Source organism: Solibacillus faecavium (genome assembly GCF_014836905.1).
GTDB lineage: Bacteria > Bacillota > Bacilli > Bacillales_A > Planococcaceae > Solibacillus > Solibacillus faecavium.
The window spans coordinates 343,949-459,291 of sequence record NZ_JACSPZ010000002.1 but is presented as its reverse complement, the minus strand read 5'-3'; the positions used below and the strand labels follow the sequence as shown (position 1 = coordinate 459,291).

119 protein-coding genes, 1 pseudogene, 2 riboswitches and 2 other annotated features (2 of these 124 running past the window's edge) are annotated in these 115,343 nt (G+C 36.9%); of the genes and pseudogenes, 87 read left to right on the top strand and 33 right to left on the bottom strand.

Features of this window, described 5'->3' with window-relative positions:
- The 3 genes from nrdI to H9635_RS05755 form a co-directional block, all read right to left on the bottom strand.
- Window positions 1-333, bottom strand: the 5' portion of a protein-coding gene (gene nrdI, locus H9635_RS05765; protein WP_191699195.1) for a class Ib ribonucleoside-diphosphate reductase assembly flavoprotein NrdI. The gene continues 30 nt to the left of window position 1, outside the view; 333 of the gene's 363 nt are visible here — the first part of the coding sequence; its start codon is at window positions 331-333; its stop codon lies off the left edge, out of view.
- Window positions 330-554, bottom strand: coding sequence for a glutaredoxin family protein (locus tag H9635_RS05760; RefSeq protein ID WP_191699194.1), 225 nt, complete (start codon window positions 552-554; stop codon window positions 330-332). The genes nrdI and H9635_RS05760 overlap by 4 nt, the downstream gene beginning before the upstream one ends.
- Before the next feature lie 146 nt (window positions 555-700).
- A riboswitch (cobalamin riboswitch) is annotated at window positions 701-886 on the bottom strand.
- Window positions 887-1,059: 173 nt separating this feature from the next.
- Window positions 1,060-1,383 (bottom strand): ATPase, encoded by a 324-nt coding sequence (locus H9635_RS05755; RefSeq protein WP_191699193.1) that lies wholly within the window; start codon window positions 1,381-1,383, stop codon window positions 1,060-1,062.
- 215 nt (window positions 1,384-1,598) lie between these two features.
- Between H9635_RS05755 and H9635_RS05750 the strand changes: the two genes are divergently transcribed.
- The 8 genes and pseudogenes from H9635_RS05750 (at window position 1,599) to H9635_RS05715 (ending at window position 6,729) form a co-directional block, all read left to right on the top strand.
- Window positions 1,599-1,910: a PadR family transcriptional regulator gene (locus H9635_RS05750; protein ID WP_191699192.1), complete on the top strand. Its 312-nt coding sequence runs from the start codon at window positions 1,599-1,601 to the stop codon at window positions 1,908-1,910.
- Between the two features lies 1 nt (window position 1,911).
- Complete coding sequence (locus H9635_RS05745; protein WP_191699191.1) at window positions 1,912-2,454, top strand: DUF2812 domain-containing protein; 543 nt, start codon at window positions 1,912-1,914, stop codon at window positions 2,452-2,454.
- A gap of 4 nt (window positions 2,455-2,458) precedes the next feature.
- Window positions 2,459-2,692, top strand: a complete 234-nt coding sequence (locus tag H9635_RS05740) for a hypothetical protein (RefSeq protein WP_191699190.1) — start codon at window positions 2,459-2,461, stop codon at window positions 2,690-2,692.
- A gap of 32 nt (window positions 2,693-2,724) precedes the next feature.
- The gene (locus H9635_RS05735) at window positions 2,725-3,267 is read left to right on the top strand and encodes a putative periplasmic lipoprotein (protein WP_191699189.1); all 543 of its coding nucleotides are present in this window, start codon (window positions 2,725-2,727) and stop codon (window positions 3,265-3,267) included.
- Window positions 3,268-3,511: 244 nt separating this feature from the next.
- A pseudogene (locus H9635_RS05730) lies at window positions 3,512-4,255 on the top strand (alpha/beta hydrolase fold domain-containing protein); the annotation flags it as partial.
- A gap of 58 nt (window positions 4,256-4,313) precedes the next feature.
- A complete protein-coding gene (locus H9635_RS05725; RefSeq protein ID WP_191699187.1) occupies window positions 4,314-4,856 on the top strand; it encodes a histidine phosphatase family protein in 543 nt (180 codons plus the stop codon).
- Window positions 4,857-4,962: 106 nt separating this feature from the next.
- Entirely contained in the window at window positions 4,963-5,688 is a 726-nt protein-coding gene (locus H9635_RS05720) for a metallophosphoesterase family protein (protein ID WP_191699186.1), read from the top strand.
- Between the two features lie 135 nt (window positions 5,689-5,823).
- A complete protein-coding gene (locus H9635_RS05715; RefSeq protein ID WP_191699185.1) occupies window positions 5,824-6,729 on the top strand; it encodes a cation diffusion facilitator family transporter in 906 nt (301 codons plus the stop codon).
- A gap of 75 nt (window positions 6,730-6,804) precedes the next feature.
- Here H9635_RS05715 and H9635_RS05710 read toward each other — a convergent pair whose 3' ends face one another.
- From H9635_RS05710 to H9635_RS05700, 3 genes are all read right to left on the bottom strand, one after another.
- Window positions 6,805-8,322, bottom strand: coding sequence for an AbgT family transporter (locus tag H9635_RS05710; protein ID WP_191699184.1), 1,518 nt, complete (start codon window positions 8,320-8,322; stop codon window positions 6,805-6,807).
- A 375-nt stretch (window positions 8,323-8,697) separates the two neighbouring features.
- A complete protein-coding gene (locus H9635_RS05705) occupies window positions 8,698-9,231 on the bottom strand; it encodes a GNAT family N-acetyltransferase (RefSeq protein ID WP_191699183.1) in 534 nt (177 codons plus the stop codon).
- Between the two features lie 326 nt (window positions 9,232-9,557).
- Complete coding sequence (locus H9635_RS05700; RefSeq protein WP_191699182.1) at window positions 9,558-9,725, bottom strand: aspartyl-phosphate phosphatase Spo0E family protein; 168 nt, start codon at window positions 9,723-9,725, stop codon at window positions 9,558-9,560.
- Between the two features lie 334 nt (window positions 9,726-10,059).
- Between H9635_RS05700 and H9635_RS05695 the strand changes: the two genes are divergently transcribed.
- The 7 genes from H9635_RS05695 to H9635_RS05665 all read left to right on the top strand — a co-directional run bounded on the left by H9635_RS05695 (window position 10,060) and on the right by H9635_RS05665 (window position 16,604).
- Complete coding sequence (locus H9635_RS05695) at window positions 10,060-10,494, top strand: BrxA/BrxB family bacilliredoxin (RefSeq protein WP_191699181.1); 435 nt, start codon at window positions 10,060-10,062, stop codon at window positions 10,492-10,494.
- A complete protein-coding gene (locus H9635_RS05690; RefSeq protein WP_191699180.1) occupies window positions 10,482-11,267 on the top strand; it encodes a class I SAM-dependent methyltransferase in 786 nt (261 codons plus the stop codon). The genes H9635_RS05695 and H9635_RS05690 overlap by 13 nt, the downstream gene beginning before the upstream one ends.
- A 150-nt stretch (window positions 11,268-11,417) precedes the next feature.
- Window positions 11,418-11,744 carry a metal-sensitive transcriptional regulator gene (locus H9635_RS05685; RefSeq protein ID WP_191699179.1) on the top strand — a complete coding sequence of 109 codons (327 nt, stop codon included), beginning with the start codon at window positions 11,418-11,420 and terminating at the stop codon, window positions 11,742-11,744.
- 13 nt (window positions 11,745-11,757) lie between these two features.
- Window positions 11,758-11,964 (top strand): copper chaperone CopZ, encoded by a 207-nt coding sequence (copZ, locus tag H9635_RS05680; RefSeq protein WP_191699178.1) that lies wholly within the window; start codon window positions 11,758-11,760, stop codon window positions 11,962-11,964.
- A gap of 84 nt (window positions 11,965-12,048) precedes the next feature.
- Window positions 12,049-14,442, top strand: coding sequence for a heavy metal translocating P-type ATPase (locus H9635_RS05675; RefSeq protein WP_191699177.1), 2,394 nt, complete (start codon window positions 12,049-12,051; stop codon window positions 14,440-14,442).
- 197 nt (window positions 14,443-14,639) lie between these two features.
- Complete coding sequence (locus tag H9635_RS05670; protein ID WP_191699176.1) at window positions 14,640-15,638, top strand: NAD(P)/FAD-dependent oxidoreductase; 999 nt, start codon at window positions 14,640-14,642, stop codon at window positions 15,636-15,638.
- A gap of 159 nt (window positions 15,639-15,797) precedes the next feature.
- Window positions 15,798-16,604: an aldo/keto reductase gene (locus tag H9635_RS05665; RefSeq protein ID WP_191699175.1), complete on the top strand. Its 807-nt coding sequence runs from the start codon at window positions 15,798-15,800 to the stop codon at window positions 16,602-16,604.
- Between the two features lie 519 nt (window positions 16,605-17,123).
- On the opposite strand, the gene pgeF is transcribed toward H9635_RS05665, so the two are convergent.
- On the bottom strand, window positions 17,124-17,885 hold the full coding sequence (gene pgeF, locus H9635_RS05660; protein WP_191699174.1) for a peptidoglycan editing factor PgeF: 762 nt from the start codon (window positions 17,883-17,885) through the stop codon (window positions 17,124-17,126).
- Between the two features lie 88 nt (window positions 17,886-17,973).
- Here pgeF and H9635_RS05655 point away from each other — a divergent pair, with 88 nt between their 5' ends.
- The 3 genes from H9635_RS05655 to H9635_RS05645 are packed head-to-tail and all read left to right on the top strand — an operon-like array spanning window position 17,974 to window position 19,371.
- Window positions 17,974-18,402, top strand: a complete 429-nt coding sequence (locus H9635_RS05655) for an ATPase (RefSeq protein ID WP_191699173.1) — start codon at window positions 17,974-17,976, stop codon at window positions 18,400-18,402.
- Window positions 18,386-19,072: a DUF771 domain-containing protein gene (locus H9635_RS05650; RefSeq protein ID WP_191699172.1), complete on the top strand. Its 687-nt coding sequence runs from the start codon at window positions 18,386-18,388 to the stop codon at window positions 19,070-19,072. The genes H9635_RS05655 and H9635_RS05650 overlap by 17 nt, the downstream gene beginning before the upstream one ends.
- Window positions 19,069-19,371, top strand: coding sequence for a DNA primase (locus H9635_RS05645; RefSeq protein WP_191699171.1), 303 nt, complete (start codon window positions 19,069-19,071; stop codon window positions 19,369-19,371). Before H9635_RS05650 ends, H9635_RS05645 begins: the two co-directional genes overlap by 4 nt.
- A gap of 50 nt (window positions 19,372-19,421) precedes the next feature.
- On the opposite strand, the gene aspA is transcribed toward H9635_RS05645, so the two are convergent.
- A complete protein-coding gene (gene aspA / locus H9635_RS05640; RefSeq protein ID WP_191699170.1) occupies window positions 19,422-20,846 on the bottom strand; it encodes an aspartate ammonia-lyase in 1,425 nt (474 codons plus the stop codon).
- Between the two features lie 222 nt (window positions 20,847-21,068).
- Here aspA and H9635_RS05635 point away from each other — a divergent pair, with 222 nt between their 5' ends.
- From H9635_RS05635 to nadD, 6 genes are all read left to right on the top strand, one after another.
- Window positions 21,069-21,593 carry a dehydrogenase gene (locus tag H9635_RS05635; RefSeq protein WP_191699169.1) on the top strand — a complete coding sequence of 175 codons (525 nt, stop codon included), beginning with the start codon at window positions 21,069-21,071 and terminating at the stop codon, window positions 21,591-21,593.
- A gap of 184 nt (window positions 21,594-21,777) precedes the next feature.
- Window positions 21,778-22,248, top strand: coding sequence for a DMP19 family protein (locus H9635_RS05630; protein ID WP_191699168.1), 471 nt, complete (start codon window positions 21,778-21,780; stop codon window positions 22,246-22,248).
- 444 nt (window positions 22,249-22,692) lie between these two features.
- The gene (locus H9635_RS05625) at window positions 22,693-23,511 is read left to right on the top strand and encodes an NUDIX domain-containing protein (protein ID WP_191699167.1); all 819 of its coding nucleotides are present in this window, start codon (window positions 22,693-22,695) and stop codon (window positions 23,509-23,511) included.
- 119 nt (window positions 23,512-23,630) lie between these two features.
- Window positions 23,631-24,539 (top strand): cysteine hydrolase family protein, encoded by a 909-nt coding sequence (locus tag H9635_RS05620; protein ID WP_191699166.1) that lies wholly within the window; start codon window positions 23,631-23,633, stop codon window positions 24,537-24,539.
- 54 nt (window positions 24,540-24,593) lie between these two features.
- On the top strand, window positions 24,594-26,057 hold the full coding sequence (locus tag H9635_RS05615) for a nicotinate phosphoribosyltransferase (RefSeq protein ID WP_191699165.1): 1,464 nt from the start codon (window positions 24,594-24,596) through the stop codon (window positions 26,055-26,057).
- 54 nt (window positions 26,058-26,111) lie between these two features.
- Window positions 26,112-26,747, top strand: a complete 636-nt coding sequence (nadD, locus tag H9635_RS05610) for a nicotinate (nicotinamide) nucleotide adenylyltransferase (protein ID WP_191699164.1) — start codon at window positions 26,112-26,114, stop codon at window positions 26,745-26,747.
- 87 nt (window positions 26,748-26,834) lie between these two features.
- Here nadD and H9635_RS05605 read toward each other — a convergent pair whose 3' ends face one another.
- The 3 genes from H9635_RS05605 to H9635_RS05595 form a co-directional block, all read right to left on the bottom strand.
- Window positions 26,835-27,368, bottom strand: coding sequence for a GrpB family protein (locus tag H9635_RS05605; protein ID WP_191699163.1), 534 nt, complete (start codon window positions 27,366-27,368; stop codon window positions 26,835-26,837).
- A 2-nt stretch (window positions 27,369-27,370) separates the two neighbouring features.
- Window positions 27,371-27,847, bottom strand: coding sequence for a hypothetical protein (locus tag H9635_RS05600; RefSeq protein WP_191699162.1), 477 nt, complete (start codon window positions 27,845-27,847; stop codon window positions 27,371-27,373).
- A gap of 92 nt (window positions 27,848-27,939) precedes the next feature.
- Entirely contained in the window at window positions 27,940-28,155 is a 216-nt protein-coding gene (locus H9635_RS05595) for a hypothetical protein (RefSeq protein WP_191699161.1), read from the bottom strand.
- Between the two features lie 127 nt (window positions 28,156-28,282).
- Here H9635_RS05595 and H9635_RS05590 point away from each other — a divergent pair, with 127 nt between their 5' ends.
- Window positions 28,283-29,071 carry a lipid II flippase Amj family protein gene (locus H9635_RS05590; RefSeq protein ID WP_225231135.1) on the top strand — a complete coding sequence of 263 codons (789 nt, stop codon included), beginning with the start codon at window positions 28,283-28,285 and terminating at the stop codon, window positions 29,069-29,071.
- 69 nt (window positions 29,072-29,140) lie between these two features.
- Window positions 29,141-29,485 (top strand): NIPSNAP family protein, encoded by a 345-nt coding sequence (locus H9635_RS05585; RefSeq protein ID WP_191699160.1) that lies wholly within the window; start codon window positions 29,141-29,143, stop codon window positions 29,483-29,485.
- Between the two features lie 506 nt (window positions 29,486-29,991).
- On the opposite strand, the gene H9635_RS05580 is transcribed toward H9635_RS05585, so the two are convergent.
- Together H9635_RS05580 and H9635_RS05575 are read right to left on the bottom strand one after the other, a co-directional pair.
- Window positions 29,992-30,561: a hypothetical protein gene (locus H9635_RS05580; protein WP_191699159.1), complete on the bottom strand. Its 570-nt coding sequence runs from the start codon at window positions 30,559-30,561 to the stop codon at window positions 29,992-29,994.
- A 170-nt stretch (window positions 30,562-30,731) separates the two neighbouring features.
- Window positions 30,732-31,181 carry a hypothetical protein gene (locus tag H9635_RS05575; protein ID WP_191699158.1) on the bottom strand — a complete coding sequence of 150 codons (450 nt, stop codon included), beginning with the start codon at window positions 31,179-31,181 and terminating at the stop codon, window positions 30,732-30,734.
- 169 nt (window positions 31,182-31,350) lie between these two features.
- Between H9635_RS05575 and H9635_RS05570 the strand changes: the two genes are divergently transcribed.
- From H9635_RS05570 to H9635_RS05555, 4 genes are all read left to right on the top strand, one after another.
- Window positions 31,351-31,530, top strand: a complete 180-nt coding sequence (locus tag H9635_RS05570) for a hypothetical protein (RefSeq protein WP_191699157.1) — start codon at window positions 31,351-31,353, stop codon at window positions 31,528-31,530.
- 119 nt (window positions 31,531-31,649) lie between these two features.
- Window positions 31,650-32,273, top strand: a complete 624-nt coding sequence (lepB, locus tag H9635_RS05565) for a signal peptidase I (protein ID WP_191699156.1) — start codon at window positions 31,650-31,652, stop codon at window positions 32,271-32,273.
- A gap of 206 nt (window positions 32,274-32,479) precedes the next feature.
- A complete protein-coding gene (locus H9635_RS05560; protein WP_191699155.1) occupies window positions 32,480-32,968 on the top strand; it encodes a tetratricopeptide repeat protein in 489 nt (162 codons plus the stop codon).
- Between the two features lie 122 nt (window positions 32,969-33,090).
- Entirely contained in the window at window positions 33,091-33,357 is a 267-nt protein-coding gene (locus tag H9635_RS05555; protein ID WP_191699154.1) for a hypothetical protein, read from the top strand.
- Between the two features lie 155 nt (window positions 33,358-33,512).
- Here the strand turns inward: H9635_RS05555 and H9635_RS05550 are convergent, their stop codons facing one another.
- A complete protein-coding gene (locus H9635_RS05550) occupies window positions 33,513-33,830 on the bottom strand; it encodes a hypothetical protein (protein WP_191699153.1) in 318 nt (105 codons plus the stop codon).
- 196 nt (window positions 33,831-34,026) lie between these two features.
- Between H9635_RS05550 and H9635_RS05545 the strand changes: the two genes are divergently transcribed.
- The gene (locus H9635_RS05545; RefSeq protein WP_191699152.1) at window positions 34,027-34,569 is read left to right on the top strand and encodes an RNA polymerase sigma factor; all 543 of its coding nucleotides are present in this window, start codon (window positions 34,027-34,029) and stop codon (window positions 34,567-34,569) included.
- Window positions 34,559-35,728, top strand: a complete 1,170-nt coding sequence (locus H9635_RS05540; RefSeq protein WP_191699151.1) for an anti-sigma factor family protein — start codon at window positions 34,559-34,561, stop codon at window positions 35,726-35,728. The genes H9635_RS05545 and H9635_RS05540 overlap by 11 nt, the downstream gene beginning before the upstream one ends.
- Before the next feature lie 152 nt (window positions 35,729-35,880).
- On the opposite strand, the gene H9635_RS05535 is transcribed toward H9635_RS05540, so the two are convergent.
- On the bottom strand, window positions 35,881-37,077 hold the full coding sequence (locus H9635_RS05535) for an MDR family MFS transporter (protein ID WP_191699150.1): 1,197 nt from the start codon (window positions 37,075-37,077) through the stop codon (window positions 35,881-35,883).
- Window positions 37,078-37,609: 532 nt separating this feature from the next.
- A riboswitch (glycine riboswitch) is annotated at window positions 37,610-37,688 on the top strand.
- Between the two features lie 159 nt (window positions 37,689-37,847).
- Between H9635_RS05535 and H9635_RS05530 the strand changes: the two genes are divergently transcribed.
- Window positions 37,848-39,185 carry an amino acid permease gene (locus H9635_RS05530; RefSeq protein WP_191699149.1) on the top strand — a complete coding sequence of 446 codons (1,338 nt, stop codon included), beginning with the start codon at window positions 37,848-37,850 and terminating at the stop codon, window positions 39,183-39,185.
- A gap of 162 nt (window positions 39,186-39,347) precedes the next feature.
- Here H9635_RS05530 and H9635_RS05525 read toward each other — a convergent pair whose 3' ends face one another.
- Genes H9635_RS05525 through H9635_RS05515 form a run of 3 tightly spaced genes read right to left on the bottom strand, consistent with a single transcriptional unit; the run spans window position 39,348 to window position 42,010 of the window.
- On the bottom strand, window positions 39,348-39,521 hold the full coding sequence (locus H9635_RS05525; protein ID WP_191699148.1) for a hypothetical protein: 174 nt from the start codon (window positions 39,519-39,521) through the stop codon (window positions 39,348-39,350).
- Entirely contained in the window at window positions 39,518-40,726 is a 1,209-nt protein-coding gene (locus tag H9635_RS05520; RefSeq protein ID WP_191699147.1) for an MFS transporter, read from the bottom strand. The genes H9635_RS05525 and H9635_RS05520 overlap by 4 nt, the downstream gene beginning before the upstream one ends.
- 12 nt (window positions 40,727-40,738) lie before the next feature.
- Window positions 40,739-42,010, bottom strand: a complete 1,272-nt coding sequence (locus H9635_RS05515) for a helix-turn-helix domain-containing protein (RefSeq protein WP_191699146.1) — start codon at window positions 42,008-42,010, stop codon at window positions 40,739-40,741.
- A gap of 216 nt (window positions 42,011-42,226) precedes the next feature.
- Between H9635_RS05515 and H9635_RS05510 the strand changes: the two genes are divergently transcribed.
- From H9635_RS05510 to H9635_RS05475, 8 genes are all read left to right on the top strand, one after another.
- Window positions 42,227-42,778 carry a GNAT family N-acetyltransferase gene (locus H9635_RS05510; RefSeq protein WP_191699145.1) on the top strand — a complete coding sequence of 184 codons (552 nt, stop codon included), beginning with the start codon at window positions 42,227-42,229 and terminating at the stop codon, window positions 42,776-42,778.
- A gap of 136 nt (window positions 42,779-42,914) precedes the next feature.
- Window positions 42,915-43,820: an ABC transporter ATP-binding protein gene (locus H9635_RS05505; protein ID WP_191699144.1), complete on the top strand. Its 906-nt coding sequence runs from the start codon at window positions 42,915-42,917 to the stop codon at window positions 43,818-43,820.
- Window positions 43,807-44,745 carry an ABC transporter permease gene (locus H9635_RS05500; RefSeq protein WP_191699143.1) on the top strand — a complete coding sequence of 313 codons (939 nt, stop codon included), beginning with the start codon at window positions 43,807-43,809 and terminating at the stop codon, window positions 44,743-44,745. The genes H9635_RS05505 and H9635_RS05500 overlap by 14 nt, the downstream gene beginning before the upstream one ends.
- A gap of 251 nt (window positions 44,746-44,996) precedes the next feature.
- Window positions 44,997-45,725: a GntR family transcriptional regulator gene (locus H9635_RS05495; protein ID WP_191699142.1), complete on the top strand. Its 729-nt coding sequence runs from the start codon at window positions 44,997-44,999 to the stop codon at window positions 45,723-45,725.
- A complete protein-coding gene (locus H9635_RS05490; RefSeq protein ID WP_191699141.1) occupies window positions 45,725-46,864 on the top strand; it encodes an iron-containing alcohol dehydrogenase family protein in 1,140 nt (379 codons plus the stop codon). Before H9635_RS05495 ends, H9635_RS05490 begins: the two co-directional genes overlap by 1 nt.
- Window positions 46,861-48,615, top strand: coding sequence for a thiamine pyrophosphate-binding protein (locus tag H9635_RS05485; RefSeq protein WP_225231134.1), 1,755 nt, complete (start codon window positions 46,861-46,863; stop codon window positions 48,613-48,615). Before H9635_RS05490 ends, H9635_RS05485 begins: the two co-directional genes overlap by 4 nt.
- A 3-nt stretch (window positions 48,616-48,618) precedes the next feature.
- Window positions 48,619-49,548, top strand: coding sequence for a bile acid:sodium symporter family protein (locus H9635_RS05480; RefSeq protein WP_191699140.1), 930 nt, complete (start codon window positions 48,619-48,621; stop codon window positions 49,546-49,548).
- Window positions 49,545-50,510 (top strand): NAD-dependent epimerase/dehydratase family protein, encoded by a 966-nt coding sequence (locus H9635_RS05475; RefSeq protein ID WP_191699139.1) that lies wholly within the window; start codon window positions 49,545-49,547, stop codon window positions 50,508-50,510. The genes H9635_RS05480 and H9635_RS05475 overlap by 4 nt, the downstream gene beginning before the upstream one ends.
- Window positions 50,511-50,572: 62 nt before the next feature.
- Here the strand turns inward: H9635_RS05475 and H9635_RS05470 are convergent, their stop codons facing one another.
- From H9635_RS05470 to H9635_RS05455, 4 genes are all read right to left on the bottom strand, one after another.
- The gene (locus H9635_RS05470) at window positions 50,573-51,493 is read right to left on the bottom strand and encodes an ABC transporter substrate-binding protein (RefSeq protein WP_191699138.1); all 921 of its coding nucleotides are present in this window, start codon (window positions 51,491-51,493) and stop codon (window positions 50,573-50,575) included.
- A gap of 82 nt (window positions 51,494-51,575) precedes the next feature.
- Window positions 51,576-52,580, bottom strand: coding sequence for a FecCD family ABC transporter permease (locus H9635_RS05465; RefSeq protein WP_191699137.1), 1,005 nt, complete (start codon window positions 52,578-52,580; stop codon window positions 51,576-51,578).
- 8 nt (window positions 52,581-52,588) lie between these two features.
- Window positions 52,589-53,611 carry a FecCD family ABC transporter permease gene (locus H9635_RS05460; RefSeq protein WP_191699136.1) on the bottom strand — a complete coding sequence of 341 codons (1,023 nt, stop codon included), beginning with the start codon at window positions 53,609-53,611 and terminating at the stop codon, window positions 52,589-52,591.
- A complete protein-coding gene (locus H9635_RS05455) occupies window positions 53,608-54,408 on the bottom strand; it encodes an ABC transporter ATP-binding protein (RefSeq protein WP_191699135.1) in 801 nt (266 codons plus the stop codon). Before H9635_RS05455 ends, H9635_RS05460 begins: the two co-directional genes overlap by 4 nt.
- A gap of 460 nt (window positions 54,409-54,868) precedes the next feature.
- On the opposite strand from H9635_RS05455, the gene H9635_RS05450 reads away from it, so the two are divergent.
- The 4 genes from H9635_RS05450 to H9635_RS05435 are packed head-to-tail and all read left to right on the top strand — an operon-like array spanning window position 54,869 to window position 60,943.
- Window positions 54,869-56,509 (top strand): diguanylate cyclase, encoded by a 1,641-nt coding sequence (locus tag H9635_RS05450; protein WP_191699134.1) that lies wholly within the window; start codon window positions 54,869-54,871, stop codon window positions 56,507-56,509.
- 12 nt (window positions 56,510-56,521) lie between these two features.
- Window positions 56,522-56,884: a response regulator transcription factor gene (locus tag H9635_RS05445; RefSeq protein WP_191699133.1), complete on the top strand. Its 363-nt coding sequence runs from the start codon at window positions 56,522-56,524 to the stop codon at window positions 56,882-56,884.
- On the top strand, window positions 56,877-59,690 hold the full coding sequence (locus H9635_RS05440; RefSeq protein WP_191699132.1) for an ATP-binding response regulator: 2,814 nt from the start codon (window positions 56,877-56,879) through the stop codon (window positions 59,688-59,690). The genes H9635_RS05445 and H9635_RS05440 overlap by 8 nt, the downstream gene beginning before the upstream one ends.
- Before the next feature lie 20 nt (window positions 59,691-59,710).
- Window positions 59,711-60,943: a DNA polymerase IV gene (locus H9635_RS05435; protein ID WP_191699131.1), complete on the top strand. Its 1,233-nt coding sequence runs from the start codon at window positions 59,711-59,713 to the stop codon at window positions 60,941-60,943.
- Window positions 60,944-61,376: 433 nt separating this feature from the next.
- Here H9635_RS05435 and H9635_RS05430 read toward each other — a convergent pair whose 3' ends face one another.
- The gene (locus H9635_RS05430) at window positions 61,377-61,877 is read right to left on the bottom strand and encodes a nucleoside-diphosphate sugar epimerase (protein WP_191699130.1); all 501 of its coding nucleotides are present in this window, start codon (window positions 61,875-61,877) and stop codon (window positions 61,377-61,379) included.
- 243 nt (window positions 61,878-62,120) lie between these two features.
- On the opposite strand from H9635_RS05430, the gene H9635_RS05425 reads away from it, so the two are divergent.
- The 5 genes from H9635_RS05425 to H9635_RS19525 all read left to right on the top strand — a co-directional run bounded on the left by H9635_RS05425 (window position 62,121) and on the right by H9635_RS19525 (window position 67,341).
- A complete protein-coding gene (locus H9635_RS05425) occupies window positions 62,121-63,185 on the top strand; it encodes an aldo/keto reductase (RefSeq protein ID WP_191699129.1) in 1,065 nt (354 codons plus the stop codon).
- A 455-nt stretch (window positions 63,186-63,640) separates the two neighbouring features.
- The gene (locus H9635_RS05420) at window positions 63,641-65,125 is read left to right on the top strand and encodes an MFS transporter (protein ID WP_191699128.1); all 1,485 of its coding nucleotides are present in this window, start codon (window positions 63,641-63,643) and stop codon (window positions 65,123-65,125) included.
- Between the two features lie 122 nt (window positions 65,126-65,247).
- Window positions 65,248-65,697 (top strand): protoporphyrinogen oxidase, encoded by a 450-nt coding sequence (locus H9635_RS05415; protein ID WP_191699127.1) that lies wholly within the window; start codon window positions 65,248-65,250, stop codon window positions 65,695-65,697.
- Complete coding sequence (locus H9635_RS05410; RefSeq protein ID WP_191699126.1) at window positions 65,698-66,636, top strand: TRM11 family SAM-dependent methyltransferase; 939 nt, start codon at window positions 65,698-65,700, stop codon at window positions 66,634-66,636.
- Between the two features lie 417 nt (window positions 66,637-67,053).
- Window positions 67,054-67,341, top strand: a complete 288-nt coding sequence (locus H9635_RS19525; RefSeq protein WP_191699125.1) for a TIGR04104 family putative zinc finger protein — start codon at window positions 67,054-67,056, stop codon at window positions 67,339-67,341.
- 270 nt (window positions 67,342-67,611) lie between these two features.
- Here H9635_RS19525 and H9635_RS05400 read toward each other — a convergent pair whose 3' ends face one another.
- Together H9635_RS05400 and H9635_RS19190 are read right to left on the bottom strand one after the other, a co-directional pair.
- A complete protein-coding gene (locus tag H9635_RS05400) occupies window positions 67,612-67,887 on the bottom strand; it encodes a hydrolase (RefSeq protein WP_191699124.1) in 276 nt (91 codons plus the stop codon).
- Window positions 67,888-68,176: 289 nt separating this feature from the next.
- Window positions 68,177-68,329, bottom strand: a complete 153-nt coding sequence (locus H9635_RS19190) for a YjcZ family sporulation protein (protein ID WP_225231133.1) — start codon at window positions 68,327-68,329, stop codon at window positions 68,177-68,179.
- A 380-nt stretch (window positions 68,330-68,709) separates the two neighbouring features.
- On the opposite strand from H9635_RS19190, the gene H9635_RS05390 reads away from it, so the two are divergent.
- The 7 genes from H9635_RS05390 (at window position 68,710) to H9635_RS05360 (ending at window position 74,111) form a co-directional block, all read left to right on the top strand.
- Window positions 68,710-69,267: a hypothetical protein gene (locus H9635_RS05390; RefSeq protein ID WP_191699123.1), complete on the top strand. Its 558-nt coding sequence runs from the start codon at window positions 68,710-68,712 to the stop codon at window positions 69,265-69,267.
- 466 nt (window positions 69,268-69,733) lie between these two features.
- Complete coding sequence (locus H9635_RS05385; RefSeq protein WP_191699122.1) at window positions 69,734-70,168, top strand: MarR family winged helix-turn-helix transcriptional regulator; 435 nt, start codon at window positions 69,734-69,736, stop codon at window positions 70,166-70,168.
- Window positions 70,169-70,208: 40 nt separating this feature from the next.
- The gene (locus tag H9635_RS05380) at window positions 70,209-71,192 is read left to right on the top strand and encodes a ring-cleaving dioxygenase (RefSeq protein ID WP_191699121.1); all 984 of its coding nucleotides are present in this window, start codon (window positions 70,209-70,211) and stop codon (window positions 71,190-71,192) included.
- A gap of 29 nt (window positions 71,193-71,221) precedes the next feature.
- The gene (locus H9635_RS05375; RefSeq protein ID WP_191699120.1) at window positions 71,222-71,827 is read left to right on the top strand and encodes an alpha/beta hydrolase; all 606 of its coding nucleotides are present in this window, start codon (window positions 71,222-71,224) and stop codon (window positions 71,825-71,827) included.
- 174 nt (window positions 71,828-72,001) lie between these two features.
- Window positions 72,002-72,463 (top strand): hypothetical protein, encoded by a 462-nt coding sequence (locus H9635_RS05370; protein WP_191699119.1) that lies wholly within the window; start codon window positions 72,002-72,004, stop codon window positions 72,461-72,463.
- Between the two features lie 351 nt (window positions 72,464-72,814).
- Entirely contained in the window at window positions 72,815-73,756 is a 942-nt protein-coding gene (gene rnz / locus H9635_RS05365) for a ribonuclease Z (RefSeq protein ID WP_191699118.1), read from the top strand.
- Between the two features lie 124 nt (window positions 73,757-73,880).
- A complete protein-coding gene (locus tag H9635_RS05360; RefSeq protein WP_191699117.1) occupies window positions 73,881-74,111 on the top strand; it encodes an acyl-phosphate glycerol 3-phosphate acyltransferase in 231 nt (76 codons plus the stop codon).
- Window positions 74,112-74,230: 119 nt separating this feature from the next.
- Here the strand turns inward: H9635_RS05360 and H9635_RS05355 are convergent, their stop codons facing one another.
- Window positions 74,231-74,737, bottom strand: coding sequence for a TetR/AcrR family transcriptional regulator (locus H9635_RS05355; protein ID WP_191699116.1), 507 nt, complete (start codon window positions 74,735-74,737; stop codon window positions 74,231-74,233).
- A gap of 97 nt (window positions 74,738-74,834) precedes the next feature.
- On the opposite strand from H9635_RS05355, the gene H9635_RS05350 reads away from it, so the two are divergent.
- Complete coding sequence (locus tag H9635_RS05350; RefSeq protein WP_191699115.1) at window positions 74,835-75,656, top strand: SDR family oxidoreductase; 822 nt, start codon at window positions 74,835-74,837, stop codon at window positions 75,654-75,656.
- Window positions 75,657-75,802: 146 nt separating this feature from the next.
- On the opposite strand, the gene proC is transcribed toward H9635_RS05350, so the two are convergent.
- On the bottom strand, window positions 75,803-76,609 hold the full coding sequence (gene proC / locus H9635_RS05345; protein ID WP_191699114.1) for a pyrroline-5-carboxylate reductase: 807 nt from the start codon (window positions 76,607-76,609) through the stop codon (window positions 75,803-75,805).
- A gap of 90 nt (window positions 76,610-76,699) precedes the next feature.
- Window positions 76,700-76,911 (bottom strand) — a binding site (T-box leader).
- Between the two features lie 128 nt (window positions 76,912-77,039).
- On the opposite strand from proC, the gene H9635_RS05340 reads away from it, so the two are divergent.
- The 5 genes from H9635_RS05340 to H9635_RS05320 all read left to right on the top strand — a co-directional run bounded on the left by H9635_RS05340 (window position 77,040) and on the right by H9635_RS05320 (window position 82,338).
- Window positions 77,040-77,981, top strand: a complete 942-nt coding sequence (locus H9635_RS05340; RefSeq protein WP_191699113.1) for an MBL fold metallo-hydrolase — start codon at window positions 77,040-77,042, stop codon at window positions 77,979-77,981.
- A gap of 278 nt (window positions 77,982-78,259) precedes the next feature.
- Window positions 78,260-79,219 carry an EAL domain-containing protein gene (locus H9635_RS05335; protein WP_318245180.1) on the top strand — a complete coding sequence of 320 codons (960 nt, stop codon included), beginning with the start codon at window positions 78,260-78,262 and terminating at the stop codon, window positions 79,217-79,219.
- A 426-nt stretch (window positions 79,220-79,645) separates the two neighbouring features.
- Window positions 79,646-80,656: a hypothetical protein gene (locus H9635_RS05330; RefSeq protein ID WP_191699111.1), complete on the top strand. Its 1,011-nt coding sequence runs from the start codon at window positions 79,646-79,648 to the stop codon at window positions 80,654-80,656.
- Window positions 80,657-80,668: 12 nt separating this feature from the next.
- Entirely contained in the window at window positions 80,669-82,027 is a 1,359-nt protein-coding gene (locus tag H9635_RS05325; protein ID WP_191699110.1) for a hypothetical protein, read from the top strand.
- A complete protein-coding gene (locus H9635_RS05320) occupies window positions 82,024-82,338 on the top strand; it encodes a YkgJ family cysteine cluster protein (protein ID WP_318245179.1) in 315 nt (104 codons plus the stop codon). The genes H9635_RS05325 and H9635_RS05320 overlap by 4 nt, the downstream gene beginning before the upstream one ends.
- A 173-nt stretch (window positions 82,339-82,511) precedes the next feature.
- Here the strand turns inward: H9635_RS05320 and H9635_RS05315 are convergent, their stop codons facing one another.
- Complete coding sequence (locus H9635_RS05315; RefSeq protein ID WP_191699109.1) at window positions 82,512-83,567, bottom strand: NERD domain-containing protein; 1,056 nt, start codon at window positions 83,565-83,567, stop codon at window positions 82,512-82,514.
- A 391-nt stretch (window positions 83,568-83,958) separates the two neighbouring features.
- Between H9635_RS05315 and H9635_RS05310 the strand changes: the two genes are divergently transcribed.
- From H9635_RS05310 to H9635_RS05300, 3 genes are all read left to right on the top strand, one after another.
- Entirely contained in the window at window positions 83,959-84,771 is an 813-nt protein-coding gene (locus H9635_RS05310; protein ID WP_191699108.1) for an SDR family NAD(P)-dependent oxidoreductase, read from the top strand.
- A gap of 35 nt (window positions 84,772-84,806) precedes the next feature.
- On the top strand, window positions 84,807-85,346 hold the full coding sequence (locus tag H9635_RS05305; RefSeq protein ID WP_191699107.1) for a TetR/AcrR family transcriptional regulator: 540 nt from the start codon (window positions 84,807-84,809) through the stop codon (window positions 85,344-85,346).
- 63 nt (window positions 85,347-85,409) lie between these two features.
- Window positions 85,410-87,032 (top strand): FAD-binding protein, encoded by a 1,623-nt coding sequence (locus H9635_RS05300; protein ID WP_191699106.1) that lies wholly within the window; start codon window positions 85,410-85,412, stop codon window positions 87,030-87,032.
- Window positions 87,033-87,145: 113 nt separating this feature from the next.
- On the opposite strand, the gene hmpA is transcribed toward H9635_RS05300, so the two are convergent.
- The gene (hmpA, locus tag H9635_RS05295; RefSeq protein WP_191699105.1) at window positions 87,146-88,306 is read right to left on the bottom strand and encodes an NO-inducible flavohemoprotein; all 1,161 of its coding nucleotides are present in this window, start codon (window positions 88,304-88,306) and stop codon (window positions 87,146-87,148) included.
- A 208-nt stretch (window positions 88,307-88,514) separates the two neighbouring features.
- Between hmpA and H9635_RS05290 the strand changes: the two genes are divergently transcribed.
- The 19 genes from H9635_RS05290 (at window position 88,515) to H9635_RS05200 (ending at window position 109,118) form a co-directional block, all read left to right on the top strand.
- A complete protein-coding gene (locus H9635_RS05290) occupies window positions 88,515-88,964 on the top strand; it encodes an RrF2 family transcriptional regulator (RefSeq protein ID WP_191699104.1) in 450 nt (149 codons plus the stop codon).
- Between the two features lie 50 nt (window positions 88,965-89,014).
- Window positions 89,015-89,761: an SDR family NAD(P)-dependent oxidoreductase gene (locus H9635_RS05285; RefSeq protein ID WP_191699103.1), complete on the top strand. Its 747-nt coding sequence runs from the start codon at window positions 89,015-89,017 to the stop codon at window positions 89,759-89,761.
- 443 nt (window positions 89,762-90,204) lie between these two features.
- Window positions 90,205-91,416, top strand: a complete 1,212-nt coding sequence (locus tag H9635_RS05280) for an argininosuccinate synthase (protein ID WP_191699102.1) — start codon at window positions 90,205-90,207, stop codon at window positions 91,414-91,416.
- 149 nt (window positions 91,417-91,565) lie between these two features.
- A complete protein-coding gene (gene argH / locus H9635_RS05275; RefSeq protein WP_191699101.1) occupies window positions 91,566-92,939 on the top strand; it encodes an argininosuccinate lyase in 1,374 nt (457 codons plus the stop codon).
- Window positions 92,940-93,298: 359 nt separating this feature from the next.
- On the top strand, window positions 93,299-94,234 hold the full coding sequence (locus tag H9635_RS05270; protein WP_191699100.1) for an ABC transporter permease: 936 nt from the start codon (window positions 93,299-93,301) through the stop codon (window positions 94,232-94,234).
- Window positions 94,234-95,163 (top strand): ABC transporter permease, encoded by a 930-nt coding sequence (locus tag H9635_RS05265; RefSeq protein WP_191699099.1) that lies wholly within the window; start codon window positions 94,234-94,236, stop codon window positions 95,161-95,163. The genes H9635_RS05270 and H9635_RS05265 overlap by 1 nt, the downstream gene beginning before the upstream one ends.
- Window positions 95,164-95,226: 63 nt before the next feature.
- Complete coding sequence (locus tag H9635_RS05260; protein WP_404828842.1) at window positions 95,227-96,219, top strand: ABC transporter ATP-binding protein; 993 nt, start codon at window positions 95,227-95,229, stop codon at window positions 96,217-96,219.
- Between the two features lie 75 nt (window positions 96,220-96,294).
- Entirely contained in the window at window positions 96,295-97,941 is a 1,647-nt protein-coding gene (locus tag H9635_RS05255) for a peptide ABC transporter substrate-binding protein (RefSeq protein ID WP_191699098.1), read from the top strand.
- Window positions 97,942-98,057: 116 nt separating this feature from the next.
- Entirely contained in the window at window positions 98,058-98,981 is a 924-nt protein-coding gene (locus tag H9635_RS05250) for a S66 peptidase family protein (protein ID WP_191699097.1), read from the top strand.
- A 161-nt stretch (window positions 98,982-99,142) separates the two neighbouring features.
- On the top strand, window positions 99,143-100,108 hold the full coding sequence (locus tag H9635_RS05245) for an ABC transporter ATP-binding protein (RefSeq protein WP_191699096.1): 966 nt from the start codon (window positions 99,143-99,145) through the stop codon (window positions 100,106-100,108).
- Window positions 100,109-100,188: 80 nt separating this feature from the next.
- The gene (locus H9635_RS05240; RefSeq protein WP_339216447.1) at window positions 100,189-101,808 is read left to right on the top strand and encodes an MFS transporter; all 1,620 of its coding nucleotides are present in this window, start codon (window positions 100,189-100,191) and stop codon (window positions 101,806-101,808) included.
- 276 nt (window positions 101,809-102,084) lie between these two features.
- Entirely contained in the window at window positions 102,085-103,236 is a 1,152-nt protein-coding gene (locus H9635_RS05235) for a toxic anion resistance protein (RefSeq protein WP_191699094.1), read from the top strand.
- A 145-nt stretch (window positions 103,237-103,381) separates the two neighbouring features.
- Window positions 103,382-104,311 carry an alpha/beta hydrolase gene (locus tag H9635_RS05230; protein WP_191699093.1) on the top strand — a complete coding sequence of 310 codons (930 nt, stop codon included), beginning with the start codon at window positions 103,382-103,384 and terminating at the stop codon, window positions 104,309-104,311.
- Window positions 104,312-104,321: 10 nt separating this feature from the next.
- A complete protein-coding gene (locus H9635_RS05225; protein ID WP_191699092.1) occupies window positions 104,322-104,702 on the top strand; it encodes a hypothetical protein in 381 nt (126 codons plus the stop codon).
- A 218-nt stretch (window positions 104,703-104,920) separates the two neighbouring features.
- Window positions 104,921-105,217 (top strand): cytosine deaminase, encoded by a 297-nt coding sequence (locus H9635_RS05220; RefSeq protein ID WP_191699091.1) that lies wholly within the window; start codon window positions 104,921-104,923, stop codon window positions 105,215-105,217.
- 74 nt (window positions 105,218-105,291) lie between these two features.
- Complete coding sequence (locus tag H9635_RS05215) at window positions 105,292-106,203, top strand: DMT family transporter (RefSeq protein WP_191699090.1); 912 nt, start codon at window positions 105,292-105,294, stop codon at window positions 106,201-106,203.
- Between the two features lie 54 nt (window positions 106,204-106,257).
- On the top strand, window positions 106,258-107,385 hold the full coding sequence (locus tag H9635_RS05210) for a M20 family metallopeptidase (RefSeq protein WP_191699089.1): 1,128 nt from the start codon (window positions 106,258-106,260) through the stop codon (window positions 107,383-107,385).
- A gap of 108 nt (window positions 107,386-107,493) precedes the next feature.
- Entirely contained in the window at window positions 107,494-108,396 is a 903-nt protein-coding gene (locus H9635_RS05205) for an acetamidase/formamidase family protein (protein WP_191699088.1), read from the top strand.
- Window positions 108,393-109,118 (top strand): SIR2 family NAD-dependent protein deacylase, encoded by a 726-nt coding sequence (locus H9635_RS05200; protein WP_191699087.1) that lies wholly within the window; start codon window positions 108,393-108,395, stop codon window positions 109,116-109,118. The genes H9635_RS05205 and H9635_RS05200 overlap by 4 nt, the downstream gene beginning before the upstream one ends.
- A gap of 280 nt (window positions 109,119-109,398) precedes the next feature.
- On the opposite strand, the gene H9635_RS05195 is transcribed toward H9635_RS05200, so the two are convergent.
- The gene (locus tag H9635_RS05195) at window positions 109,399-110,178 is read right to left on the bottom strand and encodes an SAM-dependent methyltransferase (RefSeq protein WP_191699086.1); all 780 of its coding nucleotides are present in this window, start codon (window positions 110,176-110,178) and stop codon (window positions 109,399-109,401) included.
- A gap of 349 nt (window positions 110,179-110,527) precedes the next feature.
- Between H9635_RS05195 and guaC the strand changes: the two genes are divergently transcribed.
- Together guaC and H9635_RS05185 are read left to right on the top strand one after the other, a co-directional pair.
- Window positions 110,528-111,511, top strand: coding sequence for a GMP reductase (gene guaC / locus H9635_RS05190; RefSeq protein ID WP_191699085.1), 984 nt, complete (start codon window positions 110,528-110,530; stop codon window positions 111,509-111,511).
- 69 nt (window positions 111,512-111,580) lie between these two features.
- Window positions 111,581-111,812, top strand: a binding site (T-box leader).
- Between the two features lie 83 nt (window positions 111,813-111,895).
- On the top strand, window positions 111,896-113,485 hold the full coding sequence (locus H9635_RS05185; protein ID WP_191699084.1) for a 2-isopropylmalate synthase: 1,590 nt from the start codon (window positions 111,896-111,898) through the stop codon (window positions 113,483-113,485).
- Window positions 113,486-113,533: 48 nt separating this feature from the next.
- Here H9635_RS05185 and H9635_RS05180 read toward each other — a convergent pair whose 3' ends face one another.
- The 3 genes from H9635_RS05180 to H9635_RS05170 form a co-directional block, all read right to left on the bottom strand.
- Entirely contained in the window at window positions 113,534-114,529 is a 996-nt protein-coding gene (locus tag H9635_RS05180) for an LLM class flavin-dependent oxidoreductase (RefSeq protein ID WP_191699083.1), read from the bottom strand.
- A gap of 60 nt (window positions 114,530-114,589) precedes the next feature.
- Entirely contained in the window at window positions 114,590-115,162 is a 573-nt protein-coding gene (locus H9635_RS05175) for a YdcF family protein (protein ID WP_191699082.1), read from the bottom strand.
- 65 nt (window positions 115,163-115,227) lie between these two features.
- Window positions 115,228-115,343, bottom strand: the final stretch of a protein-coding gene (locus H9635_RS05170) for a TDT family transporter (protein ID WP_191699081.1). The gene runs 856 nt beyond the window's last position; only the last 116 of its 972 coding nucleotides appear in the window; its start codon lies off the right edge, out of view; its stop codon occupies window positions 115,228-115,230.

Below are 115,343 nucleotides of genomic sequence, written 5' to 3'. Positions count from 1 at the left end.
ATTTTTAATGGTTTCGTAATTAGATAGGGTCCCACGTAATTCTAGTTTCTCGATTAACGGAATGCCGTATTTTGTTGCTAAAAGATCACCTGCTCGGCCGAAAAAAGCATGACCGAAATTACGGTTCCCGCTTACGATAATTCCTTTGCATTGATTGTAGTTCGCAGTCATGAACTGGTCGACGATAGGGGGGACAGAGCCTAATCCATCCGTATATGTAAATAAAAGATACGGCGCATCGATTTTATCCACATCGGCTATATCCTTCGCAGGTAAGCCAAGTTTTTGCACGATGTATCGTACATTGCCAGTTCGTGAAGCATAAATGATCATGCAGTTATTTCAGAAATTCGGTTAATAATGGAAGTTGGCTCTGCAATAAATTCACCATTTACTTCAAATAAAGGTACGGAAAGAAAACCTGCATCGATTACTTTCTGCTTAGCTTTTTCATCCTGGTCAATGTTGATGACTTCGACTTCCAAATTGGCAGCATCAAGCTCAGATTTTACCCATAGGCATTTTGGACAAATAGTTTTCGTATAAAGTTTCATTAATAGAATCCCTCGCTATATTGATATTTACTGTGCTGTACGTTCTAAAGAAAATATAAAAAAGGCTATCCCGGGAAAAAAGGATAGCCTGAAATGGAAACGTAAATGGAAAAATTGCGCCTCCATTTCCTATTCCCCGAAGAAATGTACGTAGTTTTAACACGGCAGGTCTCCTGGCTTTGCATCATCCGTCAGACATACCTTCCCATGCACGTGGCACAGTGGCAATTTTAGTCTTCAGTCAGCATTTACAGTTGCGGGGACAGCGTTGGATTTGCACCAAACTTCCCTTTTAAACTACATTTAGTAGTACCGTGATAAAAAAACACAATATATGGTTGTTAATTGAGTATAAGCCGTTCCAAAGTAAAAGTAAAGGAAAGAAATATAAGTTGATCATCTATTGTACTTTTTTAAGAGAAAGTTGACAGAACTTATACCTATACAAATCAAAAAGGAACTAAAAAACACATTGCTCAATATTTCGAATGAACAATGTGCCATATTATTGCTTTAATTCTCTTTGCCACATGACGTAATTATAGGTTGCTTGTATAGCAAATAAAATGGTGATGAAAAATGTTATGAAAATAAACAACTTAGAAAATCCTAGCGTTAAATATATGACTCCGATTGAAATTATACATATTGGCATCGAATAGACAGTACGCCAAAATTTCCGGCGGTATGAAAGTGCATAATAAGCGAACTTAAAGCCTTTATCAACTTTCGGTTTTTTTCTGTAATAAAGGTAAAAGCCAAGCAAAGTAATAAAAGAGACGACAATAGGGATGACGAGACTCAATGCAATTAGGTTTTGAAAAGTCACTGTAGCCCTCCTTATTTTATGGTTCTATAAATCCATTATATCGGAGAGAGAAAGGCATTTCATTAATTAGGTATAGTTACCTAATTTTTACTTAATTTCTAAAGTGGTTTAGAAGATAAATTACCAATATATTCTATTTTATATCTTGACACTCGATATATATACATTTTAAAATATGTGTATCGATATATCGACAGTCATTATATGGAGGGCTTATGATTCCTTTATCAGAACCAACGTATTTAATTTTATTAGCATTAATAAAAGAACCGACGCACGGCTATGGCATTATTAAAACAATTTCAGAGGTAAGCGAAGGGCAGTATGAAATTGCACCTGGAACGCTTTATGGTGTGTTAAAGAATATTGAAAAACAAAAGTTAATTGAAGTCGTTGGTGTTGATTTAGACAACCGAAAGAAAAAGATTTATGCCATTACAGATGCAGGAAAAGAGGCGCTAATCGATGAACAACGACGTTATGAAAAGCTATTATCATTTACATACAAATTAAGTGGTGAGGGATAAGATGGCAATTACACGAACATTGAATAAAAGATTTAATTCATTTGAAGCTGAAGAACAATGGTTAAACGAGCTCGCCCAAAGCGGTTGGCGCCTTGTAGATTACGATAAAAAAGAAATCGGTGAAAACTATTATGTATTTCAAGTTGATTTAGATGCTGTAAATATGCGATACAAAATTGATTTCAGAAGTTTAAAAGATAAAGAAGAGTTTGATGATTATAAGGAGCTTTTCCATGAAGCTGGCTGGGAGCTAATTGCAAAAAATCATTATTATATGAAACATATTTTCATCTCAATTGAGGGAAAGGATATTTATTCAGATCAATTATCACTCATTGACCGTGAACGAAGACGTCGTAATATAATGTCTATTTATGTAATTGGATTTACTGCTGCAGTAATTGGCGCATATATTGCAACATTTTATTTTGATTACGATTGGTTAAATGCTCTTATTATTATGGGGATACCAGTAGTTATATGGTATAGCTATGGTTTATACAAATTTCATAAAAAAGTACGTCAATTACAACATGGGAGGTAATGAGATGAAACATTTGAAAACACTCGAAAATATATTCTTTGTCATGTCACTATTTGGAATTATCCCGTTAATTTTAGCTGCATTTGATATTTATCGCCAGCAAGTTCAAGATTATAAAATTGTGTTTTTATTCTCGTTATATATCGGAGTAATTGGTTCCTTTATTTTAAAAAAGTACAAAACAAAAAAATATGAGCAACTCATGAGAAAAGGTGTACCAGAATCTACGAATGAGTAAATATAGTAAGCATAGATAGAAAGGAGCTTGTTATGAAAAAGATACTACCATTCCTATTCACCATGTTCGTCTTAACTGGGTGTAGTGAGCAAAATGAAATGGAGGGCCAAGGAGTCATCGATACAGAAGCACCACTAGTTGAACGAGTGGAGGCGGAAATGAAAAAGAACACAAACAAGCTTGAAAATATTTTCCAAGGTCAGTTTGATGATCGTGAAATCGCTTTTGCTACATATTATGAGAATTTAGGAGAGGATGTTTATCCACAAACGGATTATACATTATCAGAGGAAAAACAAGAAGAGTTGTTGAATTATATAAAATCGATTGAAGTGAAGCTTTATAAAGAAGATTTTTATCAAAAAGATGAAGATTATGATTTTTGGATTATTCGTCCCCAATATTATTATTTAGACGGTCCTACGGTCGCAGTAGATTTGGATCATAAAATATTAAGTGTAAGTGGGGAGGGTCTTATGCCAAACGCTTATAAAGTGGTCAATCAGGAGGATGAAGTATTTGAAAAGTTGGTCGAGCTATTTCATAGTTCCGAAAGACAGGAGCGGAATTATTAAAGTAAGCTGGAGCGTTGATCGGTGGTAAGTTGCGATTATAATCTACAAATTCTTTACATACGCTATATGGCACAATTTACTGAGTAAATGGAGGTCTGTGGATGCGAAGTTGGCAAAGTGTGTTGTTTGAAAGGTTTTTATTGATTAGGGGAACGAAAAAGAAATTTTTGGATGCACGGCTAATGGAAAATTTTATTGCAAGCAAATACAATGAACGGCCTATGTATTAGATGAGAAATTTCAGCAAAAGCACTCGATCAGAAAAAATGAGATAGCCGGGATGCTCTATTACACAATTAATGACCAGCCTTCTCCGAAAAAAGTAATTTATTATTTTCACGGGGGAGCTTATATTAATGACCCGCTCATTTTCCATTGGCGCTATTTAGTTAAGCTCGCTGAAGCAACGAATTTTACAATTGTCGTACCGATTTATCCGAAACTTCCCCGGAATACAGTTAAGGAAGCATTTGATGCAATTCATAGCTTGTATGATCAATTAGTAAAAGATTATAACGTACCGTTTATATTTATGGGGGATTCTGCTGGTGGCGGGTTAGCGTTAGCATTCGCGCAAGATGTAAAGCACTTGTCGAAAAAGCAGCCGCAGCATATTGTACTTCATTCGGCATGGCTGGATGTGAGAGGAGAGGATCCTCAGTATAAAGCGCTGGAAAAACTAGATCCGATGCTTGGCGTATTAGGGGCACAGGAACTCGGTCGTATGTGGGCAAACGGACTGGATTTAACACATTATAAAGTAAGCCCTTTACATGGAGAGATAAAGGATATTGGTCAAATAACGGTTTTTGTTGGAACGGGCGAGCTTTTACTTGTCGATGCAAGAATGCTGCGAAGTAAAGCAAAAGAACAAAATGTAGCCATCCATTATTACGAATACCCGAATATGAATCATGTATTTCCGGTATTTCCAATTCCCGAAGCGAAGAAAGCTTTCAATACATTAGTGCAAATTATCAATAATTAACTGTTAACGCGTCAACTTTTTGATGCGTTTTTTTATAATATAAGGGGGATGTCATTTCATGAAACTATATATCATTCGACATTGTGAAGCAGAGGGGCAAGCTCCAGAAGCAATGCTGACGGCAGTGGGAATGGAAGTACGAAAGCGTCTTGAGAGTTATCAAATAGAGCAAGTCATTTCCAGTCCATATAAAAGAGCCCTACAGACAATAGAAACCTTCGTCCAGGACAACGGTATTCCCTTTAAAGTAGATGAACGATTAAAGGAAAGGGTATTGAGTAGTGAAAATCTTACCGATTGGCTTGAAAAATTACAGCAAACCTATATCGATCAAGATTTAAAATTTGATGGCGGTGAATCGAGTAATGAGGCCGTTAATCGAATGATTGAATTAGTAAATGAATTGCGACAAGGTAATAATTCGTCTGTGGCAATTGTTACGCACGGGAATATTATGTCATTATTAATCAATCACTATAATAGTGATTTTGGATTTCATGAATGGAAACAACTATCCAATCCGGATGTATATGAAATTGATTTTAATAGTAAAGACATTAAGGCAAATCGGATATGGGGAAATGAAATTGAATTTATTTAAGCAATCATAGTTTAAATAAAAATATGGGGGAAATATATATATAAGGGAAATGTAAGAAATTTCTACATAAACTAAAAAATGAAACAGGTTGAAAAGTGGGTGACTTATGAAAAACATATTTGTTGTAAGCGATATTCACGGCCATTATGATCAATTTGTTCAAGTACTTTCATTTTGGGACAAAAAAGATACATTAGTGATTTTAGGAGATTTAATCGACCGTGGACCACAGTCTTTACAGGTTATACAAAAAGTGCTGGCATTAAAAGACGAATTCGGTGATCAAGTAATCGTTTGCCTAGGCAATCATGAAGACATGTTTATCGATTATTTAAACTTTCCGGATATAAAACAAGACCGATTTTTTAAAAACGGGGGTCTGGACACAATCCGAAATTTTCAAGCTCAACTTCCGAATGATTTCATGACAGTAAATCCAGTCATGCAAGTTGAAATGATTAAGGAAAAGTATGCGAGAGAAATTTCGATGATCACAACAAGCAAAATTTTTGTGATTATTGGAAATGTTTTGTTTACACATGCCGGATTTGATTCAAATTTTGAAACAATTGATAATACAAGTGCCGAAGACTTTCTTTGGATTCGTAAGCATTATTTGACTCAAAACCGCACACCCTATATCAATGTGTTTGGTCATACACCTGTGCACTTAATTCATGATTCAAGTGATGTATGGGTAAGTGAAGATGCCAAATATATAGGTATTGACGGTGGCTGCTACATGACCGGTCAACTCAATGCATTACATATATCAGAAGCCGGAGAGATTTTAAATATTTATAAATCTGTAATAGATCCACCTAATAATTAAAAATAAATTAGTCAGCTCAATATATTTTTGATATAATGTTCTAAACTGCATTTTTGGAGGTTACTTCCTTTTCTGATTTTTAGAAAAGGGGTAACCTCTTTCGTGTTTAAAGAAGTTTTTCAAGGAGGAAACATTTTGGAGCAATATACAAATTTACGGGCTGGTGAAAAAGGGGCTTACTTATCCATTGTTGCCTACATATTTTTAAGTGTACTGAAGCTTACTGTAGGATTTATAGGAGGTTCAGAAGCATTAAAAGCAGACGGTTTAAATAATACGACTGATATCATTGCATCGATTGCAGTATTAATCGGTCTGCGAATTTCACAGCGCCCGGCAGATGATGATCACCGTTATGGACATTTCCGTGCAGAAACAATCGCTTCACTTGTTGCCTCATTTATTATGATTTATGTCGGCATTGAAGTTCTTTTATCGGCAGGAGAGAAAATAGTTAATCCTATTAATCAAGAACCATCTGCCATCACGATTATTGTCGCGATTTTTAGCGCGGTGGTAATGTTTGCAGTGTATAAATATAATTTAAAATTAGCTACAAAAATTAATAGCTCAGCCGTAAAAGCTGCAGCCTACGATAATCGTTCGGATGCTTTAGTCAGTATAGGGACAGCGATAGGGATTAGTGCAGCAATTCTAGGGTTTCCAGTAGTCGATACTATTACAGCTTTTATTATTGGATTGATTATTATTAAAACGGCAATAGAAATTTTTAAAGAAGCGGTCTTCTCTTTAACGGATGGATTTGACACGGAATTAATCTCATCGATAGAGGAACGTGTAGCACAAATTCCTCGTGTACGCGAAGTGGTCGATGTACGTGGCAGACAACACGGGAGTTTAATTTTGGTCGATGTTACGGTACGTGTGAATCCAAATCTAAATGTTAGGGACTCACATGCTATCACCGAACAAATTGAATCAGCAGTGGAACAATTGAGTAAATATACGACAACTCTTGTTCATATTGAACCATACGACCCGAAAGAACTTGTTATTTGCGAGGATGATTTTCATTTCTAAGAATTTTTCACGGGAAATTGAAGAAAGCAGTTCAAATTTTACGAAACGTAAATTTTGAACTGCTTTTTAGTAGCATTAATTATTTATGTGTATGCTTTCACCAGGACCCATTGGTAATCCTAATAATAACCAAAGGCTGAATAATATCACCCACATAATTGCGAAGAAAATAGAATAAGGAATTAATGCTGAAATTAATGTCCCCATCTTAATGTTTTTATCATACTTCCGTGCGAAGGCAAGTAGCATCGCAAAGTAGGCAAGCAGCGGTGTGATTGGGTTTGTAATAGAATCACCTACGCGGTAAGCCATTTGTGTAACAGCCGGCGAGTAATTTAAATACATAAACATCGGTACAAAGATTGGTGCGAGCAGTACCCATTTCGCTGAAGCGGATGACATTAATAAGTTGACTAATGCCGCAATGAAAATGAATCCGATGAACATTGGGACACCACTAATATTGAATGTTTGAAGTGTTTCAGCACCTTTAATAGCTAGGATTGTGCCGATATTACTCCAGCTGAAGAATGCAATCATTTGTGCCGCAACAAATGATAATACGATAAATGATGCAAGGTCTGCCATTGATTTAAACATCATTCCCGCAACATCGCGGTCAGATTTGATTGTGCCGACAACTATACCGTAGACAATCCCTGGAATTAAGAATAGGAATAGCATTAACGGAACGATGCCTGACATGAATGGTGAATCTAAAAACGAACCGTTCTCACCACGTAGAATACCGTTTTCTGGAAAGATTGTTACTAAAAGCACTCCAATATAAATTAGGGCAGAAATAATGGCCCAAATAAGCCCTTTAATTTCTTGAGGAGTTACTTTTTCTAATACTTCCATTTTACCTTCATATTTACCGAAGCGAGGCTCGACTATTTTTACTGTTACCCATGATGCAACGATAATTAATAATACAGTCGATACAGCCATAAAGTAGTAGTTCATAGTGGCAAGCCCTTTATATTCTGGGTCCACTAATAGTGCAGCTTCCTCCGTAATACCAACAAGTAATACATCCAGTGACGTAATAATAATATTTGCACTAAATCCACCAGCAATGGCTGCATACGCCGCAACCATACCAACTAATGGATGACGACCAACGCTCATGAAAATCATTGCCGCAATAGGTGGTAGAATGATGTATGCTGCATCTGTTGCGACACTACCAAGAATTGCTGTGAAGATTAAAACAGGTACAATCATGTTTTTTGGAGCTGACAATACTGTTTTCTTCATCATCGCAGTTATTAGTCCGCTATGCTCTGCTACACCAATACCAATCATTGCTACAATTACGATTCCAAGTGGTGCGAAGCCGGTGAAATTTGACACCATATTCGTAACAATTTGTTGTAAGCCTTCTTTAGAAAGTAAATTTACAACTTCCAACGTTTCACCGGAAGTAGGGTTTTCTGCAGTTAGTCCGATTTTATTTAGTAACCATGATGCAAGCAAAACAATCCCTGCTAAAATTGCAAAAATAGAAATCGGATCAGGCAACTTATTACCCGCAATTTCGATTCCATTTAAAAACCGATCGATTAAGGATTTTTTTTGTTTTTTCTCCATCGTCTCTCCTCCAATTTTAAAATAACTTTTTAAGTATAGTAAGAAATTACTTGAAAACCGTTTTTATAAAAAATTCAGAATTATCTCTTGAAAGTGAAAATTCTATTAGATTCGGTTGTTTTTTTCTTAGAAGAAAATTACATGTCTATAAATCTTTTTTATTCCCGAAAATTTGTAGATTAGACAATAAAATTGTCGTTTACATTAACTGGTTATGGAAATATATAGATGTGTCTAAAATGTGACAGATGGAAATTTGTATGTATGTTTAAGGGGAGCAATTGTATGAGTAGGGTGTACATCGAGAGGGAGTAATGCAAATTACAGCAAAAAAAAACCTAAAGCAGTTTATTAACATCCCGCTTTAGGCATTGCTTATTTTATAAAAATATGGGCATCGCAGTAGCAAAGTCCTTTACAGCTTGGACATTCGACTTTGTATGGCTCAAAATAGCGTGGCATATATATGACCGATTCAAAGCCTTGTTCTACAAATTGCCGCTCAGCTGCCCAGCGCTTTGTATCAGACTGGACCCAGCCAACCGTTATAATCGTTTGTGCTATTGGTTCAACTGTATTGAGGTAAGCGAGCAAAAGTCCTTTCCCAATTCCTTTTTTCCGTTCGTTTGGATGAACGACAAAGTGGCTTGTATAAAAGGTAATGCCCGATGCCACACGATCTTTTAAAAACTGAAGTTTATCCTGGAAATAAGGGAAGTCTTTATCGAAATCAGTAATTTCATATCCGGCAATATAGCCAATCACCTCATCAAGCTCATTAATCGCTAAAAAGCGTATGCCACCAGCCAATTCAATTGTATTAGCCGTTTCTATTTCAAATGGTAAATAATTATTTAATAATGCTGCAATTTGTGCTGCATACTTTATTTCATACGGTACTATATTCATGGTGTTCCTACCTTATATATTGTTTTTATTATTTTAACATATTAATGGCATGCTGTAAGGAATGCTTATAGTTTGTGTATTTTTCTCTACTAATTATTCGCTTTCGTAACACAAAGAAGGACAGCCTCTCCCTATAGTTTAAGCCGCCTACTGCTTAGACTTATATGAAAGAAGTGTCCTTATTTTAAAGCTTATACACATGTATTGCTAGTTCGCTTTCCCAGGTTTTTCCCGCGGGAATAATTAAATGAAATTGAAATCCTCGCACACTTACGATTGTGGTGAAGGTAATGGTCTCATCTTATTTCTTTATTAAAAATAAAAAACTAAGCAGCTACATCAGAATACTTATTAAGTAATTCATCTAATTCCTGACTGCAATTGACTACCTGTGGATGTGTGTAACCTAAATCTTTTGCTTTTCTATACATATATTTTCTTTTTAATTCAATCCTTAGTTTTAACAATTTTTTTAACAAGTAAATCTTCAACATAAACTCTCCAATCGATATTATTAGTAATCTGCGAATTGTGGCTGAAATAAGATTATGACATTTATATGGTATCTTATTAAAATTTTTCCAGGTGTCGAATTGTGTTTGAGGAGGTACATTTCATAATTTTGTAACAAATAATGGAGATTCATTCGACAAACAATCGGTCAAACTTGACTTGTAATAGAATTTATCATATCTAGGTAAATTAATTTAGAACGGAAAATGATTTAGAAATCCGAATATCCACACAATCCAATCTTTGTACATCTCGGAAAATCATTGATATAATGGGCATTGTGAATAGATAAGAAACAGAAAGAGGTTATGAAAAATGACAAATGCTTATGATGAATACATGCGTCAAGTAACACAGCCAATGCGTACAGAGCTTGAAAATTCGGGCTTCACACAATTAACAACGGCGGATAGTGTACATGAATTCATGGCAGAAACGAAGGGGACAGCTCTTGTTGTCATTAACTCAGTATGTGGTTGTGCGGCAGGCTTAGCACGTCCGGCTGCTCGTGAAGCAGTGGCGGAGGTAAAACCGGATCAATTAGTAACGGTTTTTGCTGGTCAAGACCCTGAAGCAACAGCAGCAATGCGCGGCTATTTTGATGAAGTGCCACCAAGTTCGCCTTCTATGGCAATTTTAAAAGGCGGTCAATTAGCATATTTCATTCCACGTGAACAAATCGAAGGCTTCCCAATGGAGCAAATTCGTGATCATTTAGTAGATGTGTTAAAGCAAGTATGTGCCGATTAACGATCGTCACGACTGCAGGTAGACCAGACGAGCAATCGCTAAAATTAGCTGAATTGGCAAGTCAGGAACTAAATGCAGAGATTATTTCACGACAAAAACGTTCTGTACGTAAACTTGCTGAAATTTACAATGCAAACATAATCGTTGCAGGTAAAAATCGTTTTGAATACTATGCGAAAGGTGCCGAGGCGCCTTTCTTTTTTCATCCGAATTCCGCTGCCTTTCGATTAAAACGTGTCGCTCGTGGTGAAGAAGAGCCATTACTTACAGCGTCTGCTATACAAAAAGGCGATACGTTTTTAGATTGTACGCTCGGGATCGGATCGGACAGCTTATTAGCAGCCTTTGCAGTAGGTGAAACAGGTAAAGTGACGGGTTTGGAAGCAGATAAAAATGTAGCGTTTATTGTGAAAACAGGAATGCAAACATACGATACGACTGAACTTCCGTTAACTGGCTGTATGCGAAATATTGAAGTCATACATTCTACTGCGCTAGAATTTTTAAAGAAGCAGGAAGATGCCAGCTTTGATATTGTATACATGGATCCAATGTTCGAGGAAGTCATCGAGGAATCGACAAATTTCGAAGCATTACGCTTTGCAGGTGACCATATACCGTTAACGGACGAATGGGTGAAAGAAGCAAAGCGGGTTGCTAAAAGGCGAGTTGTACTAAAAGCACATTATAAATCGGATTGGTTTGAACAGTATCAGTTTCAGCGCGATGGCCGTTTAACTGCAAAATTCCATTATGGTATATATATAAAATAATCGCGTTGAAGTTCTTTTATAAGAGCTTCAGCGCTTATTTTGACTTAATGCATATGTAGGAGGAAAATGCACATAAATAAGAGCGTCTTCACACTTTACATACCCCTTATAGGTATGATAATGTAAAAATAAGTAAGGGGGATTGATTGCATGATTCATGAAAACAATGAAATATTGGACACTCATGAAGTGAGCTGTCGTAAAAGTCATCATCCTGAACCAATCAAAAAAGATTTGACGACAAGGTTAAATCGTATAGAAGGGCAAATTCGTGGGATTAAAGGTATGATTGAGAAAGATATTTACTGTGATGATGTCATTACACAATTATCGGCCACTCAATCTGCTTTAAATAGTGTCGCAAAGATTTTGCTGGAAGGTCATCTAAAAGGCTGTGTAGTCGATCGTTTAAATGAAGGCGATACGGAAGTATTAGACGAGCTAGTCGTTACAATTCAAAAAATGATGAAAAAATAAGGAGTGTTCGAGAATGGAAAACGTAATTTTAAATGTAAATGGTATGACATGCGGGCATTGTGTAAAAGCTGTTGAAACAAGTGTTGGCGCATTAGCTGGTGTACAGGAAGTAAAAGTTGACCTGGCTGAAAAAAAGGTAGCAGTTGCATATAACGAAGATACTGTTACTGTGGAGCAAATTAAAGAAACGATTGATGAACAAGGATACGATGTAGTTTAAATGGTAAGGTTCTCTATATTAATAGTAGAGAACCTCTCTTTTTAAAAGTTTTATACCCCCAATAGGTATAAGTGAGGTGGAAGTATGACAAAGGAACTGACAGTACAAGTGACGGGCATGACATGTGCAGCTTGTGCAACGCGCATTGAAAAAGGCTTAAACCGGATGGATGGTGTCGAATCTGCCAATGTCAATCTAGCTATTGAAAAAGCGGCAGTCCAGTATGATGAAACGGTGTTAAAGCCACTTGAAATCGAGAAAAAAATACAGGCTCTTGGTTATGATGTTGTAAAGGAAAAAGTCGATTTTACAATAGAGGGGATGACATGCGCTTCGTGTTCGGCAAGGATTGAAAAAGTTCTTGGAAAGCTTGACGGTATTTCAAATGCAAATGTGAATCTGGCATTGGAAAAAGCGACAGTAGAGTTTAACCCTTCCGAAGTTTCCGTTGCAGATATTATCGCACGCATTGAAAAAATTGGTTTCGGTGCACAGCCAGTCGTTGAAGGAAACCCTGTCGATCATCGGGAGAAGGCAATCCAGCATCAAACTATTAAATTCATAGCAGCAGCCATACTGTCATTACCACTTTTATGGACGATGGTTGCTCACTTTTCATTTACAAGCTTTTTATATGTTCCGGATCTTTTAATGAATCCGTGGATACAGCTTAGTTTAGCTACACCGGTCCAATTTATAATCGGCTGGCAATTTTACGAGGGTGCCTATAAATCGCTGCGAAATGGTTCGGCCAATATGGATGTACTTGTTGCCATGGGGACGAGTGCAGCGTATTTTTATAGTATTTATCAAATGCTGGCACACCCAAGTGGGCATATGCCGCATTTATATTTTGAAACGAGTGCTGTACTAATTACATTGATTTTATTAGGTAAATTATTTGAAGCTCGTGCAAAGGGGAAGTCTTCACAAGCTATTAAACAATTAATGGGCATGCAGGCAAAATCGGCTCTTGTGATTCGCGATGGAGTTGAACAATTAGTTCCACTAGAAGAAGTACGAATAGGCGATCACATCAGAGTCAAGCCTGGTGAAAAAATCCCTGTCGACGGGGAAGTAATATCCGGGATCTCGGCTGTTGATGAATCTATGCTGACAGGCGAAAGCTTACCGATTGAAAAAAGTGAGGGGCATTTTGTATATGGTGCAACCCTTAATAAAAATGGTTCAATTGAGATGAAAGCGTTAAAGGTAGGTCATGAAACAGCCCTTGCGCAAATCATTAAAATCGTCGAATCAGCACAAGGCTCCAAAGCACCGATTCAACGACTAGCAGATAAAATATCAAGTATTTTTGTGCCGGTAGTTATTGGAATTGCTGTATTAACGTTTATAGCATGGTGGTTAATCGGCGGAGAATTTATCCAGGCATTCGAAGCGACGATTGCCGTACTCGTTATCGCTTGTCCATGTGCACTAGGATTGGCAACACCGACTTCAATCATGGCCGGCTCAGGGCGTGCAGCACAATTCGGCATCTTGTTCAAAGGTGGCGAACATCTGGAACAAACCGGTTTTGTCGATACTGTTGTCGTGGATAAAACAGGAACGGTTACAAACGGTAAGCCTGTTTTAACGGATGTGGTTATGTTTAATGGCTTTAATGAAAATGATGTGCTAAGCATTGTTGCAGCAGCAGAAAAACAATCAGAGCATCCTCTAGCAGAAGCAATAGTAGAGGGAGTATTACAGCGCGGTATTGAGTTGCCGACAGTTTCAAGCTTTCAGGCGCTTCCGGGTCTCGGTATTGAAGCACAAGTGAATGACCGTGAAGTAGTTGTTGGGACGAGAAAACTATTACGTGAACGACAAATTGATATAAATGATCAAATTGAAACGCAGATGGTTTCGTTTGAACAGCATGGAAAAACAGCTATGCTAGTGGCTATAAATCATCAATTAGCAGCGATTGTTGCCGTTGCGGATACTGTAAAGGAAACATCTGCAGAAGCGGTAAACCGTTTACATGCGCTAGGTCTGAAAGTCATTATGCTTACGGGTGATAATGAACGTACGGCTCAAGCGATTGCAGCTGAAGTGGGTATTGATGAAGTCATCGCAGAAGTACTTCCAGAGCAAAAGGCACTGCAGATCGAAAATTTACAGCAGCAAGGTCGTAAAGTAGCGATGGTCGGTGACGGAATTAACGATGCCCCAGCTCTTGCGGTCGCACATATTGGTATGGCGATTGGCACAGGAACAGACGTTGCAATGGAAGCGGCAGATATTACATTGATCCGCGGGGATTTAAACAGCATTGCGGATGCTATATTAATGAGCCGTAAAACGATGACAAATATTAAGCAAAATCTGTTTTGGGCATTTGCCTATAATGTGATCGGAATACCGATTGCCGCACTCGGTTTCCTCGCTCCATGGGTAGCAGGCGCAGCGATGGCATTCAGTTCTGTATCCGTTGTGTTGAACGCATTGAGACTGCAACGTGTGAAATTGTAAAAATACCCACTTCCTGAATAAAGAAGGCTAATGATTCATAAATAAGAATATATCAATTATGAAAAGCAGTATAGGTTTTGAAAATGATTGTAGTGGAATCTTACTATCGAAGTGTTAAATGGATGTAACAAATTATCACTCAAATTTCTCACTCCATCTTTTTAAAAAATAGACCAATAATGATAGGAGCCATCAATATGAAGGAAGATTTAAAGGTATATGACGTCACGATTATCGGTGGAGGCCCTGCAGGTATGTTTACGGCATTCTACGGAGGCATGCGCCAGCTTGAAGTTAAATTAATTGAAAGTCTTTCACAATTAGGTGGGCAGCTTGCCGCTCTTTATCCAGATAAATATATTTATGATATCGCAGGATTTCCGAAGGTGCGAGCGCAGGAACTTGTTAATAATCTAAAAGAGCAAATGTCAGCTTTTGACCAAGCGATCGTAACGGGACAAAGTGTTGAAGCAATTACAAAGTTGAAGGATGGCACATTTAAGCTGACAACTAACGATGAAATCCATTATTCAAAAACAATCATTATTACAGCAGGTCTTGGTGCATTCCAGCCAAGACAGTTGGAAGTTGAAGGTGCGGAATATTATGAGGGTAAAAACCTTCATTATTTCATCAGCGATATAAATGAATTTAAAGGAAAAAATGTAGTCATCTTCGGCGGCGGAGACTCAGCTATCGACTGGTCGCTTATGCTTGAGCCAATTGCTAAGAAAGTTACGATTGTTCATAGAAGAGATCAATTCAGAGCGCATGAACACAGTGTTGAAAATCTATTCAAGTCAAGTGTAGACATAAAAACGCCCTATATGCCTGATGCGTTGTTTGGTGATGAAAAGGCCATTAAACAAGTTGTCATCCGGAATGCAGAAGGTCAAAAAGAAACACTTGACGTTGATGACATTATCGTAAACTATGGATTTAAATCCTCATTAGGTCCAATCAAAGAATGGGGTTTGGAAATCGAGAAAAATTCCATTATCGTCAACTCTAAAATGGAGACAAATATAGAAGGCATCTATGCTGTTGGTGACGTATCAACATACGATGGAAAAGTAAAATTGATTGCAACTGGATTTGGTGAAGCGCCGGTTGCAATTAATGCGGCACGATTGTTTATTGATCCAACAGCAAAAAAACATGTACCGCACAGCACGGACCTTTTTAGTAAAAAATAGTATAGACAGGGGAGAAGAGACACAATTTTGATTTGTGTCTCTTTTTTTATTCATCAGGAAAAGAGGAGACCTTTACCTATTACTTTCTGAAAATTCCATTTTTCGTTATGATATATGAAGCAGGAAAAATAATCAGATATTCAAGGGAGTGCTTAAACTATGGAATACATCACACTTAATAATGGAGTAAAAATGCCGATTGTTGGTACCGGTACAAATACGTATGGAAAAGAAAATAACGAATTTAAAGGAGCATTAAAAAATGAAATTCCTGAACTCGTATCAGCACTTGAGTTGGGATATCGATCAATAGACGGTGCTATTATGTATAACAACGAAGAGCTTGTCGGAAGAGTTTTAGCAGAAAGTAATGTGCCTCGAGAAGAGTTATTTATTACGACAAAAGTTCCGGCGAATGAAGAATATATTTCTTCAAAGGAAGCGACTAGAGCAGCTATCGATTCTAGTTTAAAAAATTTCCAAACAGATTATCTGGACTTGCTTCTAATTCATTTCCCTATTGAAGACAAGGAACAGTTAAAAAATACTTGGAAAGTCTTTGAAGAATATTACGAGGCAGGTAAACTAAAAGCAATCGGCGTTTCGAACTTTGGAAAAAGCCAGCTAGATGAATTGAAAGAATTCGCGAAGGTGAAGCCAGCAGTTAACCAAATACAAATTAATTTGAAAGAGAAGAACAATGAACTTCTTGCCTTATTAGAAGAAGAGGGCATTACACCTGTTGCATGGGGACCGATGAAAACGGAAGCTCATCAAAATGAGGTGTTGGATGAAATCGGTAAAGCGTATGGAAAAACTGGCGCACAAGTATTACTGAAATATCAAATTGCGCGTGGTGTAATCGTTATTCCAAAATCACACAACCGTGAAAACCAAGCAGCGAATCTAGATCTTTTCGATTTCGAATTAACTGCAGCAGATGTAGAGAAAATTGAAAGCCTATAAATGTGAAGAAGCGTCTCCTAGTTTGGAGACGCTTGTTTTATCTAGTTTAGTAGAAGGTTTTCGCTTTCTAATAACTGGGTTGAATTTTCTAATATCGTTGAAAATGTGCTAATAAAATTTCGATTTGCTAATAAATCCGTCTAATGTGCTAATAAGCTGTTGAAATGTGCAAATATCGTCGGGGATTTTCTAATAACCCGGTTGGATTTTCTAATAAATTGAAAAAAGTGCTAATATATACTTACTTTTTAGATGAATATTTCCTGTGTAGCCAAGTGCTAACATTTTCTAATAATCGGGTCAAATTTTCTAATATATTTCATAATGTGCTAATAAAATTTCGATTTGCTAATAAATCCGTCTAATGTGCTAATAAGCTGTTGAAATGTGCAAATATCTCCTGGAAATCTTCTAATATCCCGGCCGAAGTTTCTAATATCTGATATAAAGTTTCTAATAAAAATTCCTAGTTTTAGCGGATTTCTTCTAACGCAAATCTTTGTTTTCTAAAAGATAAATCTATTCTCTCCGCATAACAAAACTCAAATGTCTCCCTGTACCGCGGTCTTGGCGATGGGAAAATCCTTCATCATCCATAAACGTGCACATTCGGTCAATTGTAATATTCTCTTCAGGAACTCCTGCGAGCATACATTGCTTTTTCACGGTTAACTGATTATCGATATGGAATTTGCTTGTATCTTCATTCCAGTACATAAATTCATCCGCATAGCCGAGCGCTTTGAATTTCTCTTGCACATCTGCATCCACTTCAAATTTTTCCTGGCTAATTGCAGGTCCGATTAATACTTTTAAATCACGCAAATCACAATTTTCCTCTGTTTTTAAATGCTGGAGCAGCTTTAAAGTAATCTCTTTAATCGTACCTTGCCAGCCAGAATGAACGGCACCGACTAATTTAGTTTTTTCATTATAAAATAAGACTGGTACACAATCGGCAGTAAAGCTTGAGATCACGACATTCGGTTCATACGTATAGAGGGCATCGGTATCGGAAATGGCTGTTGAGTTATCTATTGTCCCTTTGCCAATTTCCGATTTTTCAACGTGGAAGAAGTTGGCGCTATGTGTTTGGTTGGCGCACACAAATCTTGATAAATCAGTTTGCAGCAGTGATGCGAGTTGCTGGCGGTTTTCGATAATATTGGCTTCGTTTTTGCAAACATGCAGGGCCATATTATTATCCTCGGCAAATGCTGAATCTTTGAGTGTAATACCCATTACTCGTTTTTCGTTGTTTTCATAAAATTTTATTTTCATTTTATCACCCCCTGTACTATACCCGCAAAAGCAAATTTTGTATAGGCAAATGGTGTTTGGTATAATGATGAAAAATAGGGGGAATCGGATGAAAAGTTGGCAAATCATTTTAACTGGTTTTTTACCTTATGTAATGGCGGTTATTGTTTTTATAGCGGTTGCAATTCCTTATACGAATGAAGCGATCACATTCGGTACGGCCGTGTCCATAATTATTTATGTTTTGCCGATTTACTTCTTTGTCGTCATCCCTTGGTATTATGTGCTGTACATCATGCGCAAACATTACAGCAAACGTGCACTTTTGTTCACAAGTCTTGTTTTTTGCGTCCTTCAGCCAATCGTTTTCGGAACGGTTCTAAAAGTACCGATCGGCAGCGCGGATTTTTTACTTTTTGTATCACCACCGTTTATAGTTGGCATAATGGTTAGTACACTGTGTATTAACTGGTTCTATAAAGAAGACATACAGCAACTGACAGATGGAAGGGGAGAGCCGATTGGAATTGACGATTGAATGGCACTATATCACAAAGTCTAAGCAGGAAATTATTTGGCGGAGTGAAGCGATTCCTGCAGCGCATGCCTATACACTTTTAATGGATATGGAAAAAACGGGTCGTACAAAAAATGTTGTAATGACAGATGAGCATGACAGTACATGGACATTAAAAGAACTGAAAAAATATTTAAAATCACTCGAAACAGAACCTTCTGAAGTAGAGGTGTATTTCGATGGCGGATTTCATAGGGAAGAAAAGTTGGCTGGTTTAGGGATCGTCGTCTATTATAAACAGAATGGAAAAAACTATCGTTTGCGAACAAACCGACTGGCGGAGTACTTAACATCGAACAATGAAGCGGAATATGCGGCGTTGAATCTCGCAGTTGAACAACTGGAGGAAATGGGTGTCCACCATCAAAAAGTGAAGATTTACGGTGATTCGCAAGTCGTCATCAATGAAATGAACGGCGAATGGGCAGTAACGGATAGTGTACTCACAACATGGGCGGATAAAATTGATGCGAAGCTCCAAAAGCTTGGCATTCGACCTCATTACGAATATATTGACCGCAAACTAAATGGTGAAGCGGATCAACTAGCTAATCAGGCGCTTCAGGAAATTGAAATATACGCGGATATCGACGTACAAAAAAGTAGGAAAAAGAAAGGTGATCTTTCATGATTCGATCTGTTGGCGCTGGGAGTTCAAGTTCAACGAACCAGACGCGTTCACGCAATATACAACAACAAACAACAGCCTTCCCGAAAATAGGAGAAGAGCAAGGTTTCGCACCAAAGCAGGAAAAGCTACGTACGGAAGAGTTCGAAAAAGCACCAATGATGGTTGGTGTAAAACCGAAAGCACAGCTAAAATCCATTTTTGACGAAATAAATGATGTCGTTAAGAAAAATGTGGATGGGGATCGTTTGGAAGTAAGTAAACGTGCTATTTCTTTAGCAAAAGAAACATTATTTAGTTAAAAAATAAGCGCCACTGGGAAATATAATTTCTCAGTGGCGCTTTCTTTATATTAAAGAAATACTTTTTTCTCAAAAGCACGTTCACCAGCAATACCTGGCTGTGTTAATTCAAATGGATTTAAAATAATATCCAATTGTTCGATTGTGAAATAACTATATTGTAGGCAAAGTTCACGTACAGATTTACCGCTATGAAGTGCTTCACGGGCAATCTGGCTTGAACGCTCATACCCTAAATGAGGAGCTAAAGCTGTTACGACACCGATTGATTGCTCTACAAAATCATGTAAACGTGCTTCATTTGCTTCGATATGATCTAAGCAGTACTTCGTGAATACTGTAAAACCGTTAGTCATAATTTCGATTGATTGTAACAGGTTGAATACTAATACCGGTTCCATTACATTCAATTCGAATTGTCCTGCTTCTGAAGCAAGAGAGATCGTAACATCATTACCGATTACTTGGAAGGCAATTTGGTTAATCACTTCTGGCATAACTGGATTTACTTTACCAGGCATAATCGATGAACCAGGTTGGCGTTCCGGTAAACGGATTTCTGCAAAACCGGCTTTTGGACCTGATGCCATTAAGCGTAAGTCATTACAGATTTTCGACATATTCATCATCGCGATTTTTAACATGGATGAAACTTCTGCGTACGTATCTGTATTTTGTGTACCATCGATTAAATTATCTACTTTAATGAATGGGAATCCACTATAAGCAGCAATGTTTTCTACAGCTAATTTCATATATTGTGTATCTGCATTTAAACCAGTACCGATAGCAGTTGCACCGATATTGATTTGCAGCATTGTTTGCTGAGCTTTTTTAATACGGGCAATATCACGTGCTACTACTGCCGCGTATGCACCAAATTCTTGACCTAAACGGATTGGTACTGCATCTTGTAAATGAGTACGACCCATTTTTACAATGGAATCAAATTCTACTGATTTTTGAATGAAACTATCACGCATTACTTCCATCGCCATAATTAACTTATCTAAAGTAGCTACTGTTGCGATATGAATAGCAGATGGGAATGCATCATTTGTTGATTGAGCCATATTAACATGGCTGTTAGGACTGATGATTGAATAAGTACCTTTTTCTTCCCCTAGTATTTCTAACGCACGGTTAGCAATGACTTCATTGGCATTCATGTTCATTGAAGTACCTGCGCCGCCTTGAATTGGATCTACAACGAATTGATCGTGTAAATGCCCTTTAATAATATCATCAGATGCTTGCGCAATCGCATTAGCAATTGTTGCGTCTAATTTACCGATCGCTGCATTCGCAAGTGCTGAGCTTTTTTTCACAATGGCAAATGCGCGGATCAATTCCGGATGCATAGTCATTTTTGTGATGGGGAAGTTTTCTATTGCACGAGTTGTCTGAACGCCGTAATATGCGTCCTTTGGAATTTCTAATGTGCCTAAAAAGTCTTTTTCAATACGTGTACTCATTTGTACGAACCCTCCAAGAGAATGGTGTAATAGTTGGATAAACAATTACATTATACGTCAAAAAAACTTAAAAGCTTACTTGCTGAATAATAAGATTATTTGACGTGTTCATGTGAACTTTAAAAAGTTATTGTCGAATTTCATTATAAATGTATTCTAGTCGATTACGAAACTTTTTTCTGCTTTATGCGACTAATTAAGAAAGTAGTGAGGTGAAATTCAATGAACAAATGGTTACCATACATGTTTGCACTAATTTTGTTATTAGCTGCCTGTAATACAGGTGAGAAGACGGGAAATTCGGATGAAAACAGTGGGGAAGACGCAGCGGAAAGTAATATTGACTATGAACTACTGCACCATTTAGACTTCATGCCTCCAGAGGTGGGTTCAAGTATTTCAATTGTACAGGATGAAAAACTTTATTTAAAATGGGCTGAAATTTTTGAATTTGATACTGTCCCTGACATAGACTTTGAAACGGAAGAAGTTCTTTTTGTAACGGCCTATTCAGATGGCTGTGGCAGGGTACTTGAACATGTAAAAAAAGAAGAAGAAACTTTAATTGTAAAGCTTAATTTTCCTGAAAATATCCGTAGTGGTAAAGAAATTGTATGCACGGAAATCGCACTCGGCAATACTTATGTCGTTAAAATGGAAAAAACAAACACGACAAAAGGGAAGTTAATTGATATTAACCGGACAATTCTTGAAGATGATGCGATTGTTCAAGAAAAATTGCAATAGAATGCGTTTGTTTCGGGGGTTCTTCAGTATTCTGCGAATCTATAACGTAAGCACGAATTGAAGTGCCCCTAATAATTTTTGAAGCGGGATTATACGGAAGATAAGTTAACAATTTATGGTTTGAAAAGGTATACTTCAATTAAGGCAATATTGAACTTGTACAAGATCAATTGGAGGGAATACTATGAAACCAAAAATGCAAAGAAAAGATTTAATGAGCAAGACAGATATCTCAAACGCTGTAATGGGTGTTTTAAGTGAATCAAGATTGTCATCAGAAGACCCTATTTTAAATAAAGCATTCATTGTCTATCATTACTACTCTGAACTCGAAAGTGGGGGCCACGAAAGTTTATTCAGATGGTTTGGACAGGAAATTAATGAGATGGGAATAGATAATTACTTGAATAAACTAATTGGCGTCCTTGAGGAAATAGGCGCTCACAATTATGCAATGATTGAGAAGAAGTATGGTAAAAAGTTATGGAGCTTGTACGTTGCCTTAGAAAATGATGAAATTGAAGAAGACGAGTTTTATAGTGTCGTCGAAAAAGCGACAGATGACTATTACAAGCTTAATGATGAGTTGAGAGTGTTATTGGAAATATATTTTGTTGAGATCTATTCGGATTTGATTGAAGTAGTGGAGGATTGAGTATTCTTCTACTATCGATACATAAGTAAACACAATGATATTTTATTTAGGGGGAATTTTGATGAACACTACAAATAATAAATGGAACATCTCTGAAGTAAAAACGAGCTACTTTGTATTTTTTGGTGCCGCGATTGGTGCGGTTGTTGGGTTAATAGCTTATGTGAAGGAATGGTTATAACAAGCTTATTACTCTTAAATACGAACTGCCCAAGATCAGGCAGTTTTTTTTTGTTTCGCTAAAATGTCCTTCATGCTTACTTAGGAATTTCCACACCTTAAATGTAACCATAAGAAAATACATTATTTTTTTCTTGCAATTCATTAAATCATCGTATATATTTAAATTAACAAATTGTTAATTGTTAATAAAAAACATACACTTATTCTTTAAAACGGATTTGTAATATCAAGTATGAATATTCTCACTTAGGAGGAATTAAAATGGCAAAGTATCATTCAGAAGAAGAAGCATTAAAAAATTATGACACAAGTAAATACCGCACACCCGAGGGTTACACATCAGACATCGCCATCTTTACACTTTTACCAAACGAACAATACAAAGCAAAAGATGAAAAAAGTTCGAAATATTGCTTAGCTTTAATGTTGATTAAACGAGCTGGACTTGACGCAGAAGGCGAACCGAATATTGAAGGCAACAAGTGGGCATTACCCGGTGGCTTCACACAAATTGAAGGGGATAAGGGAAGTGCTTTTGAATCAGCGAAACGAGAGTTATTAGAAGAAACAAGTATTAAAGGTGTTCATATTAAACATTTCGGCGTGTACGATACATTTGGTCGTGATAAGAGAGGTTGGATTATTTCAAACGCTCATTATGCGATTGTACCTGAACAACATATCCAAGACCGAAGAGCAGCAGATGATGCAGCGGAAGTGCAATTATTCACGATTGATGAAGTGTTTAAATTGGACATTGCATTCGACCATCGTCAAATTATCGAAGATGCAATTTCATCAGTTAAAAAAGATATGCAACAAACAACAGTAGCAAAAAACTTCTTACCAGTAGAATTCAAGTTAGAAGAATTGCGACAAGTATTATTAGCAGTGATTGATGACAACGTGGTAAACACAAAATCTGCCTTTTTCCGAAAAGCACCATCACTTGATTTCATTGAAGAAGCAAAAGACGCACAAGGGAATCCAAAAGTAACCGAACCAACAGGTAAAAATAAACGACCTTCAAAATTGTACAAATTCGAAGAAGTTGAGCCTGTACCGTCCATTTGGAATTAAGTTCGATGACAAAAATTTCAAATTTCAATTTTTAGCATTTAAAAACGATTATTTTTTATAAAAAACAATTAACAATTACTGAATTGTTATTAATGATTTTAAAAAAGGAGTGGGATGTAATGAAGACAAATTTTGAAAAGATTGTTCATATTGAGAAAATAGGAAAAGCGAATACAGCGAAGCTTAACGATTTACTAACATTAGCAAAAAAAGAAAAATTCAAACCTTCTGTTGAAGATAAAGAAAAGGTGTTATTTATCGGTATCGATTTTCAAAACGATTTCATGGAAAACGGAGAACTCGGTGTACTAAATTCCCATAAAGATATTGAAAATACAACACATTTCCTCTATCGAAATTTAGAAAAAATCACCGACATTGCAGTATCTCTTGATACGCATGAATTACACCAAATCTTCCATCCTTGCTGGTGGGTGGATGAACAGGGGAATCACCCCAAACCATTTACGATTATCACAGCAGAAAATGTAAAAACCGGTAAATGGAAAGCTATTAATTACGAAAAAGCAAGTGCTGATTACGTAGAGAACCTTGAAAAAATCGGTAAAAAGCAATTATGTATTTGGACATATCACTGTATTGAAGGTACATTCGGTGCAGCTTTAGAAGGGCAATTCTCAAATATGATCCATTTCCATTCGATTGTACGAAAAACACCGATTCAAAAAATAACCAAAGGAAAAGACCCGTTAAGCGAAATGTACGGTATTATCAAACCGGAATATTCTCTTTATGCAGAAGGCGAAAATAATGAGTTCTTATTATCTCTTAAAAATTACGATAAAATCTTTATCGCAGGAGAAGCGAAATCACATTGTGTATTAGAATCGGTTCGTCAAATCGTTGAATTTTATGACCATAACAAAGAACTTACGAAAAATATCTATTTATTAGAAGACTGTACGAGTCCTATTGCTGGATATGAAGAAACAACTGAACAAGCATTTCAAGAATTAGAAAAAACATATGGCATTCAACGTGTGTTATCTACGGAAGTGACACTTTAACAGGGGGCGGGTTTTCTCGCTCCTAATGATTACAAACCTTAGGAGGGAATTTTGATGAAAAAATATCAAGACGATAGCTTAACGCTTCACACAGACCTTTACCAAATTAACATGGTGGAAACATACTTTAAAGACGGTATTGCAGAAAAAAAGGCAATCTTTGAAGTGTATTTCAGAAAATTACCGTTCGGAAATGGTTATACAATTTTTGCGGGCTTAGAACGTGTAATCCAATACTTAAAAGGATTTAAATTCTCAGGAAGCGATATCGACTATCTTCGTGAAGAAGGTGGTTATGATAAAGAATTTTTAGACTATCTAGCAAACATGCGTTTTACAGGGGATATCCGTGCGATGAAAGAAGGGGAATTGGCTTTTGCGAACGAACCACTAATTCGAATAGAAGCACCACTTGCTCAAGCTCAAATCATCGAAACGGCAATTTTGAACATTGTCAATTATCAAACACTCATTGCGACAAAAGCGGCTCGTATTAAACAAGTGGTTGGTGAAGACGTTGCGTTCGAATTTGGTACACGTAGAGCGCAAGAATTAGATGCGGCTATTTGGGGTACAAGAGCAGCATATATAGGCGGGTTTGAAGGTACGAGTAATGTTCGTGCAAGTAAAAAGTTCGGCATCCCTGCTGTTGGTACTCACGCCCATGCATTGGTACAAACTTATCAAGATGATTATACTGCATTCAAAAAGTATGCGGAAACACATAAAGATTGTGTGTTCTTAGTGGATACGTATGACACGCTTCGTTCAGGTGTACCTAATGCTATTCGTGTAGCTAAAGAAATGGGCGATAAAATCAATTTCGTTGGAATTCGCTTAGATAGCGGAGACCTAGCTTACTTATCAAAAGAAGCAAGAAAAATGTTGGATAAAGCGGGTTACAAAAAGGCAAAAATCACTGCTTCAAACGATTTAGATGAATATACAATTATCAACTTAAAAGCACAAGGGGCTAAAATTGATACATGGGGAATTGGAACAAAATTAATTACAGCTTATGACCAACCCGCACTTGGCGCGGTGTACAAAATGGTTGCGATTGAAAATGACCAAGGGGAATTTGAAGATACTATTAAAATTTCAGGAAACCCTGAAAAAGTATCAACACCGGGATTAAAAACACCTTATCGCATTATTAATGTAGCAAGTGGGAAAAGCGAAGGTGATTATATCGCGCTCGATACAGAAAACCCAGAACAAGAAGAACGATTAAAAATGTTCCATCCCGTTCATACCTATATTTCAAAATTCGTAACGGGTTTTAAAGCGAAAAAACTCCACGAAGATATCTTCGTTGCGGGAGAACTTGTATACACAATCCCTAACATTGAAGAAATCGAGATGTATGCAAAAGAAAACCTTACATTACTTTGGGAAGAGTACACACGAACATTACATCCAGAAGAATACCCTGTAGATTTAAGTCAAAAATGTTGGGATAAAAAAATGAAAAAAATCGAAGAAGTTAAAGCGAAAGTGCAAGAAATGATTGATTAACTAAGGGGGGATGCCCCTCCTTCCAAGTTTTTAAAAAAGAAAAGAGGAAAAGACATGGCGAAATATGGATTTTTAGGAAGTGCATTTGACCCTATTACAACAGGGCATTTAAATACTATTCAAGAAATGTTGGAACGAAAAGGGTTTGATAAAATCTTTTTAATGCCATCGAATAATCACCGAAAAGATAAAGATATGCACGTCAGCGATGAACATCGTGTAAATATGATTAAATTAGCCATCGAGGGACATAGCAAGTTTGAAATCGAAGATATCGAATTGCACCAATCTCCGTGGAATATTCAAACATATAACACAATGCGAAAATTACGAGAAATGGAAAAATACAAAGGACATGACTTGTATTTCTTAATGGGAGCAGACTTGCTTCGCGACATTGCGAGTGGCGAAAAGTGGTCACACAAAGAGGACCTTTTAAAAGAAAATAAATTCGTTGTGATTCGAAGAGAAAACATTGATATGCATGAAATCATTGCGAAAGATAAATTACTTCGAAAATACGAAGAACACTTTGACTTCATTTATTGGCAAGTAGACAACAATATCAGTTCTTCTTACATTCGTGATGAGTTTGAAATCGGGCATCACCCAAAATTCTATATGCCTGAAAAAGTGTACAAATATATCGAAGAACATCAATTATACGGATTCGTTCCGGAAAAGGATTAACCATAACACAAATAGTGTTTGTAGGAAATCATATCCTACAATAAGCATTAATTCAAGTGATTCTGGATTAATGCTTTTATATTGGAGTTACTTACTTTTCATCTTCTCAAAGACAGATTGTACAAATTGCTCTTTATAATCTGTATAGGATTGAATGCCTTTTAGTTCTGTACTAAAGAAGGATTCTTTTAGGTTCTCATACTGTTCTTTAACATCTTGATGAGTATTCAAATAATCTCTGAAGAATAGCATTTGGTTCCATTTTTCCTTTTCCAACTCAACAATATGAATAAAATGCGTTTTTATTTCAAATGTTTCATCCGTAAACTTGGCACAAACAATTTCGTTTGGTCTTTCAACCTTCAACCTGTAATAGCCTGCATTTTGAATGTTTTTGAAAAATGTTTTATCAAGTGCAGTCAAACTGTCGACACCTATTAAAATATCAATAATCGGCTTAGCTCGAATCCCCTCAATAGAAGTACTTCCAATGTGTTCAATTTGGTTTGGTTTCAAATTTGTATTTTGAATAATTTCCGTTTTTGCTTTTTCAAACTCAGCTTTCCAATCCGGATCATACGGTACAATGACAACCTCATTATTTTTTAAGCCTAACTTCATGTTTAACCCCTCGCATCTATAATTGATTTTTTACGCCCTTCTAAATAAAAAGATACGATAGCCGGAATACATAGTGCCGCTAATAACGTCCATACATTGAAAAATAAATCATTTGTATAAGGATTAAGGTACCCGATTTCATATTCAAAATAAGGTTGAGCCACTCTATTAAAATCTATTATTCGATATAAAGTGAAACTTATGAGGGCTAAAAATAGTATGGTATAACCCGTAATAAAACGTCTTCTATTCACTTTATATGTATTATGGATCTTCTCAAATACGAATATCATTGAAAATAAAAAGTAGAAAATAAATGGCATAGGCCACAGCATAAAAAATAAACCAGGATTGCCATTACTCCACAATGGATTACTACCATCAGGATTGAAATTTGCTGTCATTTGATGCACAATCCATATCGCGCCAAATGTAACTAAGCCTGACAAGAAAACACTGATTATAAAGAAAACACGCATAAATTCTCCTCCATCTCAGGTGACTATCTATTATTCTACCTTTAATACTAGTTTGAATCATCTGAAAAGTTATCAATTTTTCAGTGGATCATTTAAATTTTTTTCTTATTGTATTTTATTAATGAGTTAATACCTAACCAGATTGATATCACTACACCTGCCGAGAAGAAACTAATATAGCCAATGCCCCTACCTTCTGAAATACCTTGAATGACTACAATTCCTGTAAGAAGCGCTTGAAAAAAGCCAATATAAATAAATGCATAATAAAATTGTACTTCATTTTCTTTATTGATATATTTCTTCAATTTAATCCTCTCTTTCTAAATACAAATGTATGAAAGCGATGCAACTAGTTTACAATTAAAACGTCGAAATGTAAAAATAAGGATATGGCAGGTGGGGGCAATAGATCTTTTAACAGAAAAACTCATAATGATTGCTTTATTTATATTAATCATTCACTCGATAGAAACATTAGCGTACGCAGTGCGACTTTCTGGCGCTCGTGTTCGCTTATTAGCATCGGCATTATCCCTTTTTAATGTAATGGTGATGGTTTCAAGATTATCTAACATGATGCAGCAGCCATTTACAGGGAGCTTGATCGATAATGCTCCTGCTGATCATGCTTTACAATTTGTCGAGCATCAATTCCGATTTCTTATAGGCTCAGCTTCACTCGGTACGTTGCTTGGTATTATTTGTTTACCGACCTTTGTAGCCATTTTTTCTAGAGCGATTATTCATTTAGCTGATGAAAGGGGTTCAATCCCAGCTTTATTGAAAAAAGGTTTTACATTCGACTATATAAGTAGGGGATTCAAACATTTACACAAGCCAAGCCTGTCATATTTACGAGGAATAGGGATACGTGATATTCCAATAAAGCTATTTATTATTAATATTGTCATTACTGCTGTTTATACAATAGGGGTGTTATCGGCTTTATATGCTAGCTTATTGGTTCCTGAATACAAAACAACTGCGATTATGGCTTCAGGATTAATCAACGGTATAGCCACAATGTTATTAATTATATTTATTGACCCAAAAATATCTATTTTGGCTGATGATGTCATTAATAAAAAAGGAAATTATTCTGATTTGAAAAGAGCTTCGGTTATGATGATGAGTTCAAGACTTTTAGGAACGTTATTTGCCCAACTCCTATTTATTCCAGGAGCGCATTATGTTGCTTGGTTTGCAAAATTCATTGCATAGTATTTTTAAATAGAAATGCTTTTAAGAGAAAATAGGGTTAAATTTAATTTTTTGATGGAGGGTGTTCAAATGTTCTATCGTAGAAAATATTACGTTGTAAAAAATGAATTTGTAGACCGATTTAATCATCACTTTAATCAAACCAATTTACCTAATCAATTGAGCCATGGTAGTCGGCTCATTGGTAGATGGATGAAACCGAATGATGATCATACTACAGAAATTTTTGCTATTTGGGAATATGATAACTATGAGGCTTATATTGAAATTGAAACCAAAATAAAAGCAGATCTCAATCACGTAAATAAAATAAAAAAATGGTATGAAGAAAATGGTGGGAGAGATTACGTTTTATCGAAATACATATTACAAGTTAAAAATGAAGAATTGATTTCTACGGTAACTATGTCTTGAGGATTACTATTTCTAACGATTAAGATAAAACTCCTTTGAGAAAGGAAAAGGTCATTATTAACAACAGTGTAAATGACACGCTAAGCAGCATTATATTTAGACAGTAAACTCTCTAGATAAATGGCGATTAAAATGACACAGTATTCCAAAAATATCCTCAAACCATTGCCAGGGATGAATTATAGTTCATCACCATAAGTTGGGGATGACAAAATTGAAAAAATAAGAATTGCTACGGAAAAACTCGTTGAAGCTGTTCGTTGTACTACATTCCGGGCGACGTGACTACAAAGCTTTTGTAAATTGTATTGCGTAATGATATAAATAGCGGAAGGAATTTCCGCTATTTTGAAAATGACATAAAAAATAGACGAAATAAGGGAAGAAATTTCCGTTATTGACTTAAAAAACATGAAATTTCAGGTTTTTATATAAAATAACGGTAAATCGTTCCCTTATTTTCCCCAAAATACGCTTCATCCTTTAAATAACGGAAAAATTTACCCTTATTTTAGGCGGGTACTGTAATTCCACTTTAAATCATTGATTAAGTTATCACTTTCGTATCCGTATTCATATAATTTATTGCCGTTTTTATCTAAAGCTACTGCATTGAGCTGGTCAATTTGCTTTGTAAAGGGTAATAGAAAATATACGATTTCATCCTTCGTAATTTTTTTACTTTCAATTCCAAATTCTGTATCTAAGCTAATTGAAGCCACTTTCTCATCAAGAGAATGAACTATAAAGATCGTCGCTGTTTCGTCTTCATACTGAATACTCATTCCACCAATGGTCTGTAAACTATCTTTACTATAAGGAATTACTGTTGAACTATTGCTATGGTAAATTAAGTTGTTTTGATTCACATAAACGGTTCTATATTGTTGTTTACTGTCGCTTTTAAATAAATAAAAACTATTTGAGTCATTTTTATATTCGCCAATAAGTTCAAAATTCTTCGTTACAAATGAATTTGCTTTTGCGGCTGCCAAAGGTGTAAATCGATATCCACCAAAAATAAAAAAGACGATACATATAACTATTAGTGCAAAGCCTAAACTTGCTTTCTTCATAGCTCATCCCCCTTCGATTAATAATACCAAATTAGTTCGAAGGGGGGATGGAAACGTTAATTATAGGTAAAATATGTTAATTTAAAGTTATCTTAAATCTTATGTGACAATATAAGAGAAAGCCAGTCATCACCCTGAAGGAAAATGACTGGCTTCATAAATACAAAGATTCAATTACTATTAATTACTTCTTTTTCATTTTCTATTATTTCTTTAAAATTTTCTAAGAAATTTACATCATTTATAATCCCAAATTTTTGGTTTTTATCAGAAAGCACTATTATCCCCTTATCTACATCTATATAAAAAGCAAAATTTGAGTTTAAAGAGAAATTAATACGATAATGGTATTCTATTTGAGAATCTTTATTTTTTTTAAATGATAGATTTTTAAAGCTTTCAATAAGCAATTTTTGCTGTTCTGCTGGAATTTCTATAGTTATTAATTCAAGGGGATTATGTTTAATTTTTATAACTTCCATCTCTCGATTAACTGCACTAAAGTCAGGATTTCCTAAAATTTTATTAGCTGAATATGTTTTGTTATCAATCATAAATTTCAACCCCAAAACACCGACTAAAATAACGATAATAACTATTAAAATGTGTTTCCTTTTCAAAATTACACCCCCTGCAATTTATGTAATTATATGGTTAAATTAAATTATAAATCAACTAAAAGTCTCCATTCAGTAAAACTTGGTCATTTATTAACGTTATATTAGGGACAGGAAATATTTAGACATTTGCAGGCATAATTAAAATAAAATTAATTTGGAGGTACCTAGTATGAAAAATTCTTTATATTTATTTATTTCAATTTGTTTAATGCAGTTATTTATATTAATAAACGTAACTTTTTTAAACGGTGAATATGATGGATTAATGATGTGGTTATGTAGTGGCATCTTCATTTATGCATGTGCAGTTTTTGGATTAAGTCGTAGAGATAAAAATGCGTCTAACTAATAGGGGTGACTTCAAAATCGCTTTGGGAATGTTTAAAGTTAAAAAAGATATAGGCAGTTTTAGTGAATAATTTAAATAACACTTTCAAAGAAGGAGTGCTTAAGATAAGACTTTTAACTGTGCTATTACCAATCTTTATTTTAGTTGGTTGTAGTCAAGGAAATGTGGCAACTACAAATACAATTACTGATAAGAATACTTCTGAAGTATTGGGAACTGTGACACCTCAAGAATCACAATTATTAGTTGAATGGAATTTGGATGCTATGGATAGAGGAAATCACGACTTTAATACAATGTCACATTCTGAACTTGTTGTGGAGCCTTACAGTGAAAAACTGCAAAGAGGTGATGTCATTTATTATCAGATGCTTGATTCCGAACTTGAAAAGAATGAGAATCTCCCAAAAATGTATTTAGGAAGAGTTGTCGGATTGCCCAATGAAATCGTAAAGATTAAAGGTGGGCAAGTTTATATTAATGACGAAAAATTAGATACTTTCTATGGTGTGGCAATGAGCTTAGGATTAACAAAAGAAGAATATTTTGAAACAGTTGATTTAAAGAATATTAACAAAGAAGAAATGGAGCACTACTTTAATACATCAATGGAACCAATTAAGGTTAAGGAAAATACTGTTTTTGTGTTAGTTGATATGTGGTGGAGAGGAACGGACAGTAAAGATTTCGGTTTATTACCCGAAGAAAATATTCAAGGTAAAGTGTTAGGCTATAAAAAGTAAATTCTAAAATTGAATAGATAAATCTTAATATTAAATAACTTTCCCAAATGAAAAGTTAGGAAACCAACACCCCCCGTTCAATAGAATAGGGGGTGTGTTGGTTGCTTATGAACAGTAAGTACCCAATGAGGCTATGGGAAGGTTATAATTCTAATAACTGTGTAGTTTAGTTTTAGTGAAAGAAGTATGAAAAGAGGTTATTTACATTGAAAGAAGAAAAGCTTATAAGAGCACTTGAATTACGAAAAGATAATAAAAAGAAAGAATCTAATCAATTACTTTTGAAAATAGTTGAGGAATACCCTGATAATGCATTGGTTAACTATCAATGCGCTTGGAGTTTTGATATTTTAGGAGAAGAATCAAAAGCAGTTCCCTTTTATGAAAGGGCAATTAAGTTAGGGTTATCTGGTAAAAATCTAGAAGGAGCAATATTGGGACTTGGAAGTACATATAGAACATTAGGAGAATACGAAAAATCAAAAAATTCATTTCTTAAAGGAATCGAATTATTTCCAAATAACAGAGCAATTCAAGTATTTTATTCAATGACCCTGTATAATTTAAACGATCATAGAAAAGCGATGGAAATTTTATTGAAATGCCTGATAGATACCACAACAGACTCTGAAATACTTAATTATAAAAAAGCAATCAATTTCTATGCTGATAAATTAGATGAAGTATGGAAATAGGTTGTAAAAATTTGTACTTATACAAAAGCGTGCTTAAATAAAACAAGATCAAAAAGTATAAAAAAAAGACCCCATAAACGTTTCTAATTCGAAGTTTGGCCACACTCATTAGAGGTGATATTTTGAAAAAGGTAATAATCGGATTGAGCAGCATAGTAATTATAATGATAGCTGCGTATTTTTTAGTGCCAAATATTATGATGAAGAGTGTAAAAGATAAAGTAATTGAACATAATCCTGAAATTGAAAATATTATTACGATAAATCATATAAGCTCTTGGGGTGAATGGTTTTCAGAATACGTATTGGTAGTTGAGATTGATGGACAAAAATTTCAGATTTGGTCAAATGACAAGGGTGATATAACAGATAAAGAAGCTTTAGACTAACGAAAGTCTTCCTAATGGTTGTTCATTAATCAATTATGGTTCCCTTTTTAGCTTTTCGACTGGTGTAAAGACGACGTTAATACCTAATTGTTCTGAATCACTTTCTAACTCTTTTAACGTTAGGGGACCCTTTACTTTGTTTTTATTCATTTCAATTATCCAATAAGAATACTCAGCATCAATAGATTTTTTGGTGGTCCTTCTACACCTCGTCCGTTTGACTTTAAGTGCAATTGTTTTGCGATAATATACTGTTCATTCCACCATACAGCAGTCACTTCAGCTGGTACATACAAATAGTTTATTGTATTTTCCTTTCCATCATTTACTGGTTCTTCTCCGTATATTTGAATTTGATGAGCTGAAAGTCTATCAATTCGATAACCATTCTCCAATGAAATTGTATAATCTGCTAATCCCGCACATCCAGATAAAATCAACCAAGATACAATCAATAAAATTAAATGTTTCAATGTTGTCCCTCCATTACAAAGCCTTTTACCCTTTATTTTAATACGTATAAAATGGGAATAAGTTCCTTCCTTAAAACTTGAAGAAATCGCTAAAATTTTCATCCTGCCCAAATAAACGAGTTAAATATTAATAAAAAAAGAAAAATTTGAGAGGAAATGAATTTTTTTTCGTTGTAGTAGTAGGGAGGTGAAACGAATGAATATGGACGAACTAGTCACACGGGTAAAGAACGGCGAAAGTCATTATTTCACCAGTATTGTCAAACATTATGAGCAGAAAGTTTTTACCACTGTTATACGAATAGTAAAAAATCATGCGACAGCGGAAGACATCGTACAGGATAGTTTTATAAAAGTATTTTATAGCCTACATAAGTATAAAAACACAGGATCTTTTAATGCATGGCTCTATAGAATTGTCGTTAATAATTGTTTTGATTATTTACGGAAACATAACCTGCAAATGATACATATTGATAGTGAGGTAATAAATAGTCATTATCCTGAAAAAATATTATTGTTACATGAAAGAAATGAGCAGTTAGAACAACTTCTTCAACAGTTGGATGAAGTTGAGTACATGGTGATATTGCTGAAATATGTAAATGAGCTAAGCTATGATGAAATAAGCGAAGTACTTCAAATTTCCTTAAATGATGTCCGTAACAAGTTACACCGAAGTAAAAGAAAACTTAGGTCAATTTCAATGAAAAAAGGAGGTTATTTTTATGAAATGTAATGCTTATTTGCTAGAAGATTATGTAGAAGGTTTTTTAGAAGAGATAGAACGAAATAAAATGGAAGCGCATTTGCATTCCTGTAAAAATTGTCAACTTGAATATGAACAGTTATTAAATGAACAAAAGACTTTAATTGCACAGCTCAATAAACCTAGAATGGCGAATAGCCAAGCTGATGCGATTATGCAACGTATTCAAACGAATGTAAAACATAAAAAATCTTGGCATACTTTAAAAATGAGTGTAATCAGTGCAGCCGTTATTATGCTAAGCTTTGTACTATATTCTTGGAACCGTACACCGAATGAATTGGCACAGCAGCCGTTTGATGAGCCAACACAATTAATAGAAACAAATAGTAACGTCCTGGAAGAACATTTAGAAGGTGAACAAGTCTTAGATTATAACGAGCCATTTTTGGATGTTTCAATCGATAAGGTTGAAGAAAATGGTGAAAACTATGATATTATTTACCGAGTTAAATTTAAGGAAAACTACCAGCAAGAGCAAAATAACTTATATAAGCAATTTTTAAATAAGTATCAAAATGTAGAAGTGGCAAATGAGCCTAAAATTGAATCTACACAAGATGACTTTTTTGGCACGGTAAGATCGATGGTTAAATTTGCCATTCGAGATGATAAGGACCAACTTATTTTAACTACTTGGAAAACAAAAGACGATGAACAACCGCTAATACCGAAATACTCTACTAGTGGTGGCGGTACAGAAACATTAGGTGAAATGATTTATACAACATCTGTTCCTAAGTATACGAACCCATCAACATTTGAAGTGCTGCGAATGGAAGCCTATGTTTTTGATTTATTTGAAACGGATGTGAATACGTCTCAACTACAAACATTTCAATATAATGACGTGACGTATGCAATAGATTCGGTAGAAATAGATAAAGGGTCTATGTATGTGAAAATATCTACAGAGGGCAAACCTGAAACAGTGCCGATATATTGGTATATCGAGCATAACAATCGTTTAATCGGTTTAAATAGTGGAGATCATAAATATATTAAAGGTCGTAGCACTTATATATACGAGTTTGAGAATTTTGAACAAATACCATCTAACTTAAAATTAGTGCCGGCTCCTGTAAAGAAATTCAAACAAATCGATCCAATTGTATTAGACTTACATTAAAAAATAGACTCTCACTTAATATACGATTTAGGTGAGAGTTTTTTGTATGTGGGAAAATCTTATCCAAATGTCATTTCTTTATAATTGATTAAAAGAATAGCTCCCAAAAGAATAACACATCAATATTTCAAAGGGATTGTTAATCTCTCTCTTCAATAAAGCTTGATATAAAAAACTAGACTAATAAACGCACATAGTAAAATAATACTGAAAATAATTAGTGGTCCAAAAAGGGCCGCTAAAATAACTGTGAATGGTGCCAACAAACGTCCAATTGTAAATTGCATGTTAGATGCAGCCATATACTGTCCTCTTGCATTTTCGGGGGCATATTCACTCACAAAATTGTATAGAACAGGCGCTCTTACAATTTCACCAAAAGTAAATATAATCGTTAGAAATAACAAGATCCATATATTTGTTGTAAAACCTACTGCAAACATACCAAAGCCTGCTAATAGACAGCTTAAAATAAACACATGCTTATCGCTCCAACCTTTTAACCATTTGGTAATAGGTAGAACAAATACTACAAATAAAATACCATTTAGTCCTAACATATAACCTAATACGTCTTTACTGGAAAGTTCGAAGTTTATAAATGAAACGATTGACTGATTTGGTACGTAATCGTAAATATAAACTGATAAGTATAAATCTAATTGCATAATCGCAATAACAGAGAAAATTCCTGCCAATAAATAATAAGAAAATTTATTGTCCTTTAGTATGATAATGTAGTCTTTTAATTGTTTTATTGGTGAAAATAAACCTTCATTTGAAGTCCAAGTTAGCGTTTCTTCAAACCAAAAATAGATAAATAAAAAGAAAATCATCAGTACAATAGCGCAGCTCCATAGCAGCAAATCACGGTAATCAAAAAATAACCATGCACCTAAGATAGGTCCTATAACTGCCCCTAAATTACTTCCTGTTAAAAATGTGGCAAATACTTCTTTTCTATATTCTGCTGAAACTGTATCTGCAACCATGGCATCGCTTGCCGGTTTATATAGACCCTTACCTATTGTAATTCCTAAAAAAGCAAAATAATCGAGCCAAATTATACTAGACGTAGCGAATAGAATAAACATAGTAAACTGAATACCTACGCCCCATAGCATCACGCTTTTTCGTCCAAATCTATCTGCAAATGAACCTCCTATGAGTCCGGTAATTAGGCTGAGAATTGGTGGAACCATCATCAACGCACCTGCCAAAGCCAACCCCAATGATTGACTAAAGTAAATCGCAATGAAAGGAAAATACATCCAATAAAATAAATTAAAGATTGTTTCTCCACAAAGTCTTACCTTTAAATTGCGTGTCCATATATTTTTTTTAACCATATAATACCTCATTGATTTATTTCGGCCGATGGGTTTATTTTAGATTTAAAAATATGGAAAATATAGACTTTAATAAAAAAATTTGATATACTAATAATATGAAAAACGAGTAAATACTACTTTTATTTGACGAGCACTATAAATAGAACATATATTCCTATTAGAACGAGTAAAACCACTGAACTAATCGTTTATTAAAACCGATTAGTTCAGTGGTTTTTTACATTTTAAAGCTACAAATCCTAAAAGTATCCCACTGAAAATGAAATATTCATTATCTTCAGTGGGATACTTTTTTTAGAATGAAAATTCTGCAACAGGTTTACATATTAGTGGAAACATTGATAAATTGCTTGTTTCGATTTACTTTTATTTTCTAACCATTGTGTCCATGCAAAATAGTTGTTAGTATTAATTATTGTACAATAATAGTATCGTGAGCGACCTGTTTGGAGTTGGAGGTTGCCGACAACAAATAGGGATTAATTACATACATATCAAGCGAAGATCGTCGTGGATAGCACTACTGACGGGAGCAGTTTCTGGAGAGAGCGCGTGTACCGCGTCGCCGAAGGGTTCATTATCTCAGGCAAAAGGACAGAAGACAGGAATAATAAGGGACGTTATTATTCTTATCTACAGGAACTGGTGAATTATCAGTTCCTTTTTTAATTTTCAGAAAACATGATTGGATGAACCGCGAACATTTACCTATTATTTTGCGCTGTCCTTGTGGCAGACAAAATACTTATCCTTTGGAGGAATTCGTTTTGGAACAACATGAACTCAAGCGCGATCTTAAAAATCGGCATGTACAACTAATTGCGATTGGCGGAACAATCGGTACAGGGCTATTTTTAGGGTCAGGAAAAGCGATCTCACTTGCAGGACCATCAATAATCATCGGGTATTTAATCGTAGGGATAGCTTTATTTTTCGTCATGCGGGCACTTGGAGAGCTCCTATTATCAAAAGGGGGCTATGCTTCATTTACAGAGTTCGCTACAGAATATTTAGGAGATTGGGCAGGGTACGTTACTGGCTGGACATATTGGTTCTGCTGGATTATGACGGCTATGGCAGATATTATAGCGGTCGGGATGTATACCCAATATTGGTTTGATATCCCTCAATGGGTGCCGGCCATTGCCTGTTTAGTAGTCTTACTTATCTTAAATTTACTGACTGTAAAATTATTCGGTGAACTGGAATTTTGGTTTGCTCTTATAAAAATTATTACGATCATTGCACTTATTGCAATCGGGCTTGTATTACTCATCATTGGATTTGAAACAGATGCCGGGAAGGTTGCCGTATCTAATCTTTGGGAGCATGGCGGTTTATTCCCGAACGGAGCATTTGGCTTCCTTATGGCTTTCCAAATGGTTGTCTTTGCATTTGTTGGAGTGGAATTAGTCGGGGTAGCAGCTGCTGAAACGGAAAATCCGCAAAAAAATATACCATCAGCCATTAATAAAATACCGATCCGTATATTACTGTTTTACGTAGGTGCGCTATTTGTTATTTTAACGATTAACCCTTGGGATACGTTAAGTGCTACAAGCTCACCGTTCGTTCAAGTATTTGCTTTAGTCGGTATTCCGATTGCGGCAGGACTTATTAATTTTGTCGTATTAACATCAGCTGCCTCTGCAGGAAATAGTGGGATGTTCTCAACAAGCCGTATGCTGTTTAGTTTAAGTAAAGGGGAACAGGCTCCGAAATCTTTCGGTAAATTAAATAAAAATGCCGTTCCGCAAAACGGATTATTATTTTCTGCAATCGTCGTATCAATCGGTGCGCTGCTTAGCTATCTGATGCCGGATGATGCCTTTAGCATTGTAACGACAATCAGCGCGATTTGCTTTATTTGGGTGTGGAGCATTATTTTAATCTCGCATATCATTTACAAAAAGCGCCACCCGGATTTGCATGCGAAATCGATATTTAAAGCACCATTAACGCCGTTTGTGAACTATTTGGTTTTAGCCTTTTTCTTCTTTCTATTAATTATTATGGCGATTTCAGAGGCTACAAGAACTTCTCTTATGCTGACGCCATTATGGTTTATTTTGCTATTTGTTTTATATGCAATTCGGAAAAAATAAATATAAGGAAGGCGCTCCGCATGTGCGAGGCGCCTTTTTTTGATGATTGACGAATAACGGGGTCAAAGTGGCGAATGTCAAATGAAGAGTGACGATTAAGAGAGGAAAAGTGACGAATATCTGCATAAAAGTGGCGAATAACCCGATAAAACTGGCGAATATCTACCGCAGTTTCCCCAGTAAATTTTTCCGTGCCTCCATATGGATTTTATCGTCGCAACTATCACAGGAAAACTTGCCACGCATATTCCGTTTATACTTTTGGTATTTTGTTGTGCCTTCCACCAATAAAAAAGGCTGTTTACAGCAAAAACAAACTGCTTCATAAGTAATCATTTTAACTCCTCCTGTAAGAATAACATTGAATTTCTTAGTAAATAAACGTACACAAGACAGGCCATTAAGACACCAATAAAAGCAAATAAACTTGTTATCAGCTGGATGGAATAGATTTCAGCTAAAACACCAATAACCAGTGTCAACACGATTTGCATCACACTTTCGATTAAACCTAACGTACTGCCAAACCGACCCATAATTTCAGTAGGAATCGTTTGCTGATAAAATGTTGCATAGCCCGCATTACTAAATGCCATAAATAATCCAAGTAAAATGAACGAAGCAATGGCCAATATCAGATTCGATGAAAAATAAAACACAAAATAACATACTAATGTTAAAGAAAAGCCTGCTCCAATATATGAAATGAGCGATAATTTTTTGACATATTTAGCAGCCATAAATCCACCAACGATGGCACCAATTCCAGTCAGTCCGACTATGATGCCGTATGCGGTATCAGACACCTCATGAAAATCCTTTAAAAATGACATTTCCTGTGAATCAAGTGAATAACAGATCATGAGAGCAGTTGAATATAAAACAAAAAAGTATAAAATTGCTTTTTTCTCACGAATAAATTTCCAGACGACATAAAAGTCATCCCGAATTACGGCAGGGGTAATCGTCTTTGATAGTTTCGTCATTTCACCTTGAACATTTGGCAGTAAGTACATCATCCATGCACTAAACAGAAGCATGCATGCATTTATCCACATCGCAGTAGAAGTACTGCTAAAGGCGATGATTGCGCCACTTAACGCAGGCCCGACCATAAAGCTTCCGGAGCCAAGCATAGCGTTAATAGAGTTGAAGCGTAAACGATCATTTGGCTGTACAAGCTTTGTAATCATATAGGTAGTGCTCGGATTGGAGAAACATACTGCAATATTGGCGAGGAATATGAAGCAGTATATTAGCCAAATATCCGTAAGCAGTGGCATCAAACAAACAATACCTGCGCGGGATAAATCACTGAATATGAGAATCGTCCTTTTATTGGAACGGTCTACAATGGAGCCGGCAAAAAAGCTGCAAATAATCCGGGCAATTGGACCAATGATATAAATACCTGCAACTGCTGCAGGTGACTCTGTTAAATGCCATACGGTTAGATTAAGTGCGATTAAGTAAATCCAGCTCCCCAATTTGGATACACCAAATCCAAACCATAAATAAAAATACTCTTTTCGTAACGCCATATATTCACCCTCTTAGCGACTCATTCGTTGTCGTACTTTTTCACTTGCAAATAAAGCTTGTTTATAGCATTGGCTGGCATGCTTATAGGCATGGAGCTGTTCGTAAAACTGTCCCCATAAAGGGGCATAAAAAAGTATTAACGCATAGTACTGCTCTTCATTGAAATGCAAAAAAGCCTGTTCTTCCAGATCTTTTAGGCCGTGAATGGTCTGCTCCTGCTGAACTGCATATTGTAAAAGCTTTCGCTGATGAATGTGGTGCTGGATTGAAAACCGCTGTTCCTCATAACGGTGGAAGAGCTTTTCTAATTGCGTGAAATCTTTATTTTGAAAACAGGTGCGCATCCAGTTAATAACTGAATGCAGATCTTCATCATATTGATTAGCGGTCTCATAATGCTTACTGGCTTTTTGGTAATCTTGTTGGCATTCGTAACAGTAGGCAATGTTATTATGAAGCGAGCTCCACTGCATCGGTGTTTGAATCGATTCGACATTTTCCAGTAGCTCAATACCCGCCTCATATTCCTGTAATGCTTCGCGGTAACGGTGGAGATCATTAAAAATAACGCCCTTCATCGAGTACAGCTTTAATTGAAATAATGGTTTAAACTGATGCGTGAAATAGTGTGCTGCAAGCTCGATATGTTGCAGAGCCTTTTGAAATTGGTAGCTGCGGTGGTTCGCAAACGCGATATGATAATGATAATTGGCAAGCTCAAAAGGATGTGCGTTGGATAAATATTGCGCATGCTGCTCCTGCTGTTCTTTTTTAGCTAAAAGGTCAAATTCCATAAAGGATAAATGTCCAAACGCTGTAATGGATACAAATAACTCAGTAATACGATCTTTTTTCCAACTGACAACAGGTTTGATTTCATTAAAAAGCTTTCTTGCATCCATATCTTCTTTTATGGAATACAAATATCGACTGTAAATAAGCTTGGCGGTGATTTGAAGTTCAACGGAATATTCATTTTGCATGAGCGTCGTTAATAGCTCTCTATCACTTTCTGCAACAGCAACATTCGATAAAAGCTTTTCGTACACAGCTTCCATAAAGGCTGTATGCTCGGAAATATCGTGCTGAAGGCTAGAAAAATCTATGTTTAATTTTGCAAATAACTGTTCATACAAGGCATATTCTGCAATGACAATGCCATTCTCAATGCGGCTTAAGTAGGAAGGTGTACATAACCCTGCTGCTACTTCATCTTGTTTTAGTTTCTTTTTCTGTCTGTAGTATTTTAAAAGCTTACCCCATGATTGTTGTTGTTTATCCATATGGAACACCTCTTAATCTATTTTATCAAAATTAAGTTATGAAATATTGTGAATTTTTGGATTAATAATGATTGTGAGCAGCTCTAAATAATCGGACTTACACAAATGTATAAAATATTGCGTTATTTAATTGCATAATATAACCCTGCTCTTATATGATAAGGAAATAAAAAAGATAGTTTTGTTTTTATTGGGAGATTAGATAGGAGAGATCGTATGTTTTATTATGAAGTGGATAATGAAATACAATTAAAGTTAATTACGCAAAATGATGCAGAGGAAATTTTTGCATTCATTGACCGTTCCCGCAGTTATTTGCGTGGGTGGCTTGGTTGGGTAGACAATACAAAAACTGTGGAAGATACGCGTGCCTTTGCGGCAATGAATTTGGAAAAGTTTGCAAAGCGTGAAGGTCTGGACACAGCGATTTTTTATAAAGGACAATTTGTTGGGAAAATCTCAATAAATACGATTAACTGGTCGCTGAAAAAATGCGAGATTGGCTATTTTCTAGATGAAAAGTTTCAAGGTGAAGGCATTATGACACGCGCTGTAAAAGGGATTATAGATATTGCCTTCCACGAATATAAGCTTCAGAAGGTAGAAATTCATGCTGCAGTCGATAATAAGAAGAGCCGCCACATTGCTGAGCGTTTAAGTTTTATGCACGAAGGAACGATTCGTCAGGCGGAATGGCTATACGATCATTATGTCGATCACGCAGTTTATGGTTTAATGGCAGAAGATTGGGTAGGCGAGGATAAATAAAGAAAAATGGACCTCATCATTTATGTGATGAGGTTTTTTTTATGGAAAAATGAAACTTTTTTGGTATTTAACGAGTATAGTAACTGTTATCTTTTTTATAAATACTTACATAGTTAAGGAAAGCAGGTGTGGGCAATTGACGAAACCCATTGTTGAAATTAAGAATTTGAACAAAAAGATCAAAGGGAAGCATATTATTAAAAACTTGAACCTGGATTTTCATCCGGGGCAAATAACAGGATTTTTAGGTCCAAACGGGGCAGGTAAAACGACAACGATTCGAATGATGACAGGCTTAATGTACCCATCAGAAGGTGAGGTAATTATTGATGGTCATACACTATCGAAAGACTATGAAAAGGCCATTAGTAAAATAGGAGTAATCGTTGAAAATCCGGAAATGTATAAATTTATGTCCGGTTACAAAAACTTGCAGCACTTTGCGCGTATGCATAAAGGTGTAACGAAAGAGCGTATCGATGAAGTGGTGGCGCAAGTAGGATTGCAAAATCGGATCCATGAGAAAGTAAAGACGTATTCATTAGGGATGCGTCAGCGACTAGGGTTGGCACAGGCAATGTTGCATCGTCCGAAGTTTTTAATATTGGATGAGCCTACAAATGGCTTGGACCCGGCAGGTATTCGAGAGTTCCGTATGTATTTGCGCAAAATTGCTACAGAGGATAATGTGGCAATCGTTGTATCGAGTCACCTTTTATCGGAGATTGAACTAATGGTAGACCGTATCGCCATCATTCAAAACGGGGAACTGATCGACATTCGAGAGCTTGAGCAACAGGTTGCTGCGCAATATTACATTGAAGTGGGCCAGCCAGAGCAGCTTCTTGGATTATTTGAAGAACCAGTGGATAAAGTAAACGGTGGCTACGTTGTTAATTTAACAAAAGAAGAAGTCCCTGCATTCGTCCGCAAGTTAGTTGAATCCGGAATTGATCTATATACAATTCAACCAATTCAAAAAAATCTTGAGGATCAATTTATCGAGATGACAGGTGGAGGTGCAATCGATGCAATACGTTAAAAATGAATGGATCAAAATGTGGTCACAAAAAAATGCTTGGATCATGCTAGGGATTTTACTCGCATTGCTTGCATTTGTTACAGGTATGAACAAATATTACAGCGTTGATTCGACTACGAAAGAAGACCGTATTGAAGCGAATGAGAAATGGATATCCCATTATAATGACATGTTAAACGAAGAAGGTTTAGCAGAAGAAGATGTACAATATTACAACGATGAAATCGCGATGACTGAATATCGTATCGCACAGGATTTACCTTCGTTTGATGCAATGAGTTTTTCAGAGCATATGGAATTGTCGATTTCCATAACAATTATGATTATCGGTATTTTTACCGTGGTAATTGCCGCTGGTATTGTGTCCTCTGAATTTGGGACAGGGACAATTAAAATGCTATTAACGCGCCCAGTATCACGCTGGAAAATCTTATTATCTAAACTGGTTACATCGATTCTTTACGGAGCAACATTATTGGCAAGTGGCTTAATTTTCTCCTATATACTAGGTATTGTATTATTTAATACGGATCCAACCGTAACTTTATCGGTTATGAACGGTCAAGTAATTGAGGAAACAGTTAATACGCCGTTTATGGAAATGATTTTATACTCAGTTGGCTCAATCCTTATGACAATTTTATTTGCATTTATGATTGGGACAATATTCGGGTCAAGTACACTGGCAGTAAGTTTATCGTTATTCATCCTGTTAATGGGCTCAACAGCTACGATGTTTATTGCACAATATGACTTTGCCAAATATGTTTGGTTTGCAAATGATTTATCATTCTATGCACCTGGTAGCATGCCACTAATTGAAGGGCTAACATTTACATTCTCATTAATCGTGAATATCGTATATGCCATTGTCTTTTTGGCGATTACATTCATTTACTTTATGAAACGTGATGTAACTGCGTAAAATGATTTAAGAAAAAAATATATAGCAATAAAACAAAAAAACCTCATCTATTATCTATCAGGATAATAAGAATGAGGTTTTTTATTTGGATAAAATTTTAAAATAATAGTTTACAATATTATTCTAACATTGTATTTCAGAATATTCAGAAAAATATATTGTAATTATCCAGTTTCAACCATATAATCAGTTTTAACAAAGTTAACTGGTACGGACGTTATGATGTTCGGACCAATGGAGGTGGACGATGGATGAACTTTGAGAGCCATATTCCATTACATATTCAGCTGAAAGATTTGTTGAAAACTGAAATTTTTGATGGAAAGCATGTTGAAAAAATACCGAGCGAACGAGAATTAATGGAGCGTTTTACGATAAGTCGTTCGACAGTAAGAGAAGCAGTAAGTCATCTTGTAAATGAAGGGGTCCTGAAAAAAATACATGGGAAGGGCACGTATATTACAAAAAACAAAACAGTGCATGACTGGTTAAATACTTTGAACAGCTTTACAGATACAGTGCGGAATATGGGGATGAAGCCCGGCGCTAAGCTACTTCATGCAAAGATGATCGATAATTTTCCGGAACTGAAAGATTTGCTGAAGCATTCTACATTATTTTCAATTGCGCGATTACGAACTGCTGATGACCAGCCCATTGCGATCGAACGGCATTATTATAATCCGCATTTAGGTCAACAAATTTCTGATTACGATTTAAACACGGCCACAATTTATGATGTTCTTGAGAAAGATCTTAATATCGCTATTATTGAAGCGGAACAAACTGTAAGATGCCACCCTATAAGTCTAGAAGATGCGAAACTATTAAACCTTCCGCCTAATATTAATGTTCTCTGTGTAGAAAGAATCCTTTTAGGAGCACAGGGTGAAATAATTGAATACTACAGCAGCTTATTTCATCCAGAATTATATATGTTAAAACTGAAAACGAAACGAGCGGTACAGGGGGTTGGCTAATGAATAATGAATTATTTTTACCAAAGCATGTCGTAAGTGGTATTGGCTCATTTAAGCAACTGCAGCACATTGCCGAACAGAAAAATTGGGTAGCCCCTTTCATCATCTATAGTGCGAGTGCGCTTTCTGAACAGCTTCATACGATGAAGCAAAATTGGCAGCAAGAAAGCTTTTTTGAAATCTCAAAAGGCGAACCAACCATATCTGAACTAAAGCGAGCTATCGATGAATTAAATAGAGGACAAAGTGATTGTGTCATTGCAATTGGTGGTGGGAGTGTCATTGATTTAGCAAAAGCGGTAGCTGTATGTGCGATCAATCCGACCTTAGCGTTAACTGATATTCCAAATAAAGCTTTTTTAGACCGACTCCCGATAATTGCAGTTCCCACAACAGCAGGTACTGGTTCGGAGGCAACGAAAATAACGGTGATTACTGATGAGACACTTCAAACAAAGCTAAATCCTGCACATCCAAGCTTAATACCAGATGTGGTCATCTTAGATGCATCGTTTACGGTGAATTTGCCGCAGCACATTACGAGCTTTACGGGGTTGGATGCACTGACACATGCAATAGAAGCTTATGTTTCGACAAAGGCAAATGACATGAGCGATTTGTATGCATTAGAAGCTATTCGACGATTGAAAAATATAGAAAAAGTATTCAAAGAGCCATCTAATATTGATGTTCGGCAGGAGCTGCTCATCGGAAGCTTTTATGCAGGGATTGCCTTTTCCAATGCATCTACTAATCTAGCACATGCAACAGGTCGGGCATTAGGTGCAAAATTCCATATGCCGCATGGTCAATGTGTCGCACTGATGCATCCGTTTGTCGTTGATTTTTCAATGGAAAGTGCATCTGAACGCTATAAGGATATTGTAAAAATTATCGGCATTTCTGATCAAATGGCGTTAAGTAGTTATTTGGATCAGTTGAATACAGAGCAACAAGTTTGGGAAAGTGCACACTTTTTAGCACCATTACTAACCGATGAAGTCATTGAATATTTAGCGAACCAAGCTCTTACTGGAAACGGAATCGTAACAAACCGACAAGTTCCAACAAAAGAGGACGTGGAGTCTATTTTTAAAGCATTAAGAAAGCGTTTACAAAATAAAGGGGGAAATGAATGATGGTATTGATGACGGGTGGAGAAGTTGTAGCGAAAATGTTGGCAAAAGAAGGGGTAGACAACGTATTCGGAATTATAGATGGTACGTATTTTGGGTTTTATTCAAATTTACAGAAGCACGGTATCGAACTAATTTCCCCGCGTCATGAAACGAGTGCTGCTCATATGGCGGGTGCCTATGCACGAGTGACAAATCGTCTAGGTGTTTGTATGGCAAGTAATGGTCCAGGGGTAGCGAATATTTTACCAGGTCTCGTTGTAGAAGAAGCAGAAGGAAATCGTGTTCTTTGTATTACGAGCGCAAGACGTACAGGCATCATGTACCCGGACCGTGGCGGAACATATCAATGCTTCGACCAAACGGCTACGATTAAACAGTTTGCAAAATGGAGTGAAGCGGTGCCTTCTTTTGACCGTATTCCTGAAATGCTACGGATGGCTTTGCGTAAATGCTATGAAGGGCGCCCAGGTGTCGTCCATCTGGATATTCCTGAAAATATAATGAACACAAAAGTGAATTGTGACATTCATTTTTGGGAGCCGTCCGAGTATCGTATGCTGGAGCTGCCGAAAGCTTCGAATTATCAAATCGAACGTACAGCTCAGCTTTTAAAGTCTGCTACATTCCCAATTATTCATGCTGGTAGTGGGGTGATTCATGCAGGAGCAAAAAGTGAGCTAACAGAAGTAGCGGAAAAATTGCAGGCGATGGTCACGACAAGCTGGGCGGGGCGCGGAGCGATGAGTGAGGAAAATCCGCTAATGATGCCAATGGTGCATATTGAAGCGAATAATAATGTAAGAAACGATGCCGATGTTGTCCTCGTATTAGGTTCCCGCTTAGGCGAAACGGATTGGTGGGGGAAAGCACCGTATTGGAACGCTAATCAAACGGTTATCCAAGTAGATTTAGAGCCGTCTATTTTAGGAGCGAATAAGCCTGCCGAACTTTTAATTCAGGCAGATATTAAAGCATTTTTACAGGACCTTTTAGTAGCACTAAATAATAATGACTTTGATCAGCCGGTCGATACAAACCGCCAACAATTAATTGAAAAGCATCTAGAGAGTAAAAAACAGCATCGAAAAAAATTAAATGAACATATTGCGGATAAAAATAGCCCATTAAATCCAGCACAAATTCCGCATTTAGCTAATAAAATATTCCCTAAAAATACACCGCTCGTTATAGATGGCGGTAATACAGCAATTTGGACGAATTTCTATTATGAAGTAAATGATGAAATGCCGTTACTATCCACGTTTAAATTTGGAATGCTCGGTGCTGGGCTAGGTCAGGCGTTAGGAGCAGCAGTCGCAAAACCGGAGCAGCCGGTGCTATGTATTATCGGCGACGGGGCAATGGGCTTCCATCCGCAGGAAATCGAAACGGCGATCCGTAATAATCTACATGTCGTTTTCATCGTACTTTGTGATAAACAATGGGGCATGGTAAAGATGAATCAGCACTTCGCTTTAAGACCGTTAAAAACAATGTGGAAGAAAACACTCGATCCACATGAAAGCATTAATGCGGATTTAGGGGAAATACGTTTTGATAAAGTCGCAGAAGCGATGGGGGCACATGGTGAATTTGTAGACAGTATTGAAAAACTGGAAAACGCACTACGCACATCGATATCAGTAGGGAAATGTACAGTGATTCACACTGAAGTTGACCCTGTTAAGCATATGTGGGCACCAGGACTTCGTTATTTCAAAGATATGCATGCCGAACCGAAAGGAAAATAATGTATGGGAATCGATTCTATTCAAATCAACTTTAATGAAACTGCATTATTAATTATGAATATCGTGATTGGTTTTATTATGTTTGGTGTCGCACTTGATTTACAAGTTTCGGATTTTAAAAGATCGTTAAAAACACCGAAGCCTGCTTTAATCGGCCTTGCTTGTCAATTTTTCCTATTACCGGCGATTACATTTGTGCTCGTCAGTATCATCCAGCCTATTCCGAGCATTGCGCTAGGTCTGTTTCTAGTCGCATCTTGTCCTGGGGGGAATTTATCGAATTTCTTAACACATTACGCAAAGGGTAATACCCCCCTTTCAATAAGCATGTCAGCTATTTCGACGGTAATTGCAATCGTAATGACACCGTTGAATACGATGTTTTGGGCATCGATGTACGGACCGACAAAGGAAATTATGACATCGTTCAGTATTAATGTAGTGGATATGTTTACGACCATTTTCTTTATGCTGGGATTGCCTCTTATTGCTGGGATGTATATCCGAAAGATCATGCCAAAATTTGCGGCACGATTCAATCAAATTATGATGAAGCTATCGATTATTATTTTCGTTTTATTTGTCATCGTTATGGTAGCGAACAATTTCGATGCATTTATTGATAATGTAGGAGTAGTTGTATGGGTGGTCATTATTCAAAATGCACTAGCTATAAGCATAGGTTACTTTGCATCACGAGCATTAAAGGTTGTCGATCGGGATCGGCGTGCGATTGCCATTGAAGTTGGTATTCAAAATTCAGGTCTTGGATTAGTATTAATCTTTAACTTTTTTGGAGGACTTGGCGGGATGGCGCTTGTCGCAGCATTTTGGGGGATTTGGCACATCATTTCAGGATTAATCATTGCTACTTACTGGTCAAGACGTAGTCCGGATACTACGGTGACAGTTCATCAGGAGGTTCATACATGAATGTTCTTATAACAGGTGCAGGAGGCTATTTAGGGCAGCAGCTCGTCCACCATTTATTACAAACGACAAGCCATACGATTATCGCTGCAGATATTAGGGAAACATCACCGTTTGAAGCACACAACAATTTGCACTATATCGTTTTGGATGTAAGATCTAACGAAGCACAAAAGTACTTTGAACAATATGATGTCAATGTAGTCGTTCATTTAGCTTCTATTGTGACTCCTGGAAAGAAAAGTAATCGCGAATTTGAATATTCAGTTGATGTTTTAGGAACAAAGAATATTTTAGAGGCATGTGTCCAAACGAATGTGAAGCGTATTATCGTTTCATCAAGTGGTGCATCGTACGGGTATTATGAAGATAATGCCGATTGGATTGAAGAAACCGATCCGATTCGCGGTAATGAAGCCTTTGCATACTCCTACCATAAGCGGTTAGTAGAAGAAATGCTTGAGCAATACCGATTACAGTACCCTGAGCTTGAACAGACCATTTTCAGAATCGGGACAATATTAGGGGCTAATGTTCGCAATCAAATTACGAATCTATTTGAACAAAAAATGTTAGTCGGTGTGGCGAAATCTAAAAGTCCATTTGTCTTTATTTGGGATCAGGATGTGGTAGCTTGTTTTGCACAGGCCATTGACAGTGAAACAACCGGCATTTTCAATTTAGCTGGTGATGGTGCTGTCACAATCGATGAAATTGGGACTTTATTGAATAAAAAAGTAATCAAAATACCTTCGAATGTGATAAAGGGTAGTTTATTTATTTTAAAAAGGCTGAATTTGAGCCAATACGGTGAGGAACAAGTTGATTTTCTACGCTATCGGCCAGTGCTTAGTAACCGTAAACTAAAGGAAGTTTTTCGATATATTCCTAACAAATCTTCCAAAGAAGTTTTTGAGTACTATATGCAAAGTCGTATGAAGGAAAACAATTATTCTTCTAGTTAGAGAATGGCCCATTTATGTTGTAGAAAACATAAATGGGCCATTTCAATTTAATTATATTTTGATTAACGAGCTAATAAAATTTGTTCCAAGTTTTCTAATGCTAGCTTGTTTCCATAGGCCGAATAATCTAACCATGGATTTTCTTCAACAACAATAACTTGATTGTTTTGAACAGCTTTTAAGCTTTGCCAAATTGGATCATTTTGCAGCTCTTCAAATACTACATCAGAGCCTTCGTCAACAGAAGAAACTAGTACAAACATTGTATCTGGATTGAAATCAGGTAATACTTCTTTAGAAATGTTTTCCCAGTTTTTGTCGATTGCATCAATACCATTAGCAGGAGTAAAGCCTAAATCTTCAAATAGAATTGGTCCAAGTGGGCGCTCCATGCCGTAAACACGAATACCTTTTGCAGATACACGTACAGCCATTACTGTACCCTCACCAAGCTTTTCAGTAGCTAAAGCTTTAACTTCTTCTGCTTTTGCCTCATATGCTTCAATGAACTGTTCAGCAGTTTCTTCGCGCTCTGTTAAGTTAGCAATGGATTTTAAATGATCTTTCCAACGACCTTCATCCAGATTAATAACATGTGTTGTAGCGATTGCTTCATATTTATCTAACCCGTGTTTTTCAGCAAATTCAGCATCAATAAAAATTTCATCTGGCTGTAAAGCAATTAATGCTTCCATATCAGGCTCTTTTGTAAAACCTAAATATTTCGTGTTTGGGAAGCGTTCTTCTTGTAAAGGTAAAAAGTCACTTGTAGTCGTACCGACAGGCATAATTTCTAATGCTTGTAGGTTACCCGTTAAAAAGATGGAGATAGATGCTACATCTTTATCGTAAGCAACAGTTTCTTCAACTTCTGTAGTAGGTTCACTTGTATTTTTTTCGTTTTCTGTCGTTTCGTTTGATCCACATGCCGCTAACGTAAAGATAGAAAGGGCTGTAAATAAACCGAATAGAATTTTCTTCATGTTATACCTCTTTAATTTAATTAGTTAATAATGATTATCATTATCACTTAGCTAGTATATTATTAATTTTATTATATTACAATCATTTTTTTGAATTGAATAAAATATATAAAAAATAGGGTGCGCCGATAGCAGAAACGATTACGCCCGCTGGAATTGCATTTGGTTCGAAAAGCGAACGCGCTACCGTATCTGATAACACTAAAATTACTATTCCGACAAAGGCAGAGATCGGAATTAAATGCTCATGCATAGGGCCAACTAATTTTCTGGCAATATGAGGCGCTATCAATCCTATAAACCCGATACCTCCAACCATTGCCACACTAGCAGAGGAAAGTGCAACAGCTAAAATTAATAATTTAATCCGTTCTGTTTTAAGTTTTGTTCCGATACTTATTGCCATTTCATCACCTAATGCAAAAGCGTTTAAAGTTCTACTTTTAAAATAGGCAAGGGGGGCTAATAGACAGATCCAAGGAAATAGAGCTAATACATGAATCCAATCTCTTCCCCAAACATTCCCCAATAACCAGCTTGCTGCGAAAGAATACGTTTTTTCATCAAGCTGCAGCGACAAATATAATGTTAATGCATTAAATCCTGCCGCCACAGCAATACCTACCAAAATTAATTTCGTCGGTAAAATGCCCTTACCGCGTTCAAAAGTAAATAAAATAATTGTAATAGCAGCAATCACGCCACCTATAAAAGTAAATAACGGAATGGAAAGAGCGGGTACAGCATTCATCGTACTAAAAAACATTAAATAAACCATTAAACCAGCGCCGGCACCTGCATGAATCCCTAATATGCCTGGATCAGCCAATGGGTTACGTGCAACACCCTGGAATATAGCGCCGGCAATTCCTAAGCCAATACCAGCCAAAATAGTAATAATGATTCGAGGTAAACGATAATCAAATAAAACGAGCTGTTCCGTTTGAGTGCCTTGTCCTAAAAACGTTAATAGTACCCGGAAAGGGCTGATTTGTAGGGAACCGGTATTTAATCCGTATAAAATTGTTATTATGGTTATTAAAATTAATATAAACATGTAAAAGAGCATTTGCTTTTTTCTTATCATAAAAATATTCATAGGGAACGTTTCTCCTTTCTAGCAATAACTAAGAAGAAAGGTACACCAATCATTGCGACGATCACGCCGATTGCAAATTCTTTAGGTGGATCGATTGTTCGAGCGATTAAATCAGCTAATACGAGCAGTACAGCGCCTAAAATTGCACTTATTGGAATAACGAAGCGATAATCTACCCCAACAAATTTCCTTGCGATATGGGGAATTACAAGTCCAACAAAGGCAATGGATCCCACAGCCGCTACTGATACACCAGCAAGCAGTAATGCAAACATAACAGCGATAATACGGATATTTTTTGTATTTAAACCTAGATTGATGGCCATTTCATCACCCATTGCTAAAATCGATAATGATTTCCCAATAAAAACTGAACAAATCAACACTATTACTATAATAGGAGCAATTACTTTTAACTGGGGCCATTCAACACCAGCTACCCCCCCTGCATACCAAAAGGCCAAGTCCTGACTTAAGCCGAAATAAATCGCGATTCCTGAAGTTAAAGAGTGTAATAATGAAGCGATAACGGTACCTGCAAGTGTCAGCTTGAGAGGGGATAGTCCCCCTGGTGAGCGAGCACCTAGCATAAAGATAAGTAATGTAGTAACAGTAGCACCTAAAAAAGATAAAACCATTAAGAAAGTGAAGGGGATAAAAGGTATAAACACAAAGCTAAGTGCCACGACGAATGTTGCACCTGCGTTTATGCCTAATATTCCAACGTCTGCTAATGGATTTCTAGTAACGCCTTGCATTAGTGCGCCTGCAACTGCGAATGCAGCACCTACTAGCGCGGCAGCAAGAACACGTGGTAAACGTACGGAATGGATAATTTGATGTTCGATATTTTGAGGGGTAAAAGCAAAAATAGCTTGCCACACTGTATTTAATGGTAGTTGTTTAGCACCATAGGCAATGGCAAAAAATATACTGACAGCCAGCAGAGCTAATCCGATTATTGCTGTTAGCAGAAACCTTTGACGATTCGTTTTACAAAAAAAGCGATTAGTGATCATCTATTTTTCTCCCCAATACATTCAGTAGGGATACAAACAGGAAGACCGGTCTTTGGTTCTATTAAAATACTTGCCTCAATTTGAAAGACATCCTTCAACATTTGATCAGATAATACGTCGATAGGGTGACCTTGTGTATACAATTCACCATTTTTTATACAAATTAGATGATCAGCAAAACGTGTAGCATGATTTAAATCATGCACGACCATAACGATGGTGCGCTGCTGTTGTTCATTTAATTTTTTGATGAGCTTCAATACTTCCAATTGATGGCCCATGTCTAAATATGTAGTGGGTTCATCTAGGAGTAAGATCGGTGTTTTTTGCGCCAATGCCAATGCTATCCATGCCCGTTGTCTTTGTCCTCCAGAAAGTTCATCGACAGGGTGGTTTTCAAATGCAGTCAAGCCCGTAGATTCAATAGCCCAATGTATAATTTTATAATCTTCTTTTGAATGGGTACTAAAAGCTTTTTGGTGGGGATACCTACCATAGGCAACAAGCTCCGAAACAGTCAATCCATCAGGAGCAACAGGGTTTTGGGGCAATATAGCTAATTGTGTTGCTACTTCCTTAGTCGAGAGCGAATGAATACTTTTGCCATCCAGTAATACTTGTCCTTGTTTAGGAGCTAGAAGTCGAGCAATTGTTTTTAAAATAGTAGACTTGCCGCAACCGTTTGCTCCTACTATCGCCGTAATTTTTCCTGCTGGAATTTCGATAGATAAATTATTAACGATATCTTTCTTGTCATAACCAATTGTTAAGTTTCTCGTGTTTAGTATATGTTTCATAATAATTGCCTTCTTTATAAATGAGTTAATTGATAATATTTATCAATTATGATTCACAATATAGGTTATGAGAATTCAAGTCAATCAACTTAGAGTATAGAGATAGGAAAAGTAATAATTTAATGAATTGAAATATAAATTTCAGTCATAAATTAAGGTAAAGGAGAACTAAAAATTTATCGCAGTCTTTACCACGCTTATCAACATATTATTAGTCTCGTCTATTCAATCGGAAATGTTCCGTTTTTAGGTCTTTATAACTGTAAACTGTGATAGATTAAGAAATATTGTGATTATAAGTATTCATAAAGTCGGTTTGATATTTGATTTACTTGTATTTTTTTATATAAAGTCACACTAGTTTTACAAAATATACAAGATATATTGATAAATGATATAGTATTTAAAAAATACCGCTTTATACTAGAAAAATGGGTAATCTATTTTAGGGGATGAGTAGATGATTAAAGACAAATATCAAATCATGATGTGTGATCGAATTAATGCCACAATACAATCATGGGAACAACAACCAACGATCCAGGAGCATGATTTATACACTTTCCTACATAATTTAAAAGGTACTGCGGGCTCAATCGGTATGGAGGATTTATCGGAAATTTCCGGCCAGAAGCTTGATTTACTAGAGGAAAATAGTAAAAAAACATGGACTAAAGAAGACTGGAAAGGTTTAACAGTGCAGATTGAGGAAGTTGTAAGCTTCTTCGACACAAACCTGCAATGCAGTAATGCAGATATAAATGAAACCCGCTATATAAATGAACAATTTAATAAAAACTTTATATTAGTGATCGACGATGATATGGTATTTGTCTCGTTTATTAAGAACATTTTGGAGTCGAAAGGCTTTATAGTAATTGTTGCACATAATGGTCAGCGTGGTTTGGAGCTGATCTATGAGCTAAACCCGGCACTTGTCTTTTTAGATATCAAATTACCGGATATTAATGGGTTTTCTATTTTGGAAAACATTAACAAAGTCAGCTCCAATCATATGTTCGTTACGATAATGAGCGTGGATGACAGTAAGGAAAATCGGATAAAGGCTTATGATTTAGGTGCAATGGACTTTATTAAAAAGCCACTCGATGGAAATATTTTAGCTGCCTATGTAAGAAACCGCTTATCATTTAAACAGGCACTTGAACTTTCCATCGTTACTGATGAGTTGACACAAGTATTTAACCGGAAATATATGAACTATCAATTAAGTATGTTAACAGAGCAATATGAAAAAGATCGAAAAGCATTTTCTGTCGCGATTGCAGATATTGACTTTTTCAAAAAGGTCAACGATACATACGGCCATATTAAAGGTGATGAAGTATTAAGAGGTTTTGCTAAGACCGTGATGGCTGTAAAGCGCAATGAAGATATTTTCTGTCGCTACGGCGGAGAGGAATTTGTCCTCATTATGCCAAATACTACAAAAGAAGCAGCTTACAGGGTTGTAGAGCGGATGAGGAAATTAGTCAGTGAACAGCACTATATAGGCAATGAAAATGTATTTGAAATCACCTCTTCCTTTGGAATCACTGAAATTGATGAAAGTAATAAGCATCCAAAAATACTGATGGAACAGGCAGATCGAGCGCTTTATAAAGCAAAAGTATCTGGTCGTAATCAATCCGTTGTGTTCACAGAGGAGGAAACATATAGCATTATTCAAAAAGTGACATTAATCGTGATTGACGATGTTTCGATTATTCGTAAATTTATTACAAATCATTTCGCCGAGATTAAGTTACCGGAGGATTATATACTGGAAATCATTACATTTGAAGACGGCGTAAAGTTTTTAAACTCCAATTGGTACGACAAAAACACGAAATATATTATTTTGCTAGATGGCATTATGCCGCATATGGATGGTTTGGAAGTATTAAAGGAAATCCGTAAAAAGCATTCTTCAAACGATGTGATTGTTTCAATGTTAACCGGTCGTAATGACGAGGAATATGTACTGGAAGCATTCGCTAATGGCGCGGATGACTTCATAGTGAAGCCTTTTAATATAGCGGAAGTTTCGAACCGGATTTTGCAGTTGGCCAATCAGTTATTTGTAAAAGTTCGTCAATAGGGGGCGGGAATAGTGAATAGAATTTTAATCGTAGATGATGAAGAAATATTAAGAATGCTTATTTGCGACACGCTGGAAGATTTTAATTTTACCATTGATGAGGCCGAAAACGGCTTGGATGCATTGAACAAGATGCAGCAAAACAGCTATGATTTAGTTTTTCTCGATTATATGATGCCGGATTTAACCGGTATAGAAGTAATCGAAAAGCTTTCTCCGGAGTATAAAGAGAATACGCCGATTGTGATGCTGACTGCAAAAGCGCAGGAATCGGACCGTCAAATTGCAATGGAAAAGGGCGCTAAATATTTCATCTCAAAACCATTCAGCCCGATAAAATTAATTTCCTTTGTAGAGGAGCTAAGTAATGCCTAAATTAATTCCTACAGTAAAAAAGAGTGTCCGAAATCAGTTTGTTCGGATGCTTCTGTCGATGTTATTTTTATTTATATTATTTGTGGGGGCATTTTTTGTTTACACAAGCTTAACGAATGAAAGATTGATAGAAGAACGCGACGACATCAATGAAAAGGCTCAGCTCGTCAGGAAGTTGGATGAAAGCTTCAATGGGATTTTCTTTCGCTCCAGAGGATATTATGCATTTAAAGCGACCAATGAATTAAATGCTCTATACGATGAAATGAATAGGTTTGAATTGCATCTAGAAGAGTTTGGAAATTTGCCGCTTTCTAATGAAGAAAGACTTTTATATGAGGAATTAAGTGACTTTATAATTGTTTACCGAAATGAAATTCTGCCAAAAGCAATGGGCTATGTCGAGGAGGATAATTACGAAGCGCTGCGTAAATTGTCGAGTAGTGGAACAAATGATTTGGTAAACAATTTCATTTCGTATACGAAAACATACACTGCTGAAACGGATTTAATCGTAAGGGATTTATTTAATCGAACACTAGAGCAAGTGCAGCTTTTGACGGTTTTATATATTTTATTTGGCATGATTGTCGTAGTCATTATCGGAATCATATTGCGGAAGGTTATTCAAAATTTAATCTCGCCGATTGAAAAGTTAACAACGGCAACAGATGCCTTTGCTAGTGGCATCTATGTAGATATAACTCCACTTAAGAAGAAAGAGGATGAGCTAGGTTTATTGGCTACTTCCTTTTATAATATGACGCTTTCCATACAGGATAAGGAAGAAGTATTAACGACTCAAAACGAAGAATTAATGGCACAGCAGGATGAGCTTCAGGGGAACCAGGAACAGCTGAAACAATCATTGAATCAGCTGCAGCAATATAGTGAGCTGAATCACGTATTGACTTTCACATTGGACAAAGGTAAGTTGCTGGAAGATTTGCATGCCTATTTGCGCAGTATTTACGAGTTTGATTCGAGCCTCCTGTATTTAGTAGGGAGCGATGAATATGTATCTAAAGGGCTGGCAAAGGAGACAACTGAACGGTTAATCAAAAGTCTCGATATTGATAAAATTGCTAGACTGGAAGAAGAAAAGACATTTGTCATTTGTCGGGAAGTTAATCCCTCTCATCAACATATAGCGGGCGCAACCTATTATGCATATGATTTATATTCATGTATACTAAATTCCGAAAAAAAGATTGTCGCTATCCTATTGGCAACACGCGAGGGAAGAAAGTTCACTGCAACAGACTATTCAGATATCAATGGTCATATGAATCAAGCCTCGATTGCATTTGAACGGATATTTATGTATGAGGAAGTAGAACGCGCAAGAAAACTAAACCAAAGCATTATCGATACAACAAATGAAGGAATTCAATTCGTCTCGATTTACGGAGAGGTATTGCTTTTAAACGAAGCGCTCTTTAAAATTATTCGCTATCCGAATTATGAAATTCAAGATAAAGTACCACAGGAAATTTGGATGAAGCATTTCCAGACAATTGTGTGTGAACCGGAAGAGCTGATTTCATTTTTAAAGAATGCCATTATAGAACAATTTACTAATACGAGAACAATGCGATATTCGATAAACGATGACATCACGTCATTTATAGAGGTTTATGCGACAAGCGTATTTGAAGGTGATGAAAAGGTAGGCACAATGTTTGTTCATCGTGATATTACGAGTGAATACGAAGTGGATCAGATGAAGTCAGAGCTTGTGAGTACAGTAAGTCATGAACTACGTACACCACTATCGAGTGTTTTAGGCTTTACGGAACTGCTATTGACGAAAGAAATGCAGCCAGAACGCCAAAAACGTTATATAGAGACGATTCATAAAGAAGCAAAACGTTTAACGAACTTAATTAACGACTTTTTGGATCTTCAGCGTATGGAGTCAGGAAGACAAGTGTATGTCATGGAGAAAGTAGCGTTCAATGAAGTAGTTCAAGAAGTATTGAATAAATTCGACTTTAATTCGCAATATAAAGTTCAATTTGAGGACTTATCCGAAAGTTCATTTGTGAAGGCAGATGAAGAGCGTCTAGTACAGTTATTAATCAATTTAATCGGGAATGCGGTTAAGTTTTCTCCAAATGGCGGCGATATTATTATTCGGGCTGAGAAAAGTGAGAACTGTGTCAAAGTATCGATTCAGGATAGTGGGATCGGTATACCGGAAAGTGAAATTCCGACATTGTTCCAGAAATTTAAGCGCATCGATAATAGCTCTCGACGGAAAATAGGGGGTACTGGATTAGGCCTCGCTTTAAGTAAGGAAATCGTTTTAAATCATAATGGGGAAATTTGGATAGAGTCTCAGGAGAATGTTGGCACAACGGTTTACTTTACATTACCATTGTTTGAACAAGCCAATATTGTAAATAGGGAGGACTTATCTGGGCATAGGTCAAGTGCTAATCCAACGGTTATGATTGTAGAGGATGATTTTAGCCAGGCGCTGTTATTATCGGAGGAGCTAAAAAGCAAAGGGTTTTCGATTTTATATCATGAGGATATCGAGCGAGCAATGGACGATGCCCAGCAAGTACCGTTAGTAGGAATCGTTATGGATTTGAAGTTTGGTGAGAATCTACTAGGAATGGATTTAGTCGAGTTTTTACGTACGAATGAAAAGACAAAAGACATACCGATTATTATTTCGTCTGCATTAGATAAGTCGATGGTTGATGTGGAAAAATACAATGTGGAAAAATACTTTACAAAGCCATATCCACCTGATGAACTGTCTACACTGTTAGTAACTTTAATCGAAGAAAGATAAAATGGATAGGAGGTGGGAAAATGGCAGCCAACATTATCTTTCATTTAGATATGAATAGCTTTTACGCATCTGTTGAACAGGCGCATGATCCAAGTTTAAAAGGAAAACCAATAGCTGTAGCCGGAAATGTAAAAGAACGTCGCGGCATTATTGTGACAAGCTCTTATGAAGCGCGAGCAAAAGGCATTTATACGACGATGAATGTAGCAGAAGCAAAACGGTTATGTCCTGAGCTGCTATTATTACCACCGGACTTTCCGAAGTATCGAGCAGCCAGTGCAGCGATTTTTTCGATATTACGAAGCTATACTGAAATAGTCGAGCCGGTATCCATTGATGAAGGTTATATGGATGTAACGGAGCTTTCAAAAACGCGTCACCCGTTACAAATAGCGGAGGAAATTCAGCAACGTATATTACATGAGCTCGATTTACCATGTTCGATTGGTATAGCTCCGAATAAATTTTTAGCGAAAACGGCTTCGAATATGAAAAAGCCAATGGGTATAACGGTTTTAAGAATTAGGGAATTAAAAGAGCTACTCTGGCCGCTACCTGTTGTATCAATGCACGGAGTCGGGGAGAAAACAGCGAAAAAATTAAATTCCATTCAAATTTTCACAATCGGTGATTTAGCCAATGCCAATGAACGGACTTTATACAGTGAGCTTGGCAAAAATGGTGTACGCCTGATTAAGCGGGCGAATGGGATTGATAATCGAGTGGTCGATCCAAACTCGATATTCGATACGAAAAGTGTAGGTAATTCAACGACACTGCCGAGGGATGAAAGTGAGTATTACATTTTAAAGGAAACGTTTGAGAAGTTAAGTAAGAGTGTTGCGGAACGGTTAAAGGTAAAGTATTTAGCAGGAACAACCGTAACGATTCAAATTCGGAATTATGATTGGCAAAATTCATCACGTAGTAAAACGGTTCGTAATGCCGTTCATCAGGCAGATGAAATTTTTGAAATCGCCTGGAAGCTGTTCACGGATTACTGGGATGAAACACCAGTCCGTTTATTGGGTGTTACTGTTTCGAATGTGGTGGATCAATCAGAATTAACACAGCAGTTGAATTTGTTCAATTTCGAGCAGCATATTAAAGATGAACCGATTGTGCAATTAGTCGATTTAATTGAAACGAAATTCGGAAAAGGGGCAATTAAGCGCGGTGTCCGGGTAAAATCCAAAAGCTATGCCTCTAAAACAAGCTTTAGCAAGGACTTTTTGGATGATCATATGAAATGAATTTTTAGGGTAGGAACATGAAACATACTAACATTAGTAGTACAAACCAAGATCATGGTTTGTGCTACTATTTTTTTATAGTAGAAGTAAAGAAAACCCAAACTGACACAACCTTTTCGCCACTTTTGAGCACTGCGACTTTAATCGCCACTTCTTTCGCGATATTAGTCACTTCAGTTCACATATTCGCCACTTCACCACTGATATTCGTCACTTGCATTTTTATTGTCCACTTCAGCACACTTATTTGCCCGTTCAACGCCGATATTCGTCAACTGACACAACCTTTTCGCCACTTTTGAGCACTGGAACTTTAATCGCCACTTCTTTCGCGATATTAGTCACTTCAGTTCACTTATTCACCACTTCTTCACCGATATTCCTCTCTGTGGGGAACTGCTCTACTGTTTCTCTCAAAGATTGAGGCAGAACATTATTTTATCTTTATATTTTCTATATAAAGGTCAACATCTTTCATTAATTGTTTGAATAAGACGCGGTTTTTCTTTTTAACATTGATTTTCTTTCTTGCAGATTTTAAAGAAAATTCTTCATGAACAATACAGCTTCTAAGATTTGCTAATAATTTTGTATTATTTTTAAAATTTAAATGATCTCCCAATTTCTCTTCTAAATCAAGAATGATATTTTTATCGGATGTATTTTTATATTTATGCTTAAAAATAACTTTATAAATGTCTTTTAATAGTTGTTCAGTTAATGAATACAGCTCTACTGTGAGCGTTGCATATTTTCGATCTCTGCGCCTTCCATAAAATTCGTCCAATTCATAATTGCTTAATAGCTCCACCCATTTAAAAGTACCTGATTGATTCGAAGTATTTTTTACAACTTGCTGAAATTCCTTTTCAACTAAGTAAAGATCAGCAAATGCATGGTCCTTTAATTTTTTAATTTCTTTCTTTTTACTCATCTGAAACACTCCTTCCATCGATTGATTTTAATGTTCATTCGGTTGTTGCACCATTGTGCAGCAACTCGCCTATATTTTTATACCCGAAATATTGTGCTATTCAACCTTTTTTTCCCTGACACGACAAGGAGGCTCTTTTATAAAGAATGTTTTGACCTATTTCAAGAAAAGGCAAAGTTCTTGATGAGAGAATGTTTTATTTAATGCGGAACGTGGAAAAACCCATGCATAGGAGGGATTATGATGGATTATAATTTATTTGGCAATTCAGATTTGAATGTTTCTAAATATGCTTTAGGTACGGTAATGTTCAGTACAAATGGTCTTGAAGAAGCAGGGGCGATGGATCAGGCAACGGCAAACTATATGGTGGATTATGCACTAGATCATGGCATCAACCACTTTGATTCAGCGAATATGTACACGAAGGGTGATGCAGAGGTTATTCTTGGCAATGCGATAAGAAATAAGCGCCAAGATATGATTATCAGCAGTAAAACAGGATTTCAACTGATAGATAAACCCACGGATACAGGCGCTATACTGAACGTTGATTCATCTATTGATATACTCTTAAAAAGACTTGGTACGGACTATCTGGATTTATATTATGTACATTCCTGGGATGGGCAAGTACCGGTAAGCGAAACTGTCGAAATGATGAATGAACTCATTAAGAAAGGGAAAATTCGTCATTGGGGGGTATCTAACTATAGCGGCTGGGCGCTTGCGAAGACACATACGTGGGCAGTAGAAAATAATATGATCCCGCCAATTGCACAGCAAATCTATTACACACCAGAATCACGTGAGGCAGAGTACGAAATTTTGCCGGCCGGTAAAGAATTAGGGATTGCTAATAGTATTAGATCTCCATTAGGTGAAGGGCTGCTCACTGGTAAATATACAAGAAATAATAAAGCGGAACTTGCTACAAGGCAAGGGAATGGTTGGCCGGAAACATATATTAAAAACCCGGATTTATTTTATAATTTAATCGATGTATTGCAAGATGTGGCTACAAAACATAAGGCTACAGTAGCGCAAGTTGTTTTAGCATGGTTACGTGATCGACCAAATGTAGATTCAATTGTCTTGTCGGCAAGAACGAAAGAACAGTTGCATGAAAACATTGCATCTTACAGTCTGAAATTAACTAACGAGGATATTACACAAATTAATAGTGTCTCAGCACTTGAACCGATTTATCCATTATGGCATCGTGCGATCAATTCATTGGATAGAGCTTCAGATGCAGAAAAGGTATATTTAGATGAATTCCATAAGTTAATTGAAAGCAAAATTTAATAATATATGAGACGAACAATCACGAATTGCTTAATATATCGTGATTGTTCGTTTTTCACATATAGAAATTTATAAGTGTCTACTTTGTATCCGTTGTTCTCCGTTACGGCGGACGCTTTCCTAGGGACACGGCTCGAGCCTGTAGTCTCTCCCTCGTGCTCCTGCGATTACTCGTCGCAAAATAAATTTTGCTTGTCCCCTAGGAGTCGCCGCCTACACTGCGAACAACTAATTTTTTAATTCTCTATTATGAAGTAAGATGAACCAGTCAGCACAAACATTTCTCCTTCATCAGAATTTCTTCTTTCTCACCTTTTATTTTAAAAAGGAAAAAATATGTATATCCTATAAAAGTCTAAAATTTGACATTTATATGAGAATAATTTTCATTTAGTTAGGTAACATCGAAATACCCATGCTATAATAGGAGGGATTTCATTCTTCAGGAGGACATAATGGGAATACATCCGATACGTTTTTTACGAATAATGGGCTTACTTGATGGTTTATCGCTCATTACGTTATTATTTATTTCCATGCCATTAAAATACTTTGCTGATTTACCACAGTTCGTGACGATAAATGGTAGTATTCATGGTGGTATATTTATACTTTATTTACTAGCAATTGCTATTGTTCAATTACGCATACAATGGAATATCGGCTGGTCCTTTTTAGCCGTTTTAGTCGCATTTATACCTTTTGGTAATTTTGTTTTCGATTCTAAATTAAAAAGAATGCAGCCGTTATTACATATAAAGCCATTTCCTAAGCAGTGGCTTGTTTATGCTATTATTTTCTTTTCTTTCTTTGACCTGTTCGTACAGCTGCCGATTATGAGTACATATGCTCTATCTGTTGGTGCCTCTACGTTTATTGCTGGGATAGTTGTGGGACTGTACTCATTTATGAATACGTTCGGGAATATATTTTCAGGCATTTATACGGACAAAATTGGAGCATTTCGAATTTTGGTCTTTGGACTATTTGTTTCTGTAGCATCACTGCTATGCTACCAGCTTGTCGATAATACGACGGTACTATTAATTGTACGTTGTGTTCACGGTTTCAGTAGCGGATTTATAACACCGGCCGCATTTACACTGCTTGCAAATATGCGGGCAGCAAATGAACAAGGCAGTGGGAGTGCGTTTACGGGCTCATTTGTTGGGATCGCCGCAATTGTTGGACCAGCTTCGAGCGGTATTTTAGCAAGTAAAATATCTGTGGCGAATGTATTTAGCCTTGTTGCGTTATATGGGCTTGTACTATTGATCGGCCTACTTCTATTTTTACGTAAAACACAGTTGCCTAAACGTGAAAAGAAAAAGACTTCCGAAACGCTGCATTGGAACAGTAATTTGCTAAAAGCTTATGGTGGAGCCTTTTTCCTCATGTTTTCTCAAGGGGTGCTGGCGTACTTATTGCCGATTTATGTGCAGGATTTAGGGTATGGCTCCAGAGTAGCCGGGACATTACTGAGTGTGTTCGGTATCGTAGCTGTATTGATTTTTATTTTACCAACGAATAAAATATTTGATTATTTTAATGCCCAATACACATTGTTAATCGGTGTTCTATTAATGGGGATTGCCCAAATTGGCATTGGACTGACATCTGAAATGACAATGCTTTATGGCATTCTAGCACTATACGGAATCGGGTTTGCCTTTTTATTCCCTTCCATTAATGCCCTTTTAATCGAAGCTACGACGCAGGAAATTCGCGGCAAAGCTTATGGTTATTTTTATGCGTTTTTCTCTATTGGTGTAGTTGCCGGATCATCGGTTCTAGGTGCACTTAATTTAGTAGGGACACCCGGATTTGTATTTACAGGGGGGATTTTGTTTACGTTCTGTCTCGTTATCATCATTTCATTAATTAAATCAAATAGCTCGTTACTGAAAGTGAGCCGTAAAGAAAATTTACATCAATCATAAAGCTGATGCGCCAAAGTACGTCAAATTTCGATTAAATACTTTCTAATGCGCATTATTCGATAGTCATGTATACTAAACAAGGTGAAATTTACGAGCGAATTATATTTGAAAGGATTTAAAACATGATGAAATTAAATTTAGAAGTATTAGAACGATGCAGTAAAGAAACAGAAGATACAATTACTGCAGAAAGTAGTGCATTTGCATCGACGCCTATTCAATATTTGAAGGAAAATCAGGGCGAATTTATCTATGTCGAATGTGCACAATTTAATGAAATCCGTATCGATGCCGTTGCACTTGAATTTGATGATGCATTTAATTTATATACGGCTTTGTTCGGATTAAAACTACAAAAGAAGCATAGTGAAGCAATCCGCAGCTATTTAAAGGAGCATGTAAAATCTGCTTTAGGTAGCAGCAGTGCAGCCTTTTCCGGTCAAGAAGGGCTTTGGGAACTGAATATTGCAGTGGATTGTATAGAGGGCTTTAATGATCAGTTATCAATTGAACAAGTATGTGAACTACTTTATGAATTTGTTGCGCAATTAATAAAGACTGTCGAAAAATAAATGACAGAAATGTATTTATACAGTTTTGCCTGGCAAAAAGATGAATATGAACTTTCACGACTGGAAATGCGCACATTTTTTAATTTTCATGTAGAAGGTAATGTTTTAATGAGCCAGAAAAAAGTAGAACCAAGTCGAAGCCCTTATATGCGACTAAGACTTGATATACTACTTGAAGGAAATACGTTTGAACAACTTGTAGAAACTGCTAAACAGCTACAGTTAGGAGAACGGACTTTTAAAATTCATTGTTTAAATAATAGTAGAGATGCGATCGAGCCAGCTTTAAACCGTACGATTCGAAATGAGTATATGCTACAGCTTAGCTATGCGATAGAAGCTGAACCGGATTTAGAACAGCCTGATATAGTACTGGGGTTAGCTATTCATGATGGTACCTTTTATTTAGGGGAGCTTGTTGCCGGGGAGTCTGTATGGCTGAAGCATATGCAAAAGCCCGAAATGTACTCCACTGCGCTTAGTACGCGTGATGCGCGGGCTATTGTGAATATTGCAGCTCCATATCCGGATGGATTGAAAATTATTGATCCATGCTGCGGAATTGGTACTGTCTTAGTTGAGGCAATGAGCATGGGCATTCATATTGAAGGACGAGATATGAATAAGCGTGTCGTATGGGGTTCACGTATTAATTTACGCCACTTTGGATATGAACCGAATGTAGAGATCGGACCAATTGAAGAAGCGGATGAAGGTTATGACGTCGCAATTATTGATATGCCGTACAATTTATTTACACATATATCGAGTGAATTGCAGCAGAGCATAATTACGAATGCACGTAGAATCGCAAAACGCGTCGTCATCGTAACCATCGAAACGATGGATGATAAAATTCATCACGCCAATTTAACGATTAAAGACCGGGCTGTATTGAAAAAAGGCAAGTTCGAGCGCCAAGTTTTAATATGTGAATAAGTAGGCAGGAGCCGTTACTTTCCTTACTTATTACGAACAAGGCAGTGTTAAAAGTCAAAGGACTGATAATACCGGGTTCGGATATTGGGGAGAAAACAGTAAATAACAATGGTTTTGGAAGTGCAATTAGCAAACTAATTCGCACTTCCTTTTTTGCTGTTGTATCAGTGTTTATATCTTCAGGGAATGTCTTTAATACCTCAATTCGCAACATAATCAGCAACACCGCATAAATTTATGTGGGCTTGTTAAAATCGATGTCAAAACTTGTGCTAAATGTTCGCATAAATCGAACGAAATTCTTTCTTTTGAAAGGGAAATGGAAATTTTATGCTAAAATGAATTTATATATTGTGAAGTAATGTACTTAATCAAACTGGGCAGTTTAGTTCAATAGCGGAAAGGGGGGCGTAGTTTTTGCAAAAATGTATAAAATGCAATAGTCAATTTGGTTGGAGAAAAATCTTTAAATCTTATAAGTGGACATACGGACCACTTGAATGTGACAATTGTGGAACTATACATAAGATAACCATTTTTGGGAGATTTACGGTTACATTCCTGACGATGTTACCATTTCTGATAGCTCAATTTTTTCTTATTCCTTCCGATAATATATTTTTAACCATTTGTGGAGCAGCTCTTATCGCAATGATCGGTTTTTTACTCTCGCCATATGTTGTCCGATACAAAGAGAGATTGTGAGGAAATACACATACAGTAACGGAGGGCTTTAGTTCAATTAGGTTAGTTAAATGTTACATCAAAAGACGCTCAGAAATCTGAGCGTCTTTACTTCTCGTTTATATTACCAATTTGCGGGTATAGTATGATGCTAATTAGAATGTTATTAGCATTTTTCTCCCCATCAACCAAACCCGTTAGACTGATAACACTGCCTTTTTTATAAGGTAATCAGAATTAAAGTGTCAATCAGAAGAAAGACCACTTTTTTAGAAAGTGGCCTACTGAAACCTAGTCTACTTCAATTCGTAGAGCATCAATTTTTTGACAGTCAACGATAAGAGTTGAACCACGTTCTATTGTTGTATCAATAAAGAATGCACAGCAACTATTATGGTCAAATCTTTTAAAAACGACATCTTCTAATATTTTACCTCCGGATAAGAAAACGTCAACTTCTGTACCTTTTCTTAATTCTCTTAATAGGTCACAGATACAACCATTGCAACGACCTTTATTATTACTAGAACTTGATTCACTTCTACATTTACTACAATTACAACCCATTTGTAACACCCCTTTTCTTGTCTGTTTTTGTAAGGCTAGCATTACATTAATAGACTATGATTTGAAAATAAAAAGAGCTAGGTAACGTAACTACAGAGAATATAGAACTTTTGATAAAGAATTAACTAAAGTATGCAGTAGTAAGCTTCGAACTAAATATGTATGCGAGGGTGGAACGATAAAAGGATCACTCTCGGGTGGCGGGAAAGTGATCCTTGTTACAAAATACATTAAAAAGATGACAAGCTATTCTTAATTGACTATCATCCCTAACACTTACTACTTTTTGTTAGCATTCTTTGTTTGGTAGGAAAGTAGCACCGACAAGAACTAAAAGTATGAAAAGTACGACGATTAAAACGAACGTTAAACTATTGTTATTGCTATAACTATTGTATCCACCATAGCCACCATAGCAATTACCATATCCTGAATAGTCCATTAAAATCCCTCCTTCCGTCTTATATTATTCTTAGTAGGGGGAGAAGGTAGGGCAAAAGTACAGGAATAAGTTTGTGGTGTAGATATAGTTATGACTCTTAAACTGGATCTTCATTATATAGAAAATAATTACATTAGCCGTAAAAACTTTCATTTAACAAAACAGCGCTTCAATCACTTGCCATTTGCCCCTATGAATTCGTGATAAAGAGAAGTCCGAGTAGTGTCACTAATTGTTAATCCGTGTTTAATGAATGAATTAAATAAAATAAATAAAAATGGAAATTATATGTTAATGTAATAATGTGCAATGGAATATCCTGCATTCTCTTATAGAAGTATGGAAGCTTAGATGTACAAAAAATATTGGAGAGTGATAGAGTGAATTGGTTAAAGTATGTTATTGGATTTTTAGTAGTAATAGCTTTATGTACTGTTATTTGGTTTATTCGTCCTACGAATCAGCAATTAGAGGCAAAGGTCATTGCTCTTGAAGAACAAATTGGGCGTCATTATTTAAACGACTTCGATTCATTGGAAAGAACGGCTGAGCAACTCCTGGAATATGATTTGAATCTACCTATAACCGAAGAAAACGGAAAAGTAATTGACGTACTTTCCCGAGATCTAGACACTATATTAAACAACCTCTTTTATAATCATCCGTTAATATATTCAGAAGAAAGTACAACGATACATTCAAAATGGCATAATGAATTATCACAAGCAAAATGGAATCTACCGTTTTATGGCAAAGAACTTCCACTTACAAAAGATGAAGCTGCCGAATTATATCAAATTCTCCAGGCAAGTCGTTTCATTGCTAAGGATTTTAGTGATATTATTGGGTACGATTATCAATCCGCATATGATGCAATGCACGATAAAGAGCACGAAATGGTAGAAAGAATCAATTACCGTCTATCTATTAAATATTAATTTAACAATAAAATTTGAGGGGAATATTGTTAAAGAAGCACATAAAACGTTCAGAGTTATTTCTGTGCGTTTTTATTTGCCGATTAATTATTAAAAAGTATGTTTTTTCTCCCTAATGATAGCGAGTATGTTCTGATGTCGGTTACTCGTTATACAACAAATAATTCCAGTAGAAGTAAAACTTTCATTAAACAAAACAGCGCTTAATTCATTTGCCATTTGCCAATCCTGTATTTTAAGGAGCGGTAAAGATGGAGAACCGTTTTTTCATTGGGGTATTTAACGGCTTAATTTTAAGCATCATTTTATGGACTTCTATTTTTGGCTGGGTGAGAATAATATCCGGTCTATTTAAGTAATAGGGAACTTCGAATAACGACAATTGTTTGACAGTGTAAGGAATCAATGATATATTTATCTCGAATTAAAGATAAATGAATTCGTGATAAAGAAGGAGTGAAACTTTATGAGTGAATTTGATAAACAGCTAAAAGCATTTACTGTATTACACCGAGCAACGACAGCCGTACATGAAGCAACGAAGAAGGATATTCAGCAAAGTGATTTAAATTTAACGGAGTTTGCTGTAATGGAACTGCTTTATCATAAAGGTGATCAACCTATCCAAGTCATCGGAAAAAAGGTATTAATTGCAAGCAGCAGTATAACGTATGTTGTCGATAAACTGGAGAAGAAAAATCTAATCAAACGAGTTGCATGTCCAACTGACCGCCGTGTGACATTTGTATCGCTGACGGACGAAGGATCTGCAATGATCGAATCCATATTTCCAACACATGAGAAAAAGATTGCGGCTATATTCGACGTTTTGTCAGAGGAGGAATTACTAGCGTTAACCGATTATTTAAAACGGGTCGGTCATCATGCGAATACTTTATAAACGATATTTTTTATATTGAAAAGAAAACGGAGGAATACACATGAACCACATTAAAGGAATACACCACGTAACAGCCATTACAAGCAGTGCAGAAAAAAATTACGAATTCTTTACTTATACATTAGGTATGCGTCTTGTGAAGAAAACGGTAAATCAGGATGATATTCAAACATACCACCTGTTTTTCGCTGATGATAAAGGCTCTGCCGGAACAGATATGACATTTTTTGATTTCCCGGGAATCCCAAAAGGCACACATGGTACAGATGAAATATACAAAACAGCATTCCGTGTCCCAAATGATGCAGCATTGGATTATTGGGTTAAACGTTTTGATCGATTAAACGTAAAGCATGAAGGCATTAGTACACTATTTGGCAAACAAGTATTATCATTTGTTGATTTCGATGATCAGCAGTACATGCTTATTTCAGATGAAAATAATGAAGGCATTGCATCAGGTACGCCATGGCAAAAAGGGCCGATTCCATTGGAGTTTGCAATTACTGGCTTAGGACCGATTCATATCCGAGTTTCACAATTTGATTATTTTAAAGAAGTACTTGAAAAAGTAATGGTGATGCGTGAAGTAGCACAGGACGGTTCATTGCACTTATTTGAAGTTGGTGAAGGTGGCAACGGGGCATCTGTTATCGTCGAGCACAATACAGAGCTAGCACCGGGACGTCAAGGCTTTGGTACGGTTCACCATGCGGCATTCCGATTAGAAAATACGGAAGTACTGCATGAATGGACAAAACGTTTGGAAGGCTTCGGTTTCGGTACATCAGGCTATGTTGACCGTTTCTTCTTTGAGTCGCTTTATGCGCGTGTAGCACCTGGCATACTATTTGAGTGGGCTACTGACGGGCCAGGATTTATGGGCGATGAGCCGTATGAAACAGTTGGGGAATCGCTATCATTACCACCGTTTTTAGAAAGCAAACGTGAATATATTGAAAGCGTTGTTCGTCCAATTGATACAGTACGTTCAACAAAAACAATTGAAAAAGAATATGAATAGTTTCTACTATATAAGAACGGAGAATGACTATGAACTATATTTTTAATAAAGGAAAAAGTGATAAGCCTGTATTGTTACTGTTGCACGGCACAGGAGGAGATGAAAACAGCCTACTTGCACTGGCAGAAATCATTGATCCGGAAGCATCAGTTTTAAGTGTACGAGGCAATGTGCTGGAACAGGGAATGCCACGATTTTTCCGCCGTTTAGCAGAAGGTGTTTTTGATATGGAAGATTTAGCACTGCGTACGAAGGAACTCTATGAATTTTTAGATGACAAAGCGGTAGAATACGAGTTTGATCGCAACAATATCATTGCAATCGGTTATTCAAACGGTGCCAATATTGCTGCTAACTTGTTATTTGAATATGAAAATGCATTAAAAGGTGCGATACTGCATCATCCAATGGTGCCAAACCGTGAAACGACGGTTGCCAAACAGGGAGGGACAGCTGTCTTTATCGCAGCTGGTGTTAATGACCCAATTTGCCCACAGCAGGAAGCAACCGATTTAGAACGTTATTTGTTGGGGGCAGGTGCAAAGGTGACGTTGGAATGGGAATCAAACGGGCATCAGCTTACGATGGGTGAAGTACAAAAGGCGAAAGCTTGGTATGAAGCGACATTTTCATAAAAAAATGGACCTTTTCTGAAATAATTTTCAGGAAAGGTTTTTTAGTGTGTGGACAATGAGATTGTTTATGACATTGTTAGCTCAATAATAAAATGTATTTTAATTACATAATTTGGTAGTTATAATGTTTATATAAATAGGTTGGAAATTTATCCAGAACTGGAGGATGAAATATTGCAAAAGAAAATAAAAATAATTGAGGATAGAAAAGCATTTATTTTAGCTATTGGCATATTAATTTTTATTTGGATCTTTTTCAGTAACTACTGGCATTATCCATCTCCACCGATCGATTCACTCACTGCAAAAGAGGTTATTCGTATTGTAGAGGAAGAGGGTTCTGAGCGCGAGTTTATGAAAATCGCTACTGAAAATGATTTTGATTGGTATGTTAGTAAGGGTGCTTTCTATTTTGGCAATAATATATCTAATTCACTCTCAGATAGAGGTTGGCATTATCAAAAGTCAATACCTTATTATAAATCGAACGGAAAACTGATACGTATTGAAGAGATTTTCACTAAAAATCAATTCGCCGGTAACCTAGGCACTACTCTCAAATTAGAATTATACAGTTGGGAGGAAGGAATTTTGTTTTTGAAAATACCGAAAGATATAGAATTTAAAAATGATTGACGAGAGAGAGAAAGGGGGAGTACCCAATTAATAAGCGGAGAAATTCCGTTTATTATATGAATTTCTTAGATTTTCATGAAAATAAGGGTAAAAATTCCGCTTATATGCCTGTGAACCCTGATATTTTGCTGCTTTTTAGTGAAATAAGCGGAAATTCTCCCTCTATTTAGCCGGATTTTTTAGTGATTTTCAAAATAAGCGGAATTTTTACCTCTATTGCCGCACGCTCGATTGATCTATTAGCGACGCCAATTTATCCTTTGCATAAATTTATTTGCAACCTATAATTAAAACAACGATAGTAAAAGCTTCTACATGAGGCAAACTATACTCGTGTTAGGAGGAAATGACATGCAAATACAGTTTTTAGGTACTGGTGCAGGAATGCCGTCAAAAGAACGCAATACGAGTTCCATTGCATTCAAACTTTTGGAAGAACGAGGATCAATTTGGTTGTTTGACTGTGGGGAAGCGACACAGCACCAAATTTTGCATACATCAATTAAACCGCGGAAAATTGATAAAATCTTCATTACGCATTTACACGGTGACCATATATTTGGACTGCCTGGTTTTTTAAGTTCCCGATCCTTTTTAGGTGGGGAGAGTGTATTAACGATTTACGGGCCAGTTGGTTTAAAACAATGGATTGAACAAACATTACAATTATCGAAAACTCATTTAACCTATCCAATCGAATTTGTAGAAGTAACAGAGGGAATCGTATTTGAAGATGAGAAGTTTATTGTCTATGCGATGCCGCTTCAGCACGTCGTTCCATGCTTCGGCTACCGGATTGAACAAAAGCCAATGCAGGGCGAGCTGTTAATTGAAAAGGCGTTAGCGTATGGTGTACCAAAAGGACCGTTATTAGGAAGATTAAAAGCAGGTCATTCTGTACAATTAGAGGATGGAACGATTGTGGAAAGCAGTGATGTGACGTCACCCCCACAGCCAGGATTTACCGTGGCGATTTTAGGGGATACAAAGTATTGCGAAAACAGTATCCAGTTAGCACAGAATGCGGATGTTATGATACATGAAGCAACATTTGACCATTCGACAATCGAACTTGCGGCCCAGTATGGACATGCGACAAATACAGAAGCAGCTCAAATTGCGAAACAGGCACAAGCAAAACATCTGCTGTTGAATCATATAAGCGCCCGTTTCCTGAAACATGATTTAATCCCGTTTTTGGAAGAAGCTAAAGCGATTTTCGAAAACAGCTATTTAACGAATGATTTTAGCCAATATGAGTGGCGGAAAAATGAATTGATTGAAATTGAATAAGCGAATTTAAATTGAGGAGTATAGTAAATGCTAGAATATTTACTATACCCCTCTTTACTTATTTAAGAAAAATATAGTCATTTGCAGAAAGTTTTCGCTATAATGGAGAAAAGGGGGATGAATGATGCAGCAACCGACAATTTCACCGAAACTATTACGATTGCTAGTTATTTTTCCAAATGTCATGAGCTATATTTTATTATTTGGAGTAGTCGTCTACATACGTACCAACCTAGATATGTTAAAGGCAACAGATAGTTTAACTATGTGGCTGATTATAGCCGCAGTACTAGGTCCGATTTCTTTGTATACGACATTTAGTATTGTGAAGCGAATTAAGAATGGAATGTTGTAAAAGGTTCCGGTTCGCATAAGGAATGAAAACAATTAAATTATTAATCATATTTCTAAACACTCAGTCATTATTTAAACTGAGTGTTTTTAATATTTAGCTTAAACTGGTGAGTCAATCTATTAAATATTTACTTTTGAAGCCCAATTTGTGAAACCGATTTTCATTAATTTTTCGGCAGCTTCACTTGGACTAATGAGGAAGTCATGTTCTACCCAATTTTTTAAGAAGCCAATTGTGCCGAAACTTGCAAAAATGGCATAATCTAAATCGTTATAAACGTACATTAAATAGTTGCTCAGTTCAATGGCAAGATGATGAAAATCGAGTGTATTTTGCAATGCATGTTGATAATAAGAGCGGTATTTAATAATGTGTTGACACAGGTTGAGCGTAGTTGTACTACTGAATTCATGAGGATTTTTTATTTCATAATGCATGAAAAATTCCCTGTGAATCTGCTGTTTTACATACAAATGGAGCTGCTCTCGATTGGCGAAATGAGTGTAAAAGGAAGAGCGTGATGTATTAGCAACTAGAACAATTTGTTTTACTGATACTTGGGTAGGTGGATGTTGATGAAGGAGTTGCAAATAAGCTTCCTGAAACGCGTTTTTTAATGATTTCAAATGTGACAACTCCTCGGACATTTTCATTCAAAATGTCTGAATTATATTTAATGAATGCGGTTACAATTAAATTATAAAAATATTGGAGGTATGTCAAATGACAAATCAAGTTTATGTGATTACAGGTGGTTCTGGTGGAATGGGTAAAGCGACTGCTGAACTCGTAGGGAAATACGGTACAGTATTACTTGCAGATATTTCTGAGGAGCGTTTAGAAGCAACAAAACAGGAGTTAGCTACAAAAGGGATTACGGACGTTCATTATCAAACAGTTGATATTACTTCTAAAGAAAATGTAGATGCTTTAGCAGCAAAAACGAAACAACTAGGTACATTAAAAGGTTTAGTACATACAGCAGGGATTTCTCCAACTATGGGTGATGCAAAGAAAATTTTAGATGTTAACCTAACAGGAACAATTAATGTATTAAATGCATTTTATCCGCTAGCAACTGAAGGTACATCTGCAGTTATTATTTCATCTATGAGTGGCTATATGGTACCCCCACAAGGACCTCATATGGAAGTAATCCGCAATCCATTTGGTGAAAATACTGTCGAAACGCTAGAGCAATTTTCTCAAGGGAATTCTGGCGCGGCATATACGTTTTCTAAATTAGCTGTACAAGTAATTGCTGAAGATCAGGCTTGGCATTGGGGTGAAAAAGGCGCACGTATTAATTCACTTTCTCCAGGGACGATCAATACATCAATGGGTCGCCAAGAGGCAAAGCAGTCTGAGCAAATGGCACAATTACTTGCGATTACACCTTTAAAAAGAGAAGGGGAAGCACGTGAAATTGCAACGGCTGTTGAATTCTTATTGAGCGATGCAGCTTCTTACATTACAGGTATCGATTTACGTGTAGATGGGGGAACAGTGCCAAACTTACGTAAAGTACAAGCAGCCCAACGATAATATATTTTCTTAATAGAAGAGCTTGGGTGCAAAAATACCCCAAGCTCTTTTGCATACATACTATTTTCATTTGTTATTATATTACTTGCCATTTCCGATACGATTTTGTTTAGCATGTGATTTATCAAACGGTCGAATTAAGTTTTTTACTCCCCGCGTGCCAGTTCTCTGGACCGGTTTTCTGCGCTTCTGACGCAGTTTGCAATTGTCTCGTTAAAGGACATGGATTCCAATGCTTTAATCCCAGCCTCTGTCGTTCCTCCTGGACTCGTTACCTTTTTGCGCAGTGTTTGCGGCTCGACATTACCGGATTTCAGCATTTCCGCAGATCCTGCAATCGTCTGAACCATTAGCTCCCGTACGACTTCCTTTGATAAACCGAATTCAGCTCCGGCATTTTCAAACGCTTCAACTAAATAATATAAGTAAGCAGGGCCACTGCCGGATAGAGCTGTTACCGCATGGAGTTTTTCCTCCTCGACTTCAATGACAGTGCCAACCGCTTCAAGCATTTGAATATAAAGTGCATGTTGAACTTTTGTTACATGTTTATTGAATGCAATACCTGAAGCAGACATCCCGATTGTAGCGGAAGTGTTTGGCATGACACGGGCAATTGGTCGGCTTCCAAGATACTGCTCGATCGTCTCAATGCTAACACCTGCCAGTACCGATAAAATCGCGGTATCAGTACCTAAATGAGGTGCAATTACCTCCATTGCAGCGCGGGCATCTTTTGGCTTCATTGCTAAAATAACCAGATCCGCATCGTGCAACTGCGAAGTATCCCCCATTAGGTTGACATCATAGGCTTCAACAAGTTCCTGTAAGCGTTCTTTATTGGACCGATTGGATATGAACAAAGCCTTTGGGTTAACGACACTCTTTTTTATCCACCCATGAATGAGCGCTTCTGCCATGGACCCAGCGCCGATAAATATAATCTTTTGCATATTCTATCCCTCCGATTTTTAATTCCGATTCCTGTTAATGTTAAGATTTTTGTTTTAAGAACATAAAAAAGCATTTTCATCCCTACAATCAGTAAGGACGAAAATGCATTGATTTCCGCGGTACCACCTTTATTCACACATAATGTGTGCAGCTTCAGCCTTTTTATCGCAAAGGGTACGGTTATGTTGTCATAACGGCTCAAAAGGAGGTTCGATTATTTCAGCGGGTTATGCCGATTTCAGCAAAGACGGCACTCTCTAAAACCTTAAAATAATGTACTTGGCTTTCTCATTGCCTGTAAATTTAGAATTATCAAAAATTATAGTGGTGTATTGAAATACTGTCAACCTTTAACGTGACGAATTAGAAAAAAAGAGTTAAAATAAATGAATAGTCATTCAGAACGAGCAAGCCAAAGGGGATTAAAACATGGAAGTACATAAAATTGTTATACCAACACCATATGCAGTGGGAGATGTAAATGCTTTTCTAGTAAAAGGAGATGCACTTACTTTATTCGATGCAGGACCGAAAACGGAAGAAGCGTATGAAGCGATCAAATGGGGTCTGCGCAGTGCAGGTTATGATTTGAAAGACGTGGAACAAGTCGTATTAACTCATCATCACCCGGATCATGCAGGGTGGATCGATGCATTTCCAGGTGCGGAATTGTTAGGCCATGAATATGTCGATTACTGGATGAAAAAAGAACCATCATTTCTACAGTATCACGAGCAGTTTTTTAAAAAGCTATTAAAAGAGCAAGGTGTACCTGATAAATATGTAAACCGAATCTTACACGTAAAAGGGGAAATCGAGCTATTCGGCACGATTCCATTGACGGGTTATTTAAAAGAAGGCGATGAAGTGCCAGGCCACCCAGGGATGAAAGTATACGAAACACCAGGTCATGCGCAAAGCCATTTAATTTTCGTTAATGAGCAAACGAGAGAATGTATCGGCGGAGATTTACTATTGGAACGCACATCTTCCAATCCATTAGTAGAGCCACCAATTGATTTATCGATGGAACGACCTAAATCACTCTTGCAGTATAATGAATCACTAAAACGCCTGAAAAACTTAGGAATTTCAAAAGTGTACTCAGGTCACGGCGGGGAACTAACACAAATTGAACCACTTATCGATGAGCGTTTGGAAAAACAAAGACAACGTGCATTTAAAGTCTACGGTCTACTAGATAAGCCGCAAACCAACTTTGAAATGACAACGCAATTATTCGAACGTATTTATCAACAGCAATTAGGCCTGACGCTATCAGAGACATTGGGGCAATTTGATTATTTAGTGGATCAAGGGATGGTTGAGATTGAGGAGCAGGATGGGGTTCAGTATTACAAAAAACGTTAAAAATTTATTTATTTTGTTTTTATGATGAGGGAAGCTGTGAATGGACATTCTGGACGCGGGGGTGACTACCGCTTCAGAGAGGTGAAATGAGCTTGATTAGCGAATTCCTTACATTACTTAAATGCCACTTCAGTTACGAGTTTATCGAAAGGATGTCCCTTCATGCTTAGTGATCGCTGGATTCCGAATGATAGAAATCAAATAGCGACTAAATGTAACGAAACTAAAAAATATTGTGTGTAAGGGGAATAATAATGCCTTGTAAAAGTTGTTTGGTTTTGGAATTACAGTTTGATATTTTGTTAAAGGAATCAAAAAATTTATCGATGATACCTGTATTAGTCAACCACTTTCAAAGAAGAGATTTAATGATAAAAGTCAAAGATAATCAGGTAATCATTAATGAATCTAGTGTAAGAGAACTTTTAGATTTTAGTGAACACTTTATGGATATAGAAAATCTCTATTTTCGTTTTGAGGAGAATGATTGGAAACCTATTAAGGAAATAGAAAACATTTTAGACATGAAGTGGATTGATGAGGTAATACATAGAAAATCCATTGTTAGCTATTCGCAGCCTATTGTCAATTCAAATGAGGTAATTTACGCATATGAGGTGTTATCTCGATTTACACGTGAAGATGGAACCCTTATCTATCCAAATGAAGTTTTTACTGCCGCCAAAAGCCGTGGACGTTTATATGCTTTAGATCGTTTATGTCGAATGGCCGCTGTTAGCTACTCAGCAATTTTGAAAAAAAAGACTTTTATTAATTTTATTCCGACTTCAATCTACTCACCTGAGTTTTGCTTACAGTCAACGGTTAAACTAGCTAATTCATTAGGAATTGATCCAAATCAACTTGTATTTGAAGTAGTTGAATCTGAGCAAGTAGATGACATAGAACATTTAAAGTCTATTTTAAATTACTATAAAGAAAAAGGTTTCCAGTATGCTTTAGATGATGTCGGTGAAGGTTACAGCACTTTGGAAATGCTAAAAGATATTCAACCTCATTATATGAAATTGGATATGAAGTATGTACAAGGTGTAAGTGCCGATCACGAAAAACAAAAAATTGCTCAAATGTTCTTAGAAAAAGCAATTGAAGTTAGCGCTACACCATTAGCAGAGGGAATTGAAAGCAGAGAAGATTTTGAATGGTTAAAGCAATGTGGTTATCAACTATTCCAAGGGTACCTATTTGGAAAACCTAGCATTGAGCCTAAAAGATAAATAGTGGAATTAATAGAATAAAGGGGATGGAGTGCCAGGTTACCTAGGAGGATACTGAGTGAGACATCGGGGTGATTCCATTATTTGGTGTATCGGGTAGCGAATGGGATTAATTATTACAAAAAACGATAATAATTTATTCGCTTTGTTTTATTATGAGGAAAGCTGTGAATGGACATTCTGGACGCGGGTTCAAATCCCGCCGTCTCCATATAAAAAGATCGAAACCCTAGATAAATAAGGGTTTTCGATCTTTTTGTGTTATAGGAGAGTATTTCCCACCCATCACTAAAACTTCTATCATTCATTCGATATAAATGAAAATTTTAAAATTATGTGTCTTAGTAAAATAAAATTATATAAAATATACTACTATGTTACATTATTTGGTAATATTAAGTGTAATTAGAAATTGGAGGTTTTATTATGCCATTACCATTTATTCCGCTAGTAATTGCAGGTGCAGTGGCGGCTTCGACAGCTGTAGCAAGTAAAAAAGGATACGATTCTTATAAAAATATGAAAGAAACGAAGGAGCTAGCAGAGGAATTACATAAAAAGTATACAACTGCGTACGATGCCTTTGATAGCATGAAAGAACAAACGAATGAACAATTCGAGCATTATGGAAAGCTAAAGCTGGATATTTTAAATGAAACGATGAAGCATTTCATTAAATCTTTCAAACAAATTAAACATATTGAGTTTAAAAATGAGTCTGAAATTGAAAGCCTAGTTAATAGTGCAGATGTAGACCAACTTGTGGTTACGATTGAAAAGCAAGTTGTAAAGGCAGGTCAAGTACTGACTGCGGGTGTGGCATCGTTAGCAGGTGGTGGCTTAGCAGCTATGGGAGCTGTAGGTGCGACAACTACATTTGCTGCTGCTTCAACGGGTACGGCTATCGCATCATTAAGTGGAATTGCAGCACAAAATGCTACATTAGCATTCCTAGGAGGGGGCTCACTTGCGACAGGGGGCTTAGGCATTGCTGGTGGAACGATGGTACTTGGAGGTATTGCGTTAGCTCCAGCCTTAGCACTAGGAAGCTTAATTTTCGCTGCGACGACTGAAAAGAAGCTTGAGAAAATGTATGAGAAAAAAGCTGAAGTAAATGCTGAGGTGCAAAAGTTAACGTCTGCTTCAGCAGTATTAACGAGAATTGAAATGGCTACAAAAAATATGTATGATTTAGCGGATGGTGTAAAGAAAGTATTCGACCGTGAAATTAAAAGTATGGACCTCATTTTAAGTGAAAAGGGCTTAGATTTCCGCAAATACACAAAGGAAGATCAGCAAACAATTCATAAAAATTACAAGCTAGCAGTTATTACACGTGATATTTTAAATATCTCGATTTTAACGGATAAAGGTGATTTAGTGCCAAATTTACAGCAGGTGATTACTACAGAAAAAAGAAAAATTCAAGCATTATAAGGAGGCGCTCTGATGGTTGCATTAAGGCAAACTGAGATGGATTTTATAGCCGGACAAGTTGTTAGTGAAACAATTGAGAAACAGGGCAATGCATTAATTGAAACTGTTGCAGGAATGGACCGTTTAAAGGATGTAGCCAAGCAGTATATCAATTGTGCTCCTAATATAACGCAAGGGCGTATGTTTGAAATTATCGAAACGACAAAATTTAATGCAGCGGCAGCAAAAGCTGGGAGTTTATTGCGTGCGGTTACGACGGAGCAGTTAGGAGAGCCACATGCTGCTGCGGATATTTTCATTCGTGATGCAAAGGGCGAGGTGTTAAAGGAGATTCAGGCGAAATCCTATAATTCAATTGCAACGACGGCAAGGGCTGTAGCAGATGCAAAATATAATGGTATGGAACGTCTCGTTAATGTGGAAAAGGAAGGCCACGTGAAGGAATTAATAGAAAAGCGTATGAATTCAAACGGAATTTATGCGCAGGATTATAGGGATGCACAAGGGGTTGTGACTGGGAAAACTTCCTATGAAAATATTACAAGTGGTGGTACAACATATGATCAATCGCTTGAAGCAGCCAAAAATACAGAGCAGTTTGCGAAAAAATTGAACCGTGTGGAGTTTATCTCAGGTGCTTCTAATGCGATGCTTTGTGGCGCTTTAGCGGGCGCATTTATTGGTGGGACAGTAAGCATGGTTGCCAATGGATACAATAAAGAGTTTAGCGTGAAGGAAACGGGAAAGGCTGCGTTAAATAGCGGGTCTCGAAGTGCGGTGATTGGTGGCGTGTCTTACGGAATTAAATTTCTAGGGAAAAACAACCCGATTATGAACGGTAATATTGCTTCTGCATTAGCGAGCTCAGCTGTTAATATGACAGAGTTAACTTATAAGTTTTTATCGGGTAAAATTTCTATTGATGCTTATGTACAAGGGCTTGGATCGAACGCGGTAAGCTGTTTCTCCGGTATTTTAATGACAGCGGCAGGTGCAGCATTATTCGGACCGATTGGCGCCGCTGTTGCAGGTTCGGTAGCTTTAATTGGTATGAAACAGTTATATAAAGTGTTTCAAGCGGCACACAATGACCTTGCTTTAGCGAAAGAGACAAGAGTTTTAGCCGAGCAGATGGCGGCAGCTGTAATAGAACAAGTAAAGCAAGAGGAACAGCTATTAGTCAATTACTATAATGAATATACTCAAACGTTAAAAGAGTTAAAAGTCGTTGTTGATATGGCGGGCATAGATGAATCCTATACTGAAAAAGCAATCATTGCGTTAGCGGACGGGTTAAACATAAAATTTGAGTACAACACGTTGGAAGAATTTACAGACTTTATGCTCAGCGATGATATTTTAAAGTTATGATGTATTCATTCCCTTGTACCGAGTGTGGTGCATGCTGCAGCAGTATAAATAATATAGAGTTTTTAACTGAATACAATCGGGATGGTGTATGTGTTAATTTAGTAAATAATCGATGTACCATTTATGAGAGCCGTCCTTTACTGTGCAGAGTAGACGCTGCTTTTGATGAGATTTTTTCAAAGAATATGACGCGAGAGGCATACTATTTAGCGAACGCATTAGCTTGCAACGAACTTCAAGTAGCCAAAAATATAGATAAAAAGTTCAGAATTGATATTGATTCGCTGAAAGCTTCGATTAGACTAATCTAATTCGAAGCTTTTAAATTATGGTTCTATATGAGGTATCCAAACAATTTTAAAATTAAAAAAGCACAAAATCACTCTTTATTCTATACTTGTATTATCGAGAAATAAGCAATAGAAAGGTGATTTGTGCTATATGAAAAGGACCCCTTTGTTGGATATACACAGGACTCAATTTGTTACTGATGGTCTTGTATAATTTCAATTATCCCCGCACCAAAAGAATTTATTTTCATTTCACCAAGTCCGGTAACTGTTTTTAATTCGTCTAGGCTTCTTGGTTGCTTTAGTAATAAATCGTCTAACGTTTTATTAGTAAAGATGTGAAATGCTTTCATGTTTTTTTCCGTTGCTAATTTCATACGGAACTTTTTTAATGCTTCTTCTAATTCTGTATGATTTGGTTTGACGGGTGTAACGGTTACGTTACTTTCACTTTGATTATTTATAGTTTCTTCTAAAAGTTTGATCTCCACTGTGTCCATTTCTTCATCAGAGTTCGTATATTTAAGATGCGAGGCTTTAATATATTCGCTCATTTCTCCCATACGGTTATCCATAAAGTGAACGGGAGAGGGTTTTTTTAGTTCTCTTTTTATAAATTCTACTAAGCCGTCGACGCGCAGTATTTTATCCTTTACATGTTTACTAGCTTTTTTTGTATTAATAACGGTTCTGTTATTTGTAAAAACAACGACACTTTTAATGGGTGTTCGATTAACTGCCCCCATATCCTTCATATACGATTCAAATATTTCAACTTGTCTTTCAACTTGGCGAACGGGACTATAGAATCCCTCCTGAAATGCTAATTTGTTGCCTTTATAAGCTTGGCGAATAAATTCATCTTTCTCATTGACTAAAATATTGCCGAAGTAATTTTTCACTTCAATTATCAAAAGAAACTTCCTTGTAAGAACTACAAAGTCAATTTGAGCTTTTAAATCATTATGAAAGACTCGAACATCGTGCAGTATATGTAATGGTAAAAACGAATTTTGTAATTCAAAAAGGACGCTGTTTTCACCTTTTAAACCTAGTTCTATTAGCTTTATTTTTTCATGAAGATTTTTTTGTATATTCACATCTTGTGTATGTTCTAATTCTCTTTTATATTTTTCGATTAGCTGAACGCTTTCTGTCGATTCTTTGACAAGTATGGGTGTTTTTAAGTTTTCTTTGTCCGTTAAAGCATTTGCCATTCTTTTAAGAAAGCCAACCTGTTTGAATTCCATGCAATTTAAACCTCCTATTATTGCTGCAATAAAATGTATATAATTTACATTTTAACACAAATATTCAAATATAGATTAGGTGACTGAGTAAATATTGAGGCTTTCGGTGTTTTCAGAGAAAGTCGTCATACTAACGATTGCATGACAAGGCTTAAAGCATCCTGAGTAATTCATCCTTTCCCAACTGTTTAAAAAATGGAAAGTTTCCCTGTTTAGTGTACATACAGCTCTTTTGGTTTTAGGTCTTCTTTTAGTATATCCCCACTTATGAATCTATTTTGCTAGAGTTTGTTTAATATTAAGTAACTAAAAAACAGATTTCCTATCCGTTTTTTTGTATAATTTTATCAAAACATACATATGTATGTTTTATAGAGGGAGGGAAATAGGAATGACAAATTTTACGAGTGTTAAAGAAAAAGTAGTGATTGTAACTGGTGCAGCAGATGGTTTAGGCAAAGCAATTGCTGAAACGTATGCAGCGAATGGCATGCTAGTGGTGTTATCGGATGTGAACGAGCAATTGGGGCAGAAAGTTGTAGAAAACATTTCCGAATCTGGTGGAGAGGCAGTATTTTATAAGGCTAATGTAGCGAATGAGGAAGAAATCATCGCGTTAGTGCAATTTGCAGTAGAAAATTATGGTGAATTGGATGGCATTGTGAATAACGCAGGTATTGCAGCACCGAATAAAGTGCTTCATGAGTTATCATTAGCGGAATTTGAAGCAGTTCAAAATGTTAATTTTAAAGGCGTATTTTTAGGTATGAAATATGGAATTGAAGCAATTTTAAAATCGAAGTCAACTGGTGGTTTCGTTATAAATATCGCTTCATTAGCTGGATTACAAGCGAATAGTGGTATGAGCCTATATACAGCCTCTAAGCATGCGGTTGTTGGTTTGACGAAAAATGCTGCATTAGATTATGCAGCACATAATATTACAGTAAATGCAATTTGTCCTGGAACGTTTAGAACTGCTATTTGGAACGATGCCCCAGAAGAAGTGATTACTAGTCTGGCAAAGCAACTTTCTCCAAATGGGCGTTTAGGAGATCCAACAGAGATTGCCAACTTAGCATTATTTTTAGCTTCGGATTTATCACGTTTTACAAATGGTTCGATTATTAGTATGGATGCAGGAGCTTCAGCCGGAAAAGCCTTACCGCTAGAGTGGGAGAATCCGGGTATTTTAGGAGAATAAAATGTTTGTTATACTCCGATAAGGGGTGAAGTGTCATGATAACAACTAAGGAAGAAATGAGCAAAGTAGCTGTTTCACTTTTTAAACAGGATGGATTCGAAAACATAAGCGTCGCAAAAATTTGCGAAGCATTAAATGTAACAAGAGGTTCATTTTATCATCATTTTGAAAGTAAAAATGAGCTGTTATTATTTTGGTTTACTAAAAATGCACAGCAGTTTGTACATTTTGATCGTACAATTAGTTCGCCCAAAGCAACTTTAAAAAAATTTATACTAGATTATGCATCGCTCATTACTTTAATTGGTAAAGACCTCATGTACTTCATTTTTATGGCGGAACTCGAATTGAAGGGTGAGCATTTTTATATTTATTACGGTGAGCGACAGGAATTTAAAGAGCTTGTTGATCTGGCAAAGGAAAAAGGTGAAATTACATCACTTATTGAGACAAAACAATTAATGGATATGTTTTCAGCTGCTTTTTTAGGAACAGTTGTCTTATGGCGATTCCATCAGGATGAGTTGAATATAATCGATAATGTAGAACAAATTTTTGAAACAATTTACAAATAAGATGTGCAGGCTAGTCAAACTTTTTAACTTCTATTTATGCCATGAATGAGAGAGGATATGTCTATGGAGAAAGAAAATTTCGATATTATCATTGTTGGCGCTGGAATGGCTGGTGTATGTGCTGCAATTGAAGCGGCTAAAGCAGGTCTAAATGTATGTATGCTTGATGTAAGCTATGGTGGTGGAGCCAGTGGGATTTCTGGAGGGGTCGTATATGCAGGTGGTGGGACATCTACTCAGAAAGAAGCGGGTGTGTTAGATAGTATTGACAATATGTATCGCTATTTGAAACGTGAAGTGGGAAATGTTGTATCGGATGCGACGATTCGACGTTTTTGCGAAGAAAGCCCAGCTTCAATTGAATGGTTGAAAGATAAAGGTGTGAAGTTTATTGGTACAGTATGTCCATATAAAACATCTTATCCAAACGATCAATTTTACTTATATTATTCAGGAAATGAAAAATCATATCCTTATAAAACTGAAGCTTCTCCTGCTCCTCGTGGCCATCGTACATTTGCGAAAGGGCTCGATTCAGGGAAAGTATTAATGGAAACGCTACTTTCGTATGCTAAAAAACTACCTAATATTGATTTTCGCCCTTTATGCAAAGTAACCGATTTGTTGATCTCGGATGGAAAAGTAACGGGTGTGAAGTACCGTGGTGTAAAAAACTTTGATCATCCGAAACATAAACGTTATGCTTCAATTGGCACAAACTACGGCAAATACATTAAACCACTCGGCAAAAAAATGGATGAAAAGAGCCAGAAAATTTGGGAGCAGCACGCTAAAGATCATGAATTAACGGCAAAAGGTGTTGTATTAAGTGCTGGTGGATTTATATTTAATGAAGAAATGCTTAAACAATACGGGGCAAAGTCTCAACATGTGATGCCACTTGGTACAGTACATGATGATGGTTTTGGTATTCAGTTGGGCTTAAAAGCCGGTGGTACTGTAGACCATATGGATGTTTTATCGATTTGGCGTTTTCTTTCACCTCCTTCTGATTTTATACGTGGAATTGTTGTCGATAAAAAAGGACAACGTATATTAAACGAGGATTTATATGGTGCGACTTTTACAAAAAAGATGGTAAATGAGCACAACGGAGAAGGGTACTTAATTATGGACCGTGAAATTTGGCAGGACGCAAAAAAGAACGGTCCACGTGAATCATTATCGTTCCAAGCACTGATGATGCGTTATTTATTTACATTAGGATTCTATAAAGCAAACTCTATACCGGAATTAGCGAAAAAGGTCAAACTTCCTGTTGAACAGGTGACGGAAACAGTGAATGAGTATAATAACGCGATTTTTACGGGACGTGATGAGCCGATGCACAAAACACCGGAATCAGCTTCACCAATCTTTCGTCCACCATTTTATTTAGTAAATGTCTCGATAAAAAACTCACCTGCTTTTCCAGCACCAGGCTTAACATTGGGTGGCTTAAAAGTGAACGAAGAAACCGGACAAGTCATAACTTCATCTGGGGAATCGATTGAAGGACTATATGCAGCAGGACGTACTGCAGTTGGTATTTGTTCAAATAGTTACATTAGTGGACTTTCATTGGCCGATGCCATGTTCTCAGGACGTCGAGCAGCAAGACATGTAGACCACCTCTGTCAAATCGATTCAAACACAATAGAAAACAATAACTTACTGTACACTTAATCTTTTTTCACATTTGGTCACAAACTATAGTTCATTTGGGATCCTAAATTCATTAAAAAACCAGTCACCGGCAAAACATCGGCAACTGGTTTTCTTCTATTATTATCTCTAAATTAAACCGTCTTCTTAATCTGCAATGCCATCGCTGCACCGAAGAATTCATAGTGAATTTTATCAGCCGATACACCGAGCTCGACTAAGTATTGAATGACTGTTTCCATGAATGCAGTTGGGCCACATACATACACTTCCATACCTGGTACAAGGAATTCCTCGATTTGGGCTTTTGTTACATAGCCATCTAGATCTGAATAAACTGCTTTGTATTTGCCGTCTGTAGCGGCTACATTTTGTTCGATAGTTTCTTTAAACGCTGCTACATTTTCGTTGCGCGCACATTGGATGAATGATGCTTGGCGGCCTTCCATTGTTTTAAGCATGCCTTGTAGTGGTGTTACACCTACACCGCCGCTAATGAATAGGACAGGGCTATCATTTTGTACTAATGTGAACACACCTGCTGGAGCACTTACATCGACTTTCGTGCCGATTTGTGCGTTATGCAGGAAGTTTGAAACAATGCCGTTTGGTGTTACATCGTCTTCACGTTTAACAGAAATGCGGAAATAGTCTTCCGTTCCGTCTGTAAGTGTGTATTGACGGTTCATTAAGAACTCTTCACCAGGTACTTGTGTACGTAATGTAATGAATTGACCAGCTTTGAATGCAGGTAATTTCTCACCGTCCGCAGGTTTTAAATAGAATGACTTCACTGCATCGCTTTCTTCCTCTACTTTTTCAATCGTAAACTCTTTGAATAAGCGCCAGCCTCCTGCATTTTCAGTAGCTTTGTATAAATCTTCCTCCACTGAAATAAATACGTCTGCAATGACACCGTAAGCTTTACCCCAAGCATCGATAATTTCATCAGTAGCGGCATCTCCAAGAACTTCTTTAATCGCTGCTAATAAATATTGACCTACAATCGGATAATGCTCTGGTAAAATACCTAAGCTTACGTGTTTATGCGCAATTTGAACAACAGCTGGAACGATTGCCTCCAGGTTATCGATGTGAACTGCTGCTGCATACACTGTGTTTGCTAATGCCGTTTGCTGACGGTCTTTCTTTTGGTTTGTATGGTTAAAAATGTTTAGTAATTGTGGATTGTCTTTAAATAGATTTGAATAGAAAGTTTTTGTAATAGCTAATCCGTGTACCTCCAATACTGGTACTGTAGATTTAATTGTATCAATTGTTTGTTGTGCTAACATAAAGCGCACGTCCCCTCAAAAATTTAGATAGTTTGTTTCTTGCACACTCAATATACTGCTCAGTAAAATTTAAAGCAATATGAAATATACATCTTTAACAAATCTGTCACAAACATATATCTAAAATACATCTTTTAAAATTAAGTCGTTCTAGTCGACCAAACCTTAGAAAATGTTATACTGAAAGTGAAGAAAGATGGTGAACAGCGTGCGCTTAACAGTATATACAGATTATTCTTTACGTACGCTCATGTATTTAGGTGTACGTGGTAGAGAACATTTAGTAACAATCCAGGAAATTGCAGATGCGTATCAAATTTCCAAAAATCATTTAATGAAAGTTACTTATGATTTAGGACAGCACGGATATATTGAAACAATCCGTGGACGCGGAGGCGGGATTCGTCTGGCACTAGATCCAACACAAATTAATATCGGTGAGGTAGTCCGTAAAACGGAAGAGGATTTTCACATAGTTGAATGTTTTAATCCTGAAAGCAATCTTTGCAAAATATCACCCGAGTGCAGGCTGAAATTTGCATTGGCTGAAGCATTAAAAGCTTATTTAGCTGTACTTGATTCCTATACATTGGCAGATGTTCTCGTATCGACAGACATTTTAAGTGAATTATTTGGTATAAACGAAACTAGTAAATAACTGTTTACTAGTTTTTTAATATAAAAAAACAATGGTAAAAAGGGGAAATTATGAGAAAAACTATCTTTATAACGGGTGCTACAAGCGGCATCGGACGGATTACAACGGAAATGCTTGTAAAGGCGGGGCATACAGTGTATGCAACCGGACGAAATGAAAGTGCATTGAACTATTTAAAAAGTATTGGTGCCATTGCTATTAAAGCGGATTTACGAGTAACTTCTGATATAGAGGATGTCGTATCTCAATTACCGCCAATTGATGTCGCGATATTAAATGCGGGACTCGGCTATTTTGAGAGCGCGGTTAATTTATCCGATCAGGAAGTCGATACAATGCTAGATGTAAATGTTCGTGCGCCAATTTATTTAACGAAAAGACTGGCTCCTGCAATGATCGAAAAAAACGGAGGGCATTTTATATTCGTTGGTTCACAGGCAGGGAAGGTCGCAACAAAAAAAGCGAGTGTTTATGCAGCGAGTAAACATGCCGTCACAGGTTTTGTGAATGGACTTCGATTAGAGCTTAGCGATCACAACATCTTTGTTACGGGAATTTACCCTGGTCCGATTGATACGCCTTTCCTGCAAAAAGCGGATGCATCAAACGTTTACCGTGAAGCTATCGGAAAGTTTTTAATCCAACCGGAAAAAGTTGCAACCGAAGTAATGCGTGCAATCGAAAAGAAGCCACGTGAAGTGAACTTACCTCGTATTATGAGTGTGACAAGTAAACTATACGCAGTCGCACCTGTCCTCGTCGAGTTTTTAGGAAAAGGATTCTTTAATAAGAAATAAGGAAGATATTGAGGAACTTATTATATATAGATTTCATGGTATAACGGAATAACCTTTATTATAAAACAGAAAGTATATGAATTGATTGGAGTGAAGGGGCGACTCCAACGGGAATAGCGTGAGCCTGAGACTACAGGCTCAGGCCACGCCCGTGGAAAGCGTCCCCGTAACGGAAATCAATTCTGGTAGAGCAGAAAAACCAATTTTTTCACAGAGAAAATTGGTTTTTCGTTTTCTAGCCAATTTTTAAATCCATGCAAATATTAGCATTTTTATGCAAAAACGAGTAAGTACTGAAACCATCAAAATAAATGTTTTTAGATAGTACAAAAAACTCTAAAATTTTATATAAATGCAGTTGCGTTTATTTTTATAACATGGTACTATTCGTGTATAAACTTTTATTACATTGTATAAACATACATCATTTGGGGGCAATTAACATGGCAAATAAGAAAGTCGTATTAGCATATTCAGGTGGTCTTGATACATCAGTAGCAATTCCATGGTTAAAAGAACAAGGTTGGGACGTAATTGCAGTATGTCTAGATGTGGGTGAAGGAAAAGACCTTGAATTTATTAAAAACAAGGCACTTCAAGTAGGTGCCATTGAATCATATATGATCGATGCAAAAGACGAATTTGCGGAAGAATATGCACTTATCTCATTACAAGGGCATACATGGTACGAGCAAAAGTATCCATTAGTATCTGCATTATCTCGTCCATTAATTTCAAAAAAATTAGTTGAAATTGCAAACGAAACAAACGCTGATGCTGTTGCACACGGTTGCACAGGTAAAGGGAACGACCAAGTTCGTTTTGAAGTATCAATTAAAGCGTTAAATCCTGATTTAGAAGTGTTAGCACCTGTACGTGAGTGGGGCTGGAGCCGTGATGAGGAAATCGAATACGCTGCAAAACACGGTGTGCCAATCCCGGCAACAATCGATTCACCATTCTCAATCGACCAAAACTTATGGGGCCGTGCGAACGAAGCTGGCGTAATGGAAGATCCTTGGGTAGCACCACCTGAAGAAGCATATGGCTTAACAGTATCAGTAGAAAATGCACCGGATACTGCTGAATATGTGGAAATCGAGTTCGTTGAAGGTAAACCAGTTTCTATTAATGGTAATGAAATGAAACTTGCAGATTTAATTGAAGAATTGAATAAAGTAGCAGGTAAACATGGTGTTGGCCGTATCGACCACGTTGAAAACCGTTTAGTTGGTATTAAATCTCGTGAAGTATACGAAATTCCAGGGGCGAAAGTGTTACTTACTGCGCATAAAGAATTGGAAGATATCACATTAGTGAAAGAGCTTGCACATTTCAAACCAATCATTGAGCATAAATTATCTGAGATCATCTATAACGGTCTTTGGTTCAACCCGATCCGTACTGCATTAGAAGCATTCTTAAAAGAAACGCAAAAGTATGTAAACGGTACAGTACGTGTGAAATTATACAAAGGCCATGCGATTGTAGAAGGCCGTAAATCAGCAAATTCTTTATACTCTGAAGAATTAGCTACGTATTCTAAGCATGACAAGTTCAACCATGCATCAGCTGTTGGTTTCATCGAACTATGGGGTATGCCAACTGTTGTTGCTTCTGAAATTGCAAAAAATACGAAACAAACAGTAAAATAATTAAAATATAGTGAAGTGAGCGATTCGGTTCCCGAGTCGCTTCTTCTTTTAACTTCAATTATTAGGTACGGTTATGCTCATTAATCGAAGTTAAAGCCTCTTTCAGACACAAAGCTGCCGAGGCAAAACGGATAAGGAGAGAAATCATTATGGCAAAATTATGGGGCGGTCGTTTCCAAAAATCAGCGGAAAGCTGGGTCGACGAATTCGGAGCATCAATTGGCTTTGATCAACAATTAGTATTGGAAGATATTGAAGGATCTGTTGCACACGTAACAATGCTAGGTGCACAAAGTATATTACCAGCTGAAGATGTAGCGAAAATTATAGACGGCTTAGCGCAATTAAAGGTTAAGGCGGAAGCTGGGGAGTTGGAATTTTTAGTTGCAAATGAAGATATTCATTTGAATTTGGAAAAAATGCTAATCGATTTAATCGGACCAGTAGGAGGAAAACTACATACTGGACGTTCTCGAAATGATCAAGTAGCAACAGATATGCATTTATTCTTAAAGAAACGTGTGCCTGAAGTAGTTGGGTTAATAGAGAATTTCCAAAAAACAATCATTGCGCAAGCAGAGGACAATATCGAGACAATTGCACCAGGTTATACGCATTTACAACGTGCACAGCCAATAAGCTTTGCACATCATTTAATGGTATATTTCTGGCAAATAGAGCGTGATAAAGAACGCTTTATCGAATCGATGAAGCGCATTGATATTTTACCATTAGGTGCCGGTGCGATGGCAGGTACAACTTTCCCAATCGATCGGCTTAAATCAGCGGAACTACTAGGCTTTTCTCAAGTTTATGCCAACTCAATGGATGCGGTAAGTGACCGTGATTTCATCGTGGAGTTTTTATCAAATTCGGCATTATTAATGACACACTTATCCCGTTTTGCTGAGGAAATTATAATTTGGTCGACAGATGAATTTAAATTCATTGAACTGGATGATGCATTTTCAACAGGTTCATCGATTATGCCTCAAAAGAAAAACCCGGATATGGCAGAATTAATCCGTGGTAAAGCGGGCCGTGCATTCGGTAATTTAGTAGGTCTTTTAACGGTTTTAAAAGGCACGCCATTAACGTATAACAAAGACATGCAGGAAGATAAAGAAGGCATGTTTGATACGATGGAAACGGTACTTGGCTCTCTTAAAATCTTTGAAGGAATGGTACGCACAATGGTCGTGAATAAACCACGTCTTCATAGTGCAGTTCATTCAGACTTCTCCAATGCGACAGAGCTTGCTGATTACTTAGCGACAAAAGGAATGCCGTTCCGTGAAGCGCATGAAGTAACAGGGAAACTAGTATTTACATGCATCCAACAAGGTATTTATCTATTAGATTTACCTTTAACTGAAATGCAAAAGGAATCCGCTTTAATAGATGAAGATATTTATGAAGTGCTAGCTCCAGAAGCAGCAGTACGCCGTCGTAATTCCCTCGGTGGCACAGGCTTTGAGCAAGTTGCAAATCAAATTGAAATTGCGAAAACACACTTAAAATAATGCATAAAAGACGCTCTGTAATCATAGTTATTACAGAGCATCTTTTTTTATTTCTAATTTTTTTACTATATATTAAGAGATTTCAACCAAATAGAGTGAAATTATATCAGTATTATTAAAAAGAAAATTCTATCTTTTCAAATAAATGTATATATGATAAATTGTAATAAAATAAAAAATATTTAGACAATTCAGTCGATATATTTGAAAGGGGTAATAACCAGAAATATAAAATACTCTTTTTAAAGTGAGTTATAAGAACATATCTATTAACAATTTAATAGAATCATGCCATTCGAATAGTGTACTCATTAGACAAAGAGAAAAAGGCTAACTTAGAAAAGGGGGGCACTGCTAACATGTTAGGTTATATAGTAAAGCGTTTTATTATGATGATAATGACAATATTGATAATTGCATCACTAACATTTTTCTTAATGTTCCAAATACCTGGTTCACCGTTCGATTCAGATCGCACAACTAACCCGACAATTCAAGCAAACTTAGAAAGCTATTATAACTTAGATAAACCACTCTATATTCAGTATTTTACATATTTAGAACGGATCATTACTTTCGATTTCGGACCTTCCATTAAAAAACCGACTGAAACGGTCAATGGATTATTGGAACGAGGCTTTCCGATATCGTTTGAACTTGGTATAGCTACGATAATCGTCGCGCTTATTTCCGGGATTCTTCTTGGGACAATAGCTGCCCTTAGACATAATGGAGTCATAGATTATACTGCGATGACGATTGCGGTAATTGGTATATCTTTACCGAACTTTATTTTAGCAACACTACTTATTCAGGTATTCGCTGTAAATTTGGGCTGGCTACCTGCTGCGACTTGGTCAAGTACGAAACATATGGTGCTCCCTATACTTGCTTTGGCGACTGGTCCAATGGCCATTATCGCACGTTTAACTCGTGCCAGTATGTTGGAAGTATTAACGCAGGATTATATTAAGATGGCACGTGCAAAAGGGTTAAAACCTTGGAGAATCGTTGTAAGACACGCACTTCGTAATGCACTAATGCCAGTTGTTACAATTTTAGGCACAATGTTAGCCGGAATTTTGACTGGTACATTTGTAATCGAGAAGATATTTGGAATTCCTGGTATGGGGAAATATTTCGTTGAAAGTATTAACAATCGAGATTATCCACTCATCATGGGGACAACGGTGTTTTACAGTGCATTTTTAGTGTTTATGCTGTTTTTAGTAGATATTGTTTATGGATTCTTAGACCCCCGCATTAAGTTACACAAAAAGGAGGGGGATGCATAATGGCACAAACAAAAGTAATTCCAGAAGAATGGTTTGCACCTGCTCCAAAGGATGCGGAAAGCAAGGAACAGGTTGTACGTCCTGCATTATCCTATTGGGCGGATGCATGGCGCCGTTTACGAAAAAATTATTTAGCATTATTTAGTCTTGTTTTTTTATTCTTATTATCGGTCTTTGCCATCATAGTCCCGATTATTTCACCACACTCCGTAACGGATATTAACTTACCAAATCAAAATTTAGCGCCGAACGCTACACATTGGTTTGGAACGGATGAGCTAGGACGTGATGTATTTACTAGAACATGGTACGGCGCACGTATTTCATTGTTTGTTGGGATTGCTGCAGCGACGATCGACTTTTTAGTTGGCGTTATTTATGGTGGTATTGCTGGATATAAAGGCGGACGAACAGATTCAATTATGATGCGTTTCGTTGAAATACTATACGGCTTACCGAATTTAATTGTTGTTATTTTATTAATGGTCGTTATGGGTCCAGGTATGACCACAATTATTATCGCACTTACGGTTACGGGCTGGATTGGAATGGCTCGTATTGTCCGGGGGCAGGTTTTACAGCTGAAAAATTATGAATTTGTAACAGCTTCTAAATCGTTTGGTGCTGGCACGATGCGCATCATTCGTAAAAATTTGCTGCCAAACTCTATGGGACCAATTATTGTACAAATGACATTAACTGTTCCAACCGCAATATTTGCTGAAGCCTTTTTAAGCTTTTTAGGACTTGGAATTTCAGCTCCTTATGCTTCATGGGGAGTAATGGCGAACGATGCATTATCAGTAATTTCAACAGGGCATTGGTGGAGATTATTTTTCCCAGCCGCTTTTATTTCACTGACGATGTTTGCATTTAACACATTAGGTGATGGATTACAGGATGCTCTTGATCCAAAGTTAAGGAGGTAAACATTCATGAAGGCAACAATCGACAACAATCTGACCGAAAAAACTTATATCCATCCAATTGTGATGGAACAGGATCTGGAAGCAGTTCTCACTATCGAAAATTTACAGGTAGAATTTGAAACATTCGGAGGATCAGTTCAGGCCGTACGCGGTGCTTCATTTCAGCTATTTAAAGGGGAAACATTAGCGATCGTTGGAGAATCCGGCTGTGGTAAAAGCGTTACGTCGAATGCGATTATGGGCCTAATACCAAATCCGCCCGGTACTGTTAAAGCAGAGAAAATCATGTTTAAAGATAAAGATTTATCGACATTTACAAAAAAGCAATTCCGTGAAATTCAAGGTAAAGACATTTCAATGATTTTCCAAGACCCGATGACCGCTTTGAATCCAACATTAACAATTGGCGAGCAGCTAACAGAAGGTTTAAAGACACATAAAAAGATAAGCTCCGCCGATGTAAAGAAAAAGGCAATTGAAATGCTGAATTTAGTAGGGCTATCTAATCCGGAAGATCGGTTAAAACAATATCCCCATCAGTTTTCAGGTGGGATGCGACAGCGTATCGTAATTGCGATCGCCTTAATTTGCGAACCGGAACTGCTAATAGCAGATGAACCTACAACTGCACTTGATGTAACCATTCAAGCCCAAATATTAGAACTATTTGCTGAGATCCAGCAGCGTACTGGTGTTTCGATCATTTTAATTACACATGATCTTGGTGTTGTAGCAAAAATTGCTGACCGAATTGCGGTTATGTATGCAGGTCAAGTGATTGAAATTGGTACGAAACGAGATATTTTTTATAACCCTCAACATCCATATACACAAGGATTATTAAATTCGGTACCTCGCCTTGATTTAATGGAAGAGGAGCTTAAGCCAATTGATGGCACACCCCCTGATTTATTTGCACCACCACCGGGATGTGCTTTTGCAGCAAGATGTCCAAAAGCAATGATTGTGTGTAATAAAGTTGAACCTGATACAACGGCAATAAATGAATTTCATCAAGTAAGCTGCTGGCTTCAGGATCCGCGTGTAAAACAATAGGGTGAATGGCATGAAAATGCTTTATATAAACATTTCACAACAAAATAGGATAAAGACAAACAGAGGGGGATTTTAATGAAAAAATGGTTATCGCTATTGCTATTGTCATTACTAACAATTGTTTTAGTAGCATGTACAGCAAATGAAGAAACAGAAAGCAAAGATTCCGAAGAAAAACCAGCTGAAAACGCTGAAACGGAGTCTACTGATGAAGAAAAAGTACTTTATTTAAATAATGCAAATGAACCAACATCATTTGACCCGTCAATCGGATTTGACTCCGTTTCTTGGGATCCATTAAATAACTTAATGGAAGGTTTAGTCCGTCTGGACAAAAATCTTGAGCCTAAGGAAGCAATGGCTGAAAAATACGAGATTTCAGAAGATGGATTAACGTACACGTTCACATTACGTGATGCCGAGTGGACGAATGGTGATCCTGTAACGGCAGGAGACTTTGTTTATGGATGGTTACATATGTTAAATCCAGAAACAGCTTCTTATTCTGCTTTCTTAGGAACAGGGTATATCGAAGGTGCTCAAGCTTACAACGAAGGAACTGGCGATGCTTCAGGTGTTGCCATTAAGGCTATTGATGAGAAGACATTCGAAGTGAAATTAATTTCACCATTTGATGGTTTCTTAGCAATGATTACATTACCTACTTTCTTCCCTGTAAATGAAAAAGTAGCAACAGCGACACCTGACTGGTTCGCTAATGCAGATACATTTGTAGGAAATGGTCCATTCAAATTAGAGACGTGGAGCCATGAAGAAAAAATGACATTCGTTAAAAACGACACTTACTGGGATAAAGATTCCGTTAAACTGGACCGTGTTGAATGGGCAATGGTTAATGATACGAATACATCTTACCAAATGTACCAAACAGGTGAGTTAGATGTAACAGGAATTCCGTCAAATTTAGCGGATACATTACTAGATGATCCGGAAGCTATTGTCTATGACATGGCCGGCACACATTTCTACCGATTCAACGTAACAAAAGAACCATTTACAAACAAAAAAATCCGTCAAGCATTCTCTTATGCTATTAATGCACAGGAAATCGTAGACTATGTAGTAAAAACAGGAAATAAAGTAGCTGATGGCTTTGTTGCTTATGGCTTTAAAGGTCCAGACGGTAAAGATTTCCGTGAAACTCAAGGTTCTTTAATTGGCTTTGATGCTGATAAAGCAAAACAATTATTAGAAGAAGGTATGGCTGAAGAAGGCTGGGATACTTTACCTGCTGTTGAGCTTTCATATAACACGAGTGATGTATTGAAATCAGTCGCTGAAACAATGCAAAGCCAGTTAAAACAAGTGTTAGGTGTCGACGTAACGATTCAAAATTCGGAGTGGGCAGTATTCCGTGAAGAGCAGGTTGCATTAAATCTGCAATTCTCACGTTCTACTTTTGGTCATGACTACGCAGACCCGATTAATGCTTTAGAAAACTTTACATCTGATAATGATGCAATGAACAGAACTGGATGGAAAAATCCACAATTCGACGAGCTAATCAAAAAAGCACGTGCTGAAGTTGATGCACAAACTCGTTGGAACTATTTATTAGATGCAGAAAAAATCTTAATTGAAGACGCACCATTAGTACCACTTTACTTCTATAACGGTTCTGTACTACAAAAATCAAATGTAACAGATATCGTTCGTCCAGCAGTAGGTTCTATTGAACTGAAATATGCAGACAAAAAGTAATATGAAATTGCGACGTCATAACGGCGTCGCGATTCCTTTATAGGAATCTTGTTTTTACACATAAGTGAATGAATGGCATTCATTTATGTGTGAAAATACGAAAGGGGAAATAATAAATGAGACAAAAACCAAAACGGCTGAAAAAAGGGGATACAGTTGGCATTATTTCACCTTCAGGACCTTATCGTGATGGTCAGTTAGAAAAAGCACTGCCCTTTTTGGAAAGTCTAGGGCTGAACTATAAACTCGGTGAAAATTGCGACAAAAGATGGGGTTATTTAGCAGGATCGGATGAAGAACGTCTAAGCGATTTACATACAATGTTTTCGGATCCTGATATTGCTGGTATTATTTGTGCTCGAGGCGGTTATGGTGCGGCACGTATAACCGACAAAATCGACTTTGAATTATTGAATAATAACCCGAAAATTTTATGGGGCTATTCGGATATTACTTTTTTACATACAGCAATCGGTCAAAAAAATAACATAGTAACATTTCATGGACCAATGCTTGCTTCTGATGTGGCAGGGGAGGATTTTGCACCATTATCCGCGAAAATGTTTGAGCAGTTATTTGAGCCAACAGAGCTTGTATACGAGGAATCAATCAGTCAGCTACATATTCTTAGTGAAGGTATAGCCACTGCTGAAATTGTCGGTGGAAATCTTTCATTATTAACAAATTCACTTGGTACAGCATTTGAGATTGATACTACAGGAAAACTATTATTTATTGAAGATATTGGCGAAGAGCCTTACCGTGTTGATTGTATGCTGAATCAGTTACGTCACGCGAAGAAATTGGATCATCTCGCGGGTGTTGTCATTGGCGACTTTGCCGATGCTGCGTCAACAGGTGATAAACCTACATTAACGCTGGATGAAGTATTTGATGATTACTTCTATAGAAAGCCATATCCCGTTATGAAGGGCTTTAAAATAGGCCATTGTCAACCACACTTTGCCATTCCATTAGGTGTAGAAGCCACATTAAATACAAAGGAAAAGACTTTACGTATTATGCCGGGGGTGCAATAAAGGGTACATTATCAATCTTGAACAGTCACCCGAATTAATCGCTTTAAAGTGGCACAACATACCTACTTTAACAAAGAGTAAATGATGTTTAAAAAATTGTTGGTTCATCATATAAACAAAGAAATAATATAGATTAGACACTATATCAAGGGGGCTATATAATGCAGCAAGAAAAACTATTATCTGTTCAAAATCTAAAACGCCATTTTGATTTAGGTAAAGGTACAACGTTAAAAGCAGTAGACGGTATTTCATTTGATATATTTAAAGGGGAAACTTTCGGTTTAGTTGGTGAATCAGGTTGCGGCAAATCAACAGCAGGGCGTACGATTATGGGGTTGTATAATGCAACTGAAGGCGAAGTCGTATTTAAAGGGAAAAATGTGCATACCGCAAAGGGTGAAGAAAAAGAGGCAATCATTCGAAGTATGCAAATGATTTTCCAAGACCCATATGCTTCATTAAATCCACGTTCGACCGTTTTAGAAATTATTTCTGAACCTTTAGAAGTACATGGTATATATAAAGATAAAGCACAATTACGTAATAGAGTCATAGAACTATTAGAAAGTGTGGGGTTAAATAGAGATCATGCAAACCGCTACCCGCACGAGTTTTCAGGAGGGCAAAGACAGCGTATCGGTATCGCGCGGGCTTTAGCGCTAGATCCTGATTTTATCATTGCAGATGAGCCGATTTCAGCACTTGATGTTTCTGTTCAAGCTTCAGTTGTTATGCTTTTGCAAAAATTACAAAAAGAAAAAGGGCTTACCTATTTGTTTATCGCACATGATTTATCGATGGTTAAGTATATTTCAAGCCGTATTGCAGTAATGTATTTAGGGAATATGGTTGAACTGACAACGAGTGAGGCGCTTTATGAAAAGCCGCTTCATCCATATACGGAAGCCTTATTATCTGCCATTCCAATACCAGATCCGGATATTGAAGAATCCAGAAAGCGTATTATACTGGAAGGTGAAATTCCGAGTCCGATTAATCCACCAACAGGGTGTGTGTTCCATTCGCGTTGTCCAAAGGCAATGCCACATTGTTCTCAGCAAGTACCTCAATTGAAAGAGTATGAAAAAGGGCATTTTGTTGCTTGTCATTTATATTCAAATTAGATTTTCAACCTACTTTAATTTTTTTTAGAAAGTAGGTTTTTTTTGAGCTATAATATTAGTCATCTTAACAAGAAAGGAAAATGAAAGTGACCAATTCTAAATCATCTCAAACCTGGGCAATCACACTGTTTGCCATAGGCGTCTTTATGGCCGCACTTGATAATGGAATAATTAGTGCGGCTTTAACGACAATTAATCAGTCTTTCAATGTGGAAGCAAACTGGGGAGCATGGGGGGTAACGCTATATACACTCGGCTTGGCAATTAGTGTACCAATTGTAGGTAAGCTTTCAGATCGTTACGGTCGGAAAAAGTTATTTATCGTGGAGATTGCACTATTTGGTCTCGGTTCGTTACTTGTAGCGCTTAGTCCTAACTTTACTTTTTATTTAATTGCCCGATTTATTCAGGCTATGGGCGGCGGTGGTATTTTCATTATCGGTACCTCTTATGTTGTTAGTACATTGCCTGCTGAAAAACAGGGGAAAGCACTCGGTATGCTTGGAGGAATGAATGGTATTGCTGCCGTTTTAGGACCGAATATCGGAAGTGTTATTTTGGATTTAACAGGCAGCTGGCACTGGTTATTTTTAATCAATGTTCCGATTGCCATTTTCCTCGTATTTATGGGAATGACCAAGTTGGAGGAAATAAAAGATCCAACTCCAGGGAAACTCGATATGACTGGAACTGTATTATTATCGATTGCTATTTTAGGAATCATGTACGGGCTAACAAATATTACAGGGCTTAATTTCTTTAAATCGTTATTGGCGACAGACGTATATCCGTTTTTATTAGCTGGAATTATTTTATTAATTATTCTTTATTTCTATGAAACCCGTTTGGAACGAAAAGGTGGCGACCCGATATTACCGGTGTCATTAATGCGTCAGCCAACGTATTTACTAACATTATTACTTGGGCTTTTATCAGGAGCAATGCTTGCTGCGATGATCTTCATTCCCGCATTCTCAGAGCAGGTTATGGGCATTAAATCCGAGCATGCCGGTTATTGGATGACACCACTCGCAATAGCAGCAGGTATTGGAGCGGCAGTTGGAGGTATATTAGTCGATAAACGCGGTCCGATTTTAGCTGTATTATTTTCAGGAATTGTTGCCGCAATAGGGTTCTTCCTGTTCCCGGCATGGATTGATGCAAAGTGGCAGTTTGTCATTGCATCGATCATAGGCGGTGTAGGTATGGGGGTTCTATTAGGTGCACCTTTAAATATTTTGGCGACTGAGAAATTGCAAACAAATAAGGGGACTGCACTGGCATCGTTATCATTAATCCGAACAATTGGGATGACGATTGCTCCAACGATTTATGCAGGCTTCATTGCCCGTGGGTTTAGTGAAACCCCAGCAATATTTAAATCCGATTTCCAGTCGATTTTACAAAATAATGTTCAAGATGCTAATTTAACCGAGGAAGCGACAGCCGAACTTGCGCAAATTGGCAGCCAGTTTGCAGGTGGTGCAGAGTTTTCTGAACAGCAGATGATGGGCATTGTACAAAATATTCAGGATCCAAATTTAAAAAATGCGGTTTTAAACTCAGTGAATGAAGTGACTACAATGGCTGCGCAGAGCGGTTATAGTGGGCTGTTTTATTCGGCCGTTGTCATTGCAATATGTATTTTTGTAACGGGTCTAATTTTAAAGCCGATACGAAATAAATCTTTACAACTTTAAAATAATGGGTTTACATTAATGACTTTGGGGTAATTTAATTATAGACTCATGCAAAGCCTGTATGGGTGTGAAGTCTCTCCCCCAATAGTAGACTTGAAAAAATGTCCTTTTTGTATAAAAGGGCATTTTTTTCGTCATTTTAAGTAGGGGTGCTAAAATCGCTGCTATATTATAGATAATAAAAGTTCGTTTCAGTTATAATTACCAGTAAGAGGATGAAACTTTTCACTTGTTTTGACGTAAATACTAATAGTACATAGAACGGGGGAATTAATGATGAACGAAAATCCATTATTTGAAGATTTAAACAAGCGTACACAGCAGGACACAACGCAAACAACGGATTTAGTTGAACAACCGCAAAAACAGCTTGTATCCGAACAGGAGCTTTCACAAATCCGCCAGCGTCAGGAGCATTTAAAGCAACAGCCGCAAGTTCAACAGCTAGCTCAAAAAATTGATGTAAAAAATCAAATTGCAGTGTTGGAATTCGGGAAAGAAACAGCACAGGGTATTTCTAAGTTTTCGGACCGTATGCTTGCAACGATTAAACAAAGTAATTTAGAAAAATCAACGACATTACTGAATAATTTAAATAAAATTATGGACCGCTTTGACCCGCAGGATTTCCAGGAAGAACAGAAAAAAGGCTTCCTAAAAAAACTGTTTTCAAAAAGTAAAGAGCAACTAGAACGCATTCTATCGAAATACGATACGATGAATAAAGAAGTGGATGTTGTCTACAACGAAATTCAAAAATACGAAGTTGAAATGAAGCGCAATACGATTCAGCTTGAGCAAATGTATGATGAAAACCTGAATTATTTCCATTCTTTAAGTGAGCATATTGCTGCTATTGATATTAAAGTCAATGATTTACGCCAGCAAGTGCCTGCTTTATCGGCTAAAGCGGATGCAGGGGATCATGAAGCCATTATGGAGTTAGAAACAGTTACGCGCGGTATAGAGCTATTAGAGCAGCGCGGCTATGATTTGGAAATGGCACAGCAAGTATCGTTCCAATCAGCTCCGCAAATTCGTCTTATGCAACAAGGGAACAATCACCTTATCGGTAAGATCAACTCGGCGTTCGTCACAACGATTCCAATTTTTAAGCAAGGGCTTATCCATGCTGTGACAATGCAGCGCCAAAAGCTTGTATCCGATTCGATGGCTGAATTAGACCGCCGTACAAACGAAATGCTCGTTCGAAATGCGGAAAATGTTCGTCAAAATTCAGTGAACATTGCCAGACAAGCCGGAAGCCCGAGCATTAAAGTTGAAACAATCGAAACAACATGGCGTACGATTATTGCAGGAATTGAAGAAACGAAGCAAATTCAAGCAGAAACTGTTCGTAATCGTGAAGAAGGCCGCAAACGTATCGAGCAGCTGCAACTTGAATATGAAAAGTTAAAAAATATTTAGTAGTGCATTTACAAATCGGTTATTTTGCTTTCATGCAGAGTAACCGATTTTTTTATCGCCACCATTTGCAAAATATTAGAAATTAGATTATTCTTATAACATAGTAAACTTATAGGAATAAAAAGTATTTAAGGGGATGGGGAAAATGAATGCTTTATACGAACATACGAAACAATATTTGAATCATCTGAAGGAATTACCGTCTTTAGCATCGATGACGTATAAAGAGGCAAGGGAAATGCGCGCGAATTTGCCAAAAAGAGAAGTGCAACTTGCCGATGTAGCCAAAATTGAAGATCGTTCCATAACGATGCGTGATGGTGAAAAAATTGGCATACGTATTTATACACCACACGGAAAAGGACCGTTTAATATAATCTTGTATTATCATGGCGGCGGATGGGTTTTAAATGACTTGGATACGTGTCATGAAAGTTGTTCCCGTTTAGCTTTTTCGACCGGGCACATTGTCGTTTCAATAGAATATCGATTAGCACCTGAGCATCCATTCCCGATACCAGTTAATGATGCATTTGATAGTTATTTATGGGCAGTACAGCATGCTGAATCTTTAAATGGCAATCCGCAGAAAATCTCGGTGGCAGGGGATAGTGCCGGGGGGAATTTAGCAATTGCTGTTTGTCAATTAGCTGTCCAATACGGCGAGCTTCCTCCTATCCAATCACAAATTTTATTATATCCCGTTACTGACTTGAGCTTTCATTCGAACTCCTATAAACTGTTTGAGAAAGGATTTGGTCTTGATAAAGATGTGATGAAATGGTTTAGCCGTCATTACATATCAACCATTCATGATGCCCAAAATCCACTGGCTGCACCATTACGATTAAAGGAGTTTTCGAATTTTCCTCCGACTTTAATTATGGCTGCTGAATATGATGTTCTTCGTGATGAAGCGCTACTATTTGGTGAAAAGTTATCGGAAATGGGAACACCTACGAAAAGTATTGTCATGGAAGGAATTGTTCATAGCTATTTCACACAAAATCATGTTTTTCATGAAGAAATTGAAAGTACAATTCAGCATATAGAAGCCTTTTTGAATGATTTATAGGGGGAATACTGTGCAAGCTTTAAGTCGCAAATTTACCGTTGCACTCATCACAACATTTTTATTCAGCTTTGCATTAACGATTGTCAATTTTATGACAGCTGCAGAAAATAAGTTATCATTTAGTACGCTACTACTTACTTTTATCGTGTTAAGTGCACCGATGTTTTTGCTCATTGGTGTAATGACATCATTCGTTTTTGAAAAGTTTATCCGCTCACTAAAAATGAAATGGTTCAGTTATATCGTTGTCGGAGCTGCTTTTTCCATGCCGTATGCGCTTTATCTTTTTGAAGGAGCCGATCTGTTCCTTTACTCCATCATCGGTGCAATCGGAGCTGCTTTATTTTGTGGAATTCATATTATTTTTGAAAAATATATTTTTAAAAGTTAATAGATACGATATGAAGTAACTATTCAATTGTCGTAGGGTATGTGAAAGGTTTTTGAAACTTTGACATACCCCTTTTTTAATTTTCTGAACTTGATTAATAAGGGGTTAATTTGGTGAAATTGGGTAAATAACATAATAAAATACTCAATACTGTAAGAAGTGGAACTGCTAAATTTTAAAGAACTGTAAGTATTGGTTTGATGGAAAGGAAGACGAAAATGGAATTAAACTTAATGAAAATTGACGAGTTTCTAAAAATGCCAAAAAGTGTTATACGTAGAGCGAATGAGAGGGACGTATTAAGTATAAAAAATGAACTGCTAATTTTATTAAACGAAAAAACCGAGTTAGCGGATAAGATGCATATTCGGAAATTGATAAATGAAATACAATTTTTAAATGTATTTGTCGTAAAAGATGATTATGAAAAAACTGTATTTTCCTATGAACCCCCAAAATACTATTCACCCCGAGTAACAATCAAGGAAAGCGGCTGGATTGAGCTAATTAAATAATAATTCTTATATTCATATAACTTTTATAATGATAAAATTTCCTTATGCAAGGTTTAAGGAAAGAAGGTTTTATTTTGGAACGATTGAAAGGCATAGCTATGATTATTTTCGGATCAATGTTTTGGGGAGCAACAGGTCCGATGATGGAATGGATGCTGGATGAAACGGCCATGACTGCTGATTTTATGCTGGCCATTCGGTTAATAATAGCCGGCATTTTTATCTTAAGTATCATAGCTTTGCAAAAAAAATCAATTTTTTCGATATGGAAAAGTAAATACTGGTCAACACAGCTAATCATTTTCAGTATAGTAGGCATGGCGGGGCTACAATATACTTTCGTCAAATCCATTGAAGTGAGCAATGCGATTATTGCTACGTTGCTACAATTTTTAGCCCCAATTTTCATTATTGTGTATACCTCAATTATATTTAAAGCACTTCCTGCACGTAGCCAGGTAATCGGCATAGCGGGTACATTATTTGGCTTATTCTTACTGCTTACTAACGGATCTGTGTCGAGTTTGCTCGTTAGTGGGGAAGCGCTCATATGGGGCTTGTTTTTAGGTTTTACTTATGCATTTTATACACTATATCCAGCGAGGTTAATGGCTGAAGTTGGCGTTATTGTCATTATTGGATGGGGAATGATAGTGAGCGGTCTAATTTTTACCGTAAAGGCAAAGCTTTGGAAAAGTGATGAATGGGTTTTATTATTGGATCCTAATCTCGTCTTACTGATTATTGCCATGAGTATTTTTGGATCGTTAGCCTATATTTTATTTTTAACAAGTCTAAAATACATAACGCCTGTAGAAACGAGTATTTTATCCAGTTTCGAACCTTTAACAACGATGGCTATTTCCGTTGTCTGGCTTGGCTCTATTTTATATAAGTGGCAGTATTTTGGAATTTTATTGATGCTCCTATTTATTACCTATTTATCCATTGCAGGGACAAAAAAATCAAATTCCACGAATGTCTAAGTGTATAGCGCTTAGGCATTTTTGGGTATAGGGAAGGAAATGTGAGGTGTATTTATGGAAGCGAAGGACTATTTTAGCCTGCACGAACAGGATATTAAGGATGATATTAAACGCTTAGTATTGGCTGATTCACCCTCTCAAAATAAAGAGCTTTTGGATATTTGCAAGGAAGTGATTCAATCGATATTTTTTGATTATTTTCATCGGAAAGCCACTGAATTTGCAATGGAGCATAATGGGAATCATTTGCGCTTTGAAATGGGCGAAGGGACAGAGCAAATTTTAATGATTGGTCATTATGATACGGTATGGGATGCTGGAGCCTTACCATATCGTGAGGAAGAAAATAAAATTTTCGGACCTGGGATTTTGGATATGAAATCAGGCTTAGTAAGTGCGATTTGGTTTTTTAAATATGTTCAACAAATGAATCTTCCGTTAAAGCGTCGTGTCGTATTTTTCCTGAATAGTGATGAAGAAATTGGGAGCCCTACTTCAAGAGCTTTAATTGAAGAGGAAGCAAAAAAGTCTGTCGCAGCATTTATTCTAGAGCCTGCAGTTACAGTGTCCGGTGAGTTAAAAATTGCACGTAAAGGAACATCAAGATATTTACTGAACATTAAAGGTCTTGCATCACATGCCGGGAACAACCCTCGTGATGGGGTAAGTGCCATTACTGAAGCGGCACGCCAAATTTTAAATATTGAGGCTTTAAATGATTTTGAAAAAGGAACGACATTAAATGTCGGCATGGTGCAAGGTGGAGGGAAATTAAATGTCATTCCAGATGAAGCACATCTTGGAGTGGATGTTCGATCTGGTACAAAAACCGAACAAGAGCGAATAGATGATTATTTTGAAAAATTAAAGCCATTTAATAGCCGGACAAAGATTGACATCGACGGGGGCATTAACCGTCCGCCAATGGAACGGGATGAGGAAAGTGAAGAGCTTTTTGAAATTGCGCAAGGCGAGGCAGAGGAGCTTGGATTTGAAGTGGAAGACGCAGAAGTTGGTGGTGCCAGCGATGGGAATTTCACATCTATTCACACCCCAACTCTGGATGGTCTTGGACTTGTTGGAGACGGCATTCACGCAGAGCATGAACACATTTTAAAGGATCAGATTGTTGAACGGTTTGCATTGTTAACAAACACTTTACTTGAAGTAGTAAACGAATAATTGGAAATCTGTAGTATGTAATAAGTGGATTTGATAAGCTATGAATAGATGCAAAAGTTTATAAACGATAAGCTTTTGCTTTTTTTATACGAGTAAAGGAGGGTATTCATGCATTATATAAAAAAAGAACAGGCAATTTATGCAATGGATAAAAACAATACGGCAGCTGCTAGTGTTAACAGTGGAGACCGAATTGTGTTTGAAACATATGACTGCTTTACAAATCAAATCCAAAGTGAAAAACAGCCGGTCAGTAAACTCGATTGGAATCAAATTAATCCCGCAACAGGCCCCGTCTATGTAGAAGGCGCAAAGCCTGGTGATGTGCTGGAGGTGTTCATCGAAAAAATCGATATCGGTGATACCGTTACATTAATGACGGGTCCGGAGCTCGGTGTTTTAGGTGATGAGCTAACGGAAATATCGATTAAACGGGCGAAAATTCAGAATAATCTAATTCAATTTTCGGAAAACATAGAGATACCTTTAAACAAAATGATTGGTGTGATCGGTACAGCACCTATTGGCGAAGCAATCAGTTGCGGTATTCCTGATTTACATGGTGGGAATATGGATACGACCGCTATTACGGAAGGTACGACACTGTATTTACCTGTCAATGTAGAGGGGGCATTGTTAGCTCTTGGAGACTGCCATGCGGCGATGGGAGATGGAGAAGTGTCGGTTTGTGGTGGAGAAGTACCGGCAGAAGTAACGGTCCGTGTGCGTGTGTTAAAAAACTGTCCAGTTCCGACACCATTTTTAATTCGGGACGGGCATTTATCGACAATCGCATCGAAGCCTACATTGGATGAAGCAACAGTCGATGCAACAAAAAATATGGTAAAGACTGTCTTAACCTATACTTCGTTGAAAAAAGATGAAGCGATCCATTTACTATCATTAGCAGGCAATTTAAAAATCAGTCAAATTGTGGATCCAAATAAAACGGCTCGTATGGAGTTACCTATCCGCTATTTAACAGCGCTTAACAGCGAGGAATGGCTATGACGGTTGAATTATTAGCGCAGTGGATGAAGCAATCGAAAACAACGGTTGTGCTCACTGGAGCAGGAATGTCTACGGAGTCGGGTATTCCGGATTTTCGTTCGCAATCGGGCTGGTGGCAAAATATTGATCCTCGTACAGTTGCTACAACAGACAGTCTGCTAAAAAATTACGCAATGTTCCGGGAATTTTATCAAATGAGAATTCAGGCGTTGAAAAAATGTGCCCCGCATAAAGGACACCATATTTTAGCCGATTTAGAAAAGCGCGGTCTAATTTCACTCATCGCTACACAAAATGTGGACCAGCTCCATCAGCAAGCGGGGAGTAAAAAAGTAGCGGAACTGCACGGAAATATTATGACGGCACGTTGCCAGAAGTGCAACAAGCCACATGCTAAAGAGCAGTTTTTAAATAATGCGATTTGCACGTATTGCTCAGGTAAATTGCGCCCGAATGTTGTATTGTTTGGGGAAACATTGCCGATGGAGGCATGGAATCGCTCATTAAACGAAATTCAAAATGCCGACCTAGTCATTGTAATCGGGACAAGCTTAGAAGTATACCCTGTTAATCAGTTACCGCAGATGGCTAAAGGAAGGCTTGTGTATATTAACTTGGATCAATCCTCAGACAGTGGACAGTTTGATTTAGTGCTTGAAGGTACAGCGGGAGAAATTTTGGCGGAATTGGATGAAGCATTGGAAGGTTATTCGAAGGGGTAAAATAGAGAGTTGATATAATTATTTTATAGATTTAATTGATAATGAAGGGAAAATTAGTTGTTTGTAGTGAAGGCGGCGACTCCTAGGGGATAAGTACGTGGGAGAGACTACAGGCTCGACCCGTACCCCCAGGAAAGCGTCCGCCGTAACGGAGAACAACGTATTCAAAGTAGACACAAAAATAGAGCCGTTCATATTTTACGATAAGAAAAATATGAACAGCTTTTAATATTGAGGTGGTTTTAGTCCCAGTCTCTATATTTTTTTGTTATAAATTAGATTAAGCATCTGCACATAATACAAAGCTATTTAATGATAATACAGCTTCTTGTTGCTCATTCATTAAGTAGGCAAAGCTTTCTACTAATGTTTGAATTTTTGCAGGAACTTGCGGGAATTCATTGAGTAGGTAATTGCTATAATCCACTTCCCATTGACCATCTTGCAAGTAGCTAGCATCAATCAACTGTTCATTCGTAATCGTAAACCCTGTATTTTCCAGTATTTTTTTAATATGTGATTTATGAAATAGATTCTGGATATTGCCATCATCTTCAATAAACGCTGTATATAATGCCAAAATATTTGCAGCGCAGAAATGTGCCCGCTGACTTGGCAATGTATAATCAATGTCCCACTCTGCAAAGCATACTCGTTTTGCTACAGCCCGTATTTTCTGCATGTAATCTTCCAATAGTTCTGCATTTTGAAAATACCAAGAACAATGGGATAACACTACGACATCAAAGGGTTCTTCAATAGGAAACTGTAAAAAATCCGTTTCGTAATGAAAATCAATAATTTGCCCTAATGGAGAATTTGCAATTGTTTCCGATGCTTCCCCTAATGTAATAGGAGCACCGTATTCTTTAGTTGCAATATCAATGGCTGTAACTTGCCCGGCAGGTCCAACAGCATCAGCAAGTACAACGGTTGTATCCCCTTGACCACATCCGATTTCTAATATCCTCATACCTTTTTCCAATTGAAAAGTTCGTACAAGTTCAAGACGATGTGTTAATTGCGTCCGTTGAATTGTATCGTCTCCAATAATTTTCATGCAGTTTAGTATATGTTCCAATTTTTTCAGCTCCAATTATCTTTAATGATATTGAGCTATAAGTTGAAAGCTCAATATTGAACTACCTTAACTTTCATAAACTTGACTACCATCAATTCATCGACTCCTTTTCCTCTGTTCATTAAATCATTTTCCTGTCTATTGGAGCAATGTTTATTTGAAGAAAGTAAAAAAATATTGAAAAAAATATATAAAACCGAACAATTCTGATAAACATTAAAAAATAATTCGTTTTTAGTTGACATCGCTTTCATTTTTTTGTAAAGTAACAAATGACGAATGATTATGTAAAAACAAATAAAAACGTTCGTGTTTAGGAGTGTTGAAAATGGTAGATACAGTTTTCGATTATGAGGATATTCAATTAATACCTGCAAAGTGTATAGTAAAAAGTCGTACAGAGTGTGATACTGCTATTACATTAGGAAACCATACATTTAAAATTCCAGTTGTACCTGCAAATATGCAGACGATTATTGATGAATCATTAGCTGAGAAGCTTGCTGCTGAAGGTTATTTTTACATAATGCACCGCTTCCAACCGGAAAAGCGTGCAGAATTTGTTCGCCGCATGCAGAAGCAGGGCTATATTGCTTCGATTTCAGTTGGTGTAAAAGATGAAGAATATATATTTATTGAAGAATTGAAAGATGCCCAGCTTGTACCAGAATATATTACGATTGATATTGCTCACGGTCATTCAAATCAAGTAATCGAAATGATCGGTCATATTAAGAAGCATTTACCGAATAGCTTTGTTATTGCTGGAAATGTTGGGACGCCTGAAGCTGTTCGTGAGCTTGAAAATGCAGGTGCGGATGCAACTAAGGTAGGTATTGGACCAGGTAAAGTTTGTATTACAAAGATTAAAACAGGATTTGGTACAGGTGGCTGGCAATTAGCTGCACTTCGTTGGTGTTCAAAAGCAGCTACGAAACCGATTATTGCTGACGGCGGAATTCGTACACATGGTGATATTGCAAAATCGATACGTTTCGGTGCATCAATGGTTATGATTGGTTCACTGTTTGCAGGTCACGAGGAATCACCAGGTCAAACGGTTGAAATTGATGGCAAGCAAATGAAAGAATATTTCGGTTCTGCATCGGAGTTCCAAAAAGGCGAGCGCAAAAATGTAGAAGGCAAGAAAATGTATGTTGATTCTAAAGGGTCTATTTTCGATACATTAATAGAAATGGAGCAGGATCTGCAGTCTTCCATCTCTTATTCAGGTGGGAAAACATTGGCCGCAATTCGTACAGTTGATTATGCAGTCGTTAAAAACTCTATTTTTAATGGCGACCGCATTTAATATTAATTAAATTTTCAGATAACTATTGACTTCTTTGGAAATTGTCGATAAACTACATTTCAAGACAATAGTTAAGCAATGAATGGAAATAGTAAATAGCCTGTATACTTATAGAGAGCCAGTGTGTGGTGGAAACTGGCAGATACAACTATTGAACTCGTCCATGAGCTACGACCTGAAAATAAGTAGGGAAGTCGGCAGTCTCCGTTAAAAGACTAGACATCAATTGTCGTTAAGTGGAACGTTTCAGCAATGAGCGTTCAATTTAGAGTGGTACCGCGAGTTCAACCTCGTCTCTATCGTAGTGGATAGAGGCGGGGTTTTTTATTTTGAGCTCCTGTTTGTTGCATTGAAATGAATATAAGATGAAAAGGGGAAATGAAAATGAGTAGAAAAATTTGGGTTTTTGATACGACATTACGTGATGGCGAGCAAGTGCCTGGGGCGAAACTGAATTTATATGAAAAAGTTGAGATTGCCCAGCAATTAAAAAAGCTTGGTGTTGATATTATTGAAGCCGGTTTCCCTGCATCTTCACAAGGAGATTTTGATGCAGTGCAGGCAGTTGCAAAAAAAGTAGGAAACAGTTCAGACATCATGATTACGGCATTGGCACGAGCTGTAAAAGATGATATTGATTCAGTTTATAATGCGGTAAAATATGCACATAATCCGATGATTCATATGGTACTTGGCACATCGGATATTCACGTAGAAAAAAAATTCAGTAAATCAAAAGATCAAATTCTGCAAATAGGAATAGATGCAGTAAAATATGCGAAAACACTTTTACCACAAGTTCAATATTCGACAGAAGATGCTTCGCGTTCGGATTTTGAATACCTTTGGAAGACGATTGAAGCCGTCATGAAAGCTGGGGCGACGATGATTAATGTTCCCGATACAGTCGGTTATGCAGAGCCGGAACAATGGGGTGAAATGATTGCGAAATTAAATTACCGCATGAAAAATTTAGACGACTCGGTATTGCTTTCTGTTCACTGTCATAATGACCTTGGGATGGCTACAGCCAATACATTAGCGGCTATTAAAAATGGTGCGGATAAAGTGGAAGTAACGATGAATGGTATTGGGGAACGCGCAGGTAATGCGGCACTGGAAGAAGTCGTAATGGCCATTAAAACGCGCGGGGATGTTTATGATGTATTTACCGATATTAATACGAAAGAAATTATGAATACTTCGCGTCTAGTTTCAAGCTTTATGGGTCTTGATGTGCAAGTAAACAAAGCAATTACGGGAGACAATGCATTTGCACATTCTTCCGGTATTCACCAGGATGGGCTGTTAAAATCCCGTGATGCGTATGAAATCGTGCATCCGGAAGATGTTGGGCTGGAAGATATGGAATTAATATTAACAGCAAGATCAGGACGTCATGCTGTTAAAAATTCACTTTCAAAATTAGGATTTAATGATTTTACTGACGAAGAATTTGAAGGGGTTTTTGCTGATTTCCTAAAGCTGGCTGACTCGAAAAAAGAAGTGTATGATCATGATTTATATGTCATTGTTGAAAATTACTATGAGAAATCGGAAAAGAATAATCCAAGTAAAGAAACATTCTCAGATCAATTTTATGATATTGAAGATCTGCAGATTATTTCAAATTCGACATTCCCATCTGCCAGCGTAAAAATCCGCCGTGGGGAAGATGTATTTAAATCAAGCGCAGTAGGTTCAGGACCGGTTGATGCACTGTACTCTGCAATCGCAGATGTCACAGGGATTAAAGTAAAGCTTATTGAATACAATATCAGCTCCGTTTCCCGTGGACAGGAGGCTTTAGGAAAAGTAAAAATCATTGTCGAACACAATGATGAAAAATACATTGCTAAAGCGGCAGATACCGATATACTAAAAGCCTCAGCATTAGCCTATATTAATGCGATTAATAGTATCATCGTAGCAAAAATAGCACCGCAGCCTGTAATGACAATCGCGACGGTATAAAAAAAATGCTAACAACGTTCAAATTCACGACGTTGTTAGCACTTTTTTTTATTTATTAAGCTCTTCCGCCAATAGACGATAGCTGTTTAATCGTTGGTCAATTGTATAGAGATTACAGTTAATCATCGCTTCATCAAAGCCGAAGTACTCCTGCTCCTCTTTCATCTGGTTGACAACTTCCTTCGCTGACCCGATTAACATAAGCGGACGGTTTTGCTGTAAAATCATTTTGTCCATTTCCGTTAATGGGTAGTCATTCGCTTCTTCAGGAGACAGTACATTCAGAAGCTTACCACGCATTAAATTCAATCGCGTAATTTGCATAGGCATCGATAAGTATTCTGCTTCTTCTGTTGTTTCGGCAACACTTACCGCATATGTCGTAATAATTTTCGGCTGCTCCATAAAATATGAAGGTTGGAAACTATTTCGATAAGCATCAAAAATAGACTTAGACATTTGTCCATTGAAAAACTGGGCAAAAGAATAGCCAACTCCTGCTTCACCGGCCTGTCTTGCACTTTGTCCGCTGGAGCCGAGCAGCCAACCTTGAGGAAGCTCTACTTTAAATGGAACGGCGACAACATTATCGTAAATGGCTTCACCAGTCCGTTGTTCATTCATTAAGCGTAAAATAATTTCAAGCTTATCATATTGCTCCGTCACATCTGGTCTCCGTCCGCTAGCAAGAGCAGTCATAGCAGGCATATCCCCACCAGGTGCGCGTCCTGCACCAAAATCAATTCGGCCAGGAGCTAAAGCAGCCAATGTTTTAAACACTTCTGCCACCTTAAAAGGTGAATAATGCATCATCATAATGCCGCCTGTTCCAACGCGAATACGATCTGTTTTGGCAGCCACATATGCAGCTGTTACCTCAGGAGCAGAACTTGCAAGCGATGTTGTATTGTGATGTTCAGCAAACCAAATTCGCTCATAGCCTAGCTCATCGCCAAGCTGAGCAAGTTTTACGGCATTTGCTAGGGCTTCTGTGGAAGACATCCCTTTTGATATAGGTACTTGATCTAATATACTAAGTTTCATTTAGTTCACCTCTACTATTCGTTACTATTTACGATAACGAAATAGAGTCGGAATGTAAAATTATTGACCTTTTACATAAGCTTTTATTAATGCTAAACGCTCCCGTATACGAGATTTAGTGTTGACTGATTTAGGCGTAGGCGCTGCCAAAACATCCGCTTGCAGGCCAACTTTATTTGCAAGTATGACAGCTCGTTTTAAGTGGAAATCATTGGAGATGATCGTAATGTTTGTTACGTCTTCAGGCAATAGTTCTTTAGCAAATAATAAGTTTTCGTAGGTAGAGGTGGACTGATCTTCCAGCATAATTCTATTTTGATCAATACCGTGTTCTATTAAATAAGCGGCCATGACAGATGCTTCGGTTCGATCTTCATCTGCACCTTGACCCCCTGTAACAATTGCTTTAACAGAAGGATGTTTTCGTAAATAGTCCAATGCCACATCCAACCGGTTTTTTAAAGAGAGGGAAGGGATACCACCGGGTTTAACTTTTGCGCCTAATATTACGACATACTCATTGGTACCGTCTGCCTCGTTTTTTAGTACTGCATCCATTTCCTTACCAAGCCAGAAATAAATGAGTATTAATATTAAAATAATGATTAAAAGTGCAAAAATGACTCTTTTCAAAAAAATCCCCCCTTTTATGTATAATACGACGTCTAAAGGGGGAATGTTTCAATATTTTAATATTATTAAGAAATTGCCTCTTTTTTATCAGTAACAATTGCCCGCTTTTGACGTAGCTGTACTGATAAATAATTAATATAGCGTACAAAAACATAAAGCACCATCACAGATGAAAAGATTA

Coding starts and splice junctions, on each gene's coding strand:
- H9635_RS05760 (WP_191699194.1), bottom strand. CDS start 554: ATGAAACTTTATACGAAAACTATTTGTCCAAAATGCCTATGGGTAAAA.
- H9635_RS05750 (WP_191699192.1), top strand. CDS start 1,599: ATGATTCCTTTATCAGAACCAACGTATTTAATTTTATTAGCATTAATA.
- H9635_RS05745 (WP_191699191.1), top strand. CDS start 1,912: ATGGCAATTACACGAACATTGAATAAAAGATTTAATTCATTTGAAGCT.
- H9635_RS05740 (WP_191699190.1), top strand. CDS start 2,459: ATGAAACATTTGAAAACACTCGAAAATATATTCTTTGTCATGTCACTA.
- H9635_RS05735 (WP_191699189.1), top strand. CDS start 2,725: ATGAAAAAGATACTACCATTCCTATTCACCATGTTCGTCTTAACTGGG.
- H9635_RS05725 (WP_191699187.1), top strand. CDS start 4,314: ATGAAACTATATATCATTCGACATTGTGAAGCAGAGGGGCAAGCTCCA.
- H9635_RS05720 (WP_191699186.1), top strand. CDS start 4,963: ATGAAAAACATATTTGTTGTAAGCGATATTCACGGCCATTATGATCAA.
- H9635_RS05710 (WP_191699184.1), bottom strand. CDS start 8,322: ATGGAGAAAAAACAAAAAAAATCCTTAATCGATCGGTTTTTAAATGGA.
- H9635_RS05705 (WP_191699183.1), bottom strand. CDS start 9,231: ATGAATATAGTACCGTATGAAATAAAGTATGCAGCACAAATTGCAGCA.
- H9635_RS05700 (WP_191699182.1), bottom strand. CDS start 9,725: ATGTTGAAGATTTACTTGTTAAAAAAATTGTTAAAACTAAGGATTGAA.
- H9635_RS05695 (WP_191699181.1), top strand. CDS start 10,060: ATGACAAATGCTTATGATGAATACATGCGTCAAGTAACACAGCCAATG.
- H9635_RS05690 (WP_191699180.1), top strand. CDS start 10,482: ATGTGCCGATTAACGATCGTCACGACTGCAGGTAGACCAGACGAGCAA.
- H9635_RS05685 (WP_191699179.1), top strand. CDS start 11,418: ATGATTCATGAAAACAATGAAATATTGGACACTCATGAAGTGAGCTGT.
- copZ (WP_191699178.1), top strand. CDS start 11,758: ATGGAAAACGTAATTTTAAATGTAAATGGTATGACATGCGGGCATTGT.
- H9635_RS05675 (WP_191699177.1), top strand. CDS start 12,049: ATGACAAAGGAACTGACAGTACAAGTGACGGGCATGACATGTGCAGCT.
- H9635_RS05670 (WP_191699176.1), top strand. CDS start 14,640: ATGAAGGAAGATTTAAAGGTATATGACGTCACGATTATCGGTGGAGGC.
- H9635_RS05665 (WP_191699175.1), top strand. CDS start 15,798: ATGGAATACATCACACTTAATAATGGAGTAAAAATGCCGATTGTTGGT.
- pgeF (WP_191699174.1), bottom strand. CDS start 17,885: ATGAAAATAAAATTTTATGAAAACAACGAAAAACGAGTAATGGGTATT.
- H9635_RS05655 (WP_191699173.1), top strand. CDS start 17,974: ATGAAAAGTTGGCAAATCATTTTAACTGGTTTTTTACCTTATGTAATG.
- H9635_RS05645 (WP_191699171.1), top strand. CDS start 19,069: ATGATTCGATCTGTTGGCGCTGGGAGTTCAAGTTCAACGAACCAGACG.
- aspA (WP_191699170.1), bottom strand. CDS start 20,846: ATGAGTACACGTATTGAAAAAGACTTTTTAGGCACATTAGAAATTCCA.
- H9635_RS05635 (WP_191699169.1), top strand. CDS start 21,069: ATGAACAAATGGTTACCATACATGTTTGCACTAATTTTGTTATTAGCT.
- H9635_RS05630 (WP_191699168.1), top strand. CDS start 21,778: ATGAAACCAAAAATGCAAAGAAAAGATTTAATGAGCAAGACAGATATC.
- H9635_RS05625 (WP_191699167.1), top strand. CDS start 22,693: ATGGCAAAGTATCATTCAGAAGAAGAAGCATTAAAAAATTATGACACA.
- H9635_RS05620 (WP_191699166.1), top strand. CDS start 23,631: ATGAAGACAAATTTTGAAAAGATTGTTCATATTGAGAAAATAGGAAAA.
- H9635_RS05615 (WP_191699165.1), top strand. CDS start 24,594: ATGAAAAAATATCAAGACGATAGCTTAACGCTTCACACAGACCTTTAC.
- nadD (WP_191699164.1), top strand. CDS start 26,112: ATGGCGAAATATGGATTTTTAGGAAGTGCATTTGACCCTATTACAACA.
- H9635_RS05605 (WP_191699163.1), bottom strand. CDS start 27,368: ATGAAGTTAGGCTTAAAAAATAATGAGGTTGTCATTGTACCGTATGAT.
- H9635_RS05600 (WP_191699162.1), bottom strand. CDS start 27,847: ATGCGTGTTTTCTTTATAATCAGTGTTTTCTTGTCAGGCTTAGTTACA.
- H9635_RS05590 (WP_225231135.1), top strand. CDS start 28,283: ATGATTGCTTTATTTATATTAATCATTCACTCGATAGAAACATTAGCG.
- H9635_RS05585 (WP_191699160.1), top strand. CDS start 29,141: ATGTTCTATCGTAGAAAATATTACGTTGTAAAAAATGAATTTGTAGAC.
- H9635_RS05580 (WP_191699159.1), bottom strand. CDS start 30,561: ATGAAGAAAGCAAGTTTAGGCTTTGCACTAATAGTTATATGTATCGTC.
- H9635_RS05570 (WP_191699157.1), top strand. CDS start 31,351: ATGAAAAATTCTTTATATTTATTTATTTCAATTTGTTTAATGCAGTTA.
- H9635_RS05545 (WP_191699152.1), top strand. CDS start 34,027: ATGAATATGGACGAACTAGTCACACGGGTAAAGAACGGCGAAAGTCAT.
- H9635_RS05540 (WP_191699151.1), top strand. CDS start 34,559: ATGAAATGTAATGCTTATTTGCTAGAAGATTATGTAGAAGGTTTTTTA.
- H9635_RS05535 (WP_191699150.1), bottom strand. CDS start 37,077: ATGGTTAAAAAAAATATATGGACACGCAATTTAAAGGTAAGACTTTGT.
- H9635_RS05525 (WP_191699148.1), bottom strand. CDS start 39,521: ATGATTACTTATGAAGCAGTTTGTTTTTGCTGTAAACAGCCTTTTTTA.
- H9635_RS05520 (WP_191699147.1), bottom strand. CDS start 40,726: ATGGCGTTACGAAAAGAGTATTTTTATTTATGGTTTGGATTTGGTGTA.
- H9635_RS05515 (WP_191699146.1), bottom strand. CDS start 42,010: ATGGATAAACAACAACAATCATGGGGTAAGCTTTTAAAATACTACAGA.
- H9635_RS05510 (WP_191699145.1), top strand. CDS start 42,227: ATGTTTTATTATGAAGTGGATAATGAAATACAATTAAAGTTAATTACG.
- H9635_RS05500 (WP_191699143.1), top strand. CDS start 43,807: ATGCAATACGTTAAAAATGAATGGATCAAAATGTGGTCACAAAAAAAT.
- H9635_RS05495 (WP_191699142.1), top strand. CDS start 44,997: ATGAACTTTGAGAGCCATATTCCATTACATATTCAGCTGAAAGATTTG.
- H9635_RS05490 (WP_191699141.1), top strand. CDS start 45,725: ATGAATAATGAATTATTTTTACCAAAGCATGTCGTAAGTGGTATTGGC.
- H9635_RS05485 (WP_225231134.1), top strand. CDS start 46,861: ATGATGGTATTGATGACGGGTGGAGAAGTTGTAGCGAAAATGTTGGCA.
- H9635_RS05480 (WP_191699140.1), top strand. CDS start 48,619: ATGGGAATCGATTCTATTCAAATCAACTTTAATGAAACTGCATTATTA.
- H9635_RS05475 (WP_191699139.1), top strand. CDS start 49,545: ATGAATGTTCTTATAACAGGTGCAGGAGGCTATTTAGGGCAGCAGCTC.
- H9635_RS05470 (WP_191699138.1), bottom strand. CDS start 51,493: ATGAAGAAAATTCTATTCGGTTTATTTACAGCCCTTTCTATCTTTACG.
- H9635_RS05465 (WP_191699137.1), bottom strand. CDS start 52,580: ATGATAAGAAAAAAGCAAATGCTCTTTTACATGTTTATATTAATTTTA.
- H9635_RS05460 (WP_191699136.1), bottom strand. CDS start 53,611: ATGATCACTAATCGCTTTTTTTGTAAAACGAATCGTCAAAGGTTTCTG.
- H9635_RS05455 (WP_191699135.1), bottom strand. CDS start 54,408: ATGAAACATATACTAAACACGAGAAACTTAACAATTGGTTATGACAAG.
- H9635_RS05450 (WP_191699134.1), top strand. CDS start 54,869: ATGATTAAAGACAAATATCAAATCATGATGTGTGATCGAATTAATGCC.
- H9635_RS05440 (WP_191699132.1), top strand. CDS start 56,877: ATGCCTAAATTAATTCCTACAGTAAAAAAGAGTGTCCGAAATCAGTTT.
- H9635_RS05435 (WP_191699131.1), top strand. CDS start 59,711: ATGGCAGCCAACATTATCTTTCATTTAGATATGAATAGCTTTTACGCA.
- H9635_RS05430 (WP_191699130.1), bottom strand. CDS start 61,877: ATGAGTAAAAAGAAAGAAATTAAAAAATTAAAGGACCATGCATTTGCT.
- H9635_RS05425 (WP_191699129.1), top strand. CDS start 62,121: ATGGATTATAATTTATTTGGCAATTCAGATTTGAATGTTTCTAAATAT.
- H9635_RS05420 (WP_191699128.1), top strand. CDS start 63,641: ATGGGAATACATCCGATACGTTTTTTACGAATAATGGGCTTACTTGAT.
- H9635_RS05415 (WP_191699127.1), top strand. CDS start 65,248: ATGATGAAATTAAATTTAGAAGTATTAGAACGATGCAGTAAAGAAACA.
- H9635_RS05410 (WP_191699126.1), top strand. CDS start 65,698: ATGACAGAAATGTATTTATACAGTTTTGCCTGGCAAAAAGATGAATAT.
- H9635_RS05400 (WP_191699124.1), bottom strand. CDS start 67,887: ATGGGTTGTAATTGTAGTAAATGTAGAAGTGAATCAAGTTCTAGTAAT.
- H9635_RS19190 (WP_225231133.1), bottom strand. CDS start 68,329: ATGGACTATTCAGGATATGGTAATTGCTATGGTGGCTATGGTGGATAC.
- H9635_RS05385 (WP_191699122.1), top strand. CDS start 69,734: ATGAGTGAATTTGATAAACAGCTAAAAGCATTTACTGTATTACACCGA.
- H9635_RS05380 (WP_191699121.1), top strand. CDS start 70,209: ATGAACCACATTAAAGGAATACACCACGTAACAGCCATTACAAGCAGT.
- H9635_RS05375 (WP_191699120.1), top strand. CDS start 71,222: ATGAACTATATTTTTAATAAAGGAAAAAGTGATAAGCCTGTATTGTTA.
- rnz (WP_191699118.1), top strand. CDS start 72,815: ATGCAAATACAGTTTTTAGGTACTGGTGCAGGAATGCCGTCAAAAGAA.
- H9635_RS05360 (WP_191699117.1), top strand. CDS start 73,881: ATGCAGCAACCGACAATTTCACCGAAACTATTACGATTGCTAGTTATT.
- H9635_RS05350 (WP_191699115.1), top strand. CDS start 74,835: ATGACAAATCAAGTTTATGTGATTACAGGTGGTTCTGGTGGAATGGGT.
- proC (WP_191699114.1), bottom strand. CDS start 76,609: ATGCAAAAGATTATATTTATCGGCGCTGGGTCCATGGCAGAAGCGCTC.
- H9635_RS05340 (WP_191699113.1), top strand. CDS start 77,040: ATGGAAGTACATAAAATTGTTATACCAACACCATATGCAGTGGGAGAT.
- H9635_RS05330 (WP_191699111.1), top strand. CDS start 79,646: ATGCCATTACCATTTATTCCGCTAGTAATTGCAGGTGCAGTGGCGGCT.
- H9635_RS05325 (WP_191699110.1), top strand. CDS start 80,669: ATGGTTGCATTAAGGCAAACTGAGATGGATTTTATAGCCGGACAAGTT.
- H9635_RS05320 (WP_318245179.1), top strand. CDS start 82,024: ATGATGTATTCATTCCCTTGTACCGAGTGTGGTGCATGCTGCAGCAGT.
- H9635_RS05315 (WP_191699109.1), bottom strand. CDS start 83,567: ATGGAATTCAAACAGGTTGGCTTTCTTAAAAGAATGGCAAATGCTTTA.
- H9635_RS05310 (WP_191699108.1), top strand. CDS start 83,959: ATGACAAATTTTACGAGTGTTAAAGAAAAAGTAGTGATTGTAACTGGT.
- H9635_RS05305 (WP_191699107.1), top strand. CDS start 84,807: ATGATAACAACTAAGGAAGAAATGAGCAAAGTAGCTGTTTCACTTTTT.
- H9635_RS05300 (WP_191699106.1), top strand. CDS start 85,410: ATGGAGAAAGAAAATTTCGATATTATCATTGTTGGCGCTGGAATGGCT.
- hmpA (WP_191699105.1), bottom strand. CDS start 88,306: ATGTTAGCACAACAAACAATTGATACAATTAAATCTACAGTACCAGTA.
- H9635_RS05285 (WP_191699103.1), top strand. CDS start 89,015: ATGAGAAAAACTATCTTTATAACGGGTGCTACAAGCGGCATCGGACGG.
- H9635_RS05280 (WP_191699102.1), top strand. CDS start 90,205: ATGGCAAATAAGAAAGTCGTATTAGCATATTCAGGTGGTCTTGATACA.
- argH (WP_191699101.1), top strand. CDS start 91,566: ATGGCAAAATTATGGGGCGGTCGTTTCCAAAAATCAGCGGAAAGCTGG.
- H9635_RS05270 (WP_191699100.1), top strand. CDS start 93,299: ATGTTAGGTTATATAGTAAAGCGTTTTATTATGATGATAATGACAATA.
- H9635_RS05265 (WP_191699099.1), top strand. CDS start 94,234: ATGGCACAAACAAAAGTAATTCCAGAAGAATGGTTTGCACCTGCTCCA.
- H9635_RS05260 (WP_404828842.1), top strand. CDS start 95,227: ATGGAACAGGATCTGGAAGCAGTTCTCACTATCGAAAATTTACAGGTA.
- H9635_RS05255 (WP_191699098.1), top strand. CDS start 96,295: ATGAAAAAATGGTTATCGCTATTGCTATTGTCATTACTAACAATTGTT.
- H9635_RS05250 (WP_191699097.1), top strand. CDS start 98,058: ATGAGACAAAAACCAAAACGGCTGAAAAAAGGGGATACAGTTGGCATT.
- H9635_RS05245 (WP_191699096.1), top strand. CDS start 99,143: ATGCAGCAAGAAAAACTATTATCTGTTCAAAATCTAAAACGCCATTTT.
- H9635_RS05240 (WP_339216447.1), top strand. CDS start 100,189: ATGAAAGTGACCAATTCTAAATCATCTCAAACCTGGGCAATCACACTG.
- H9635_RS05235 (WP_191699094.1), top strand. CDS start 102,085: ATGAACGAAAATCCATTATTTGAAGATTTAAACAAGCGTACACAGCAG.
- H9635_RS05230 (WP_191699093.1), top strand. CDS start 103,382: ATGAATGCTTTATACGAACATACGAAACAATATTTGAATCATCTGAAG.
- H9635_RS05220 (WP_191699091.1), top strand. CDS start 104,921: ATGGAATTAAACTTAATGAAAATTGACGAGTTTCTAAAAATGCCAAAA.
- H9635_RS05210 (WP_191699089.1), top strand. CDS start 106,258: ATGGAAGCGAAGGACTATTTTAGCCTGCACGAACAGGATATTAAGGAT.
- H9635_RS05205 (WP_191699088.1), top strand. CDS start 107,494: ATGCATTATATAAAAAAAGAACAGGCAATTTATGCAATGGATAAAAAC.
- H9635_RS05200 (WP_191699087.1), top strand. CDS start 108,393: ATGACGGTTGAATTATTAGCGCAGTGGATGAAGCAATCGAAAACAACG.
- H9635_RS05195 (WP_191699086.1), bottom strand. CDS start 110,178: ATGAAAATTATTGGAGACGATACAATTCAACGGACGCAATTAACACAT.
- guaC (WP_191699085.1), top strand. CDS start 110,528: ATGGTAGATACAGTTTTCGATTATGAGGATATTCAATTAATACCTGCA.
- H9635_RS05185 (WP_191699084.1), top strand. CDS start 111,896: ATGAGTAGAAAAATTTGGGTTTTTGATACGACATTACGTGATGGCGAG.
- H9635_RS05180 (WP_191699083.1), bottom strand. CDS start 114,529: ATGAAACTTAGTATATTAGATCAAGTACCTATATCAAAAGGGATGTCT.